The sequence below is a fragment of the Pseudoxanthomonas sp. P4_B2 genome, assembly GCF_056402315.1.
The window spans coordinates 918523-1030862 of the sequence record NZ_JBFUHQ010000001.1 but is presented as its reverse complement, the minus strand read 5'-3'; the positions used below and the strand labels follow the sequence as shown (position 1 = coordinate 1030862).

At 62.7% G+C, this 112340-nt stretch carries 98 protein-coding genes and 1 pseudogene (2 of these 99 only partly in view); 52 read left to right on the top strand and 47 right to left on the bottom strand.

Annotated elements, in window-relative coordinates; translation table 11 throughout:
* Positions 1-127, bottom strand: partial view of a YkgJ family cysteine cluster protein gene (locus tag AC1DTQ_RS04570; RefSeq protein WP_477848321.1) — the 5' end (the start) only. 215 nt of this gene lie to the left of the window's left edge; the window shows 127 of its 342 coding nt (coding positions 1-127); the start codon lies at positions 125-127; the stop codon falls past the left edge of the window.
* The gene (locus tag AC1DTQ_RS04565; RefSeq protein WP_477848320.1) at positions 124-810 is read right to left on the bottom strand and encodes a class I SAM-dependent methyltransferase; all 687 of its coding nucleotides are present in this window, start codon (positions 808-810) and stop codon (positions 124-126) included. The genes AC1DTQ_RS04570 and AC1DTQ_RS04565 overlap by 4 nt, the downstream gene beginning before the upstream one ends.
* A 260-nt stretch (positions 811-1070) precedes the next feature.
* Here AC1DTQ_RS04565 and AC1DTQ_RS04560 point away from each other — a divergent pair, with 260 nt between their 5' ends.
* Positions 1071-2210, top strand: coding sequence for a hypothetical protein (locus AC1DTQ_RS04560; protein WP_477848319.1), 1140 nt, complete (start codon positions 1071-1073; stop codon positions 2208-2210).
* On the opposite strand, the gene AC1DTQ_RS04555 is transcribed toward AC1DTQ_RS04560, so the two are convergent.
* A complete protein-coding gene (locus AC1DTQ_RS04555) occupies positions 2151-3638 on the bottom strand; it encodes a phospholipase D family protein (RefSeq protein WP_477848318.1) in 1488 nt (495 codons plus the stop codon). The genes AC1DTQ_RS04560 and AC1DTQ_RS04555 overlap by 60 nt on opposite strands.
* A 106-nt stretch (positions 3639-3744) precedes the next feature.
* Here AC1DTQ_RS04555 and AC1DTQ_RS04550 point away from each other — a divergent pair, with 106 nt between their 5' ends.
* Positions 3745-4089 (top strand): RidA family protein, encoded by a 345-nt coding sequence (locus tag AC1DTQ_RS04550; protein WP_477848317.1) that lies wholly within the window; start codon positions 3745-3747, stop codon positions 4087-4089.
* A gap of 368 nt (positions 4090-4457) precedes the next feature.
* On the opposite strand, the gene AC1DTQ_RS04545 is transcribed toward AC1DTQ_RS04550, so the two are convergent.
* The gene (locus AC1DTQ_RS04545; protein ID WP_477848316.1) at positions 4458-5168 is read right to left on the bottom strand and encodes an rRNA pseudouridine synthase; all 711 of its coding nucleotides are present in this window, start codon (positions 5166-5168) and stop codon (positions 4458-4460) included.
* Between the two features lie 119 nt (positions 5169-5287).
* Between AC1DTQ_RS04545 and AC1DTQ_RS04540 the strand changes: the two genes are divergently transcribed.
* The 4 genes from AC1DTQ_RS04540 (at position 5288) to AC1DTQ_RS04525 (ending at position 7215) form a co-directional block, all read left to right on the top strand.
* Positions 5288-6145, top strand: coding sequence for a PA4780 family RIO1-like protein kinase (locus AC1DTQ_RS04540; protein ID WP_477848315.1), 858 nt, complete (start codon positions 5288-5290; stop codon positions 6143-6145).
* Between the two features lie 118 nt (positions 6146-6263).
* Positions 6264-6773: a DUF1993 domain-containing protein gene (locus tag AC1DTQ_RS04535; protein ID WP_477848314.1), complete on the top strand. Its 510-nt coding sequence runs from the start codon at positions 6264-6266 to the stop codon at positions 6771-6773.
* Between the two features lie 43 nt (positions 6774-6816).
* A complete protein-coding gene (locus tag AC1DTQ_RS04530) occupies positions 6817-7014 on the top strand; it encodes a hypothetical protein (RefSeq protein ID WP_477848313.1) in 198 nt (65 codons plus the stop codon).
* 48 nt (positions 7015-7062) lie between these two features.
* Entirely contained in the window at positions 7063-7215 is a 153-nt protein-coding gene (locus tag AC1DTQ_RS04525; protein WP_477848312.1) for a hypothetical protein, read from the top strand.
* A gap of 135 nt (positions 7216-7350) precedes the next feature.
* Here AC1DTQ_RS04525 and AC1DTQ_RS04520 read toward each other — a convergent pair whose 3' ends face one another.
* Positions 7351-8604: a TIGR03862 family flavoprotein gene (locus AC1DTQ_RS04520; RefSeq protein WP_477848311.1), complete on the bottom strand. Its 1254-nt coding sequence runs from the start codon at positions 8602-8604 to the stop codon at positions 7351-7353.
* A gap of 6 nt (positions 8605-8610) precedes the next feature.
* On the bottom strand, positions 8611-9051 hold the full coding sequence (locus tag AC1DTQ_RS04515; protein WP_477848310.1) for an FKBP-type peptidyl-prolyl cis-trans isomerase: 441 nt from the start codon (positions 9049-9051) through the stop codon (positions 8611-8613).
* 73 nt (positions 9052-9124) lie between these two features.
* Here AC1DTQ_RS04515 and AC1DTQ_RS04510 point away from each other — a divergent pair, with 73 nt between their 5' ends.
* A complete protein-coding gene (locus AC1DTQ_RS04510) occupies positions 9125-9490 on the top strand; it encodes a DUF6164 family protein (RefSeq protein ID WP_477848364.1) in 366 nt (121 codons plus the stop codon).
* 61 nt (positions 9491-9551) lie between these two features.
* On the opposite strand, the gene AC1DTQ_RS04505 is transcribed toward AC1DTQ_RS04510, so the two are convergent.
* Genes AC1DTQ_RS04505 through AC1DTQ_RS04495 form a run of 3 tightly spaced genes read right to left on the bottom strand, consistent with a single transcriptional unit; the run spans position 9552 to position 10933 of the window.
* Entirely contained in the window at positions 9552-10085 is a 534-nt protein-coding gene (locus AC1DTQ_RS04505; RefSeq protein WP_477848309.1) for an SRPBCC family protein, read from the bottom strand.
* Between the two features lie 36 nt (positions 10086-10121).
* Positions 10122-10565, bottom strand: a complete 444-nt coding sequence (locus AC1DTQ_RS04500) for an SRPBCC family protein (RefSeq protein WP_477848308.1) — start codon at positions 10563-10565, stop codon at positions 10122-10124.
* Positions 10562-10933, bottom strand: a complete 372-nt coding sequence (locus AC1DTQ_RS04495) for an ArsR/SmtB family transcription factor (RefSeq protein ID WP_477848307.1) — start codon at positions 10931-10933, stop codon at positions 10562-10564. Before AC1DTQ_RS04495 ends, AC1DTQ_RS04500 begins: the two co-directional genes overlap by 4 nt.
* Before the next feature lie 90 nt (positions 10934-11023).
* On the opposite strand from AC1DTQ_RS04495, the gene AC1DTQ_RS04490 reads away from it, so the two are divergent.
* The 4 genes from AC1DTQ_RS04490 to AC1DTQ_RS04475 all read left to right on the top strand — a co-directional run bounded on the left by AC1DTQ_RS04490 (position 11024) and on the right by AC1DTQ_RS04475 (position 15109).
* Positions 11024-11761: a sulfurtransferase gene (locus AC1DTQ_RS04490; RefSeq protein ID WP_477848363.1), complete on the top strand. Its 738-nt coding sequence runs from the start codon at positions 11024-11026 to the stop codon at positions 11759-11761.
* 205 nt (positions 11762-11966) lie between these two features.
* Entirely contained in the window at positions 11967-12638 is a 672-nt protein-coding gene (locus AC1DTQ_RS04485) for a glutathione S-transferase (protein ID WP_477848306.1), read from the top strand.
* A 131-nt stretch (positions 12639-12769) separates the two neighbouring features.
* Positions 12770-14020: a threonine synthase gene (locus AC1DTQ_RS04480; RefSeq protein WP_477848305.1), complete on the top strand. Its 1251-nt coding sequence runs from the start codon at positions 12770-12772 to the stop codon at positions 14018-14020.
* 105 nt (positions 14021-14125) lie between these two features.
* On the top strand, positions 14126-15109 hold the full coding sequence (locus AC1DTQ_RS04475; RefSeq protein WP_477848304.1) for an LLM class flavin-dependent oxidoreductase: 984 nt from the start codon (positions 14126-14128) through the stop codon (positions 15107-15109).
* An 83-nt stretch (positions 15110-15192) separates the two neighbouring features.
* Here AC1DTQ_RS04475 and AC1DTQ_RS04470 read toward each other — a convergent pair whose 3' ends face one another.
* Positions 15193-16374 (bottom strand): BaiN/RdsA family NAD(P)/FAD-dependent oxidoreductase, encoded by a 1182-nt coding sequence (locus AC1DTQ_RS04470; protein ID WP_477848303.1) that lies wholly within the window; start codon positions 16372-16374, stop codon positions 15193-15195.
* A 4-nt stretch (positions 16375-16378) separates the two neighbouring features.
* Complete coding sequence (locus tag AC1DTQ_RS04465; protein ID WP_477848302.1) at positions 16379-16933, bottom strand: YaeQ family protein; 555 nt, start codon at positions 16931-16933, stop codon at positions 16379-16381.
* Positions 16934-17072: 139 nt separating this feature from the next.
* On the opposite strand from AC1DTQ_RS04465, the gene AC1DTQ_RS04460 reads away from it, so the two are divergent.
* Positions 17073-17900, top strand: a complete 828-nt coding sequence (locus tag AC1DTQ_RS04460) for a pseudouridine synthase (protein ID WP_477848362.1) — start codon at positions 17073-17075, stop codon at positions 17898-17900.
* Here AC1DTQ_RS04460 and AC1DTQ_RS04455 read toward each other — a convergent pair.
* Positions 17897-18055, bottom strand: coding sequence for a hypothetical protein (locus AC1DTQ_RS04455; RefSeq protein WP_477848301.1), 159 nt, complete (start codon positions 18053-18055; stop codon positions 17897-17899). The two genes, AC1DTQ_RS04460 and AC1DTQ_RS04455, sit on opposite strands and share 4 nt — an antisense overlap.
* A 265-nt stretch (positions 18056-18320) precedes the next feature.
* On the opposite strand from AC1DTQ_RS04455, the gene AC1DTQ_RS04450 reads away from it, so the two are divergent.
* Together AC1DTQ_RS04450 and AC1DTQ_RS04445 are read left to right on the top strand one after the other, a co-directional pair.
* Positions 18321-18530, top strand: coding sequence for a cold-shock protein (locus AC1DTQ_RS04450; RefSeq protein ID WP_093279947.1), 210 nt, complete (start codon positions 18321-18323; stop codon positions 18528-18530).
* Between the two features lie 88 nt (positions 18531-18618).
* Complete coding sequence (locus AC1DTQ_RS04445; protein ID WP_477848300.1) at positions 18619-20178, top strand: protein adenylyltransferase SelO; 1560 nt, start codon at positions 18619-18621, stop codon at positions 20176-20178.
* Between the two features lie 415 nt (positions 20179-20593).
* On the opposite strand, the gene dbpA is transcribed toward AC1DTQ_RS04445, so the two are convergent.
* From dbpA to AC1DTQ_RS04430, 3 genes are all read right to left on the bottom strand, one after another.
* Positions 20594-21979, bottom strand: coding sequence for an ATP-dependent RNA helicase DbpA (dbpA, locus tag AC1DTQ_RS04440; RefSeq protein WP_477848299.1), 1386 nt, complete (start codon positions 21977-21979; stop codon positions 20594-20596).
* Positions 21980-22053: 74 nt separating this feature from the next.
* Complete coding sequence (locus tag AC1DTQ_RS04435; protein ID WP_477848298.1) at positions 22054-22491, bottom strand: barstar family protein; 438 nt, start codon at positions 22489-22491, stop codon at positions 22054-22056.
* On the bottom strand, positions 22488-22910 hold the full coding sequence (locus AC1DTQ_RS04430) for a guanyl-specific ribonuclease (protein WP_477848297.1): 423 nt from the start codon (positions 22908-22910) through the stop codon (positions 22488-22490). Before AC1DTQ_RS04430 ends, AC1DTQ_RS04435 begins: the two co-directional genes overlap by 4 nt.
* 185 nt (positions 22911-23095) lie before the next feature.
* Here AC1DTQ_RS04430 and AC1DTQ_RS04425 point away from each other — a divergent pair, with 185 nt between their 5' ends.
* Together AC1DTQ_RS04425 and AC1DTQ_RS04420 are read left to right on the top strand one after the other, a co-directional pair.
* On the top strand, positions 23096-23602 hold the full coding sequence (locus tag AC1DTQ_RS04425; protein WP_477848296.1) for a DUF1801 domain-containing protein: 507 nt from the start codon (positions 23096-23098) through the stop codon (positions 23600-23602).
* Entirely contained in the window at positions 23512-23703 is a 192-nt protein-coding gene (locus AC1DTQ_RS04420; protein WP_477848361.1) for a YdeI/OmpD-associated family protein, read from the top strand. The genes AC1DTQ_RS04425 and AC1DTQ_RS04420 overlap by 91 nt, the downstream gene beginning before the upstream one ends.
* A 68-nt stretch (positions 23704-23771) precedes the next feature.
* Here AC1DTQ_RS04420 and AC1DTQ_RS04415 read toward each other — a convergent pair whose 3' ends face one another.
* Together AC1DTQ_RS04415 and AC1DTQ_RS04410 are read right to left on the bottom strand one after the other, a co-directional pair.
* Positions 23772-24593 (bottom strand): endonuclease/exonuclease/phosphatase family protein, encoded by an 822-nt coding sequence (locus tag AC1DTQ_RS04415; RefSeq protein ID WP_477848295.1) that lies wholly within the window; start codon positions 24591-24593, stop codon positions 23772-23774.
* 22 nt (positions 24594-24615) lie between these two features.
* Entirely contained in the window at positions 24616-26388 is a 1773-nt protein-coding gene (locus tag AC1DTQ_RS04410; RefSeq protein ID WP_477848294.1) for a M14 family metallopeptidase, read from the bottom strand.
* A 125-nt stretch (positions 26389-26513) separates the two neighbouring features.
* On the opposite strand from AC1DTQ_RS04410, the gene AC1DTQ_RS04405 reads away from it, so the two are divergent.
* From AC1DTQ_RS04405 to AC1DTQ_RS04395, 3 genes are all read left to right on the top strand, one after another.
* Positions 26514-28133: a POT-type proton-dependent oligopeptide transporter gene (locus tag AC1DTQ_RS04405; RefSeq protein WP_477848293.1), complete on the top strand. Its 1620-nt coding sequence runs from the start codon at positions 26514-26516 to the stop codon at positions 28131-28133.
* A complete protein-coding gene (locus AC1DTQ_RS04400) occupies positions 28133-28747 on the top strand; it encodes a rhomboid family intramembrane serine protease (protein WP_477848292.1) in 615 nt (204 codons plus the stop codon). The genes AC1DTQ_RS04405 and AC1DTQ_RS04400 overlap by 1 nt, the downstream gene beginning before the upstream one ends.
* A gap of 84 nt (positions 28748-28831) precedes the next feature.
* Positions 28832-29431, top strand: coding sequence for a hypothetical protein (locus AC1DTQ_RS04395; RefSeq protein WP_477848291.1), 600 nt, complete (start codon positions 28832-28834; stop codon positions 29429-29431).
* Positions 29432-29589: 158 nt separating this feature from the next.
* On the opposite strand, the gene AC1DTQ_RS04390 is transcribed toward AC1DTQ_RS04395, so the two are convergent.
* A complete protein-coding gene (locus tag AC1DTQ_RS04390; RefSeq protein WP_477848290.1) occupies positions 29590-29802 on the bottom strand; it encodes a hypothetical protein in 213 nt (70 codons plus the stop codon).
* Between the two features lie 201 nt (positions 29803-30003).
* Here AC1DTQ_RS04390 and AC1DTQ_RS04385 point away from each other — a divergent pair, with 201 nt between their 5' ends.
* From AC1DTQ_RS04385 to AC1DTQ_RS04365, 5 genes are all read left to right on the top strand, one after another.
* Positions 30004-30279 (top strand): GNAT family N-acetyltransferase, encoded by a 276-nt coding sequence (locus AC1DTQ_RS04385; protein WP_477848289.1) that lies wholly within the window; start codon positions 30004-30006, stop codon positions 30277-30279.
* Between the two features lie 83 nt (positions 30280-30362).
* Positions 30363-31196 (top strand): DUF3298 and DUF4163 domain-containing protein, encoded by an 834-nt coding sequence (locus tag AC1DTQ_RS04380; RefSeq protein ID WP_477848288.1) that lies wholly within the window; start codon positions 30363-30365, stop codon positions 31194-31196.
* 13 nt (positions 31197-31209) lie between these two features.
* A complete protein-coding gene (gene cfa, locus AC1DTQ_RS04375) occupies positions 31210-32340 on the top strand; it encodes a cyclopropane fatty acyl phospholipid synthase (RefSeq protein WP_477848287.1) in 1131 nt (376 codons plus the stop codon).
* A gap of 72 nt (positions 32341-32412) precedes the next feature.
* Complete coding sequence (locus tag AC1DTQ_RS04370; protein ID WP_477848286.1) at positions 32413-32829, top strand: hypothetical protein; 417 nt, start codon at positions 32413-32415, stop codon at positions 32827-32829.
* Positions 32830-33081: 252 nt separating this feature from the next.
* A complete protein-coding gene (locus AC1DTQ_RS04365; RefSeq protein WP_477848284.1) occupies positions 33082-34389 on the top strand; it encodes a glycerophosphodiester phosphodiesterase family protein in 1308 nt (435 codons plus the stop codon).
* A 105-nt stretch (positions 34390-34494) separates the two neighbouring features.
* Here the strand turns inward: AC1DTQ_RS04365 and AC1DTQ_RS04360 are convergent, their stop codons facing one another.
* Positions 34495-36705 carry a M3 family metallopeptidase gene (locus AC1DTQ_RS04360; RefSeq protein ID WP_477848282.1) on the bottom strand — a complete coding sequence of 737 codons (2211 nt, stop codon included), beginning with the start codon at positions 36703-36705 and terminating at the stop codon, positions 34495-34497.
* 155 nt (positions 36706-36860) lie between these two features.
* On the opposite strand from AC1DTQ_RS04360, the gene AC1DTQ_RS04355 reads away from it, so the two are divergent.
* A complete protein-coding gene (locus AC1DTQ_RS04355; protein ID WP_477848280.1) occupies positions 36861-38897 on the top strand; it encodes an amidohydrolase family protein in 2037 nt (678 codons plus the stop codon).
* A 15-nt stretch (positions 38898-38912) separates the two neighbouring features.
* On the opposite strand, the gene AC1DTQ_RS04350 is transcribed toward AC1DTQ_RS04355, so the two are convergent.
* Positions 38913-39515, bottom strand: coding sequence for a hypothetical protein (locus AC1DTQ_RS04350; RefSeq protein WP_477848278.1), 603 nt, complete (start codon positions 39513-39515; stop codon positions 38913-38915).
* Between the two features lie 113 nt (positions 39516-39628).
* On the opposite strand from AC1DTQ_RS04350, the gene AC1DTQ_RS04345 reads away from it, so the two are divergent.
* From AC1DTQ_RS04345 to AC1DTQ_RS04335, 3 genes are all read left to right on the top strand, one after another.
* Complete coding sequence (locus AC1DTQ_RS04345; RefSeq protein WP_477848276.1) at positions 39629-39991, top strand: hypothetical protein; 363 nt, start codon at positions 39629-39631, stop codon at positions 39989-39991.
* A gap of 33 nt (positions 39992-40024) precedes the next feature.
* The gene (locus AC1DTQ_RS04340; protein WP_477848274.1) at positions 40025-40702 is read left to right on the top strand and encodes a hypothetical protein; all 678 of its coding nucleotides are present in this window, start codon (positions 40025-40027) and stop codon (positions 40700-40702) included.
* Between the two features lie 116 nt (positions 40703-40818).
* Positions 40819-41301, top strand: a complete 483-nt coding sequence (locus AC1DTQ_RS04335; protein WP_477848272.1) for a glutathione peroxidase — start codon at positions 40819-40821, stop codon at positions 41299-41301.
* A gap of 16 nt (positions 41302-41317) precedes the next feature.
* Here AC1DTQ_RS04335 and AC1DTQ_RS04330 read toward each other — a convergent pair whose 3' ends face one another.
* From AC1DTQ_RS04330 to AC1DTQ_RS04305, 6 genes and pseudogenes are all read right to left on the bottom strand, one after another.
* Complete coding sequence (locus AC1DTQ_RS04330) at positions 41318-41857, bottom strand: TlpA disulfide reductase family protein (RefSeq protein WP_477848270.1); 540 nt, start codon at positions 41855-41857, stop codon at positions 41318-41320.
* A gap of 40 nt (positions 41858-41897) precedes the next feature.
* Positions 41898-42692 carry a ferredoxin--NADP reductase gene (locus AC1DTQ_RS04325; RefSeq protein WP_477848268.1) on the bottom strand — a complete coding sequence of 265 codons (795 nt, stop codon included), beginning with the start codon at positions 42690-42692 and terminating at the stop codon, positions 41898-41900.
* Positions 42693-42785: 93 nt separating this feature from the next.
* The gene (locus tag AC1DTQ_RS04320; protein WP_477848266.1) at positions 42786-43895 is read right to left on the bottom strand and encodes an NAD(P)/FAD-dependent oxidoreductase; all 1110 of its coding nucleotides are present in this window, start codon (positions 43893-43895) and stop codon (positions 42786-42788) included.
* A 121-nt stretch (positions 43896-44016) separates the two neighbouring features.
* Positions 44017-45714, bottom strand: coding sequence for a pseudouridine synthase (locus AC1DTQ_RS04315; protein WP_477848264.1), 1698 nt, complete (start codon positions 45712-45714; stop codon positions 44017-44019).
* Between the two features lie 257 nt (positions 45715-45971).
* Positions 45972-46580 (bottom strand): annotated as a pseudogene (scpB, locus tag AC1DTQ_RS04310) (SMC-Scp complex subunit ScpB); the annotation flags it as partial.
* Positions 46552-47469 carry a segregation and condensation protein A gene (locus AC1DTQ_RS04305; protein ID WP_310091056.1) on the bottom strand — a complete coding sequence of 306 codons (918 nt, stop codon included), beginning with the start codon at positions 47467-47469 and terminating at the stop codon, positions 46552-46554. The pseudogene scpB and the gene AC1DTQ_RS04305, both read right to left, overlap by 29 nt.
* A 353-nt stretch (positions 47470-47822) precedes the next feature.
* Here AC1DTQ_RS04305 and AC1DTQ_RS04300 point away from each other — a divergent pair, with 353 nt between their 5' ends.
* From AC1DTQ_RS04300 to AC1DTQ_RS04250, 11 genes are all read left to right on the top strand, one after another.
* Complete coding sequence (locus AC1DTQ_RS04300) at positions 47823-48122, top strand: YciI family protein (protein WP_477848262.1); 300 nt, start codon at positions 47823-47825, stop codon at positions 48120-48122.
* Entirely contained in the window at positions 48119-48391 is a 273-nt protein-coding gene (locus tag AC1DTQ_RS04295; protein ID WP_477848261.1) for a BolA family protein, read from the top strand. The genes AC1DTQ_RS04300 and AC1DTQ_RS04295 overlap by 4 nt, the downstream gene beginning before the upstream one ends.
* A gap of 88 nt (positions 48392-48479) precedes the next feature.
* Positions 48480-50750, top strand: a complete 2271-nt coding sequence (locus AC1DTQ_RS04290; protein ID WP_477848259.1) for a glycoside hydrolase family 3 N-terminal domain-containing protein — start codon at positions 48480-48482, stop codon at positions 50748-50750.
* Between the two features lie 212 nt (positions 50751-50962).
* Entirely contained in the window at positions 50963-52003 is a 1041-nt protein-coding gene (locus AC1DTQ_RS04285; protein WP_477848257.1) for a LacI family DNA-binding transcriptional regulator, read from the top strand.
* A gap of 81 nt (positions 52004-52084) precedes the next feature.
* Positions 52085-55084: a TonB-dependent receptor gene (locus AC1DTQ_RS04280; protein WP_477848255.1), complete on the top strand. Its 3000-nt coding sequence runs from the start codon at positions 52085-52087 to the stop codon at positions 55082-55084.
* A 133-nt stretch (positions 55085-55217) separates the two neighbouring features.
* On the top strand, positions 55218-56744 hold the full coding sequence (locus tag AC1DTQ_RS04275; RefSeq protein WP_477848253.1) for a tryptophan halogenase family protein: 1527 nt from the start codon (positions 55218-55220) through the stop codon (positions 56742-56744).
* A gap of 78 nt (positions 56745-56822) precedes the next feature.
* The gene (locus tag AC1DTQ_RS04270; RefSeq protein ID WP_477848251.1) at positions 56823-58439 is read left to right on the top strand and encodes a glucoamylase family protein; all 1617 of its coding nucleotides are present in this window, start codon (positions 56823-56825) and stop codon (positions 58437-58439) included.
* 206 nt (positions 58440-58645) lie between these two features.
* Positions 58646-59926, top strand: coding sequence for a sugar ABC transporter substrate-binding protein (locus AC1DTQ_RS04265; protein ID WP_477848249.1), 1281 nt, complete (start codon positions 58646-58648; stop codon positions 59924-59926).
* On the top strand, positions 59923-60801 hold the full coding sequence (locus tag AC1DTQ_RS04260; RefSeq protein ID WP_477848247.1) for a carbohydrate ABC transporter permease: 879 nt from the start codon (positions 59923-59925) through the stop codon (positions 60799-60801). The genes AC1DTQ_RS04265 and AC1DTQ_RS04260 overlap by 4 nt, the downstream gene beginning before the upstream one ends.
* Positions 60798-61622, top strand: a complete 825-nt coding sequence (locus AC1DTQ_RS04255) for a carbohydrate ABC transporter permease (protein ID WP_477848245.1) — start codon at positions 60798-60800, stop codon at positions 61620-61622. Before AC1DTQ_RS04260 ends, AC1DTQ_RS04255 begins: the two co-directional genes overlap by 4 nt.
* 128 nt (positions 61623-61750) lie before the next feature.
* Positions 61751-64951, top strand: coding sequence for a discoidin domain-containing protein (locus tag AC1DTQ_RS04250; protein ID WP_477848243.1), 3201 nt, complete (start codon positions 61751-61753; stop codon positions 64949-64951).
* A gap of 96 nt (positions 64952-65047) precedes the next feature.
* Here AC1DTQ_RS04250 and AC1DTQ_RS04245 read toward each other — a convergent pair whose 3' ends face one another.
* From AC1DTQ_RS04245 to AC1DTQ_RS04230, 4 genes are all read right to left on the bottom strand, one after another.
* Positions 65048-65707 (bottom strand): bifunctional 4-hydroxy-2-oxoglutarate aldolase/2-dehydro-3-deoxy-phosphogluconate aldolase, encoded by a 660-nt coding sequence (locus AC1DTQ_RS04245; RefSeq protein WP_477848241.1) that lies wholly within the window; start codon positions 65705-65707, stop codon positions 65048-65050.
* A gap of 172 nt (positions 65708-65879) precedes the next feature.
* The gene (edd, locus tag AC1DTQ_RS04240) at positions 65880-67793 is read right to left on the bottom strand and encodes a phosphogluconate dehydratase (protein ID WP_477848239.1); all 1914 of its coding nucleotides are present in this window, start codon (positions 67791-67793) and stop codon (positions 65880-65882) included.
* 236 nt (positions 67794-68029) lie between these two features.
* Positions 68030-69079: a glucokinase gene (gene glk / locus AC1DTQ_RS04235; protein ID WP_477848237.1), complete on the bottom strand. Its 1050-nt coding sequence runs from the start codon at positions 69077-69079 to the stop codon at positions 68030-68032.
* Between the two features lie 49 nt (positions 69080-69128).
* On the bottom strand, positions 69129-70490 hold the full coding sequence (locus tag AC1DTQ_RS04230; RefSeq protein WP_477848235.1) for a GH1 family beta-glucosidase: 1362 nt from the start codon (positions 70488-70490) through the stop codon (positions 69129-69131).
* Positions 70491-70716: 226 nt separating this feature from the next.
* Between AC1DTQ_RS04230 and AC1DTQ_RS04225 the strand changes: the two genes are divergently transcribed.
* The 10 genes from AC1DTQ_RS04225 (at position 70717) to pbpC (ending at position 92427) form a co-directional block, all read left to right on the top strand.
* A complete protein-coding gene (locus tag AC1DTQ_RS04225) occupies positions 70717-71817 on the top strand; it encodes an ABC transporter ATP-binding protein (RefSeq protein ID WP_477848360.1) in 1101 nt (366 codons plus the stop codon).
* Between the two features lie 287 nt (positions 71818-72104).
* A complete protein-coding gene (smc, locus tag AC1DTQ_RS04220; protein WP_477848234.1) occupies positions 72105-75608 on the top strand; it encodes a chromosome segregation protein SMC in 3504 nt (1167 codons plus the stop codon).
* Between the two features lie 140 nt (positions 75609-75748).
* Positions 75749-76474, top strand: coding sequence for a cell division protein ZipA (zipA, locus tag AC1DTQ_RS04215; RefSeq protein ID WP_477848233.1), 726 nt, complete (start codon positions 75749-75751; stop codon positions 76472-76474).
* Positions 76475-76621: 147 nt separating this feature from the next.
* Positions 76622-78961: an NAD-dependent DNA ligase LigA gene (gene ligA, locus AC1DTQ_RS04210; protein ID WP_477848231.1), complete on the top strand. Its 2340-nt coding sequence runs from the start codon at positions 76622-76624 to the stop codon at positions 78959-78961.
* Entirely contained in the window at positions 78958-79941 is a 984-nt protein-coding gene (epmA, locus tag AC1DTQ_RS04205) for an EF-P lysine aminoacylase EpmA (protein ID WP_477848229.1), read from the top strand. Before ligA ends, epmA begins: the two co-directional genes overlap by 4 nt.
* Before the next feature lie 94 nt (positions 79942-80035).
* On the top strand, positions 80036-80734 hold the full coding sequence (locus AC1DTQ_RS04200; RefSeq protein WP_477848227.1) for a DUF3011 domain-containing protein: 699 nt from the start codon (positions 80036-80038) through the stop codon (positions 80732-80734).
* A gap of 41 nt (positions 80735-80775) precedes the next feature.
* On the top strand, positions 80776-81831 hold the full coding sequence (gene mtnA, locus AC1DTQ_RS04195) for an S-methyl-5-thioribose-1-phosphate isomerase (protein ID WP_477848225.1): 1056 nt from the start codon (positions 80776-80778) through the stop codon (positions 81829-81831).
* Positions 81832-82201: 370 nt separating this feature from the next.
* The gene (gene gyrA / locus AC1DTQ_RS04190) at positions 82202-84796 is read left to right on the top strand and encodes a DNA gyrase subunit A (protein ID WP_477848223.1); all 2595 of its coding nucleotides are present in this window, start codon (positions 82202-82204) and stop codon (positions 84794-84796) included.
* Positions 84797-85083: 287 nt separating this feature from the next.
* Positions 85084-89937: an alpha-2-macroglobulin family protein gene (locus AC1DTQ_RS04185; protein ID WP_477848359.1), complete on the top strand. Its 4854-nt coding sequence runs from the start codon at positions 85084-85086 to the stop codon at positions 89935-89937.
* 108 nt (positions 89938-90045) lie between these two features.
* Positions 90046-92427 carry a penicillin-binding protein 1C gene (gene pbpC, locus AC1DTQ_RS04180; protein ID WP_477848358.1) on the top strand — a complete coding sequence of 794 codons (2382 nt, stop codon included), beginning with the start codon at positions 90046-90048 and terminating at the stop codon, positions 92425-92427.
* Between the two features lie 90 nt (positions 92428-92517).
* Here the strand turns inward: pbpC and AC1DTQ_RS04175 are convergent, their stop codons facing one another.
* Complete coding sequence (locus AC1DTQ_RS04175; protein WP_477848221.1) at positions 92518-93102, bottom strand: ferritin-like domain-containing protein; 585 nt, start codon at positions 93100-93102, stop codon at positions 92518-92520.
* A gap of 30 nt (positions 93103-93132) precedes the next feature.
* Positions 93133-93615: a redoxin family protein gene (locus AC1DTQ_RS04170; protein WP_477848219.1), complete on the bottom strand. Its 483-nt coding sequence runs from the start codon at positions 93613-93615 to the stop codon at positions 93133-93135.
* Positions 93616-93763: 148 nt separating this feature from the next.
* Here AC1DTQ_RS04170 and AC1DTQ_RS04165 point away from each other — a divergent pair, with 148 nt between their 5' ends.
* Positions 93764-94216 carry an Hsp20/alpha crystallin family protein gene (locus AC1DTQ_RS04165; RefSeq protein ID WP_477848217.1) on the top strand — a complete coding sequence of 151 codons (453 nt, stop codon included), beginning with the start codon at positions 93764-93766 and terminating at the stop codon, positions 94214-94216.
* A 110-nt stretch (positions 94217-94326) separates the two neighbouring features.
* Entirely contained in the window at positions 94327-95226 is a 900-nt protein-coding gene (locus AC1DTQ_RS04160; protein ID WP_477848215.1) for a DnaJ C-terminal domain-containing protein, read from the top strand.
* A 37-nt stretch (positions 95227-95263) separates the two neighbouring features.
* On the opposite strand, the gene pilH is transcribed toward AC1DTQ_RS04160, so the two are convergent.
* From pilH to purB, 11 genes are all read right to left on the bottom strand, one after another.
* Complete coding sequence (gene pilH, locus AC1DTQ_RS04155) at positions 95264-95656, bottom strand: twitching motility response regulator PilH (protein ID WP_310090996.1); 393 nt, start codon at positions 95654-95656, stop codon at positions 95264-95266.
* A 93-nt stretch (positions 95657-95749) separates the two neighbouring features.
* Positions 95750-96745, bottom strand: a complete 996-nt coding sequence (locus AC1DTQ_RS04150; RefSeq protein WP_477848213.1) for a YhdH/YhfP family quinone oxidoreductase — start codon at positions 96743-96745, stop codon at positions 95750-95752.
* Between the two features lie 68 nt (positions 96746-96813).
* Positions 96814-97110, bottom strand: a complete 297-nt coding sequence (locus AC1DTQ_RS04145; protein ID WP_477848211.1) for a GIY-YIG nuclease family protein — start codon at positions 97108-97110, stop codon at positions 96814-96816.
* A gap of 220 nt (positions 97111-97330) precedes the next feature.
* Positions 97331-97924 carry an LOG family protein gene (locus tag AC1DTQ_RS04140; RefSeq protein ID WP_477848210.1) on the bottom strand — a complete coding sequence of 198 codons (594 nt, stop codon included), beginning with the start codon at positions 97922-97924 and terminating at the stop codon, positions 97331-97333.
* A 101-nt stretch (positions 97925-98025) separates the two neighbouring features.
* Positions 98026-99450, bottom strand: a complete 1425-nt coding sequence (lpdA, locus tag AC1DTQ_RS04135) for a dihydrolipoyl dehydrogenase (protein ID WP_477848209.1) — start codon at positions 99448-99450, stop codon at positions 98026-98028.
* 197 nt (positions 99451-99647) lie between these two features.
* Positions 99648-100877 carry a dihydrolipoyllysine-residue succinyltransferase gene (gene sucB, locus AC1DTQ_RS04130; RefSeq protein ID WP_477848208.1) on the bottom strand — a complete coding sequence of 410 codons (1230 nt, stop codon included), beginning with the start codon at positions 100875-100877 and terminating at the stop codon, positions 99648-99650.
* 58 nt (positions 100878-100935) lie between these two features.
* On the bottom strand, positions 100936-103782 hold the full coding sequence (locus tag AC1DTQ_RS04125) for a 2-oxoglutarate dehydrogenase E1 component (protein WP_477848206.1): 2847 nt from the start codon (positions 103780-103782) through the stop codon (positions 100936-100938).
* A 213-nt stretch (positions 103783-103995) separates the two neighbouring features.
* Positions 103996-104904 (bottom strand): GNAT family N-acetyltransferase, encoded by a 909-nt coding sequence (locus AC1DTQ_RS04120; RefSeq protein WP_477848205.1) that lies wholly within the window; start codon positions 104902-104904, stop codon positions 103996-103998.
* Entirely contained in the window at positions 104901-106112 is a 1212-nt protein-coding gene (locus AC1DTQ_RS04115) for a ribosomal protein uL16 3-hydroxylase (protein WP_477848203.1), read from the bottom strand. The genes AC1DTQ_RS04120 and AC1DTQ_RS04115 overlap by 4 nt, the downstream gene beginning before the upstream one ends.
* A complete protein-coding gene (locus tag AC1DTQ_RS04110) occupies positions 106109-106507 on the bottom strand; it encodes a VOC family protein (protein WP_477848201.1) in 399 nt (132 codons plus the stop codon). Before AC1DTQ_RS04110 ends, AC1DTQ_RS04115 begins: the two co-directional genes overlap by 4 nt.
* A 119-nt stretch (positions 106508-106626) precedes the next feature.
* The gene (gene purB, locus AC1DTQ_RS04105; protein WP_477848199.1) at positions 106627-107994 is read right to left on the bottom strand and encodes an adenylosuccinate lyase; all 1368 of its coding nucleotides are present in this window, start codon (positions 107992-107994) and stop codon (positions 106627-106629) included.
* A 124-nt stretch (positions 107995-108118) separates the two neighbouring features.
* Here purB and AC1DTQ_RS04100 point away from each other — a divergent pair, with 124 nt between their 5' ends.
* Positions 108119-109540 carry a class II fumarate hydratase gene (locus tag AC1DTQ_RS04100; RefSeq protein ID WP_477848197.1) on the top strand — a complete coding sequence of 474 codons (1422 nt, stop codon included), beginning with the start codon at positions 108119-108121 and terminating at the stop codon, positions 109538-109540.
* A gap of 172 nt (positions 109541-109712) precedes the next feature.
* Here the strand turns inward: AC1DTQ_RS04100 and AC1DTQ_RS04095 are convergent, their stop codons facing one another.
* The 4 genes from AC1DTQ_RS04095 to AC1DTQ_RS04080 all read right to left on the bottom strand — a co-directional run.
* The gene (locus tag AC1DTQ_RS04095) at positions 109713-110408 is read right to left on the bottom strand and encodes a DUF2884 family protein (protein ID WP_477848195.1); all 696 of its coding nucleotides are present in this window, start codon (positions 110406-110408) and stop codon (positions 109713-109715) included.
* 20 nt (positions 110409-110428) lie between these two features.
* Complete coding sequence (locus tag AC1DTQ_RS04090) at positions 110429-111256, bottom strand: DUF4097 family beta strand repeat-containing protein (RefSeq protein WP_477848193.1); 828 nt, start codon at positions 111254-111256, stop codon at positions 110429-110431.
* A gap of 83 nt (positions 111257-111339) precedes the next feature.
* Positions 111340-112008 carry a hypothetical protein gene (locus AC1DTQ_RS04085; RefSeq protein ID WP_477848191.1) on the bottom strand — a complete coding sequence of 223 codons (669 nt, stop codon included), beginning with the start codon at positions 112006-112008 and terminating at the stop codon, positions 111340-111342.
* A 43-nt stretch (positions 112009-112051) separates the two neighbouring features.
* Positions 112052-112340, bottom strand: partial view of an ABC transporter permease gene (locus AC1DTQ_RS04080; protein ID WP_477848189.1) — the final stretch only. Its footprint extends 713 nt past the window's final position; 289 of the gene's 1002 nt are visible here — the last part of the coding sequence; its start codon lies off the right edge, out of view; its stop codon occupies positions 112052-112054.

The following is a 112340-nucleotide window of genomic DNA, read 5'->3' as shown; positions in this document are numbered from 1 at the left end:
CCTTGTCTTCTGGCATCACTACTACGGTCAGCCGGCAACAGACGGCGTCGCAGGCCGAGCAGGACACGGCAGGGTCGACGCCTTCCTGCAGGGGCGCTTCCTGCAGGAGCAGCGGAATCGCATTCATTGCAGCACCCGCGAGGCGTTGGCCATGGGTATGCCGCGCCGGTAGCTGAGCAGGCGCCCCCGGAACGGTTCGCTGTCCTTCTCGTCGAAACGGCTGCGTATCTCGGTGACTTCGTACCCCTGCGAGGCCATGGCCCGGGTGAACGGTCCGCTGTTGCCGCGGCCAGGATCGGTGACCAGCAACTCGGCATCGGGGTTGGCGTGGCGCAGCATCATCGCCGCGATCTGCGCGGCGTGGTCGCGTTCGTACAGGATGTCGCTGCCGATGATCAGATCGAAGCTGCCCAGGGTCGCATCCGGCACCGCCCAGGGCAGGTCGCGGTAGGTGACCGCGGGAAGATCGTTCAGGCCGGCGTTGTAGGCCAGGAAAGATTCGGCCAGCGGATGGTGGTCGCTGGCCACCACGTTGGCGCCGCGTTGCGCCAGTACCAGGCTGGACAAGCCCAAGCCGCAACCCAGCTCGAGGATGCGCTTGCCGGCCACATCGAAGTGGCTCATGGCCTCGGCCAGCACCCGGCCGGAAGGCCAGACCTGTCCGAACAGGCTCCAGAGCGAGGAAGAGATACCTGCACGCTGCGCCTGTCCAGTAGGGTCGGCGAACTGCTGCAGATCGCTGAGCGCACGGATGCGATAGTCGTGTCCGCCCAGGCGGACGGTGAGCAAGCGGGTGGCATAGCCCGGCATGGGCGCTCCAGGAATGGCGTCGCAGGGGGATCCCGATAGCGGGAAGGTGGACGCGGGGAAAGGAGCGAAGCGGGCGACTGGAGTACGGCCGGGCGAGACGCGCGAGTACGACCCCGACATCCTACGCCAGCCTTCCTGAAGGCCGTCGTCCTGCCTGCACGGCTATTTTCCCGAAGATCTGGAATCGCCAGACCAGATGTGGGTTCTGGCCGGAGCCGGCGCACCTAACCGTTTCCCATTGGGTGCACGGGGAAGTTTGCATGCGGCCGGCGAAACGCTCGACTTTCTGGATTTACCTCGCCCTGATCGGCGCTGTGGCGCTGTGCCTGTACTTCTACCGGGTCAAGGTAGTTCATGTGCCGACTGCGTCCGACGGTTCGGTGTCTCTGGCGGTGCTCGGCGATTCGGACAGCCATGCCTACCATGACTCGGTTTTTTTTCCGCCCGGAAGCGCCAAGCGGGGCGGCGCCTATCGTCCGACCACATGGCAGTGGACCGAGCTGTTGCACCGCCTGCGCGGGCGGCAACTGGATCAAGGCGAATGGGGGTTTCATGGCACGCGCGGTGTGGTGGCGCGTGCGAACCGTTGGTTGGGGCGGGAAGGCCGTTCCCCACCCAAGCAGGATTACCACTACAACTTCGCGCTTTCCGGCGCCGATTGCAACGACCTGCTGACAGGTTATTCGCAACAAGCCAGGGCACTGCTTTCGCTGATGGACCAGGAGCCGGCGCGCTGGCGCAATGGGGTAGTGTTGATCCGCATCGGCGTCAACAGCTTCGGCGATGCGCGGGATCTGCAGCAGCTGGCCCACGACCCTCGGGCGCCAACGGTGCAGGAGAAGATCGCCGCCTGTGTGCAGGCCATCCGGGGCTCGGTGGCGTTACTGCGTGGGCACCACCCAAGCGTGCGCATCGTGCTGGTCGGGATCTTCAACAATGCCCACTGGCCGAATTACCTGGACCGCTGGCACGATCCGGTGCAACTGGCCAATATCGACAAGGGCCTGGATGTCTTCGACCACGCATTGGCCGGAATGGCGCGCGCCGATCCGGGTATCGCCTTCTTCGATGATCGCGCTTGGTTCGCGGCACGCTGGGGCTCGCGGGACCGACAGGGACGCCCTGCCTACCGCGATCTGATGCTGGGCAAGTTGCGGGTGCGCAACGCGGCAGGCGATGGACCGGACCATACGGTGCTCGCCGACGGCCACGCTGGCAGCGCATGGAATGCGGAATGGGCGCGCGCCCTGGTCGATCTGATGAATGCGCGCTTCCAACTGGCGATCACGCCGATCAGCCGGGCCGAGGTCATTGCCGCGCTAGGTCAGAAAGCGTCGGCTTCAGAAGCTCGACAGGCCGGTGGCCTCGGTAAAACGGTAGCGCCAGTAGCGCAGCCGTGAATCGTCGGCATAACGGGCATAAGGCAGGCTGATCCGGCGGCCGTCGGAATTGCTCCAGCTTTGCTCGAAATAAGAAGCCGCGCGCTCCATCACTGCACCATCGGCGGCCGCCAGCACGCGCACGCTGCTTTCCAGGTTGTAGTCGTCCAGGTTGCGTCGCGTGTAGTTGGCCGATCCCACGATCAATTCCGCTTTTCCTGCGGCGCCGCGCTTCAGCATGAACTTGGCATGGCATTGCTCGCCATGGGTGTCGCACCAACGTATGGGTACTCCGACGCTGTGCAGTTCCAGCGCTGCCTGGCGATTGGGGATGCCGTTCTTCTTGCGGCCGAAAGCATCCTCGTTAGGATCCAGCAGCACCCGTACCCGCACGCCGCGCCGCTGGGCTGCCGCGACTTCCTTCACCAGTCCGCGGTGGGAGAAATAAAACACCGCGATGTCCAACCGCTCACCCGCTTTGGCGCTGGAGATGCCGGCGAGCAGCGCGTCGCGGATACGACCCTCGGTGACGACCTGCACCTGGATAGCGTCGGCGAGTTTGGCGGGGAGGGCAGGCGCCTGGATCGAAGCCAATGGCTGCGGCCAACTAGGGCCGGACATGGCCACCGCAGCGCGTTCGCTTTGCAGCAGGTCGAAAGCAGCCGGGCCGCGGAATCTCAATGCCACATTGCCATGGGCACTACTGCCGTCATGCGGATTGGCGCTGGCCACCAGCCCCACCCAGTCGTCGCCTGAATCGACCACCAGGGTCTTGCGGTGGTTGGCGTTGAGGTTGAGCAAGGCCAGATAGCTGCGCAGGGTGACTTCGCCTTGGCCGAACGGACTGGACAGCCAGCCGCCGCTGTCGCTGTTGCCCAGCCATCGGCAGCACAGTTGCCAGAGTCCCGACCATGCGGGATTGGGCGCGCGGATCTGGGACAGGTCGGTGATCACCACGTCGATGCCTGCTGCGCGCAAGGCATCGACGTGCTTGGATTTCATTCCGCCGTACAGCGTGTTGATGGGGTCGGTGATCATCACGATCTGCAAGCCGGGCACCGCCCGCTTGCGTTCGACCAGCGCCTGGGTCAACTGGGCGCTCAGGGGACGCAAGGCGGGCGCGGCATCGGCGCCGGTGAAGTCGTTGAATAGGAACATGTCCACCACGACCACGCGTTGCGCCTGCCCGATCAGACGAAGGACTTCATCGAACACCTGCTGCTCGCTATGGCGCACGCCGGTCGCATCCACATAGGTGATGTCGGTGAGCAATGCCACGTCATTGGACGATGCGAGGGGAAAGTCCCGGCCGATGCCGGCGGGCAGGGGCTTGTAAACCTGCCAGAGGGCAGAAACCAGATAACAGGCGAAGAAAGCCAGCAGCAGGCGCTTGCATCCGCGCCGGAAGCGGCCTTTTGCGGCCTCCGAGGAGACGATGGTTCCGTCCAAACTGCCTACCCCTGGAATCTATTGCGTCGACGGACGGATGTTACGGGATGGCGAGCACTTCCCGTAGGATGGATCGGTACCCTTATCGATCCACGGAGGAAGTCCCATGATCCAGCGATTCGAAGTCGGCAAGCGTCTTTCGGAAATGGCGGTCTATAACGGCACCATCTACCTCGCCGGCCAGATCCCCGAAGACACCAGCGTCAATATCCAAGGCCAAACCAAGCAAGTGCTGGAATCCATCGACGGTTTGCTGGCGCAGGCCGGCAGCGACAAAAGCAAGATCCTGCATGCGCAGATATTCCTGCCGGATCTGGGCGATTTCGCCGCGATGAACGAGGTCTGGGAGGCCTGGGTAGTACCGGGACATACGCCCACGCGCGCCACCGTGCAGGCCGCACTGGCCAATCCCAAGTGGAAGATCGAGGTGGTGGTAACCGCGGCGGTCTAGAAGTTCGTGGGAGCGCCGTCCCGGCGCGAGCTTTTGTTCTTTACCGATCAGGTCAAGAGCTCGCGCCGGGACGGCGCTCCCACAATGACTGTATGCCCATCAGGGCATGCTTTCACTTACTTGCTCTTTTTCTTTTCCTGCTTCTCGGCGCGCTTTTCCTTCAGCGTCTTGGTGGGCGCCTTCTTCTCGGTTTTCTTCTGGTCCATTCCCTTGCTCATGGCAAGCCTCTCATCGGTAGGTGGGTGATCGTTATCATAGGTAGAAGCGTGGGTGCGGCGGCGAGGCCAGCGCAGCGCTTAGTTTCGGCATCCGGACGCTTCGCCGTCAATCACTGCGAGCGTGACCGCGGTTGCGGTAACAGCAAACATTCAGAAGCGCTCGCCGACCGGCAGGTAGCGCCATTCGCCGACAGGCATCTTGCTCAGCGGGATGCGGCCGATGCGGATGCGGCGAATGGACAGCACCTCCAACCCCACCTGTCCGCACATATGCCGCAACTGCCCCGGCCGTACTGCTTTGATCGCGAAGCGTAGGCGGTTTTCGCTCTGCCAGCTGACCTTGGCCCGGGGCAGGGCGCGACCCTGGTAAAGCATGCCGTCGCACAGGCGCGGCAGACCGTACGGGGCGAGTTCGCCGTCCACTTCCACCACGAACTCCTGCTCGATCATGTCGGCGTCCTCGCTCAGCCGCCGCCAGACGCGCCCGTCCTGGCTCAGCACCATTAGTCCGCTGGCTTCGGTATCCAACGGCATCAGCGGAGTCAGACGCACGAAATGGCGCTTGAGCACGCGGATCTCCGGGTCGTCGCCTTCGGTGCGACTGGCGGGAGTCGCCAGTTTGGGCGTGGCTTCGAACACGATGCCCGCCGGTTTATGCAGCAGCAAGGTCGCCGGTTCCGCGGCTTCCAGGTCGGCTTCCGGGTCGATCAGCACGATTTGAGTAGTGATGGGGTGCTGAGGAGCGTCGATCACTTCGCCGTCCACGGTCACCCAGCCGCCCTGGATGTACTGGTCGGCCTCGCGCCGGGAGCAGCCGGCGATTTCTGCGACGCGTTTGGCCAGACGGACGGGTTCGGACATGGGGAGGCGTGCGATTGCGGGCATGCAGTGTAAGCGCTTGCCCGCAAACGGTCCGTTTTCTCCGGTTCGGGCCACCGCACAGGCACAATGGGCGCCCCACTGGCCGAACCCCGCACTGGATGAAGACCCCGCAAGGCCTGCAAGCGCTGATCGATGACGGCGTGATCGACGAAGTGATGCGCCCGCTGAAGAGCGGCAAGGAAGCGGCCGTGTACGTGGTGCGCTCCGGCGACGACGTGCGTTGCGCCAAGGTCTACAAGGACATGGCGCAGCGTAGCTTCAAGCAGCGCGTGCAATACCAGGAAGGCCGCAAGGTGCGCGGCAGCCGCGAGGCGCGCGCGATCGGCAAAGCCAGCAAGTACGGGCGCAAACAGCAAGAAACGGCCTGGAAGAATACCGAAGTCGATGCGCTCTACCAGTTGGTCGAGGCCGGCGTACGCGTGCCGCAGCCGTACGGGTACTTCCACGGCGTGTTGGTGATGGAATTGGTTACCGATGCGGACGGATTTTCCGCGCCGCGGTTGGGAGAAATCGAGCTGAGCCCCGAAGAGGCGCGCGATTACCACTCCTTTCTCGTCCGCCAGGTGGTGTTGATGCTCTGCGTCGGCCTGATCCATGGCGATCTTTCCGCCTACAACGTCCTGGTCGGCGCGGAGGGGCCGGTCGTCATCGATTTCCCGCAGGTGGTCAGCGCCGGCGGCAACAACGCGGCGCGCGCCATGCTGTTGCGCGACGTCAATAACCTCACCGCGACCCTGGGCGCGTTCGCTCCGGATTTGCTGGATACCTGGTACGGCGAGGAGATGTGGGCGTTATTCGAGCAGGGCGACCTGTTGCCGGACACGCCGCTCACCGGCAAGTTCGTGCACGACGAGCGCAGCGTGGATTTGGATGGCGTACGCGACGCCATCAACGACGCCCGCGAGGAAGCGCTGATCCGCCAGCAGGGCCGCGAGGCGGCCGCCGAGCAGGATTGATTCCCCTTATCAATGCCGGTAGGAGCGACGTGAGTCGCGATGGCGCCTTCCCGGTTCGGCTTGATCGCGACTTACGTCGCTCCTACCCCCAACCTCCATCACTCCCATAGGAACAACGATGACTCTTTCCCTTCACGCCGCCTCCGTTCCGGTATTTCAGCAATTGCTCGGCAGCCTGGACCAACTGCTGGCCAAAGCCGAAGCACACGCGGCCGAACGCAAGATCGACCCGGGCGCACTGCTGCAGGCGCGTTTGTTCCCCGACATGTTCCCGCTGGCCAAACAGGTGCAGATCGCCTGCGATTTCGCCCGCGGCATATCCGCAAGGCTGGCGGGCGCCGAATTGCCGGTCTTCGATGGCGAACAGAAAACCTTCGCCGATCTGCGCGCGCTGGTGGCGGCGAGCCTGGAGTTCATTGGCGGCCTGGATCCTGTCGCCTTCGAAGGCGGCGAATCGCGCGAGATCGTGCTGCGTCCTGGCACCCCTAAGGAGCGCAGGATGGAAGGGCAGAACTACTTGTTGCATTACGGTTTTCCGCAGTTCTTCTTCCACGTCACCACCGCTTACGACCTGCTGCGCCACAATGGGCTGGAAGTCGGCAAGCGCGACTTCATGGGCAATTACTGAACCGGCCCCTTACCGAATCGACAGCGCCAATAGTGAGAGCACCATGACCAATCGTTCACCGAAACCCTGGGACCGCAAGAATCCCTTGAGCGCCGAAGCGCATACCAAACTCACGCCGGAACAGATCGAGCAGGCCAAGGCGCGTGCCGCAGCGGCCGGGCGCAGTTATCCGAACCTGGTAGACAACATGTTCGTCGCCGCCCAGGCGCGCAAGCAGGGCAAGCGGAAAACATCGGCCTGATGTTTTTTGCGAGCGATTGTTCTCACTTACTTCGATCGGGATAAGAAAATGAGCTGGCTGGGAATAGTGTTGATCGTGCTGGGCATTTACCTTGCGCTGAAGGTCGCCGGGTTCGCACTGAAGCTTGCGATGTGGGTGCTGGTGATCGCCGGCGTCTACTGGTTGCTTGCGCCGTATGTGGGATTGCCGATTCCGTTCTGAACACATCACCCAGTGTCATGAGAGTGACGCGGAAACCTAACCGAATTTCAACACGGCGATGGATATTCTTCCGCCACGTCCGCGATCGTCGCGGGCAGGGATAAATTCCTTGCCGGGCCATGGCGGACGACCAGATCAGGAAGGCGTCGCTGCTTTCAGCCAAGCCACCGCGCCTTCGCCGGCGCGGTGGCCGCTGGCGAAGCAGGCAGTCAAAAGATAGCCGCCGGTCGGCGCTTCCCAATCCAGCATTTCGCCTGCGCAGAACACGCCGGGCAATGCTTTGAGCATCAATCCGTCATCCATCGCCTCCAGTCGCACGCCTCCGGCGCTGCTGATGGATTCCGCCAAGGGACGCGGACGCTTCAACGTCAAAGACAGTCGATGGATTGTGCGCGCGAGCAATGCGGGATTGTCGAGCTGGGCTTTGTCCAGCATCTCGTAGAGCAGCGCAGCTTTGACTCCGGTGATGCCCGCCTGGCGGCGCAGGTGTTCGCTGACGCTGCGATGGCCGCGAGGCTTCGCCAGTTCCTGCTGCAGGCGTTCGAGACTGCGTCCTGGCGCTAGGTCGAGTTGCAGGGTGGCGTGGCCGTTGCGGACTATGGCTTCACGCAGTTCGGCGGACAGGGCATAGATCAAACTGCCTTCGATGCCGTCGGCGCTGATCACGCATTCGCCCTGCAGTTCGTGTTCGCGGCCCTCCACATCCCGCCAATGGGCGATCACGGGCTTCAGCGGTGCACCGGCATGGCGCGTGGCCAAGTGTTCGCTCCAGTCGATATCGAAGCCGCAGTTGGCCGGTTGCAATGGCGCGACATCGATGTCTCGTTCGGCCAACAGCGCCTGCCACGCACCGTCGGATCCCAGCTGTGGCCAGCTGCCGCCGCCGAGTGCGAGCACCACCGCATCGGCGGTCACTTCGGCCTCGCCATCGGGGGTGGCGAAACGCAGGGCACCGCCGTTCCAGCCCAGCCACCGATGGTGCACATGGAAGCGCACTCCGCTTTCGCGTAGCCGGCGCACCCAGCCGCGCAGCAGCGGCGCCGCTTTCAGGTCGGAAGGAAACACGCGTCCCGAGCTGCCGACGAAAGTCTCCACTCCGAGTCCGCTCGCCCATTTGCGCAGGGCGTCGGCGTCGAACTCCTTCAACCAGGTGCCCACTTCGTCCGCACGTTCGCGAAAACGCTGCACGAATGCGGGCGTCGGTTCGGAATGGGTGAGGTTGAGCCCGCCCTTGCCGGCGATGAGAAATTTGCGCCCGACCGATCCCTTGGCCTCGTACACATCGACTTCGATCCCCGCCGCGCGCGCGACTTCAGCGGCCATCAGACCCGCGGGGCCGCCGCCGATCACGGCCAGGCGCAGAGAGGTTGCAGCGGGAATGGAGGTCATGGCGGATCAGTGCGGCTTGACGGCAAGCAGCTCGACTTCGAATACCAGCGACGCATTCGGCGGAATCACGCCGCCCGCGCCATCGCGGCCGTAACCGTAATCGGACGGAATCAGCAAGCGCCGTTTGCCGCCGACCCGCATGCCGGCGACGCCGTCGTCCCAGCCGCGGATCACCTGTCCGGCGCCGAGCAAGAAGGTGAAGGATTCGCCGCGATCGACCGAGCTGTCGAACTTTTCGCCGCGCAACTCCTTGGCTTTCTCGTCGTAGAGCCAGCCGGTGTAGTGCACGGTGACATCCGAGCCTGCGGTCGCCATAGCGCCGGTGCCGGGTTTTTCGTCGATGCGTTGCAGCTCGGCCACGCTGCCACCGGACGGCGGGCCGGGATCGGCGCACGCCGAAAGGGCAAGCAGGGCAAGCAGGGCAAGTAACGGAAGTGCGAAACGCATGGGGATTCCTGATCTCGGGGCGCGCAGGGTAGCGCATGCGGCCGCTTTCCTGCTTCGCGGCTATCATGTGGCCATGGCCAAACTCCTGCTCAACCTACGCAACGTGCCCGACGACGAAGCCGAGGAAGTGCGTGCCTGGTTGACTGAAAGCGGCATGGACTTCTACGAAACCCAGCCCAGCCCCTGGGGAATCTCGTCGGGCGGCATCTGGATGCGCGAGGATGCGGACATCGTTCGCGCCAAAGCCTTGATGGCCGAATACCAGGTCAGGCGGCTGCAGCAAGCCAAGGCCGCACAGGCCGCCGCACACGACGACGGCAGCGCGGAAACTTTCGGCAAACTGTTCAACCGGCGTCCGTTGTACGTGTTGGCGGTGTTGGGGGCCATCGTCGGCATCGTGGCGTTGACGCTGGCGCTGCCGTATTTGTTCCTGGGCTAAGCGGGAAGTCTTTGCCCGTAAGCACCCCGGTTGGCGCCGGGGCGCGGCTTTCCGACCAATTTTACGGAATGATCTTTTCGTACTCGGCTTCCAGACGCGTATGCGTGTCCCAGAAACCTGCCGGCTCGCGGCCTTCCAGCCTGTCCAGCAGCATTCCCAGGTGCGTATGCCAACCCCCGGCGACGCTGAGCATCTGTTCGCGGTCGGGCAGGCGGCTGTGCACGAGGATCAGATGCACCGCATCGCCGCGCGGACTCAGTTCGAAGCGTACGTGCGAGGCCGCGTCGCCTTCGCCCCAGTCATAGGCCAGCAATCGCGGCGGCTCGCAGGCGGTGATACGGCCGTGCATGCGGCTTTCGCCTGCGTGCGCCGCGTACTTCGGGGGCGGAGTGCCGTCATGTCCGGTCAGCTCGGAATTTCGGAACACATGTTCCACCGAACCGCCTTCCTTTAGTTCCATGTCGCCGGCCGCCAGCCATTGGCGGCGCTTTTCCGACTCGGTGAGATACGCCCAGACCCGTTCTATCGGGCCGGGCAGGGTGCGTTCGATGCGTACGGTGAGGGGAGCGATGACGGTTGCGTAAGAAGCATTCATGGTTATCCCTTGTGTTGTGGGGTCAGAGTTGTGGGGTCAGAAAAGCCCGGCGAGCGCGTCGAGCATGGTGTTCCAGCCGTCCTGCGTGCGTTGTGCGTACTCGGCCCACTTCGCATCCATCGTATGGATGAGGGTGAGCACGCTGCCGCTGCTGGAGGCAGCGATGTCGATGCGCACCTGGCTGGGCGCGTCGTCCGAATCGCCTTTGACCGCCCAGGTGAAGACGAGGCGATGCGGGCGGTCCATTTCGAGATAAGTGCCGATGTGATCGATCAGCTCGCCCTTGCGTTCGACCTTCAGCGAAAAGCTGCCACCGACGCGCGGATCCACATCCAGGCGCACCACGTTCTCATCGCGCACGCGCGGGCCGAACATCCATTGCCCCAAGGTGCGCGGCACCAGCCAGGCGTCGAACACGCGTTCGGGCGAAGCATTGAAGTAGCGGGTGATGCTGACTTCGACGGGCAGGATGGGACTCATTTCTTCTTTCCTTTGGCGGGTTCGATGGGTTCGGCGCGCAATGCGAGCTCCAGCGCATCCAGGCGTTCGCTCCAGAATCGCTGGTAGTACTGCAGCCATTGTTCGGCTTCGGCCAAAGCTTCGGCGCGCAGCTGGCAGAGGTGGGTGCGTCCTTGGATCCGTCGCTGCACCAGCCCAGCGCGCTCAAGCACTTTGATGTGCTTGGAAGCGGCAGCCAGGGAAATCTGAAAAGGCGCGGCCAGCTCGCCCACGCTGCGCGGCTGGGTGCTCAGGCTGCGCAGCATGCGGCGGCGCGTGCCGTCGGAAAGGGCTTGAAACACCGAATCCAACTGCGGGGAATCCAGCTGCGGAGAGTCATATTCAACCATAGGGTTGAATATTACCCACTGCCGTTTGATTGTCAACCCTTTGGTTGAATGTTTTCTTTGCCCGGGCCGGCGGCATTTACAATGGCGTCCATGATTCTCAATACCGCCGCCTACCATTTCGTTCCGATCGCCGATCCGCCGGCCCTGGCCGCGCAAGTGCGTGCGTGGGCGGAGCTGGGGCCATTGCGGGGTACCGCACTGATCGCGCCGGAAGGCGTGAACCTTTTCCTGGCGGGAGAGGAGCAAGCCATCCGCGCCTTCTTCGATCAGCTCATGGCCGATCCGCGCTTCGCCGAGCTGCGGGTCAAATACAGCCGCAGCGATGCGCAGCCCTTCGCGCGCCTTAAGGTCAAGGTCAAACCGGAAATCATCAGCTTCCGTCGCGACGAGACTTCCCCATTGGCCGGCCGCGCCCCGGCTGTCGCTCCGGCGACGCTCGCACAATGGTTACAGCAGGGTCATGACGACGCGGGCAAGCGTGTGGTGTTGCTGGACACGCGCAACCGACAAGAAGTGGAATACGGCACCTTTACCGGCGCGCTGAGCTTGCCGATAGACAAGTTCACCGATTTGCCCGCAGCGATCGAGCCGCATCGTGACGGGCTGGCCGATGCGACGGTGGTTAGCTTCTGCACAGGGGGCATTCGTTGCGAAAAGGCCGCGCTGTGGATGCAGGCGGCAGGCATGGACAACGTGCTGCAGCTCGACGGCGGCATCCTGGGTTACTTCGAGCAGGTGGGCGGGCAGGGCTACGAGGGCCATTGCTTCGTGTTCGACGAACGCATCGCGCTGGATCCGCAACTCAAACCGTTGGTGGACGCAGCCTGACAGGACGTTGAGTAAATCCGGTATCCGTGGAAGCGGCGTCCCGCCGCGAGCTCTTAGCCGGTGCCCGCAGAGCAAGCGCTGAGAGATTTCTTTGAAAGCGGAGAAGCTCGCGGCGAGACGCCGCTCCCATGTCAGTCGATCGAGTGCATTGGGGATATGATCGGCATGCGTCGATGACGCGCGCTCCCACTATCGCGAGGAAATCATGGTCGCTGTCCATCACCTCAACAATTCCCGCTCACAGCGCGTGCTCTGGCTGCTCGAGGAACTGGGGTTGGATTACAACGTGATCCGCTATCAGCGCGATCCCGAAACCATGCTGGCGCCACCATCGCTGCGCAAGGTTCACCCGCTGGGAAAATCGCCGGTGGTGGTGGACGGAGAGAACACGCTGGCCGAATCCGGCGCGATCCTTGAGTACCTGGTGGAACGCTACGACACCGCGCACGACTTCGCGCCGTCGCCAGGCACGCCGGAAAACCTGCGCTACCGCTATTGGATGCATTACGCAGAAGGTTCGGCGATGCCGCCATTGCTGATGAGCCTGGTCTTCTCGAGATTGAAAAAAGCGCCGATGCCGTTCTTCGTCAAGCCGGTGGCCAAGGGAATCGCGGACAAGGTCATGAAGACCTTCGTCGGGCCGCAGGTGAAGCTGCACCTGGATTACATGGAAAGCGAGCTGGGCAAATCGCGCTGGTTCGCTGGCGACGAATTCAGTGCGGCCGACATCCAGATGAGTTTCCCGGTCGAGGCCGCTGCCGCGCGCCATGGTCTTGAAGACAAGCCCAACCTGCACGGCTTCCTGCAGCGCATCCATGCGCGGCCTGCCTACCAGAAAGCGCTGGAGCAGGGCGGACCGTTCGATCTGCTGTCCTGATCCGCGCTAGCGCCGATCGGTCGCATCGCACCATCGTTAAGTGCGGGCTGGCGCAGTCGATATTCCATCCGCTCATGACGCCGCGGCGTCGCGCCCGGCTATGCTTTTGTTTTGAATGAATCGGAGTTGCGATGTCTTACGTGCGTGCCTTGCGCGGGCTGGGATCGGGCATCGAATATCCGCCGGATGTACCGATGAACCTGGACCCGGTGGATGGACGGCCCGTGGAAATGGTGCTGGATCTCGACCGGCTCGCGGCTGAGAAGCCGAATGCGGCCTGGTACCGACCCCAGCGTCGCGATCTGTGGCGTTTCGGTGCGTTGATGGCTCTGGATATCGAATCGCCCGCGGACGCCGCACACATCGTCGCGCTGGGCGAGGGCGCCACCCCGCTGCTGGACTACGCACATCATCCCGTCGCGCGCCAGGCCGGCATCGCACTGCAACTGAAGGACGAAGGCAGGGCGCATGCCGGTTACGGCGCCAATCCCACCCAGAGTTTCAAGGACCGCGGCATGGCCATGGTCGCCGCGCAGGCACGCCGACTTGGCTTGAGCAAACTCGCTGTGCCGACTCAGGGCAATGCGGGCGATTCGCTGGTGCGCTACGCGCTGGCGGGCGGGCTGTCGGTGGTGGTGGCGATGCCGGAAGACACGCCGCTGCCGATTCTAGGCAGCGTGGCCGCGGCGGCGCTGCGCTTTCCGGACCGCATCATCCTCGAACTCGCAGGGCCGACCATTCGCGAATCCGGTGCGTTGCTGAAAGAGAAATACATTCCGCAACGCTATTTTTCCGTGGCCACGTTCCAGGAGCCCGGCTGGCGCATCGAAGGCAAGAAGTCGTTGGGCCTGGAGCTGGCCGAACCGTTCCATGGCGAAACCAAGTGGTCGCTGCCGGACGCGGTGATCTACCCCACCGGTGGCGGCACCGGCGTGCTGGGCATGTGGAAAGCCTGGGACGAACTGCAGGCCTTGGGCCTGATCGACAGTCGCCGCCCGCGCATGCTTTGCGTGCAGAGCGAAGCCACGCCGCCGCTGGTCCGGGCGTTCGACGCAGGTGCGGACGACACCACGGCAGTGACCGCGGGGCAGACGTTGGCCGTCGGCCTCAACGTGCCGGGAGGCGTAGGTCATTTCCGGGTGCTGCAGATCATTCGCGCCAGCAGGGGCGCGGCGGTTGCGGTGAGCGAGGGCGAGATCGCCGCCGAATTCTCGCGTCTTTGGCGCGAGCAGCCGGCGTGGATCGGTTCGGAAGGCGCGGCTTGCCTGGCCGCATTGCCGCAGTTGCTGGATTGCCATTTGATCAAGCGTGGCGAACGCGTAGTCGTGGTGAATACCGGTTCGGCCGAGAAATACCTGCCGCAGCTGCGTCATCTGATGTGACCGCGCAGGCCGCACACGGAATGCTGCGTCCCGCGTCGGTGCGCTGGCATTGCGGCGTTGCCGGCCCAATGTAGCCCGGTACCTTCGTCTGGAACGACCGTTGCCATGGTTCCCTTTTCCATTCTCGACCTTGCCCCGGTTTGCGAAGGCAGCGATGCCGCCCAGGCCTTCCGCAACACGCTGGATCTGGCGCAACACGCAGAAGGTTGGGGTTACCAGCGTTACTGGCTGGCCGAGCACCACAACATGCCTGGCATCGCCAGCGCCGCCACTGCGGTACTGATCGGCTATGTCGCCGGCGGCACCAAGACAATTCGTGTGGGTTCGGGCGGGGTTATGCTGCCTAATCACGCGCCGCTGCAGGTGGCCGAGCAGTTCGGCACGCTCGCGTCGCTTTATCCAGGCCGCATCGACCTGGGCTTGGGCCGCGCGCCGGGTACCGATCAACCCACGGCCAAAGCGCTGCGACGCTATTTCGACAGCGCCGAGCAGTTTCCGCTCGACGTGCAGGAGCTATTGAGCTACTTCGCTGCAGTACAGCCCGGCCAATTGGTGCGCGCCGTTCCAGGTGCCGGACTTGACGTGCCGGTCTGGTTGCTGGGATCGAGTCTGTTCAGCGCACAACTGGCTGCCGCGCTAGGCCTGCCCTTCGCCTTCGCTTCGCATTTCGCGCCGGACGCGATGGATCAGGCGCTGGCGGTCTACCACCGCGACTTCCGTCCTTCGCAATATCTCGCCAAGCCCCATGCGATGTTGGCGTTGAACGTGGTGGCAGCCGAGACAGATGCCGAAGCCAGGCGTCTGTTCACCACCGCGCAGCAGAGCTTCGTCAACCTGCGCCGCGGTAAGCCGGGACTGATCCCGCCGCCTATCGACGACATCGAAACCTATTGGCAGCCACATGAAAAGCTGGGCGTGGAGAATGCCCTGGCCTGCAGCGTGGTGGGCGATCCGGAGACGGTGAAGCGGGGCATCGCCGCTTTCATCGACCGCCACCGGCCGGACGAACTGATGCTGGTCGCGAATGTGTTCGATCATCAGGCGCGATTGCGGTCCTTCGAACTCGCTGCCGAAGCGATGAAAGATTGAAGTAGGTCGGGGCTACGTCCCCGACGCTCCTGTTGGGTTACGTCCGTCCGGGGCGGGCCCGACTTACGGGCAGTGGGTTGCGGTTAGACCGCGTTGCCGGCGGCGTGGCCCGAAGCCCAGGCCCACTGGAAGTTGTAGCCGCCTAGCCAGCCGGTGACGTCGACCACCTCGCCGATGAAGTACAGGCCCGGCACCTTCTTCGATTGCATGGTGCTGGACGACAGCTCGTCGGTATCCACGCCGCCTAGGGTGACTTCGGCGGTGCGATAGCCTTCGGTGCCGCTGGCGATCAGCGGCCAGCTCTGCAGTTGCGTCGCAATCTCCCGTAACTGGGGTTCGTTGAATTGTTTCATCGGCTTGTTCGGCAACCACAGCTCGCACAGGCGCTGCGCGAAGCGCCGCGGCAACAGATCCGAAAGGACGGTCTTGAGTTCGGCGGCTGGGCGCGATGCTTGTTGCTCGCGTAGAAGCTGTAAGGCATCGCCGTCGGGCAGCAGGTCGAGACGTAGATCGTCGCCGGGCTGCCAGTAAGAAGAAATCTGCAGAATCGAAGGCCCGCTCACGCCGCGATGGGTAATGAGCATGAAATTGCGGAAGCTCTGGCCATTGCAGGTCGCCTCGACCGGCAGCGCCACACCGCTCAGGTCTTGCAGGTGTTCCTGGTGCTTGCCGGTGAGCGTGAGCGGCACCAGCCCGGCGCGCGTCGGCAGCACTGTGTGCCCGAACTGGCGCGCGAGTTCGTAGCCGAATCCGCTGGCGCCCATACTGGGAATCGACAGGCCGCCACAGGCGACCACCAGGGACGGTGCGGATAGGCTGCCGCGGGTCGTGCGCAAGCGGAAACCCTCATCGGTGCGCTGCACGTGTTCAACGCTGCAACTGGTCTCTATGCGCACCCCAGCTGCTTCGCATTCATCCAGCAGCATCTTCACGATCTGTTTGGAAGAGGCGTCGCAGAACAGCTGCCCCAGCTCCTTTTCGTGATAGGCGATGCCGTGGCGTTCGACCATGCCGATGAAATCGAGCGGCGTGTAGCGCGCCAGCGCCGATTTGCAGAAATGCGGGTTGCCGGAAAGGTAGTTCGCTGGCGTGGTGCCGGTGTTGGTGAAGTTGCAGCGCCCGCCGCCGGACATCAGGATCTTCTTGCCCACGCGGTTGGTGTGTTCCACCACCAGCACGCGAAGCCCACGCTGGCCGGCGGTCAACGCGCACATCAACCCAGCCGCGCCGCCGCCGATGACCAGCACGTCGTGGCTGTGGCTCATGCGGTTACTGGCCTTGCGTGGCTGCCTGGCGCATCACGGGCTTGATGTCGATGGTGACGTCGCCGCCCAACACCTGCAGCTCGCCGTCCTGGATCATCACGTTCAGGCGCATGCCGCGCACCATCATCGCGGTCAGCTGTTCGACTACTTCGATCGGAATATCGATCACGGTCAGATTCCGGCTGCGGGCGAGCGAGGCGGCGTTCTTTTCCCACCAGATGTCGGAACTGCGGCCGCCGTAGGTGAACAGCACCACTTGTCGCGAACGCCCGCAGGCCTTGCGGATGCGGGCTTCGTCCGGCTGGCCCAGATCGATCCACAGCAGGATCTCGCCGGTCAGTTCCTTGCGCCACAGGTCTGGTTCGTCGTCCTGGCTCAGGCCGCGGCCGAACTCCAAGCGCTCATCGGCATACATGGCGAAAGCCAGCAGCCGCACCATCAGGCGCGCGTCGGTTTCGGAAGGATGCTGGGCCACAGTCAGGTTATGGGTCGCGTAGTAATGGCGATCCATGTCGCTGATCTGCAGCTCGGCTTTAACGACGGTGGACTTGAGCGCCATGAAGGTGTCTGGGGAAAAGGTCGGCCATGATACGGCCTTGTTCCGCGGAGGCCCCGCTTTGTCCGCTCCCCATACCGGTTCCGATCCCGATCCCGCCGAGGCGGTCGCCAGCACCTTGCAGCTTCCCCTCGGCGCCTGGATGACCTTGCTGGACGGTCTGTGCGCGCGCTTTCCGCAGGTAGAACGCGCCCGCTGGCTGGAGCGGTTCGCGCGCGGGCGGGTGCTGGATTCGGCGCGACAGCCGCTGTCTGCCGATGCGCCGTATCGCGTCGGCGCCATCATCCATTACTTCCGCGAAGTGGCGGAGGAACCCCGGATCCCGTTCGAGGAAACGATCCTGCATGTCGACGAACACCTGGTGGTGGCCGACAAGCCACACTTCCTCCCGGTCGCTCCTGCAGGCGTGCATGTACGCGAAACGCTGCTGACTCGGCTGGTCGGGCGGCTGGGTAATAAGGACCTGGTCCCACTGCACCGCATCGATCGCGGCACGGCGGGGTTGGTGCTGTTCTCGGCCAATAAGGACAGTCGGGGTGCCTACCAAGCGCTGTTCCGCGAGCGCCGGATCGAAAAACGCTACGAAGCGGTAGCGACGGGACTGCCGGGGCTGCGATTCCCGCTGGTGCGCGAGTCGCGCATCGTGAAATCGGAGCCTTTCTTCCGCATGCGGGAAGACGAGGGGGAAGCCAATTCCCGGACCCGGATCGAGCTGCTGAGCTCGGGCGGCGAATGGTGGCGCTATGCGCTATTCCCCATCAGCGGCCGCAAACACCAGCTGCGGGTGCATATGGCTGGCCTGGGAGCGCCGATTCGGCACGACCCTTATTACCCGGATCTGGCGGACCAGGCTCCGGACGACTACAGGCGCCCCCTGCAATTGCTGGCGAAGGGCCTATCCTTCGCGGACCCTGTGAGCGGGGTCCAGCGGACTTTCGAGAGCCTGAGGGTGCTGGACAACCCCGACTAGCGGCCGCCGCCGGACGAGTCCGACCCGGGAGGCGGGGTATCGTCGGTCTGGCCGGGCTCCCGCGTAGCCTGCTTCTTGGCTAGTTTTTCGTCTTGCTTCTTCTTCTTGGCCAGCTCGCGCTGCTTCTTCTCGAACGAATAATTGGGCTTCGCCATGGGCTTCTTTCCGGTAGGGGAGTCCAGTTTAGGGCAAACCGGCCCTCTGCCGGTTATCTGCGGTTGGGCGGGGGATTGGCTTTTCCTGGAAAGGTGTGTAGTGTGCACGGCACTGTGTTTGCTTGGGTCACCGTAAATCGTGGCCTGATGCAGTCGATCCAAAACGATCAGCTACATCTTTCCGCTTTGCTTAACACCTGCAACTCAGTCTCGGCCCGGGGTCCCCAGGTCGTGATTTTTTTCATCCGTTTCAGGAGTTTCAAAGATGTCTGACCGTCAAACCGGTACCGTCAAGTGGTTCAACGATGCCAAGGGTTTTGGCTTCATCACCCCGCAGAGCGGCCCGGACCTTTTCGTGCATTTCCGCGCGATCCAGGGTTCTGGCTTCAAGTCGCTGCAGGAAGGCCAGAGCGTTAGCTTTGTCGCCGTGCAGGGCCAGAAGGGTATGCAGGCCGACGAAGTCCAGCCGCTCTAATAGCGACTGTATCGTTGTCCGAAACGCCGGGGCTTGCCCCGGCGTTTTTGTTTGCGCCGCTTCAACCGCCGGCGCGTAGCCTGTGCCGATGAAACCGCTGACATTCGACAACCGCTTCGTCACCGACCTTCCCGGCGATCCACAGCAGGGACCGGGCGTACGCGAAGTCCGCGCTGCGTTGTATTCGCTGGTGAATCCGACCCCGGTCGCCGCACCACGGCTGCTGGCCTGGTCGCGGGAAACGGCCGCCCTGCTGGATCTGGAAGAAGGCGACGTCGCCTCACCGGAATTCGCCCAGGTCTTCGGCGGCAACGCTCTGCTGCAGGGCATGCGGCCGTTTGCGGCCAACTACGGTGGCCATCAGTTCGGGCATTGGGTGGGGCAGTTGGGCGACGGACGTGCCATTTCCCTGGGCGAGGCGATCAATGCCGCAGGCCAGCGCTGGGAACTGCAGCTCAAAGGAGCCGGCCCGACGCCTTACTCGCGCACTGCCGACGGACGCGCGGTCCTGCGTTCGTCCATTCGCGAATTCCTGTGCAGCGAGGCCATGCACCACTTGGGCGTGCCCACCACGCGTGCGCTCAGCTTGGTAGCGTCGGGCGAGCCCGTAGTGCGCGACATGTTCTACGACGGACACCCCAAAGCCGAGCCGGGCGCCGTCGTTTGCCGCGTCGCGCCTTCTTTCTTGCGCTTCGGCAATTACGAACTACCCGCATCGCGTGGCGAGCTGCCTCTGCTCAAGCAATTGGCGGACTTCACTATCCGCCGCGATTTTCCCGAACTCGAAGGCGAGGGCGAAACGCTTTATTCGCGCTGGTTCGCGCAGGTATGCGAACGCACTGCGATCATGCTGGCGCACTGGATGCGGGTCGGCTTCGTGCATGGGGTGATGAACACTGACAACATGTCGATCCTAGGCCTGACCATCGATTACGGCCCGTATGGCTGGATCGACGACTACGACCCGGACTGGACGCCCAACACCACCGATGCCCAGGGACGGCGCTACCGTTTCGGCTGGCAGCCGAAGATCGCGTACTGGAACCTGACCCGGCTGGCAGGCGCGTTGTCTTCGCTGTTCGCGAGTCCCGAACCCTTGCAAGAGGGGCTGCAGCGCTATCGGGAAACTTATGCCGCCGCCGATCAAGACAACATCGCGCGCAAGCTCGGCCTGGCCGAGTGCCGGGAGGAAGATGTCGCACTGATGGAAGACCTGCAATCGTTGCTGCATTCGGGTGAGGTGGATATGAGCCTCTTCTTCCGTGGGCTGGCCCGGGTGGATCCTGCAGTGCCGACCCTCGATCCGGTCAGCGAGGCCTTCTACGATGCGGGCAAGCGCTCAGCCACCGAGCCGGCGATGATGGAGTGGCTGCGGCGCTACGCGGCGCGAATCGGGTCCGATACGCTCGATTCCGAAACCAGGCAAGCCCGCATGCGTATGGCTAATCCCCGATTTGTGCTGCGCAACTATCTGGCGCAGCAGGCGATCGATCGCGCCGAACAGGGCGATGAGGAGGGGATTGCGGAGCTGCTGGACGTCATGCGCCATCCCTACGACGAACAGCCGGGTCGCGAAACCTTTGCGCAGCGCCGCCCGGACTGGGCACGCGATCGGGCAGGGTGTTCGATGCTTTCTTGCAGTTCTTGACTAGATATACGGCGTCGAGGGCGTAGTCCCGACCTACGGTTCGGCTGAATCAGGCGCGGACTGCCAGATGTAGCCCTTCCCCTGCTTGCGGGGGAAGGTGCCGAAGGCGGAAGGGGGCGCGCTCTTGGCGCCCCCTTTCAGAGGAGCAAAAGAGTTGACCAGCCGTTCGGCTGTTGAAAGCCGCGCGTTGCGCGAGTCACTTTTCTTTGAACGGCAAAGAAAAGTAGCCAAAAGAAAGCCACTCTACGGCGCGCCCAACGATGAAGCCGTTGGGTTCGCATGCGAATTGGGACAACCGTAAAGCATATTCGTGCGCCTACGGAAACGGCGCACATCCATGTGCGCCGCCCTTCGGGTTTACCGAATCCGCATGCCGCGCCTCACGGGTTGTTCCGGCAACAGCAAAAGCGAACGCTCAAATTTTGCGGACGCGGAAATTCTTGCCCTTGATCCTGCCTGCGTCGAGCCGCGCTAATGCGTTGTTGGCTTGCGTCCGTACGATCGCGACATAGGAACGCGTCGCGAAGATGTCGATCTTGCCGATGGCGCTGGCGGGCAACCCCGCATCGCCGGTAAGCGCGCCCAGGATATCGCCAGGACGAAGCTTGTCCGTGCGCCCCGCATCGATGCGCAGCGTCGCCATCGCAGCAGGCGGCGCACTGCGCGCGGCAGGCGCCACGGCCACCGGCTTCTTCCAGCGCAACGGCGAACCTTGTCTTTCCTCGATCACATGCGCGCGTGATATCTCGCGAGGAGTGACCAGGCTCAGTACCTGGCCGCCCTTGCCCGCACGTCCGGTGCGGCCGATGCGGTGCACGTATACATCCGGATCGGTGGGAAGTTCGTAGTTGACCACGGTGGCCAGCTCGTCGATATCCAGCCCGCGTGCGGCGACATCGCTGGCGACCAGCACGTTGCAACTCCGGTTCGCGAAACGCACCAGCACTTCATCGCGGTCGCGTTGCTCCATGTCCCCGTGCAAGGCCAGCGCGGTGAAGCCGAAGTGCTTCAGCGATTCGGCCACTTCGTCGACATCGCGGCGCGTGTTGCAGAAAACCACGCAGGATTCAGGGCGTTGTTCGAACAGCAGGCCTGCCAGCGTGGTCTGCTTGCGCGGCAGATCGACTTCGTAGAAGGTTTGTTCGATCTCCGGTTGTTCGGTGACGCCGCCTGCGGTGACCTCCAGCGGGTCGCGCATGGTATTGCGGCCGATATCGCGGATGGCCTCGGGAAAGGTGGCCGAAAACAGCAAAGTCTGCCGCTCTTTCGGGGTCTTGCCGATGATTTCGCGAATCGCTTCCTCGAAGCCCATGTCGAGCATGCGGTCGGCTTCATCCAGCACCAGCGTGCGCACACCGGCCAAGTGCAGGGCTTTCTTGCGCATCAGCTCCTGGATGCGGCCCGGCGTGCCGACCACCACATGGGGGTCATGGGTCAACGAAGCCAGTTGCGGCGCCAACGGCATGCCGCCGGTCAGCACCAGCACCTTCAGATTGGGGATGCCGGTGGCCAGCTTGCGCAGCTGCTTGCCCACCTGATCGGCCAGCTCCCGGGTGGGGCAGAGCACCAGCGCTTGGGCACGAATCAGCGCGGGATCAAGCCGGTGCAACAGTCCCAGGCCGAATGCGGCGGTCTTGCCGCTGCCGGTGGGCGCCTGCGCAATCACGTCGCGTCCGGCGAGGATCGCGGGCAGGCTTTCGGCCTGGATCGGGGTCATTTGCGCGTAGCCGGCCGCCTCTACGCCCTGCTGCAGTCCGGGTGAGAGGGAAAGGCTTTCGAAGTCCGTCGGTTGGTCGCTCATGCGCCATGATCGCAGCATCGCGCTGAACTGCGTAGCCTTGCGCCCCATGTTGCGCCCCCTGGAGCGACGCGCGCTCAGTCCTCCAGTGCGACGAAATCCCTTTCGCGCAGGGCCAGGAACGCCCAGAACGGCACGTCGCGCTCGGCCCAGGCGCGGTTGCATTCGTCCAGAATGCTGACCAGCGTGTCGAAGTCTTCCTCATCCACGTAATGCAGTTCCCCCGCACCGTCGAACAGCAGTACATAGCCCTTGGCCGGCATCCAGTTCAGGTCGCGCAGGCTGTCGGAAAGCGCATCCCAGTTGCGGCTGGAAGTAGTGGGGAAATCCATGGCCACCGCGATCCGCAACAACAGGGTCGCCTTGTTGCCGCAACCCATCAGATCGACGAGGCAGGGCAGCAGGCCCGCGTCGTGCGCGGCTGCGGCAAGCACATTGAGATCGTCGCCGGTGACGAAGAAAACCCCGGCGCGTGTCGGGTCGTCCAGACCCAGTTCGAAACCGGATTCAGTCATCGCGCGACCTGGAAGCTGCGGAATGAGTCGTAATGGTCATCGGTGTAGTAATACATTTCCGCTGGTTGCCCCCCGGTGATGATGCGGCGGGCGCCGCGGTGGTTGAGGCCTGGCGTATCCACAGTGTATTCGTGGTAATAGCCGCGCGGCTTGGCGGGGAGGCGTTTTTCACGATTGCCGAACACGCTGCCGTCCTGCGGATGGGGGAAGGGTCCGCCACCAGCGATCAGGGCCAGAGTGTCGCGTGCCTCGGCGGGCAGGAAGGCGGGCAAGCGATCCTGCTTCGCCGCGTCCTGCTGCGACAGCTCAGCGACCGGCGAGGCAATGGCAGGGCCGCTAGCCTGCTCGTCGTGCTGTCGCAGCCACCACCCGCCGGCCAGCAGCAGGAGAATAAGAGCGATGACGGAAAGCTTTCGCATGCGATGTCTGAAGAGGTCGTCCTTGCGCGGGATAGGCCGATCGAACGCTAGCGAAGCTTCGACGGCAGAGCAGCGATCATCGATGGTACGCGATGAATGGGCGAAGATCGCATACCGCGACGCGAGCTGTCCGTGACGAGCGGCGCTGTCTAGAATCATGCCGACCCATCATTCCGGAGGCGCCCATGGCCAGTGTGGATCCGCGTGTCGATGCCTATATCGCAAAGGCGGCCGACTTCGCCCAGCCCATCCTCCTGCATCTTCGCGCCGCGGTGCATGCCGGCTGTGCCGATGTCGAAGAGACGATCAAATGGAGCCACCCGCATTTTCTTTATCGTGGTCGCATCCTGTGCAGCATGGCGGCATTCAAGCAACATGCCGCTTTCGGTTTTTCCCTCGCTACGCCGAACCCTACCGGCGATGACGGCAAACGCGAACAAGCCATGGGCCAGTTCGGGCGTATCGGAAAAATCGCGGATATGCCATCGAAGAAGGTTTTCAACGATGGCCTGCGACAGGCGATGCGGCTAATCGAAGCTGGGGTCAAACGTCCCGTCAGTAAGAACGCAAAACCCAAACCCCTGCGGACGTTCCGGATGACCTGGCGGCGGCCCTGCTTGGCAACCGCAAGGCGCAGGCCGCATTCGATGCGTTCCCGCCCGGCTATCGCCGCGAGTATGTGGAGTGGGTGATCGAAGCCAAACGCGCAGAAACGCGGCAGCGCCGCATTGCGCAAGCGGTGGAGTGGATATCGGAAGGCAAGACCAGGAACTGGAAGTACATGAGCTGCTGATCCTGAGTCGGACTCCGCCCCATGCCGGGCGCCGCGATTCGCATGGTTTGTCCCATCGCTGAAGCCGTTCACTCCAACTCGGCGAACAATCCGAAATGATCCGAAGCCCATACGCCCTGCGCATCCGGGCGACCGAAAAGGATGCTGGCGCTGACCGGAGCGAAGGCGTCGCGCTGTAAGAAGACATGGTCGATACGTTTGGGCGCGAAATACTTCAGGTTCAAGGTGCTGCTTGAGACCGTGTCGGCATCCGGGTGCCGGTTGCCGTAAATGTCGACGAAGCGTTCGCGAAGCGCCGCTAGCTCCGGCGAGTCGGCGGTGGAATTGAAATCGCCGGCCACCAGGCTCGGAATGTTCTCCGAAGTCTCGTCGATGTACCGCATCAGATCGGCGACCTGCCGGCTGCGGATCGCTCCGCCCTGGTCGGTCCAGTGCAGATGGGTGGCGTAGACGTTGAGCAACCTTCCGTCCAGATCGATGCGCACGAACGCAGCGGTACGGCTATCGTCCAGCGGCTGCAGGGACTTCTGGCCGCGTCTGAGGATCGGGTGGCGGGTCAGGATCGCATTGCCATAGCGTCGCGGGCTGCCGACGGGATCGGTGCTGACGAAATACCACTGGTAATCCAGCTGCGCCGCCAGCCATTGGGCCTGGTTGGTCAGCGTTTCGTGCTGGAGCACTTCCTGCAGCGCTATTACGTCGGGCCGCAGCTGCCTCAGTTTCTCGACGATCTGTACGCGGCGCTTCGGCCACTCATCCTTGTCGTGGTACAGGTTGAGGGTGACGACTTTCACGGTTTTCTCCGAGGCGCCGTCGGGGGATCCGACGGCGCGTGCAGGCAGCGAGAAAGCGATCAGCGACAGCAGCAGGCACAGCGCGAATGTCTTCATTCCATTGAAACTCATGCGAGGATCAGCGGGGAACTGTAGCGATGCGCATCACCGGGTACAGGTTGTAGCGTTCGTCCCATGAGGAATGCAACCGATAGAAGAACTCCAGGCGCGCTTGTGGATTCTGGGCGAAAGCGGCGTCTTCACGGATGCGTTTTTCGAACCGCGCTTTCAACGCCGGGTCTTTCGCCAGCATCTCGCGCGCGACTTCCTCGGTCACGTAGTCTTCCATGTATTCCTTGCGCTCGAAGGCGTTGTTGAATTCGCCCCATGCCACCAGCGAGTCCGGCGCCAGCGGTTCCAGGAGCGACATGACCAGACGCGACTTGGGTTGCGCGATCGGCACGAAGAGCGCGCCGGCGCCGATATCTCGCTTGTCCGCCTTCCATTCGCCCTTGACGGCCATGCGCTGATGGCCTTCGGAAGGTTGCGCGGCAGGCGTCGTCTCGCTGGCGCGGAAGCTTTCGACCACCACCCCGGAGCGCGCGTCGAGCGTGCGGAAGTCGATGCCGTGCTGTTTCAGCTTCGCTCCCACCCAGGCAGCATGCGCCGCAGGCACCAGGTAGCCGCCGCCCGGCGCGGCCACGCTGAGACTAGGCTGCAGATTGTCGCGCAGCGGAATTTTCCAGATCTGCGGTTTGGTCTCGTCGTAACGCGTCATCAGCGCGCCGGAAATCTCGGAGGGTGTACGCGTGTATTCGTAGCCACGGAAATCGACCAGGTGCGACTCCTTGCCGGCCGCATAGGTCAGCGGCACAGGACGTCCTTTCAACTTGCTGGCGCGCGCGTCGGCTTGGTGTGCGAGCTTCAGCCATTGCTGGCCGTTTTTCGCGACCCGTTCCAATACCGAGACCACGGCATTGCGCGTAATGCGCACGCGTACCGGGTAGGTCTTCCAGGAATGGGTTTCCACCAGCATGCCCATGCGGTTGCGCAGCCAGAAGTAGCCATGCGAGAACCGCGGCGGCGGCACTCCGTCGTCGAAGCCCGAGGTGGGGTCATCGGAGACCGCGAAAGAAGGGTAATAGGGCAGGGGCAGCGAGCCCTGACGGGTCAGGTCGGCGATCACTCCGTCGCGCCAAGTGCGGCCGGCTTTGCGTAATTCGCTGTCGCCGGCATGGACCGGTTCCACCTGGATGGACACGTCGTGTTCGAACTTGGCGCCATCGGTGACGTGCAGGTCCACTTCGGCCAGCGGGTCCCATTCGTTGATTAGGGCCAGCATCGCCTGCATCTCGGGTGCGTCGGCTTTTACGTAGTCGCGGTTGAGGTTGTAGCCCTGCGCGGTAGTGCGCCAGCCCATCTCCTCGGGACCGCGCTGATTGGGGCGGTTCCAGGCGCCGAAGCGCTCATGGCCGTCCACGCTGAAGACCGGCACGAATACCCACACGAGTTTGTCGAGCGCGCCTTTCGCCGCCTTGCCTTCCAGGATTTCGCGCAGGGCCAGGAAACCGGCGTCCTTGCCGTCGATTTCACCCGCGTGGATGCCGCCCTGGATGAGCACGACCGGCAGGCCGCGTTTGTGCGCCGTCGCTGCGTCGAGCGCGCCGCTGGTGGAAGCGACTAGCGCCTTCATCGACCTGCCCTCGGGAGAGGTGCCGAAATCGATGCAGCGCACTGCATCCGGATAGGCTTTGGCGAATGCGTCGCACAACACGACGACCTCCTCGTAGCGTCCGGTCTTGAGGAAGCCGGAGCGCTCGGAGACCGTGCTCAAGGACGCGTCGGCGGCGGAGGCGGGCATGACGAATGCGGTGAGCAGGAGCAATGGGAGTTGCAGGAGCAATGAGCGCATGGGGTGGATTCTCGTCTTCAAAAGCCAATGATGCACGTTGCCGGCCGGCATCGCATTAGCCAGAAGCGTCGATTCGCGCACGCTTCCTGGGTTACCCTTCCCGCAACTATTGGCAGGAATACCGGATGAGCACGACAGCCACGGCGCAATCAGCACGCCTGCCGCGACAGGTCCCTTACATCATCGGCAACGAGGCCTGCGAACGTTTCAGTTTCTACGGGATGCGCAACATCCTGGTCCAGTTCCTGGTAAGCAGCGTGATCCTGGCCTATGTCCCGGAGGCAGGAAGGGAAGGCGCCGCCAAGGATGTATTCCACAGTTTCGTGATCGGTGTGTACTTTTTCCCGCTGCTAGGCGGATGGCTGTCCGACCGTTATTTCGGCAAGTACAACACCGTGTTTTGGTTCTCTTTGATCTACTGCGTCGGCCACGCTTGCCTGGCCGCATTCGATGACAACCGCACCGGGTTCTATGCCGGCCTGTTCCTGATCGCGCTTGGTTCCGGTGGCATCAAGCCGCTGGTGGTGTCGTTCGTCGGCGACCAGTTCGACGAGTCGAACAAGAGCATGGCCAAGATCGTATTCGATTTCTTCTACTGGACCATCAACTTCGGCAGCTTCTTCGCTTCGTTGCTGATGCCGTTGTTTCTGCGCAGCTTCGGACCTGCGGTGGCCTTCGGCATCCCCGGCATCCTGATGTTCATCGCCACCCTGATCTTCTGGCTGGGCCGCAAGCAGTACGTTCGGGTGCCGCCGACGCATGGGAACGACCCGGATTCGTTCTACAACGTCGCCCGCACCGCTCTGACCCGGCACGAGGCCGGACAGAGGCGACCCGGTCTGTCGATGGCCTTGGCTGGCGCCGTACTGGCAGTGGCGATGCTGCTGTGCTGGGCGATCAAGCCCGGTTTTTGGCCGGAAGGTTTCGGTTTCGTCATCACCGCCTGTCTGGCGCTGGGCGCATTGATCGCATTCGGCGGCATCGGTGTATCGATGCAGCTCGAACGCGCCCGCGGCCGGCACCCGGATTCGGCGGTGGACAGCGTCCGCGCTGTGCTGCGCGTGATCATCGTGTTCGCGCTGATCACGCCGTTCTGGTCCTTGTTCGACCAAAAAGCCTCTACCTGGGTGCTGCAGGGCAAGACCATGATGGTGCCGCACGACCTGTGGTGGTGGCCCAGCTGGCTGGTCAAGGAAGCGGGGCAGATGCAGGCGCTCAATCCCCTGCTGGTGATGCTGATTATCCCCTTCAACAATATCGTGCTGTATCCGTTGCTGCGGCGCATGGGCTTCGAGCCTACTGCGCTCAAACGCATGGGGTGGGGCATTGCGTTCTCTGGCATAGCGTGGATCGTTGCGGGCGCGATTCAGCTGTGGATCGACGGCGGCGATCCAGTGTCGCTGGCCTGGCAAATCCTGCCCTACATGCTGCTGACCTTCGGCGAGGTGTTGGTGTCGGCCACGGCGCTGGAATTCGCCTATAGCCAAGCCACGCAAGCCATGAAAGGAGTGATCATGGCGCTTTGGTACCTCTCTGTTACTTTCGGCAATGTCTGGGTGTTGCTGACCAATGTCAGCGTGCGCAATGAAGCGGTAATTTCGCGCATCGCCAGCACCGGGCTAAGCGAAAACGCCTTTCTGATGTTCTTCTTTGCCGTATTTGCCTTCATCGCTGCCCTGGCATTCGCACTGTACGCGTGGCGCTATCCAATGCAGGATAACTATCGCGCCGTTGGAGCCGTTTGATGGAAACCCCCGTTACCTATGCCTTGATCGCCATCACCTGCGTGGTGTCCTGGATTGCCTTCAATAACCGCAAACTGGCCGATCGGCTGATCCTGTGGCCGCCGGCGATCGACAAGCACAAGCAGTACGACCGGCTGGTGACCTACGGCTTCATCCACGCCGATTTCATGCACCTGCTATTCAACATGCTGACACTGTTCTTCTTCGGCCCGCAGATCGAGTCGTTGATGGGCGACGTAGGTGTGTGGGTCTATCCGCTGTTCTATGTCTCGGCGCTGGTGGTGTCCATCCTGCCGACCTATCTGAAGAACCAGCACAACCCCAATTACCTCAGCCTGGGTGCGTCGGGCGCGGTGTCGGCCATCCTGTTCGCCTACATTCTGGTCAGGCCCTGGTCGATCATCGGCGTGTTCTTCGTTCCCATGCCGGCCATCCTGTTCGCCGTGCTCTACGTGGGCTACAGCATCTGGATGGACCGCCGTGGCGGCGACCGCATCAACCACAGCGCGCATCTTGCCGGCGCCGCTTACGGCGTGTTGTTCATGCTGGTTATGGAGCCGCGCGTGTTGGGTCATTTCCTGCGGCAGTTGCAGCAGCCCTCGTTCGGAGGCTGAACTCCGGGTCAACACGATCACCGTATCTGAATGTTTTGCGTGTTATCGAGTAACCGCAAGATTCAAACGGAGATGGAGATCGTAATGGCTACCCGTAAACCTGCCAAGACATCCAAAGTCGCCAAGAAGGCGGCCACAAAGAAAAAGGCTCCCGCCAAAGTCGCAAAGAAGGCGGCCAAGGCTGCAATGAAGAAGCCCGTGGCCAAGAAAGCCACCGCGAAGAAAGCGACCAAGTCGGTTACGAAGAAGACGGTGACGAAGAAAGCCGTAGTCAAGAAAGCGGCGAAGAAGACCGCCGCCAGCAAGGCAGTGACGAAAAAGATTCCGGCGAAGAAGGCGACTGCGGCGAGAAAAGCGCCTGCCAAGTCGGCTCCCGCGAAATCCAACGCCGGCTCCGCACCCGCCAAGCGCGTGGCCAAGCCGGCCCCGCGCAAACCCACGCCACGGCAGGCGTTGGCCGTAACCCGGAAGCTGCTGGAACAGAAACAGGCTCATGATCGCGAATCGCAGCCCTGGCAGTTGCTCGATCCGCATCACACACCCGTGTTGGACCCCGGATTCCAGTCCAATGAAGCTGCCGAGAAAGCGTTAGAGCTGCATGCCGCCGAAAGCAGGATGAAGGCGATACAGGGTAGCTCCGGCACGCAGGACAGGCGTAATCAAGGCAAGCGCGACAATCGCTGACGCTATCGACGTAGTTTCGTACGCGCAAAAAAATGACGCAGGTGACCCCCGTCACCTGCGTCCGGACCTGTGGACAGGTCGTCTTGTTGTTGTGCTTGTGGTTGTTGTGCTTGGAGCAGTTGCTGTTTCGATATGCGCTGCCAATGCGGCAGAAAAACTCATTCCACCAGGTTCAGCGGGTTAGCAGCCGCATGCATGCCCATGTCGACGCCGCCGTTGTAGGAAGACAGCAGGCGCTCGTACACGGCGTTGTTGAGGCGCTCGAATTCCCAGTCGTCGGTGTGGCCGGTGACGGCAAGCTGGTACAGACCTTCCAGCAGGGTGAAGTCGCTGGATGCGTTGTTGCTGATGGTTGCGTCGTCGAAGTTCATTGCCGTTCCCCGTGTGTTTGCTCTTGGGAGGGATAAAGCAGTTATCGTGCCAACTATCGGCGGCCGTCTCGAAAGCGTTGCAGGACGGGAGCGGCAGGCGCCGGATCGCCCGAATGTGACGCGCCGCGTCCAGTTTTGCCGCCGCTTGAACCGCCCACGGCACAATGCGGCTGCCAAGCATCCACCCATTGGAGAGACCTCATGTCCCTGCGTATCGACCACGATCCCGGTTCCCATCGTTTCGCTACCCAGGTGGACGGATACGAGGCGGAGTTGATCTATCGCCAGCAGGGCGCGCGCCTGATCATCGACCACACCGGCGTGCCCGATGCCATAGGTGGTCGCGGCATCGCCGGGGAACTGGTCAAAGCCGCACTGGACTATGCCCGGGCCGCAGGTCTACGGGTGGTGCCGGCCTGTTCCTATTCGGCCGCCTATGTCCAGCGCCATCCCGAGTACGCCGATCTGGTCGATTAGCGAATCGCCGCACCCCGAAAACCAGCTGTCATGCTGCTGCGTCGCGGCATAAACTGTGTGCATTCCCTGGAAGGAGGCTGGTCGTGCGATCCGTGTCGAAAATCCCCCTGTTGTTTCTGCTGGCCCTGGCGCTCGGTGCATGCAAGCGCGAAGCCGACACGCCCGCCGCCGCCGAACAGCCCGCCACCGTACCGGCGGGGACGCCCGCCACCGGCACAGCCGCAGCACCCGAGCTCAAGGACGTCATCGAAACCAACGATGCCTACGTTGTGGGCATCAGCTATCCGCCGACGCTCAACAAGTATCCGGGCCTGGCCCAGGCCGTCGCCGCCTATTCCGATGCCGCGCGAGCAGAGCTGATGCAGGCCGTGGCCGGCTTCGGCAACGACAAGCCTTCTGCGCCGTACGAACTGTCGCTCAGTTTCGAGCAGGTGGCCGAAACCCCGGAACTAGTGGCCGTCGCCGCCGACGGCAGCCGCTACACCGGCGGTGCCCATGGCGAACCGCTGGTAGCGCGTTTCGTGTGGCTGCCGTTGCAGAACAAACTGCTTACCGCCAATGAGCTGGTACCCAAGGCCGAAGGTTGGGCGGTCATCGGCGCCTATATCCGGGAACAACTGCACACCAGTGTGTCGGTACGGGCCGACGCCGACGAACTGCCGCCAGAGGAGCGCCTGCAGTTCGTGCGCAGCGCCGACAAGATGATCGACGAAGGCACCGAACTGGACGTCGATAATTTCAGCCAGTTCCAACCGATAGTAGGTACCGACGGCAAGATCACCGCCTTGCGCTTCGTGTTCCCGCCTTATCAGGTGGGTCCTTATGCGGACGGCACGCAGACAGTGGATGTGCCGGCGATGATATTGCTGCCCCACGTTGCGCCCGAATACGCCGGCTTGTTCGCCAAATCCTCATAACCGAGCTACAGACATGCCGCAGCAGCGCTTCCAACGACGGGTCGCCGATCTGCTTGAGAGCGCCGATGTGAGGATCGGCGGCAGCCGTCCTTGGGATCTGCAGGTACACGATTCCCATTTCTACGCGCGGGTACTGGGGCAGGGATCGCTGGGTCTGGGCGAAAGCTACATGGAAGGCTGGTGGGATACGGAATCGCTGGACGGGTTCCTGTTTCATGTGCTGATGGCCCGGCTGGAGCAGCGCGTGCACAGCGCCGGCGAACTGTGGGACGCCCTGCGCGCGCGCCTGTTGAATCTGCAGAGCCGCAACCGTGCCCGGGAAGTCGGTGAACGCCACTACGACCTGGGCAACGATCTTTATGCCGCCATGCTGGGCCGGCGCCTGGTCTACAGCTGCGGTTACTGGACCCAGGCCGATGGGCGCGTGTTGGATGGACTGGACGCGGCGCAGGAAGCGAAGCTGGATCTGATCTGCCGCAAGCTGCGCCTGAAGCCTGGCATGCGCGTGCTGGACATCGGCTGCGGCTGGGGGGAGGCGCTGAAATTCGCGGCCGAGCGCTATGGCATCAGTGGGGTGGGAATCACCATCTCGAAGGAGCAGGCCGACTATGCACGCGAACTGTGCGCCGGCCTGCCGATCGAAATCCGCCTGCAGGATTACCGCGAGCTGCACGAACCGTTCGATGCAGTGCTGTCGGTGGGCATGTTCGAACACGTCGGCGTCAAGAATTACCGCGGCTATTTCGAAGTGGCGCAGCGCTGCCTGCCGCCGGGCGGACTATTCCTGCTGCACACCATTGGCACCAACCGCTCGGTCAACCATACCGATCCCTGGATCGGCCGCTATATCTTCCCCAACTCGATGCTGCCGTCCACGGCGCAGATCGCGCACGCGGTGGAAGGCCTGTTCGTCATCGAGGACTGGCACAACTTCGGTACCGACTACGACCGCACGCTGCAGGCCTGGCGCGACAACGTGGAGCGCGCGTGGCCGCTGGATCCGCGCTACGACGAACGCTTCCGCCGCATGTGGCGGTACTACCTGGGCGCGTCCATGGCAACTTTCCGTACGCGCAATTCGCAGTTGTGGCAGGTGGTGCTGTCCAACGGCGGAGTGAAGGGCGGTTATCTGGCCCCGCGCTGACGGGCGCTTTTTCATGGTGCGTGAAGGTAGGGAGGATTACGGTCGGCTCATTCCCCCAACTGGAGCCGCGTCATGAAACGCGTTCCCCTGGTTTTCGCAGCGCTCATCGGCATCGCCGCCGTGCCAGCGCTGGCGCAACAACTGCAGCAGCCCAGCGTGCCCACCACCAAACCGGCCACGCCGCCGAGCGATAGCGGCATCGGCCCCAAACTCGATCAGGCGCAACCTACGCAGGTACCCAAGGTGGCCAGTAACCCCAATCAGCGCCCGCAGGCGCCTACCGCCATCCCGAGTACAGGACCGGCGCGGGAAGTGCCGACCGGCGCGGCCGCGCCTAGCGCCCGGAAACAGCCGAACAACCTGCTGGACGCGAACGGCAAGCCGGTCAACGGCATGATCCAGGTCGCTCCCAATCGCGTGTACGACCCGGCTACCGGTCGCTATCACTGGACCGAAATGTCGGGCGACCGGCAGAAACTGGTGGACTAGCTACGCGGGTTCGTCCGGCGCACCAGCTAGTCGCCACGCACATCGCCTTCTCGGGTTGTCGAACCCGGCGCTCTGCGTTGCACGGAATCCTGGAATAGCCGCATCTTTTGTTGTTTGTCGCGCTGCGCTAATCCGGCCGGGGTCACGCGATGTAAGTCATTCGGTAAAGCCGCTGCAACCTGCGCATTCGAGGCTGGTCGCGTCGGCTTGAGGGGGAGGTCGGCATCCGACTTTCCCAAAAAGGACGAACCGATGAACAAGAGACCGAACTGCATAGCGCTTGTCCGTGCATTATCCGTGTGCGCCCTGTTCTCAATGGCCGCGATCGCTTCCGCGCAGCAGGCGGTGGGGCTGCGCAAACTCGACCCGCAGCATGGGCAGGCCAAACAAGGGTTGATCGTTATCGCTCATCGTGGCGCCAGCGGTTATCGCCCCGAGCACACGCTGGCGGCCTACCGGCTCGCCATCCAGCAAGGGGCCGACTTCATCGAACCCGATCTGGTCGCCACCAAGGACGGAGTGCTGATCGCGCGTCACGAGAATGAAATCTCGGGCACTACGGACGTAGCCACGCATCCCGAATTCGCCAGCCGCAAGACCACCAAACGGGTCGATGGCATTGCGATGACCGGCTGGTTCACCGAAGACTTCACCTTGGCCGAGATCAAGACGCTGCGTGCGAAAGAGCGCATTCCGCAGGTCCGCCCGGACAATACCCGCTTCGACGGCCAGTACGCCATTCCGACTTTCGCCGAAGTGTTGCAATTGGCCAAGCGGGAGAGCCACGGCGGGCGCCGGGTCGGCGTGTATCCGGAAACCAAGCATCCGACCTATTTCGCCAAGGAAGGCCGGCGGATCGACGGCACTCCGATTGGCATGTCCCTTGGTGCCAAGCTGATCGAGACCCTGGTGGCCGAGGGCTTCACCGATCCGACGCGGATCTATATCCAGAGTTTCGAGTTCGAAAACCTTATCGAACTGGAAAAGCGCTGGATGCCCGCGGCCGGCGTCGATCTGCCGCTGGTGCAGCTGTACGACGATTTCTACACGGCCAAACCCTATGACGTGACCTACAACGCCAGCCATGGTGCCAACCTCGCTGCGCTGTACGGCGGCTTGATCGGACAGGTCGAGGGAGGCTTGAACGCCAACACCTCATACGGCGCGTTCGCCACTGAGAAGGTTCTGCAATGGATGAAGGCGAATTACGCCAGCGGCGTCGGCCCCTGGAAGGGCAGCCTGCTGCCGCGCGAATCGCTAGCGTCTAAGGTCGACGCCAACGGCGACGGCAAAGCCGAACTGGCCGGCCAGGGAGCTGGTCTGGTCCATCCCATGCTGGGTTGGGCGCTGAAGGCCGGATTACAGGTGCATCCCTACACGTTGCGTGCAGAGGAGTCTTATCTGGCGCAGACGCCGGGCGGAATCCCGCAGTCCGTGATCGCCGAGGCCGTGCAGCTATACGGTCTGGGTGTGCAGGGCTTCTTCATCGATCAGCCGGACCAGGGTGTGGCCGCGCGCGAGATTTTCCTGGATTTGAGCCGACCTTTGCGCGAGCGTTGAGAGTTGCGATTTCCACGTCGGATCGTGCGCTCAACGCCACGCCGCAGGCCTAAACAAGCACGCCACCCGAAGGTGGCGTGCTTGCACAACGAGGAGAGGTGAGGCTTATTTCTTAGGTGCGTCGGGCGTCGGAGTGGGGTTGGCGCCGTCGGCAACGTCCGCCACCAGCCCACGCTTCTTCAACAAAGGCTCGATCTTCGGCGCATGGCCGGCGAAATCCTGGAACAGCTGCAACGCGTCTTTGCTGCCGCCGCGCGAGAGCAGGGTCTTGCGGAAGTGGTCGCCGTTCTCGCGCTTCAGGCCGCCGTGCTGCTCGAACCATTCCACACTGTTGGCGTCCAGTACTTCCGACCAGATATAGGCGTAGTAGCCGGCCGAGTAGCCGCCCATGATGTGGCTGAAATAAGGCGTGCGGTAACGCGGCGGGACCGGGGCGTAGTCGGTGCCGTCGGTCTTCTGAGCGGCGGCTTCGAACGCCATCACGCCGGCTGCAGCGGGCACCTGGTCGGCGCCGATCTGGTGCCAGCGCTGGTCGAGCATGGCTGCGCCCAGATATTCGGTGGTTTTGAAACCCTGGTTGAACTTCGCGGCGGCGACCACTTTGTCCAGCAATTCCTGCGGCATCGGCGCACCGGTTTCATGGTGCTTGGCATAGTTCTTCAGGATCGACGGCCAGTCGGCCCACATCTCGTTGACCTGCGAGGGATATTCGACGAAGTCGCGCGGCACGCTGGTGCCGGTGAAGTAGGGGTATTCCACGTTGGAGAACATGCCGTGCAGCGCATGGCCGAACTCATGGAACATGGTGGTCACCTCGTCCCAGGTCAGCAGAGTCGGCTTGCCGGCCGGCGGCTTGGGAATATTGAGGTGGTTGGCGACCACCGGCAGATAGCCGGTCAGGCCCGATTGCGACACGTAGGAATTCATCCAAGCGCCGCCGCGCTTGGATTCGCGCGCGTACATGTCGGAGATGAAGATCGCCAGCTGCTTGCCGTCGGCGTCGAACACGTCGAATACGCGCACGCTGGGCTCGTACACGGGCAGGTCTTTGCGTTCCTTGAAAGTCAGGCCGTATAGCTGGTTGGCGGCGTAGAAAACGCCGTTCTGCTGCACGCTGTCCAGTTCCAGGTACGGCTTGAGCTGGGCTTCGTCGAAATTGAATTTGTCCTTGCGCACTTTCTCCGCGTAGAAGGACCAGTCCCACGGCGCCAGCTGGAATCCGCCGCCTTCCTTATCGATCATCTTCTGCAGGTCGGCGGCTTCGCGCTTGGCGTTGGCCACCGCGGCCGGGGCCAGCTTGCCCAGCATGTCGTTGACGGCTTGCGGGGTCTTGGCGGTTTCGTCTTCCAGCACATAGGCCGCATGGTTGGGATAGCCCAGCAGCTTGGCGCGGTCGGCGCGCAGTTTCATGATCTTGCTGATGATCTCGCGATTGTCGAACTCGCCGCCGTGGCTACCGCGCGCGATCGAGGCTTCGTGCAGCTTCTGGCGCGTGGCGCGGTCGGTCAGTTCGGACTCCGGCGGCTGGCCGGTGGTATTGAGCAAAGCGATGACGTACTTGCCCTCCAGCTTGCGCGTTTTGGCGGCAGCGGCGGCAGTGGCGATCTGCTCAGGCGTGAAGCCATCCAATTGCTTGACGCTGTCGATGACTACGGCCGAGGCGTTGACGTCGCCCAACACGTTCTGGCTGAACTTGGTGCCCAGTGCGGCCAGTTCTCCGTTCATCGCCTTCAGCTTGGCCTTGTCTGCGTCGGATAACTTGGCGCCGCCACGGACGAAATCGGTGTGGTAGCGCTCGACCAGGCGCACGCCTTCGGCGTCCAGGCCCAGCGTGTCGCGCTTGCCGTATAGCGCGTCGATACGTGCGAAGAGCTTGCCGTTGAGCGCGATGGCGTCGCTATGCGCGGCGAACTTGCCGGAGTAGTCGCTACGCAGCTTCTCGCGCGCTGGATTGGTGTCGGCGCCGACCAAACTGAAGAACACGGTCTGGGCGCGGTTCAGCACCTGGCCGCTCTTTTCCATGGCCAAGATGGTGTTGTCGAAGGTCGGCGCTTCGGTGTTGTTGGCGATGGCGTCGATTTCCTTCAACTGCTCAGCCATGCCGGCATCGAAGGCGGGGGCGAAATCGCTGTCCTTGATTTTGTCGAACTGCGGATAGTGCAGCGGCAGCGGACTTTCGGTGGCGAACGGGTTGTTCTGGATCGCGGGATTGGAAGCCTTGACGGCTTCGGTAGCGGCCGGAGCGGCGGCCTGGGAATAGGCGGGCATGGCAAGTCCAAGGGAGGCGGCAAGCGCCAGGGCAAGACGGGTGGTCATTCTGCAGCTTCCTTACAGAGTTGGACTTTACAGGCTAACCGATGGAGCCACCGCCGCACCTGTGACGAAAGACAGGGGTAGTCGCTGCGGTGCTGGGATAAGCTCCGGGCGGCCACTTTCTGGCCTGCCGCTCACTTCCCCATGGAGATTCCCGGATGAAGCATGTCTTGTGCCTGTCCCTTGCATTGTTCCTTGCCGGCCCGGCCGCGGCGGCCGAAACCATTCGTTATGTGGCCCTGGTCGACGGAGGCAAAAAGGCCGGCGAACAGGTCGTGCGCAAGGACGACGACGGCACCACCCACGTCGATTTCATCTTCAAGGACAACGGCCGCGGGCCGGAATTGAAAGAGGAATACAAACTCGCCGTCGACGGCACTTACAGCCAATACAAAGTCACCGGCACTTCCACCTTCGGGGCCAAGGTCGACGAAACGTTTTCGCGCGCGGGCGACAGCGCAGAATGGAAGTCGACTTCGGATCAGGGCAAGCAGCAGGTTTCCGGCACGGCGCTGTACTCGACCCTGGGCGGCACGCCGGAAGGTTTTTCGGTGGCCATGTCTGCGCTGGCCAAGCGCAGCGACGGCAAGCTGCCGCTGATTCCCAGCGGCACGCTGACGGTGCGCAAGGTCGCCGACGCCGAAGTGAATCATGGCAGCGAAAAGCGCATGGTGCAGCTGGTGGCGATGACCGGTGTGGGTCTCACGCCCACATTCGCATGGTCGACCACCGGCGACAATCCGCGGCTGTTCGCCTTCATCTATCCCGGTTTCCTGCAGCTGATTGAAGAGGGCTGGGAATCCAACGCCATGGCGTTGGAAACGCGGCAGAAGCAGGCCGAAGGCGAAGTGCTGCTGGGCATGGAACAACGCCTTGCGCACCCCATGGCCGGCACCACGCTGATCCGCAATGCGCGCGTATTCGACAGCGAGAAAGCGACTCTGGGCGCGGCCTCGGACGTGTTGATCGGCGACGGCAAGATAGTGTCGATCTCCGGCGCCGGCAGCGAGAAAACGAAGGCCGACAACGTCATAGAGGCAGGCGGAAAAATACTGTTGCCGGGACTGTTCGACATGCACGCGCATTTCGGCCCGTGGGACGGCGGCCTGCATCTGGCGGCTGGCATCACCACCATCCGCGACATGGGCAACGACAACACCACCTTGCAACAGCTGATGGCCCAACTGAGCGAGGGCAAACTGCTCGGCCCCAGCGTGGTGCCCGCCGGTTTCATCGAAGGCGAGAGCAAGATGTCGGCCCGCAACGGTTTCGTGATCAAGAACCTGGACGAAGCCAAGAAAGCGGTCGACTGGTACGCCGATCATGGCTATCCGCAGGTCAAGATCTACAACTCGTTCCCCAAGGACATCCTGCGCGACACCGCCGCTTATGCGCACCAGCGCGGTCTGCGGGTCAGCGGTCACATTCCGGCTTTCATGCGCGCGCAGGATGCGGTGGACCAAGGTTACGACGAGATCCAGCACATCAACCAGCTGATGCTGAACTTCTTCGTCACTCCGGAAACGGACACGCGCACGTTGGAGCGTTTCTACCTGGTGGCGAAGAAGACCGCCGGTCTGGATTTCGATTCCAAGCCCGTACAAGACTTCATCGCCCTGTTGGCGAAGAAACAGATCGTGGTCGATCCGACTCTGGCTACCTTCGAATTCCTGCATCAGCGGCAAGGCGAGCTCTCGCCGATCGTGGCCGACGTGGCCGACCATCTGCCGCCCGACATCCAGCGCAGCCGCCGCGTCGGCGAAATGAATATCCCCGATGACGCAACTGCAGCGCTATACAACAAATCTTTCGACAAGCTGGTCGAGTTCGTCGGCCTGATGTACAAGGCCGGCGTGCCGATCGTGGCTGGCACCGACGAGATTTCCGGCTTCACCCTGCAGCGCGAATTGGAGCTGTATGTGAAGGCCGGCATCACTCCGGCACAGGTGCTGCAGATCGCCACCTGGAACGGAGCCAAGTACACGCGCACCACAGCCGATCGCGGTTCGGTGACGGTAGGTAAGCGCGCGGATCTGATCCTGGTCGATGGCGATCCCACGGTGAACATCGCCGACATCCGCAAAGTGGCGCTGGTGATCAAGCAGGGCAAGGCGTACTACCCCAGCGAGATCGACGAGGCGCTGGGCATCAAGCCCTTCGCAGCGCCTGTGCAGGTGCATCCCGCAGCGCGCTGATCGCTAGCGTCGCGGTCAGAGCTGCAGCGCTTCGTAGCGTCGCACTATCCAGGACAGTTCGTAGAGCAGGGCTACCACGGCGAAACCGCCGTGGTAGTACCGGTTTCGGGTCTTAACGGCAACCAGGCTGGCGAGGATGTAGCCGGTGTTGCGGATCAGATATTCCGGACCCAAGTGCTGGAAATAATCGGTTCCCTTGATCGCCGTGTCGATCACATCCACCGCGAACATCAGAGCCAGCAAACCGAAAAACCATTGCCTGCGGGAATAGAAGTAGTCGCGGTAGTCCTGGCAGTCGCCGACGCTTTCCGGAAAGATCAGCGCGCATAGCAGGTACAGCAGCAACGCGTAGACGGTCACGAATAGGTAGAGATTGAAGTTCCAGTGCGTTTGGTGAAAAAGGGAGAATTCCCACCACCAGAAGTGCAGCAGGTAGATGAACATGAACAATGCCCACGCCAGGTGTACCCAGTACACGCGTCGCGCCTTGGGACGTTCGACGATGCGCGCCAGATGCCGCAGTAGGTGGGTCAGCCCCAGGCCTACGATCATGCCCAGCAATATCCGCACGTGGATATACAGGGTGGCCAGGGAGTTCGGGTCGGAAGCTGCCTGCATGGCCACGGACTCTTCTGCTCTTGTCCTTCGAAGGTTATTCGATCCTGTGCTGGCGCACGGGACCTCCAGGGAATTTCTAAGGTCTCTCTGTTCTCGCTGCGCGAGGAACAAGAATGACCATAATGCGTTCGCCTATTGTGACTTATGGAGCATTACATCACGGAGCATTGACTTCGACCAAAGCGCTGGACAATCTTGGGCTTGCCGCAAGGTGGCGGCATCAGCAAGGACGAGAAATGTTAAGGAACTACAAAATCGGCATCGCAATTTTGGTAGGTGTTTTGACGCTCGGCTCACTTATTTGTTTGAACCAAGCGTTTGCTAGTGAATCGGTGGTGGTTAACGGTAATACGTTTGTTTGTCAGAATTCATGCGTGGTTTCTTCAAATTCCAATGGGCAGTTAAGTGTTAGAGATAGCGCATACGGCTGGGTGTCGATGATCGTAAAAGGCCCCGGAAGCATCAGAGTTCCTTGATTCCAAGAGCTGGCATCGCTAATCGGATAACTCATGCACAAGACAAAAGTAATCTTCTTTCTGGCAGCCTTGGTTGCAATTGCAATCATTTATGCGTTTGCAACGAATACGCTGGAAGTCAGAAGCACGTTGTTCGGTGCAAAAACTGATTCTTTGATAGGGGCTGAAGAGAAGCAGCGCGGTTACGATTCCAATAGCAAGGGAATGTCTGCGAGTGCGGCGCAGACTCGAGTCTCGGAGGATGATAGCCCTACCGCACATCGCATTTCGGTGGGTAAGCCTCGGCCAATAGAGTCGCTGCTGGTCTCACCCGACGGATTAAGGGTCGGATACATCAATGCGATCATCGGCGTGGACGAATTTGACCGAGTCTTAGACAGGCTGAAATCCGAAAGCTATACCGACCCAGATGCCACTGAGATAAGTAGGGTCTACGAAGAAAATCTAAAGTCGGCTCTAAGAGCATCCGATGCTGGGATTTCGTTGGATAAGCTCGCCTGTGGTCTGACGGCATGTGCAGCTTCTTTTAATGGCAATCCCCAGGATGAGAGAAGCTTTACCACTACGCTCCTGGGCGCTGGGAGCGATGGCGGCGTAGGCATATATTCGGCAATAGTCCGATCTTTCCCGCCTTCTATCCCAAATGGTCCTGCAACGTATCGGGTGGTTTTCTCCACTGATAAGAACAACAACACGATCACGGTGAATTAAGTTTGTTCTTCTATGGTTGCAACGTCACTCGTCTGGCCTTGCAGGTACAAGATTCCTCCCAGGCTTGCTCATTTCGCACATCGGGTGTCTGATAAGGCATTCTCCGGAGCGCAATCATGACCACCGCCTACGAATTCGAAGCACTCGACATCGATGGGAAAAACGTGCCTTTGGCCGACTATCGCGGCAAGGCCCTGCTGATCGTCAACGTGGCTTCCAAATGCGGCTTCACCCCGCAATACACCGGCCTGGAAAAACTCTGGCAGGATTACCGCGACCGCGGGTTGGTGGTGCTGGGATTCCCTTGCGACCAGTTCGGCAACCAGGAGCCGGGCAACGAGGAGGAGATCAAGAACTTCTGCTCGCTGACCTACGAAGTGGACTTCCCGATGTTCGCCAAAATCGAGGTCAACGGCGCCGATGCGCATCCGCTGTGGAAGTGGCTGAAGAAGGAAAAAGGCGGACTGCTGGGCATCGACGCGATCAAGTGGAACTTCACCAAGTTCCTGGTCGGCCGCGATGGCAAGCCGGTCAAACGCTACGCGCCCACCGACAAGCCCGAGTCGATCGCCGGCGACATTGAAGCGGCGCTTGGCTGAGAACGGTCGGCCGTCGTTAGACTCCTGCGGGACGCTTGAGCACTTCCTCGGGCAATAGGTCCGTGATTTCGGTGATGAAACCTTCAAGCATCTCTTCCGAATAGCCGCGATGCACATGGGCGATCTTGCCGTCGCGGTCTATCACGAACATGTTGGGAAGCGAATTCACCCCATATTCGTCGCTGGCGATGCCTTTGCCGTCGTGAACGTAATTCAGGTCCAACTTGCGATTGGCGCGTAGCACGCGGAGGAAATCCGGTCGTGGTTCCTTGAAGTTCACCGCGATCACTTCCAGCGCGTCATGTCCGATAACCTGTTGGAATTGCGCCAGTACCGGTAGTTCGCGCCGGCAGGGTCCGCACCATGACGCCCAGAAAGTGACGATAACGACTTTGCCGCGATAGTTGTCCAGGTTCACTTGGGTATCGCCGCCATGCAGCTTGCCCAGCATGGGCGGCGGCATCTCGCCGACCTTGGGTTGCGGTTTCGATTCCCCGGCCATGCCAACCAGCGCGCAGCCGCAAAGGACCACGCCCAACAGGATTTGTTTGATCATCGGACTCCCCTCCGTTTGCCGGAAGGCTAGCACGCAAGTTCTATTTTTCGACAAAAGCGCGTTCGAAGACGTATTGGCCCGGAGTCCCTATGCGCGGAGCGGGGGTAAAACCGCGCGAATCGAGGATCCCGCGCAGGTCGGCCAGCATCTGCGGGCTGCCGCAGATCATGGCGCGGTCGTGCGCCGCATCCAGCGCGGGCAGGCCCAATGCTTCGGTCATGCAGCCACTGTCCAGGAGTTCGGTCAGCCGGCCGCGATGGATGAAGTCTTCGCGCGTGACCGCCGGGTAATACAACAGCTTTTCGCGGATCTGTTCGCCCAGGAATTCATGCTGGGGCAGTTCCTTCTCGAAGTAATCGCGGTAAGCCAGGTCGTGTTGGTGGCGCACGCCGTGGGTGAGCACGATACGGTCGAAGCGTTCGTAGGTTTCCGGATCCTTGATGATGGAAAGCCAGGGCGCCAGACCGGTGCCGGTGCCGAGCAGGAAGAGATTCCTTCCCGCATGCAGGTCGCTGATCAGTAATGTGCCGGTCGGCTTCTTGCCCACCAGCACGGTGTCGCCAGGCTTGATGTGCTGCAGGCGCGAGGTCAACGGACCGTTGGGCACTTTGATGCTGAAGAACTCCAGCTGTTCTTCCCAGTTGGCGCTGGCGATGGAATAAGCGCGCATCAACGGCTTGGGCGTGCCGTCCGCTTGCTGACCCTGCAGGCCGATCATCACGAATTGGCCGTTGTCGAAACGGAAGCCGTCATCGCGTGTGGTGGTGAAGCTGAAGTAGTCGTCGGTCCAGTGACGGACGTCGAGCACCGTTTCGGTGCCGAAAGCGGAAGACATGGGAAACGTCGGACGTGAAGAGAGTTCGGTGGCGTATTGTAACCGAGGAAATGAGAGCGGTTCTCATCGTGCCGCGCCGATATCTGTGGGCTTTCAGGCGGGGTTGTCTCTGGTCGCGCCGCGCTTGTGGAAGTAGATCTGTTCGGCGGCCCAACGCAGTGGCGGCGTTCTCAACAGCAGGTCGAAGGGCCAATCCATCTGCGCATGGTCGAAGGCCCAGCGCAGTAGTCGTTTGCGGAAGAATCGTGGCGCCTGGCTGATCGCGATTTCCTCGGGAGTGCCGCGTCCTGCAGTGTTCGCCAGTGCGCGACCGACAAGCCAACCATGGCGCCAAGCCGAATGGATTCCACCCGCCGTGACCGGGGAAACGATGCCCGCGGCGTCGCCTGTCAGGATCACCCCATCGTGCGCCAACGGCGCTACCGGACCTCCGCATGGAATTAGGCCCGCGCGTATCGCATCGGCGCGGCGCCGTGCCGGCAGGCCGACAACATCGCCGACGCGGTCCAGGAAACCGGCGATATCCGGTGCGCGTGTGTTCGCCGGATCGTGCCGCATCGCCAGACCGGCCTGGACCCCCGTCGGCGTCTGCGCGACCCAGCCGATGTAGCCGGGCGCGAACCGGCGGGTGATGAAACAATGCAGCGTGTCGGGCTCGCGCAATGAGATTCCATCGAACTCGTATTCGATGCCGTAGAGGAAATGCTTGGGCCTGCCCAAACCGAAGCGCTCGGCCACGCGCGAACGCGCGCCATCGGCGCCGATCAGATAGCGCGCGGTGCCCACGCCGTCCACTTGAAATCCGGAATCGTTGCGTTGCGCGGCCTGGAAGGAATGGCCTAGTCGCAGTTCGATCCCCGCGTCGCGTTGTCGCTGAGCCAACCAGCGCATGACATTGGGCGTGTCGGTAGTCAGGAAGAAATAACCGGGCGCCGACAACAGGGCGCTGCGTAGATTGGGCGAGTACAGCCGCACCGTATCGATCCTGCGAACCAAGTTCGATGGCAGATTTCTGAGTTCAGTATCCTCTGCGGCCTCCTTGACGATGATGCCGGTGGTGTGGAGGCGGTCGCCCGGGTCGTGCTTGCGTTCTAGTACGCACACGCGCAGGCCGGCTTCACGCGCCGCCAGGGCGCAGGCAGCGCCGCCGAAACTGCTGCCCACGACAATCGCCTCGTAATGCGGGGTGCTGTTGCTTGCCATCGGTACTTCATGTCCGTTTGTCGTGGTAGACGGACACTGCTGGCGCAATGTGAGGCGGGCATGAAGTGCGGTAAAAAAAAGGGCGCCTAAGCGCCCTTTGTTTATCGATGCTTATCGCGCTTCAGCCTTGGCCGCCGCCGCGCGGACCGCGATTGCCGCCGCCCGGCGGGCGGCCTGCACCACGCGGACCGCCGGGACGCGGGCCATTCGGGCGCGGGCCTGCGTTGTTGTTAGGACGGTTGCCACCCGGACGCGCGCCTTGCGGACGTGGCGGGCGCGGCTGCTGGCCGTACGGGTTATAGGCTCCGGGGTTGGCGTGATCGGAAGGAAAGCTGGGCGCGTTGCCCGGATGTCCATACGGACGCGGTGCGCGCTGCTGACCTTCGCCCTGGCCTTGTCCACCTTGACGCGGACCCTTCGGCCCGGGACCACGCGGACCGCGGGCTTCGTTGCCGAAATTGCCTTCGCTGCGCGCCGCATAAGGGCGATTGCCGCCCGCACCCGGACGACCACCCGCGCCGCCGCCAGGGCGGCCGGCACCAGGACGCCCCGCACCCGCACCCGCAGGACGCGGGCCACCGGGCCTGGCGCCATAGGGCTTGGGCGGACCGGCATTGCGGTGACCGGTCGGGCCGGTGTCCACGCCTTCGGGCACATACCAGCTGCGGAATGCAGCGGGATTGCCATCAGGCAGCGGTTTCGGGCCCTTGGTGGGACGCGACTTGAACGGCTTCTGCGATTGCTTGGCGGCCGCTTCGCCGCTGACGGTCAGACCGCCATGGGGTTTCTTGTTGCCGAAACGGCCACGACCGCGGTCTTCGCGCACGTGGTCAAAGCGGCGCAACTCGCGTCCTTCGTCGGCGGTGTTGTGGCCGTTGACGTAAGCCTGGCCCGTCGTGCGACCGCCGCCCACATGCACGGTGGCCTTGGCCGCTTTGCGTTGGCCGATCACCGGCTGCAGGGTGAGTGCGGGCGGAGCGCCGGTTTCCAGACCCAGCTCGGCGCGCAGTTTTTCGACTTGCACATCCGGCAGTTCTTGCGACTGGCCGCGCAGCAGCGGCTGCGGCAGCGAGATCTTGCCGTAGCGCGTGCGCTTGAGGCGGCTGACCTGGCAGCCCTGCGATTCCCACAGACGACGAACTTCGCGATTGCGGCCTTCTTTGACCACAACGCGGAACCAATCGTGCTGGCCACCCTCGTGCATGCCGGTGCCGCCGATGCGCTCGATCACATCGAACTTGGCTGGGCCGTCTTCCAGCGCGACGCCGCGAGCGAGTCGATCGACCAGATTGTCGGGTACGGTCTCCATGCCTTCCGGCGCGCGCACGCGGCAGACGTATTCGCGTTCCACTTCGTAGGACGGATGCATCATCGCGTTGGCGAGTTCGCCGTCGGTGGTCAACAGCAGCAGGCCGGTGGTGTTGATGTCCAGGCGGCCGATCGCGATCCAGCGCGCGCCCTTCAAGGCGGGCAGCGCTTCGAAGATGGTGGGACGGCCTTCGGGATCTTCGCGCGTGGTCACTTCGCCTTCGGGCTTGTTGTACAGCAGCACGCGTGCCGGTTCGGTCAGGGCGCTGGCGACGAAGGTCTTGCCGTCCAGTTCGATGCGGTCGCCGCCCTTGACCGACATGCCGGTCTGCGCGACTTCGCCGTTGACCTTGACCAGGCCGTCGGCGATGCGCTGTTCCAGCGCGCGGCGCGAACCCAGGCCGGCCTGCGCGAGCACCTTGTGCAGGCGCTCGGAAAGTTTGGTGGTGTCGCTGGCTTCGGCGGCGTCGCCACGCTTCAGCGAGAGTTTGTTACGAGGGGTGTCGCTCATTGTTTCTGCTCCGACGAAGCCTGGCTGTCCGGATCGGCGCCTTCGGTTTCGTCCTGGTTTTCTAAGGAATGTTCTTGATGGGGAATCGCTTCGGAAGCGTCTTCTTCCGAAGGAATGTCTTGTTCGTCTTCCGTCGCGTGATCGGCGTCGGCGTCGAGCTCTTCGTCGTTGGCGGCCTGCATTTCTTCGCCGTCATCAGCGGCGTCGCTTTCCTGCGCGGCTTCCGGACTGGGAAGGCCGACCGGTACCGGCGCTTCGTCCATGAACAACTGCGGTTCCAGTTCGCCGATGTCCTTCAGTTCGGACAGCGGCGGCAATTCGTCCAGGCGCTTGAGGCCGAAATAGTCCAGGAAGATCTTGGTGGTACCGAACAGCGCAGGCTTGCCGGGCACGTCGCGGTGGCCGACCACGCGGATCCACTCGCGTTCTTCCAGGGCCTGGATGGTATTGCTGCTGACGGCCACGCCGCGGACCTGTTCGATCTCGCCGCGGGTGATCGGCTGGCGGTAGGCGATCAGCGCCAGTGTCTCAAGGGTGGCGCGGGTGTACTTGGTCTTGCGCTCGGTCCACATGCGCGAGACCCAGCCGTGCACTTCTTCCTTCACCTGGTAGCGGAAGCCGGAAGCAACCTCCACCAGCTCTACACCGCGATCGGCGCAGGCGTCTCGCAATTGTTCCAGCGCCTGCTCGACGCTGTCGGGCGGGGCAGGCTGGTCTTCGGGGAACAGTCCATGCAGCTGCGCCAGCGTCAGCGGCTGGTTGGCGGCCAGCAGGGCGGCTTCGACGATACGGGTGATGAGCGCTTGATCCATGCGGTGCTTGGCTTCTGGGTGTCGGTCAGTTGTCGTTGGCGGCGTCGCCGTCATCGAATTCGCTGGAAAACGCCAGCGGTTCGTTGGTGTTGTTCAGGGCCAGCGACTTCAAGTAGATCGGCGCCAGTGGCGCTTCCTGCACGAAGTCGAGCAGCTGTTCCTTGGCCAGTTCCAGCATGGCCAGGAACGTGACCAGCACGCCCTGCCGGCCTTCTTCGGGCGTGAACATCGATTCGAAGCGGTGGAACTTGCCGTCCTCCAGCCGCGTCAGCACGTCGCCCATGCGCTGGCGCACGCTGAGCGCGTCGCGCTTGATGGCGTGGCCGGTGAACAGATCGGCGCGCTTGAGCACATCGTGCAGGGCCAGCAGCATCTCGCGCAGGTCCACCGGCGGCGGCAGGCGGACCACGGCGCGTTCCGGCACATGCGCCTGCACCGGCGTGGTATCGCGGTCCAGGCGGGGCAGGGCGTCGATATCCTCGGCGGCCTGCTTGAAGCGTTCGTATTCCTGCAGGCGACGCACCAAATCGGCGCGTGGGTCGCCTTCCTCGCCTTCCTCGCTCACCGGACGCGGCAGCAGCATGCGCGACTTGATCTCGGCCAGGATCGCGGCCATGACCAGGTATTCGGCGGCCAGCTCGAAGCGCAAATCCTGCATTACGCCGATGTACTGGACGTATTGGCGGGTGATCTCGGCTACCGGGATGTCCAGGATGTCCAGGTTCTGCCGGCGGATCAGGTACAGCAGCAGGTCCAGCGGGCCCTCGAACGCGTCCAGGATCACTTCCAGCGCGTCCGGCGGGATATACAGGTCCTGGGGAATCTGCAGCACGGCTTGCCCATGCACCATCGCCAGCGGCATCTCATGTTGCTGAGGAGCCGGCTGTTGGGGCTTGAGCGTATCGATTTGCGGATTCGCGTCTTGCGCGAGGTCGGAAGTCATCTAATAAGCCATGAATTGCAGGCACCACGCGGCTGGGGCCGACGTGCTTGGGTCTTGCGGCTGAACAGTGCGTCGCAGTGCGATCGCATTCCCACACATCAAGCAGACAGTGCACGCCAAAGGACAAGGCGGCAGACAGCGAGAAGGTCGTTGGGCCCGGGCGGGTGGGGGCAGCGAATCGGTCGACGGGACTGCTGGCAAATGAGCCTGAAGGCGAATGAGCCGAGTCCGGGCGGGCCGCTGCTTCCGGCCGTGCAATGGATCAAGAGTAAGGGGTGGCGAGGCGGGTGTCCAGCGCCGGGCCCGCGGCCTCACCGTACAATTCAGGCTGGATAGGATCCCGGAGAGATCTAGTGTGGTATGCAATTGAAGGTTATGACGCAGTCGACGCCCTGCCCAAACGCACGGCGGTGCGTCCCGCGCACCTGGCGCGGTTGACCGCATTGCGCGACGAAGGCCGGCTTTTGCTGGCGGGGCCGTGCCCGGCGATCGATGCCGAGGATCCGGGTCCAGCCGGTTTCAGCGGCAGCATCGTGATCGCCGAGTTCGACTCCCTGGAATCCGCGCGTGCCTGGGCCGACACCGATCCTTATGTAGAGGCAGGCGCCTACGTCCGCACTGAAGTGCGTCCCTTCCGCAAGGTCCTGCCTTGAGTAGCCGGCTCGCCCGCATCCGCGAGGCGCTCGAAATCGCTTTCGCACCCACGCAGCTGATCGTGAACGACGACAGCCACCTGCATGCTGGCCATGCCGGTGCGCGGGACGGAAGAGGGCACTACAGCGTCGAAATAGTCAGCGAGGCTTTCGCCGGGAAGAACTCCCTGTCCCGGCATCGAGCGGTGTATGCGGCATTGGGGGAAATGATGACGACCGACATCCACGCGCTGCAGATCCAAGCCCGGGCACCGGGCGAACCGGACTGACGTCCCGAACTGTTGCGGTGCGACTTACACCCTTTCCTGAAAACGTTTACATTTGCCCGCCTGAAATCTGGAAGGAGGAGCCGGGAAAATGAAAGCGACGTATCGGAAGGGAAATCGTGGAGGACGCGCCCGGAGTTCCCTGGCGCTGTGGGTAATGGCCCTGGCGCCGCTGGGGCTGGTGGCCGCCGAAGCAGCAAAGCCCTCCGATACCGGGGAAAAGGCTTTCGTCGAGTCCCTGCTGGCGCGGATGACGCTTGAGGAAAAGCTGGGACAACTCAACCAGCCGCCCGGCATCGGCAACGACACCGGACCCAAGGCAAAAGCCGCCGGTACCGATCAGGTGCGCAAGGGCCAGGTCGGTTCCTTCCTGGGCATGCAGGGCGTAAAGCTGACCTGCGATATGCAGCGGATCGCGGTGAAGGAATCCAGGCTGGGCATCCCCTTGCTGTTCGGCTTCGACGTGATCCATGGCTATCGCACCGTGTTCCCGGTGCCATTGGGCGAAGCGGCCAGCTTCAATCCGATCGCCGTGGAGAAGGCTGCCCGGGTGGGTGCGGTAGAGGCCACCGCGCACGGTATCAACTGGACCTATGCGCCGATGGTGGACGTAGCGCGCGATCCGCGCTGGGGTCGGGTGGTTGAGGGATCGGGCGAAGATACTTATCTGGGCCAAGTGATGGCGGTAGCGCGAGTGCGCGGCTTCCAGGGCAACGACTTGCGCGCTGCCGACAGCGTGCTGGCCACCGCCAAGCATTTCGTTGCCTATGGCGGTGCCGAAGCCGGCCGCGACTACAACACGGTGGATATTTCCGAGCGCACCCTGCGCGAGGTCTATCTGCCCCCCTTCCACGCAGCGGTCGATGCGGGCGTGGGATCGATAATGGCCTCCTTCAACGAGATCGCTGGCGTACCGATGCATGCCAATGGCCCGTTGATTAACGGCGTGCTGCGCGGCGAATGGGGCTTCGACGGTGTGCTGGTCAGCGACTACACCGGCGTGATGGAACTGATGAACCATCGCATCGCCGCCGATCGCACTGAGGCCGGTAGGCGCGCGCTGGAGGCCGGCGTGGATATAGACATGGTCAGCGACATCTACCGTAAGGACATGCCCAAGGCGGTGCGCGCCGGGAAACTTCCTGTAGCTACGGTCGATGACGCGGTGCTTCGTGTGTTGCGCGCCAAGTACCGGCTGGGTTTGTTCGATAACCCGTACCGGAATTGCGACGAGTCGCTGGAAAAAAGCCAGACGCTCACCGCCGACCATCGCGATGCCGCGCGCACTATGGCGCGCGAATCCATGGTGCTGCTAAAAAACAAAGGCAACGTGCTGCCGCTGTCCAAGCAGATTCGCACGCTGGCGGTGATTGGGCCGCTGGCCGACAATCCGCGCGCGATGCTGGGCAGTTGGGCGGGCATGGGCCGTCCCGAAGATGTGGTGACGCCACTTGCCGGCATCCGCGCTGCGGTCGGCCCGGAAACCAAGGTTCTGTACGCGCACGGCGCCGACATCAACACTGCCGACACCACCGGAATCGCCGAAGCGGTGCGCATCGCCGGACAGGCCGATGCCGTGCTGCTGATGTTGGGCGAAGCCGAGGACATGAGCGGCGAAGCCAACAACAGGACCTCGCTCGATCTGCCGGGCGTGCAGGAACAACTGGCGCTGGCCGTGCAGAAGAGCGGCAAGCCGGTGGCAGCGGTGCTGTTCAATGGCCGACCCTTGTCGATCAATAGTCTGCAGGAACAGGTGCCGTCGATCCTGGAGGCGTGGTTCCCCGGCGTCGAAGCGGGCCATGCGCTGACCGATGTGCTGTTCGGCGACTACAACCCGGCTGGGCGGTTGCCGATTACCTTCCCGCGCAATGTCGGCCAGGTGCCGATCTATTACGCGCACAAGAACACCGGGCGCCCGCCGCGCGAAGAAGAACGCTATTCCTCCAAGTACTTGGATGTGTCGTGGAAGCCGCTGTATGCCTTCGGACACGGGCTCAGCTACACCAGCTTCCGTTACGACGCGCTGCGCTTGAGCCGGAAAAAGATTCCGGCCGACGGCACGTTGCAGGTGGAAGTGACCGTCACCAATACCGGCTCTCGTGCGGGCGACGAAGTGGTGCAGCTGTACCTGCGCGATGATGTGGCCAGCGTCACCCGTCCGGTCAAGCAGCTGCGCGGGTTCCGCCGTGTCCACCTACAGGCCGGGAAGTCGCAAACGTTGACTTTTACCCTGACCGCAAATGACCTGAGCTTCTACGGAGCGGACATGAAGCGGATCGTCGAGCCGGGTAGTTTCACGGTATTTGCGGGCGGCAATTCGGTAGACAACCTTGAGGCGAAGTTCGAGGTAACCGCGCGATAAGCGGTCACGTCGGACAGGATTGGCCGGTTGGAAGAGGGTCCGCCGGCGGTCGAAATATGTTGCGCTGCGTCACTTTTTCGACCGAATTATTGTCTGTAAATGATTGAAAAATAACGAATTGCCTATGAGACTTATGAAAGCTTTACATATGATCATGGAAACGTTTACAGTCGCCGCCACTTAGTACAGTCCTAACCGCGGAGGGGCGGTGAATGGCTCGAACCAATGTCACCATCAAGGATGTTGCACGTGAGGCGTCGGTATCCGTCGCCACCGTGTCACGCGCACTGAACGGACATGAGAATGTCGCCGAAGGCGTGCGCAAGCATGTGACGGAGATCGCAAATCGACTCCGCTACCAGCCGCACGCCGCCGCCCGCAGCCTCAGCAGCCGCCGTACCCAGACCATCGGCGTGGTGCTGCCGGACCTGTACGGCGAATTCTTCTCCGAGCTGATCCGCGGTATCGACGTGGTCGCTCGGGCCCGTCGCCAGCATCTGCTGGTTTCTAGCTATCACGGCCACCCGGAAGAGCAGGGTGAGGCGTTGCGCGCCATGCGTGGACGCGTCGATGGCCTGCTGGTGCTGTCGCCTTATGCGGATCGTCCCGGGTTCCTCACCGACAACCTTCCGACCGCATTGCCGGCGGTGCTGATCAACACACATCTGCCCGATGCCACCTATCCGGTGCTGAGCATCGACAACTTCGGCGGTGCTTCGACCATGGTCAAGCATCTCGCGGAGGCCGGGCACCAGCGGATCGCCTTCATCTGCGGTCCAGAAGACAACTTCGATGCCAGCGAGCGTTTGCGCGGTTATCGCAGCGCATTGGCGCAGCATCTGCCCGATGCCGAGGCCATCGAGTTGCCGGGCGATTTCGATGAATCCTCCGGCTATGAGGCCGGCAAGCGGATCGTCGCCTCCAAGCAGCGTCCCGATGCGGTATTTGCCGCCAACGACATGATGGCGCTGGGTTGTCTCTACGCTTTCAACGAAGCGGGCGTGAAAGTTCCGGCCGATATAGCGCTTGCCGGCTTCGACGACATTCCGCTGGCGCGCTTCGTTCACCCTACCTTGACCACCATGCGGGTCAGCATTGCGGAGTTGGGTGGGTTGGCGCTTACCCGCCTGCTGCAGTCGATCGAGTCCGATGACTTGCAGCCGTCGACGCAGCAGACGCTGGTGCCGGAACTCATCGTGCGCGAATCCACCATCCATGCGACACGCCGGACGGCCAAATCCGATAGTTCGTGAGCCGAATATTTTTTGCCGACGATGTAACCGATTCCAACCGTTTTTCCAATTCAGTTTGCATACCCTGGGAGGGGAGAGGTCATGAAGAACCGCAAGCCACGCAACATCCGTCCCACACGCAAGTTGCTCACCTGCGCCCTGGCCAGTTGCTTGACGCTGAGCATGGCCCCCGCCTTCGCCCAGTCCTCCAATGCGACGTTGCGTGGTAACGCGCCTGTCGGGACCCAGGTGACAGCGAAGAACACTGCCACTGGCGCCGTCCGTCGAGTCATGCCTAATGCCGATGGTTCGTATTCGTTGGTGGGCCTGCCACCAGGTACGTACCAGGTCGACGCTGGCCCCGGCACCGAGAGAACCGTGACCCTGAGCGTGGCTACTTCCGTCAGCCTTGATCTGAGTGCCCCTGCGGCGGCCCCCACGGGAGACGCAACGACGCTCGATACCGTGACCGTGACCGCTCCGCCGTTGACGGAGGTCAAGACTTCCGAAGTCGGCACCAATGTGTCGCTGAAGCAGATCAATACGGTTCCCCAGCTGACCCGCAACTTCCTCGAATTCGCCGACACCGTTCCGGGCATGCAATTCACCACCGATGGTTCCGGCCACAGTGATATCCGCGGCGGCGCGCAGACCACCAGCGCGGTGAACGTCTACATCGACGGCGTCGGCCAGAAGAGCTATCTGTTCGGCGGCGTGTCTGGTCAGCAGCAAAGTGCGGGCAACCCGTTCCCACAATTGGCGATCGGCGAGTACAAAGTCATTACCTCCAACTACAAGGCCGAGTTCGACCAGGTAGGTTCGGCCGCTATCGTAGCTGCCACCAAGTCAGGCACCAACGAGTTCCATGGCGAGGTATTCGGCCGGCATACGGATTCCGGTTGGCGTACGGAAACTGCTGGCGAAAGGGCGCCCGGCAAGGAAAAGCAGAAGACACATCAGAACGAGTACGGCTTTGCGTTGGGTGGCCCGATCATCCAGGACAAGATGCACTTCTTCTTCAGTTATGAAGGAAAAGGCTTCGTCATTCCCGCAGACCCTATCGTCCCGGGTACCAACGTCGGTATCGGCCAGTACCTGCCGGCCGACGTTCAGGGCAAGTTGGGACCGGTGACACGGCCGTTCCAGGAGGATTTGTACTTCGGCAAGATCGACTGGGAGATCGGCGACAACGACAAACTGGAGTTTTCCGCCAAGGTGCGTGACGAGGACAGTCGTGACAGCGTTGGCGGCATCACCACGGCCGACGCCGCTAAGAATAATAAGAATACCGAAGAGCGCTACGACCTGAACTGGGAGCACTACGGCGAAAGCTACTTGAACGAACTGCGCGTCACCTATGAGGACGTGTTGTTCAATCCGACCGCTTACTCCATCGGCAACCAGTCGATCTATACGCTTGGCCTGGACCAGAATCGGGTTATCCTTTTCGACGATGCGACCAGCGGTCTGGCTATCCAGCGCAAGGGCCAGAAGGGTCCAGCCATTCAGGACGACATCACCTTCAATGGCTTCGAGTGGCATGGCGATCATGTCGTCAAGGCAGGCATTAAGTACAAGCAGATCGACCTGACCCAGAGCGAGAATTCGACCGAGAATCCCTCGTTCTACTACGCTGTCAACGACGGTACGCAAGCGGGATTGCCGTTGGGCACCAGCGACATTCCGTACCAGGTCAGGTTCAATCTGCCCTTCGCGGGCGCCACACCTTCCGTCACCACCAAGTCCAAGCAGATCGGCCTGTATATCCAAGACGACTGGAACGTGACCGACAAGCTGCAGCTCAACCTCGGCGTGCGCTGGGACTACGAGGAAATCCCGTCTTACACCGACTTCGTCACCCCGCCGGAAGTCGTCGCTGCATTGACCGGTCCGGGCACCAATCCGGCCATCACGGCGACTTACGCGGAGCAGTTGGCGCTTGGTGGCATCGACCTCGACGATTACATCAGCAACGGGAACAATCGCAAATCCGACAAGAACAATTGGGCGCCGCGTCTCGGCTTCTCTTACGACATCAATGGCGACGAGCAACACGTGATATTCGGCGGCGCCGGCCGCAGCTACGATCGCAACTTGTACGACTACATGGGCCTGGAACAGGTCAAGTCCGCGCTTTCCGGATACACGATCCGTTTCTCGGATACGACAGGCTGCACTCCAGCCCCGGGCAGCTGCGTGGCTTGGGATCCGCGTTACCTCAATGGATCCGATGAGCTGGCGACGCTGGTGACCTCGAACGTTCGCAACGGCGAAATAGACCTGCTCAATAATGATCTGGTGACTCCGTATTCGGACCAGTTCTCCTTGGGTATGCGCAACAAAGTGGGCGAATGGAACACTTCGGCCACGGTGGCCTATATCCACAGCAAGGAAGGATTCGTCTTCACGCTCGGTAACCGTTATCCCAACGGCGACTTCTTCCAGGACGGTTCGCAGCCTTGGGGCCATTCGCCGCCGGGTTTCGGGGCATTGATCATCGGCAACAACGGCATCGAAACCAAGACCACCCAGCTGCTGCTTTCCGCGGACAAGCCCTACACCAAGGAATCGGGCTGGGGTGTTTCGGCGGCCTATACGTTCTCGCACGCCACGGGTAACCGAGGCGGCGATGAGCATTACGCCTTCGATGCCGCGACCATCGAGGATTACGCGTTCATCGATCTGAAGGCTGTGCCTAAGCATCGCTTGGTCGTGACCGGTATCTACGACCTGCCTTGGAACATAACCGCATCGGCCAAGCTGACCCTGGCCACTCCGGCACCGTTGAACGAGATCGTGGGCTTCTACAATTACGGCGCACCCAATACGGTGCTCCCGCGCGCGGTGGCGCTGGATGCGCCGGGCACCTTCGGCGTCAAACAACTGGATCTGTCCCTGTCGAAGGATATGCTGGTGACGGAGAATGTAACGGTGCAGGTGCGTGGCGATCTCATAAACGCTACCGACGCGGATAACCTCAGCCAATACAACGTCAACTGGGGCGGTGGTGGAGTCTACAACCCGGACGTCAGCTTCAATCAGTACGGCTCCCAGTACACCCCGCCGCGCACGCTGTTCATGAGCGTCCGGGTCATCTGGTAACCGCAGCGGTAACAAGAGCGGCAAAGACAAGACCCGCGAACGCGGGTCTTGTCTTGCGATGGGACGGAAGCGTTGGAAATGGCTGGAATGAAATGACGGATTTTGGCCGTCCTTGCACGAAGAGCGCGATCCGATGAGCGAAAACGCGATCAAGAATATAGTCATCGTCGGAGGCGGCACCGCGGGCTGGATGGCGGCGGCGGCGCTTTCCAAGACGCTTGGCGAAGCGTGTTCGATACGGCTCATCGAATCTGAGGCCATCGGCACGGTCGGCGTGGGCGAGGGCACGATTCCCCATATCAGGTTGTTCAACAGCCTGCTGCAGATCGACGAGGCCGATTTCGTTCGCAATACCCAGGGCACGTTCAAGCTCGGCATCCAGTTCAACGACTGGAACCGGCTCGGCGATTCCTACATGCATGGCTTCGGCAACGAGATAGGCCGCGGCCTGGGCATGCTCCCGTTCCATCAATACTGGATCAAGGCATCCCGGTCCGGCAAAGCCGCGGACATCAGCGCCTATCTGCTGAGCGCGTTGGCCGCGCCGCGTGGGAAATTCATGGTTTCGGCTTCCGATGTGCCCCCGGCTTCGCCGCTGGCCAACATCGCTTACGCCTATCATTTCGACGCAGGCCTATATGCGCGCTATCTCCGCGGCTACTCCGAGAAGAAGGGAGTGCAGCGCACCGAAGGCATCGTCGCGCGGGTATTGCTCGACGCCGAGCGCGGTTTCGTGGACGCGGTGGAAATGGAGGACGGCGAGGTTATCCGCGGCGACCTTTTCATCGATTGTTCCGGTTTCCGTGGCGTGCTGATCGAAGACACGCTCAAGACCGGTTATATCGACTTCACCCACTGGTTGCCCTGCGATCGCGCGATGGCCGTGCCCAGCGAGAACGTCGGGCCTGCCGCGCCTTATACCCGTGCCAACGCGCGCGAAGCCGGATGGCAATGGCGTATCCCGCTGCAGCATCGCACCGGCAACGGCTATGTCTATTCGAGCGCGCATATAAGCGACGACGAGGCGGCGACGACGTTGCTGCGGAACCTGGATGGACGCGCACTGGACGATCCGCGTCCGTTGCGCTTCACGACCGGCCGGCGGAAAAAGTTCTGGAATAAGAACGTCGTTGCGCTTGGGCTTTCCAGCGGCTTCATGGAGCCGCTGGAAGCGACCAGCATTCACCTCATCCAGGTGGGAATAATGAGGCTGCTCAGCCTGTTCCCGCGGGAAGGTGTTAACGATGTCCTGGTGGACCGCTACAACGCCCAATTGAGCTTTGAGTTTGAGCGGATCCGCGATTTCCTGATCCTGCATTACCACGCCACCGAACGCGACGACACCAGGTTCTGGCGCGAATGCCGGGAGATGCCGATTCCGCCCGAGCTGCAGGCCAACATCGATCTGTTCCGCGACAGTGGCCGTTTCTTCCGCAATGGCGAAGAGATGTTCGCGGAAATGAGTTGGGTCCAGATCATGATCGGGCAGGGCATCCTGCCGCAGAGCTACCATCCCTTGGTCGACCAACTGCCGGATGAAGATCTGGCCCGTTATATCGCCAGCATAGGACGCACGGTTTCCGACTGTGTCGATGCTATGCCGATGCAACAGGCCTTCATCGACCGATATTGCGCCGCCACGCCTCCATCGGGCATGTAGAAAAGCTTGGATGGAGTGCGCATCAGCGTGCGATCGGATCTTTGATCTAAAATGAAAACGTTTACAACGGACCGCTAGATGAATTCAGGAAATTTGAAACTTGGCCGCACGATCGCACTGGGCGCGTTGATCGCTCTCGCGGGCGCGTGCAATAAGGCACCGCCGCCCGCTGCAGCGCCAAAACCGGCGGACAAGCCGGTGGCGGCCGTGCCCGCCAAGGATATCAAGCCGGAGCTTCCGCCGCTGTTCCGCGACATCGAGCGCCGCACTTTCCAGTTCTTCTGGGACACCACCAATCAAGCGAATGGGCTTACGCCCGACCGATTCCCGTCGCGTCCGTTCGCCAGCATCGCTTCGGTCGGTTTCGCGTTGACCGCTTATCCGATCGGCATCGAGAACAACTGGATCAGCCGCAATCAGGCGGTGGACCGCACTTTATTGACGTTGAAATTCTTCCGCGACATGCCGCAGGGACCGCAGCGGACGGGCAAGAGCGGCAACAAGGGCTTCTATTACCACTTCCTGGACATGCAGAAAGGCCAGCGTTACGACAGCTGGGTGGAGCTGTCCAGCGTTGATACCACGCTGCTGATGATGGGCGTTCTGTTCGCGCAGTCCTATTACGATCGTGATGAGCCGCGCGAGAAGGAGATCCGCGATGTCGCCGAAGAGCTTTATCGGCGCGTGGACTGGAACTGGATGCAGCAGAACAAACCGCTGATTTCGATGGGCTGGTATCCGGAGAGCGGTTTCATCAAACACGACTGGGCGGGTTACAACGAAGCCATGATGGTCTACATCCTGGCGCTGGGCTCGCCTACGCACCCCGTCAGCCCGGACGCGTGGGAAGTGTGGACGCGCACCTACAACGATGTGTGGGGCGTCTATCAGGATCAGGAGTTCCTGGCTTTCGGTCCCTTGTTCGGCCACCAGTACAGCCAGGTCTGGATCGACTTCAAGGGCATCCAGGACGACTACATGCGGGAACGCGGCATCGATTACTTCGAGAACAGCCGCCGCGCCACCCTGGCGCAGCGCTCGTACGCCATCTCCAATCCGATGAAATGGAAAGACTACAGCGAGAACGTGTGGGGCCTGACCGCCAGCGATGGCCCGCAACAGACCCTGCAGGACTACCGCGGCGAACAGCGCGAGTTCCGCCATTACTCGTCGCGCGGCGCCGGCCTGCGCGAGAACTTCGACGATGGCACCATCGCTCCTACCGCCGCCGTCTCCTCATTGCCTTTCGCTCCCGAGATCGTGATACCCGCGACGGTGGAAATGCACGATCGCTATGGCGAATACATTTATTCCAGCTATGGTTTCCTGGATTCGTTCAACCGCAGCTTCGACTACGACATCCCGCTCAAGACCGGGCGGCTGGTGCCGGGCGAGGGCTGGGTATCCAGCGATTACATCGGCATCGACCAGGGGCCGATCCTGACCATGATCGCCAACTACCGCAACGGATTCGTCTGGAACGTGATGAAGAAGAACGAGCACATCCGCGAAGGTCTGGAACGCGCAGGATTCGAGGGCGGATGGCTTACGCCAGAAGGCGAACCTGTGCCTGCTCAAGCTCCCGCCGATCCCAAGGCCGCTACGGCGCGCGCATTAGGTGCCGCGGAATCCCGCGGCGGCAATCCGGACGGCCAGCAAGAAGAGGCTGCGCAAAGGCCGCAGCCGCCGCAGTAAGCTGTCTAAATGCCCAGTCAAGACAGAATGAATGGAACCACGGCCCGTTTCCAGGTCGTGTCATGCAACCCACCGTCGTCATCCCAGCGAAAGCTGGGATCCATTTTGCCTTCGCTTTTGCATGAATCGAACGACCTTGAAGCAAAAGCAAAATGGATCCCAGCTTTCGCTGGGATGACAGTGAGAGTGTGAGGTTGCGGACGACCATGGCCTTGCGCACACTCCTTGTAATCGCCGCCTTGCTTACTCTCTGTGTGGCTTGCAGCCGCAAAACCGACGATCGCGAAGTAGTCACGTTCTGGGCCATGGGTTACGAAGGTGAGGTGGTCGCCCAGTTGATACCGGAATTCGAGCGCCGCAACCCCGGCATCAAGGTCAACCTGCAGCAGCTTCCCTGGCTATCGGCGCACGAAAAGCTGCTGACCGCCTTCGCCGGTGAATCGCTCCCCGACGTTTCGCCCATCGGCAATACCTGGATTCCGGAATTCGCCGCCCTGGACGCATTGCATCCGCTGGACGAAGAAATCGCGGCGGCCAGCGATTTCGATGTCCCCGATTACTTTCCCGGTGTTTGGGACAGCGGCGTGGTGGAAGGAAAGATCTATGCGGTGCCGTGGTACGTGGAAACGCGATTGCCGTTCTACCGGACCGACCTGCTGAAGGAAGCCGGCGTCGGCAAAGTGCCGCAGAGCTGGAGCGAATGGCGGACGGCCATGATCGCCGTCAAGCGAAAAGTGGGTCCTGAGCGCTACGCGATCCTGCTGCCGTTGAACGAGTTCGAACCATTGCTGAGCCTGGCGATCCAAGAACCGGAACCGCTATTGCGCGAGGGCGGGCGCTACGGAAATTTCCGCAGTGCGGGCTTCAAGCATGCGCTGGGCTTCTACAAAGAGATCTTCGACCAGAAGCTCGCACCGGTAGTGACCAATAACCAGATTTCGAACGTATGGGATGAGTTCGGCAAGGGCTTCTATTCGTACTACATCTCCGGCCCCTGGAATATCGCCAAGTTCAAGGAACGTTTGCCGCCACAGCAGCAGGACGACTGGATGACGATGCCGCTGCCGGGACCGAATGGACCGGGCGCATCGCTGGCCAACGGCACGAGCTTCGTGGTTTTCCGTCAATCGCAACACAAGGCTGCGGCGTGGAAGCTGATCCAGTATTTGTCCTTGCCCGAGACGCAGGCGAAATTCCATGCGTTGACCGGCGATCTTCCGCCGCGGCGTTCGCCCTGGCAGACTTCTGCGCTGGCTAACGACCGGCACGCGAAGGCCTTCCGCGAGCAACTAGAGCGTGCCGTTCCCACACCCAAGGTACCGGAGTGGGAACGTATCGCACAGGAAATGCGGGTGATAGGCGAGGAAGTCGCCAACGGCCGCATGAGCGTAGACGAAGCCGCCGAAGAGATGGACAGACGGGCGGACAGGTTTCTGGAAAAAAGACGCTGGATGCTCGACCAGGCGGAAGGCAAGGGCGCGCCATGAAACCGTCGACCGCAGGCTGGATGTTCGCGGCGCCGGCGTTGACCGTGATCGGCTTGTTCTTCGGCCTGCCGGTGATCGCGGCGCTGGCGCTGAGCCTGACCGACTTCGATATTTATGCGCTCGCCGACCTGAATAATCTGCGGTTCGTCGGCCTGGGCAACTATGCGGGCCTGTTGCAGAATCCCTTGTTCTGGAAATCGCTGGGCAACACCCTGTACTTCGTAGTGGTGGGCGTGCCGTTGTCGGTGGCGATGTCGCTGGGCGCAGCCTTGCTGTTGCATTCCAAGGCAGGGCGGTTCAAGCCTTTCTTCCGCACCGCGTTCTTCGCGCCGGTAGTGACCACTGTGGTGGCGGTGGCGGTGATCTGGCGCTATCTCTTCCACACCAAGTACGGGCTGGTGAACTGGGGCCTGTCGTCCGTTGGTATCGATGCGATCGACTGGCTGGGCGATCCGCACTGGGCCATGCCGACCATCATCCTGTTCGCAGTGTGGAAGAACTTTGGCTACAACATGATCATCTTCCTGGCTGGTTTGCAGAGCATCCCCGAGGACCTGTACGAAGCCGCGCGCATCGACGGCGCCGGCACCTGGAAACAGTTCCGCCATGTGACCCTGCCCCTGCTGGGGCCGGTGCTGCTGCTGGTGAGCATCCTGACCATGGCCGGTTATTTCCAGTTGTTCGCCGAACCCTATGTGATGACCCAGGGCGGACCGCTGGAGAGCACCAAGAGCGTGCTGTACCTGATGTACGAGGAAGGCTTCAAGTGGTGGAATCTGGGCAATGCTTCGGCCGTCGCGTTCCTATTGTTCGTACTGATGGTGGCGACGACCAGCGGACTGCTGTGGTTCGCGCGCCGTAAGGGTGTCGAATGAAGCGCCGCCTGCTCCCGTCGCTGGTCGTGAATGGGCTTCTGGTAGTGGTCGCCGTCGTTAGCCTGGCGCCGCTGCTGTGGATGCTGTCGGTGTCGTTCATGCAGACCGGCGAAGCGGGGCATTTTCCGCCGCCGCTGCTGCCGTCGCAGGCCACCTTCGCCAACTATCGGGAACTGTTCGTGCGCGCGGGCATGGGCCGCTTCCTATTCAACAGCTTCCTCGTCTCCACTTGCGTGATGCTGTTGTCGGTGCTGTTCAACACGCTGGCGGGATACGCGTTCGCGAAACTGCGCTTCAAGGGCCGCGACCGGACCTTCCGTGCGCTGCTGGCCGCGCTGGTCATTCCGGCGCAGGTAGCGATGATGCCGTTGTTCCTGCTGCTGAAGCAGATGGGGCTGGTGAATACCTACATGGGAGCCATCGTGCCGGGGATGGCCGCGATTTTCGGCATCTACCTGGTACGTCAGTACGCGCGCACCATTCCCGACGAATTGCTGGAAGCTGCGCGCATCGATGGCGCCGGCGAATGGCGGATCTTCTTCCAGATCGTGCTGCCGGCGCTGAAACCGATCCTGGTGACGCTGGCCATCTTCAGCTTCCTCGGCGCCTGGAACGATTTCATGTGGCCGTTGATCGTGTTGAGCGATGAGAGCCTGCAGACGCTGCCGGTAGCGCTGGCCTCGCTATCGCGCGAACACGTGATGGACTACGAATTGATGATGGCCGGCTCGGTAGTGACCATCCTGCCGGTGTTGTTGTTGTTCCTGGTGTTGCAGCGCTACTACATCCAGGGTCTGTTGCTGGGGAGCGTAAAAGGATGAGCGAGAGTAGCTGGATGACGCGCGATAACATTGAATCGTCATTCCCGCGAAGGCGGGAACCCAGCGACTTTGCTTGGTTCGTTTCGTCATGTAAGAGCGAAAGTCACTGGGTTCCCGCCTTCGCGGGAATGACGAAGATTGTTTGTGCGATAGTTCTTTTGGCCCTGGTCGCTGCCGACGCAAATGCGCAAAGCAAGTCACGTGTCTTAGACGACTTCAGCGACCCCACTATCTGGCGCGTAGTCACCTCCAACCAGGTCACCGCCGCTCTCCGCCAGGTCGAAGGCGCGCAAGGCAAAGCGCTGTGCCTGGACTACGACTATCACGGCGTCTCCGGCTACGCGGGAATCCAGCGTGCCTTGCCGTTGGAATATCCGCAGAACTATCGCTTCGACTTCCAGCTGCGTGGCGATTCGCCCGCCAACGACCTGCAGTTCAAGCTCACCGATGCCAGTGGCGACAACGTGTGGTGGGTCAACAAGCCACGATACGAATACCCGCAAGAATGGACCGGCGTGCGCTACCAGAAGCGGCATATCGACAAGGCTTGGGGACCCGATCCCGACCGTGTCCTGCGCAAGAGCGCAAAGCTCGAATACACCGTCTACAACAATGAGGGCGGTAAGGGGTCGGTGTGCTTCGACGAGCTGACCTTCACCGCGTTGGCGCCGGAAGACCGTTCGCCTCTCGCTGCTACGGCCAGCGCGTCGGTGGCCAACGGCAGTGGCGTGGCCGGCAATGCCGTGGATGGCAATCCGGAGACGGCCTGGTATGCGGACTTCGCCGTCGCGACGCCGCCGCAACTGACCCTGGACCTGAGTAAGTCGCGCGAGTTCGGCGGCCTGAAATTGGTGTGGAAAGAAGACGAATTCGCCTCCGACTACCTGTTGCAGCTCTCCGACGACGGCACGCGTTGGCGCGACGTACGCACGGTGGTAGGTGGTGACGGCGGTAGCGACTACCTTGCGCTGCCCGAGTCGGAATCGCGTTACCTGCGCCTGAGCGTGGCGGCCGGTCCTGGCAAGTCGTTTGGATTGGCCGAGGCGATAGTGGAGCCGTTGGAGTTCGCAGCGACACCCAACGATTTCATCAAATCCGTTGCCGGCGACAGCCCGCGTGGCTGGTTTCCACGCAGCTTCGTCGGCGAGCAGCCGTACTGGACCATCGTCGGCATCGACGGGGGTCACGAGCAAGGCCTGATCGGCGAAGACGGCGCGATCGAGCTGGGCAAGGGTGCGCCCAGCATCGCGCCGATGGTGCTGGTCGACGGCAAGCTGGTCACCTGGGCCGATGTCGAACTGAGCCAGTCCTTGCAGGACGGTTATTTGCCGATTCCAAGCGTCGACTGGAAGCATGCCGATTTCGACTTGCGCGTGACCGCGTTTGCCGAAGGCGAGGCGGGCGACGCAAGATTGGTGGGTCGTTACCGGCTGACGAACACCGGCAAGCGCACGCGCGACTACGTGCTGGCCTTGGCCGTGCAGCCCTGGCAGGTCAATCCGCCCAGCCAGTTCCTCAACACTCCCGGCGGCATCAGTCCGATCAGCAAGCTGCAGCTGACGCCGACTCATCTCTGGATCAACGACGATACCGACCGGCCCGAGACTCTGCAGCACAAGATCGTGCACGCCGTCGAGCCTGCCGATGGGATGCTGGCGACGCCCTTCGATGCGGGCATGATCGCCCAGCGGTTGCAGGCGAGCGGGGATCTCTGGGGTGCGAAAGATACTAAGCTGGCCGCAGTGAATGAGGATACGACGGGGATGGCTTCCGGTGCGTTGTTGTACCGGATCAAGCTGGCGCCCGGGGCAAGCCGTGAAATAGCGTGGCTGGTGCCGTTGGAAGGCGGCATCGCTTACGACCACGTCATCACCACCGATTTCGACGCCGGTGCTGCTCAGGAACGAGTCGCTGCGCAGTGGCGCGAAAAACTGGATCAGGTGCGGATCGAAGTTCCGTCGCAAGGCCAGGCACTGGTCGACACCCTGCGCACCGCCACCGCGCACATGCTGATCTCGCGCATCGGTCCGCGCCTGCAACCGGGCACGCGTTCCTATGCACGCAGTTGGATCCGCGACGGGGCGATGATTTCCGAAGGTCTGTTGCGCATGGGCCGTGAGGAAGTGGTGCGCGACTATGTCGAATTCTATGCGCCGTACCAGTTCAAGGACGGCATGGTGCCGTGCTGCGTGGACGACCGCGGCAGCGACCCGGTGCCGGAAAATGACAGCCATGGCGAACTGATCTTCAACATCGCCGAGCTGTACCGCTACGACGGCGACGAGCAGTTCCTGGAAGAGATGTGGCCGCATGTGCTGGGCGCATACGAGTACATGGAGAAGTTGCGCCTGAGCGAGCGCACCGAGGCCAACCGTGCACTCAACCCGGCCTTTTATGGAATGATGCCGGTGTCGATCAGCCACGAAGGCTATTCGGCCAAACCGGTGCATTCGTATTGGGACAATTTCTGGGCGCTGCGCGGCTACAAGGATGCGGTGGACGTGGCCCGTTGGCTGGGCAAGGACGAAGAAGCCAAGCGCTTCGCAGCTTCGCGCGACCAGTTTCAAGAAGACTTGTACCTTTCTTTCCAGGCCGCGGTGCGTCAGCACGATATCGATTTCCTGCCGGGTTCGGCGGAGCTGGGCGATTTCGATCCCACCTCGACCACCATCGGTCTGGCGCCGGGCGGCGAGCAGGGCAGGATGCCGAAGCAATTGCTGGATGCGACCTTCGAACGCTATTGGAACGAGTTCGAGAAACGCAGCAATGGCATGCGCGAGTGGAAGGACTACACGCCCTACGAATGGCGCAACGTCGCCGCCTTCGTGCGCCTGGGTTGGCGCGAGCGGGCCTGGGACGCCGTGCAGTTCTTCTTCAAAGATCGTGCGCCGCAGCCCTGGAACCAGTGGGCGGAAGTCGTGTCGCGCACGCCGCGCACGCCGTTCTTCGTCGGCGATCTTCCGCATGCGTGGGTGGCCTCGGATTTCGTGCGCTCGGCGCTGGACATGTTCGCCTATACGCGCGAATTGGACGACAGCATCGTGCTGGCGGCGGGCATTCCGGCCGACTGGCTGGAAGGAAAGGGCATCGCGATCCGCGACCTGCGCACGCCGCAAGGCAAGCTGGGTTACTCGTTGCGCCGTGCAGGTGGCAAGTTGGAGCTGGAGATCGAGGCGGGCCTGAATGCGCCTGCGGGCGGACTGGTGCTGCCTTGGCCGTACCCGAACGCACCCGGACGAACGACCGTCAACGGACAGCTCGCGGAGTGGAAGGACGGTGAATTGCGTGTGCTGACTGTGCCCGCACGCGTGATCGCCGAGACGCCCTAAAAAATCGGTTGTCTGTCGTAGGAGCGACGTAAATAGCGAAGGATCGCCGACAAGAAGATGTATTCGCGACTTACGTCGCTCCTACGCCTCCTACGTTCAGCCTCTACGCACCTTCGCCACGATGGCAGCAGCCTTCGTCGAACTGTCCGCAATCTTGTCCCATTCGCCGGCTTCGATCCAATTCTTCGGCACCATCCACGATCCGCCGATGCAGACCACGTTGGGCTGCGACAGATAGTCGGCAGCGTTGTCTTCGGTAATGCCACCGGTAGGGCAGATCTTCAGGTCCGAGAGCGGGCCAGCCAAGCCTTTCAACATCGCCAGGCCGCCCACTGCGCTCGCAGGGAACAGCTTGCACACGCGGAAACCGCGGGCCATCAGCGACAGCAGTTCGGTCGGCGTTGCCGCACCGGGGACGACGGGGATCGGCGCTTTTGCCAGGGCGTCGGCCATTTCCGAAGGCGTGCCTGGCGTGACCAGAAAGTCGGCGCCGGCCGCGATGGATTGCTCCATCTGCTCGATGGTCAGCACGGTACCGGCGCCGATCACGATATCGGGTAATTCTCTTTTCAGCATCGCCAGCGCTTCCATCGCCACCGGCGTACGCAGGGTCAGCTCGATCGCCGGCAGGCCGCCTTTGAGCAGCGCCGCAGAGACCTTGCGGGCTTCGTCCAGCGTATGCACGGTGACTACGGGCAGGATGCCGGCGGCACGGAGGAGTTGTTCGGCTTTTTGCTGGTGTTGAGTGATGGTCATCGTGATTGATTCCAGAGATCGAGCCCCTCTCCCATCGGGAGAGGGGTTGGGGTGAGGGTACGGCGGAGTGAGGGTGGTGCAAACATCATGGACTTCGCCGTACCCTCATCCGCCCTTCGGGCACCTTCTCAGCCTTGCACACCCTTCGGGCGCCGATGGAAGAAGGGAAAACTCAGGCGTCTTTAGCCTCATGCGGTGCCGCAGCAGCAGCATGATCGTGTCCAAGTTCATATTCCGCGTCGTATTCCCAACCACCTTCAGGCGACGGCGGGCCACAGGAAATCGACAACGCGCCCTGGTCGGCGGGAGTCACCAGATTGCGGCTCCAGGCGAACAGGTTGCGGCCAAGGTCCTGCGCGGCGGGCGCGGTATTGGGTGCGTGCGTGCGGGCATTCCACTCGTCCGCATCGATGAGGACTTCGAGGGTGCCGGCTTCGGCGTCGAGACGGATCATGTCGCCTTCGCGCAGTTTTCCGATCGGGCCGCCACGCGCCGCTTCGGGCGTGAGGTGGATCGCGGCGGGAATTTTGCCGGAAGCGCCGGAAAGACGGCCGTCGGTGACCAGCGCCACGCGCCGGCCCTGGTTCTGCAGCAGGCCCAGCAGCGGCGCGAGCGAATGCAGCTCCGGCATGCCGTTGGCACGCGGGCCCTGATAGCGGACCACCGCAATGAAATCCTGCGGAAGTACGCCCGCGGCATGCAGTTTGTTCAGTGCGCGTGGATCATCGATAACCACGGCCGGCGCTTCGATGCGATGGTATTCGGACTTCACCGCCGAAATCTTCATCAGCGAACGGCCCAGATTGCCGCGCAGCAGGCGCAGGCCGCCGTGCGGGTCGAAGGCGTCGCTGACAGGTCGCACCACCGCTTCGTCCGCACTCTTGGCCACGCCCGGCGTGTAGTCCAGTTTGCCCTCGGTCAGTCGCGGCTCATCGCAGAAGGCGCGCATGCCGCCGGCGACGACCGTAGCGATATCACCATGCATCAGGCCGGCATCGATCAGTTCGCGGAACACGAACTGGGTGCCGCCCGCCGCCGCGAAACGATTCACGTCGGCGTCGCCGTTCGGATACACGCGCGCCAGCAGCGGCACGATCTGGGAAAGCTCGTCCATGTCATCCCAGGTCAGCACGACGCCGGCGGCGCGCGCGACGGCGATCCAATGGATGGTGTGGTTGGTGGAACCACCGGTGGCCATCAGCGCGACCATGGCGTTGACGATGGCGCGCTCGTCGATCAGGTGGCCGATGGGGCGATAGTCGTTGCCCAGGGCGGTGATGCGCAAGGCGCGTTCGGTGGAGGCGCGGGTCAGCGCATCGCGCAGCGGCGTGCCCGGATTGACGAAGGAAGTGCCCGGGAGTTGCAGGCCCATCGCTTCCAGCAATACCTGGTTGGAATTGGCGGTGCCGTAGAAAGTGCAGGTACCGGCGGCGTGATACGAAGCCGCTTCCACTTCCAGCAGTTCTTCGCGGCTCGCTTCGCCGGCGGCATAGCGCTCGCGGACCTCGGCTTTCTGCTTGTTCGGAATACCCGGCGTCATCGGGCCGGCGGGCACGAACATCGCCGGCAGGTGACCGAAGGCGAGGGCGCCGATCAGCAGGCCGGGCACGATCTTGTCGCAGACGCCCAGGTACAGGGCCGCGTCGAACATGTCGTGGCTCAGCGAGATGGCGGTGGCCTGGGCGATGTTGTCGCGTGAGAACAGCGACAGTTCCATGCCCGGACGGCCCTGGGTGACACCGTCGCACATGGCAGGCACGCCGCCGGCCACCTGCGCGGTGGCGCCGAGCTCGCGGGCGACCTGGCGCACGATCTCCGGGTAATGCTCGAACGGCTGATGTGCCGACAGCATGTCGTTGTAGGCGTTGATGATACCTAGATTGGGGGTGATATCGGCGCGCAACCGACCTTTGTCGGTCTTGCCGGAAGCGGCGAAGGCGTGGGCCAGATTGCCGCAGCTCAAACGCGTGCGGTTAGGGCCTTCGCGGTGGGCGGCGTCGATGCCGGCCAAGTAGGCGCGCCGCGAATCGGCGCTGCGCTTGCGGATGCGTTCGGTGATTTCGTGGAGTCTTGGGTGCAGGGTCATGGCGGAGGCTGGGTCTGCGGAAGGGGCAGGGAACGAAGATCCGCTGCCACTGAAGGCCGGCGGATACAGAGCAGGACCTTTCCGCTAGCAGACCACAACAATACCAATTATTTGGATGGGTCTGGGAAAGCGCTCCGCCCGACTGAGTTTAGCCGTTCTGGCATTTCGTTTCTTGGGTATTTTGAATGCCAGTCAAATACCACTTCACACCAGCCTTTATGCGCAGGATGGCAAGGTTATTTCTTGCCGAAGCTTTCCACCGCGAAGGCGGCCGCGCCCAGTAGTCCAGGGCGCGGGTGCACGACAGCCAAGGTGGGCACGCGCGACATGGCGGGCGAGAAGCGGCCCTTGTGTTCGAAGCGCTGGCGGAAGCCGGAATGCTGCAGCGACGACAGCAGCTTGGGCACCAGTCCACCGGTGAGGAATACGCCGTCCCAGGCGCCGGCACTCAGCACCAGGTCGCCGGCGATGGCCCCGAACACCGCGCAGAAAACATCCAGGGTGCGCATGCAGCGCCGATCGCCCGCCGCAGCGCGTGCGGTGATGTCGGCCGGTTGCATCGGGCCAGGATCTTCGCCCGCGATCTCGCTCAGGGCGCGATGCAGGTTGACCAGGCCGGGCCCGCAGATCAGGCGCTCGTTGGAAACGCGGCCGAACTGTGCGGACAATTTCTCGAGTATTTCGATCTCTTCCGGCGTGCCAGGCGGAAAACTGACGTGGCCGCCTTCGGTTTCCAGCGGATAGCGCCGACCGTCGCGCACGATCAGGCCGCCTACGCCCAGCCCGGTACCCGGGCCTATGACGGCGTAGGTCTTGTTCACCGATGCGGGCGCCGGCGACCAGCGTGCGCCGCCGATCGGCACCACATCGGCCGGAGTCAGCAACGACACCGCCATCGCCTGCGCGGCGAAATCGTTGACGAGCTTGATGTCGTCGAAACCCAACGCGCTGCGCGTACGCGAAAGCGAGATGACCCAGGGATGGTTGGTGATGCGAGCCTCGTCGCCATCGACGCGGCCGGCCACTGCGAATACACCGTTCTGCGCGATCGCGCCGGTCTTGTCCAGGTAATGCTGGGCGGCATCGGCGAGCGAAGGGAAATCCGCGACCGCGAATTCCCCAACGCTATCGACGATGAGCGGCGTTTCCAGCGAGGTATCGGCCAGCGCGAAGCGCGCGTTGGTGCCGCCGATATCGGCCAGCAGTACACGCTCGGTAGAAGCCGGCTCTGTAGAAGCCGGCTCTGCAGAAGCACGCTCTGCGGAAGCAGGGGGCGTGGCGGTCATGCGGAGTACTTCAGGCGATGGTTACAAAGAGTATTCCGCGGCATCCGACTCAGTCGTCCTCGTTGCTCAGCGCTGCGCCGTGAGTGGCGACAACTTTCGCATAATAGCGTGCGCTGTCCTTCGGTGTGCGGGTCTGGGTTTCGAAGTCCACGTGGACAATACCGAACCGTTTGGAATAGCCCAACGACCATTCAAGGTTGTCCAGCAGCGACCACACGAAGTAGCCGCCGATGTCGCAACCCGCCTCGATCGCCGCGTGCACTGCGCGCAAATGTTGGCGCAAGTAGCTGAGTCGCAAGGGATCGCGCACGCGTCCGTTCTCTGATTTGGGCGGATCGAAGAAGGCCGCGCCGTTCTCCGTGATGAAAACCTTGGGGTTGCCATAGCGTTCTTTCACCCACACCAGCGTGTCGGTCAGGCCCTGCGGGAATACCTCCCAGCCGGTTTCTGTATACGTATGCTGGTTCTGTCGGACCGGTGCGACCTTCAGCGGCCAATTCAGTTCGTCGTGCTTGGCCACGTTGCGGGTGTAGTAGTTGACGCCGATGAAATCCAGCGGCTGCTTGATCAGGTCCATGTCGTCCTGCGACCACTCGGGCCAGGCTTCGCCGAAGATTTCGCGCAGCTCTTCCGGATAGGTGCCGAAGAACGCCGGGTCCAGGTATTGGCGGTTCATGTAGGCCTCGGCGCGACGGGTCGCAGCGAGATCTTCGGCGCTATCGCTGGCCGAATACTTGGGCTCGATGTTCACCACCAGGCCGATCTCGTGCTTGCCGACTTCGCGGTAGGCTTTCACTGCCGCGCCATGCGCGCGCATCAGGTTGTGCGAGGCGATGGGCGCTTCGAAACGGTTGCGGTGGCCCGGCGCCAACGCGCCGTGCAGATAACCGCCATCGGTGACCACCCACGGTTCGTTGAGCGTGGCCCAGCGCTTGATGCGGCCGTCCAGGCGCCCGAACATCAAACGGCCGTAATCGGCGAACCAGCCGGCGATATCGCGGTTCAACCAGCCGCCCTGGTCGTCCAGCGCGGCGGGCAGGTCCCAGTGGAAGAGAGTGGCGACAGGCTGGATGTCGTTCTCCAGCAGCGTGTCGACCAAACGTTCGTAGAAGTCCACGCCTTTCTGGTTGACGCGGCCCTTGCCCTCCGGCAGCACCCGGCTCCAGGAAATGCTGAAGCGGTAGGCCTGCATGCCCAACTCTTTCATGATCGCGATGTCTTCGCGCCAGCGGTTGTAATGGTCGCAGGCTATGTCGCCGGTGTCGTTATTGAGCATGCGGCCCGGCGTATGGGCGAAGCGCTGCCAGATGCTGGGGCCGGCGCCATCGGCGAGCGGGGAGCCTTCGATCTGATAGGCAGCGGTGGCGCTTCCCCAAACGAAATCGTCCGGGAACTGGTAAATATTCGACATGGCCCCTCCGGCGGTGTCGTAGATGTATCAATAGGATTCGGGATATTGCGTTGTGAAAACGGTTACATGGCAGAATACCGCAAGCCTTCGGTCAGCGGAACCGGTCAGAGGGCTGAAATAGAAATAAAGCCAACTGCATCCCGATTGCCGCACGCGGCAATCGGGATGCATGCCAGCAGTCACCGGGAGGGCCGGCGACAGTCAGAACTTCATCGCCGGAGAGATGATGGCCAGCGTTCAATTAGATAGCGTCCGCAAGATATACGACAACGGCCAGGTGGCCGTGCACGGCGCCAGTTTCGAAGTCGCCGACGGCGAACTGATGGTGCTGGTCGGACCGTCGGGCTGCGGCAAGTCGACCTTGTTGCGGATGATCGCCGGCTTGGAAGACATCACCGCCGGTACGCTTTCCATCGGCGAGCGCGTGGTCAATGAAGTGGCGCCGAAGGACCGGGATATCGCCATGGTGTTCCAGAGCTATGCGCTGTATCCGCACATGACCGTGGCCGAGAACCTCGCCTTCGGCCTGAAGCTGCGCAAGCACGACAAAGCCACTATCGAGAGACGAGTTGCGGCGGCAGCCGAGACGCTGGGCCTGACGCCCATGATGGACAAGTTGCCTGGGCAGATGTCGGGCGGCCAGCGGCAGCGCGTGGCGCTGGGCCGAGCGCTGGTGCGCGAACCTTCAGTGTTCCTGTTGGACGAGCCGCTCTCCAACCTGGATGCCAAGCTGCGACATTCGGTACGCACCGAGATAGCCCGCCTGCACCGGCAACTGGGCACGACCATGATCTACGTCACCCATGACCAAGTCGAAGCGATGACCTTGGGCCAGCGCATCGTGGTGATGAAAGACGGCGAAGTGCAGCAGATCGATACGCCGATGGCGCTGTACCAGAAGCCAGCCAACGTCTTCGTGGCCACTTTCATAGGCAGCCCGAAAATGAACCTGCTATGGGGCGAACTGCAGCAACGCGACGGCTTGCGTCTGGTCATCGCCGAGGGCGTTGAGTTGCTGTTGCAACCGCAACCCGCCATGGAAGCGGTATTGCAGACCTATGTCGGCAAACAGTTGACGATAGGACTGCGGCCTGAAGACATGCACCTGGGGCCGCCGGGGGCGGATCGCTTGCCGGCGAAGGTGGAAGTAGTCGAGCCGGTGGGCAACGAAGCCTTCCTCAATCTGGGCTGCGGCGGCTGCGATCTGGTGATCCGCCTGCCGCCCTACGACCTGCCGGCAGTCGGAGGCCAGGTCCATCTGGGCTACGTCTCGGAACGCATGCATTACTTCGATCCGGAAAGCGGAATCCGCGTCGAGCCGGCGTAGCGGGCGCCTGAAGCAGCCCGGTTCGGCGGGTTTCGTAGCGCCGAGCTTGCTCGGCTGCCTTGCCACCCTTAAACCAAGAGCAGCCGAGCGAGCTCGGCGCTACAAGGCGGCAGCTTGCGGCGGGAAGCGCTCCCGCCCTGCAGCCCGTTATACTCCCTGGTTGGTGCTTTGTTCGCAGACCACCTTCGCCAGTTAAATCAATAATTTGGCGTCGAAACATAATCCCGATTACTAAATGTGGCAGCGCGCCGGCCGGTCCGGCCGCGATGCCCGGAAGCAACCGCCGCATGCGCCTTTCCACCATCAAGCTGTCCGGTTTCAAATCCTTCGTCGATCCGACCACCCTGCATCTGCCCACCAACATGACCGGTGTGGTCGGTCCTAACGGCTGCGGCAAATCCAACATCATCGACGCCGTGCGCTGGGTAATGGGCGAGAGTTCGGCCAGCCGTCTGCGTGGCGATTCGCTGACCGACGTGATCTTCTCCGGTTCGGCTGCGCGCAAGCCCGTCTCGCAGGCCACGGTCGAACTGATCTTCGACAACAGCGACCACACCATCGCCGGCGAATTCGCCGCCTTCAACGAAATCTCCGTCAAACGCCTGGTCAGTCGCGACGGCACCAGTAATTACTATCTCAACGGCACCAAGTGCCGCCGCCGCGACATCACCGACTTGTTCCTGGGCACCGGTCTGGGCCCGCGCAGCTACTCGATCATCGAGCAGGGCATGATCAGCCAGATCATCGAGGCGCGCCCGGAAGACCTGCGCATCTATCTGGAAGAAGCGGCCGGCATCTCCAAATACAAAGAGCGCCGCAAGGAAACCGAAACCCGCATCCGCCACACCCGCGAAAACCTCGACCGCCTGGGCGACCTGCGCGAAGAGATCACCAAGCAGTTGGAGCACCTCAAGCGCCAGGCCCGCCAGGCCGAGCAATACCAGGCGCTGCAGGAAGAACGAAAGATCAAGGACGCCGAGTGGAAGGCGCTGGAATACCGCGGCCTGGACGGCGAACTGCAGAAGCTGCGCGAAGGCCTGTCGCAAGAAGAGACCAAGCTGCAGCAGTTGATCGCCGAACAGCGCGAAGCCGAGCGCCAGTTGGAAACCGGCCGCGCCGGCCGCGAATCGGCCAGCGACGCATTGAACAAGGCGCAGGGCGAGGTCTACCAGGTCGGCAGCGCGTTGGCCCGTATCGAACAGCAGATCCAGCACCAGCGCGAGCTCGGTGAGCGCCTGCAGAAGGCCCGCGACGAAGCGCAGAGTGCGCTCTCCGAACTCGGCCAGCACATCAGCGGCGACGAGACCAAGCTGGCGGTGCTGCGCGAATCCGTGGCCGAGGCCGAGCCGCAACTGGCGCAGTTGCAGGAAGACGACCAGTACAAGCAGGAAGCCCTGCGCGAAGCGGAGACCAAGCTATCCGACTGGCAGCAGCGCTGGGAAGGCCACAGTCGCGAGTCCTCCGAAGCCGCTCGCGCCGGTGAAGTCGAGCGCACCCGTGTCGACTATTTGGACAAGCAGTCGCTGGAAGCCGAGCGCCGTCGCGAAATCCTGACTAGCGAACGCAGCGGGCTGGATCTGGACGCGCTAGCCGCGACTTTCGAACAGGCCCAGCTGCAGCACGAAACCCAGAAGGCGTCGCTGGACGGGCTGAATACCGATTTGGAAACCCGCAAGCAGGCCGTCGGCGCACTGCAGGAACAGCAGCGCAGCGCGCAGTCTGAACTAGCGGAAGTCCGCAAGAACACCCAGGCCGCGCGCGGCCGCCTGTCTTCGCTGGAAACCCTGCAGCACGCTGCGTTGGGCCAGGAGCAGGGCGCGGCGGTGGCGTGGCTCAAATCGCGCGGACTCGATTCTGCCGCCCGCGTCGGCGAAAGGCTGACCGTCGAATCGGGTTGGGAAAACGCAGTCGAAGGCGCGCTCGGCCAGCTGATCGAGGGCGTTCTCGTCGATGCCCCCGAAGCGCTGGTCGAAGCGCTGGGCGAACTCGGCGAAGGCCGGATCGCACTGGTGTCCTCCGACGACGACGGTTCTACCTTCGCGCCGACTTCGCTCGCGGCGAAAGTGCAGGGTCCGCTGGCGATCCGTCGCTTGCTGGCGCGCCTACATGTCGCCGAGGATCTGGCCGAAGCCCGCCGCCTGCTGCCGCAACTGGGCGAGGGCGACTCGGTCATCACCCGCAGTGGCGAACGCATGGGCGCCGGCTGGGTGCGCGTGCTGCGTTCCGGTGCGGCCAAGCAGGGCGCCTTGCTGCGCGAGCGCGACATCCAATCGCTGCGCGTGGAAATCGAAGCGCTGCAGAAGCGCGAAGCCGAACTCGACCAGTTGCTGACCAGCTTCCGCGATCAGCTGCTCGCCGCCGAACAGCATCGCGAGGACGCCCAGCGCGCGCTCTACATCGCCCACCGCGGCGTTTCCGAACTCGCCGGCCAGCTGCAGAGCCAACAGGGCAAGGTCGAGTCCGCACGCAACCGCATCGACCGCATCGACGGCGAACTGCTGCAGCTGCATGAAACTCTCGACAACAGCCGCGAACAGGCCCGTGAGGCGCGTTCCAAGCTTGAAGACGCCATCAACCGCATGGCCGAACTGGAAACCACGCGGCAGTCGCTGGATGCCGAGCGCCGCCAGTTGGCCGAAGCACGCGATGCCGCCCGCGACGCGGCCCGAAATTCCCGCGACACCGCCCACGCGCTGGCGCTGACCCTGGAATCCCAGCGCACCCAGATCGTGGCCTTAAGCCAGGCCCTGGAACGCATGAGCGGCCAGCGCGGCCAGCTCGATTCGCGCCTGGGCGAACTTTCCTCGCAGCTGAGCGCCGGCGATTCGCCGGTCGAATCGCTGGAAAACGAACGCCAGGCCGCGCTGGAGCAGCGCGTGCTGGCGGATCGCCAGTTGGGCGAAGCGCGCGCGGCACTGGAAGGCATCGACAACGACCTGCGCAACTTCGAGCAAGTGCGCCACCAGCGCGACGAACAGTCGCTGACTCAGCGCGAAGTGATTTCGCAGCGCAAGCTGGATCAGCAGGCGCTGAGCTTGAAGGCCGAGCAACTCTCGGGCGCCGTGGTCAAAGCGGGATTCGTGCTGGAAGACGTCATCAACAGCCTGCCCGAAGTCGCCGCCGTGGCCGACTGGGAGCAGGCGGTGGGCAGCATCGACGGCAAGATGCGTCGCCTGGAGCCGGTCAACCTGGCCGCGATCCACGAGTACGGCGAAGCCTCGCAGCGCTCCGAATACCTGGAGGCGCAGAACGCCGACCTGACCTCGGCGCTGGAAACCCTGGAAGAAGCCATCCGTAAGATCGACCGCGAGACCCGCGGCCGCTTCAAGGACACTTTCGATCGGGTGAATTCGGGCGTGCAGGAACTTTATCCGCGCCTGTTCGGCGGCGGTCACGCCTACCTGGAGCTGACCGGCGAGGATCTGTTGGACACCGGCGTGGCGATCATGGCCCGCCCCCCCGGCAAGCGCGTCTCCAACATCTCGCTGCTCTCGGGCGGCGAGAAGGCGATGACCGCGGTGGCGCTGGTATTCGCCATCTTCCAGCTCAATCCCGCACCGTTCTGCCTGCTGGACGAGGTCGACGCCCCGCTGGACGAAGCCAACGTCGGTCGTTTTACGGCGATGGTCAAGGAGATGAGCGAGAAGGTGCAGTTCCTGTTTGTCAGCCACAACAAATCGACCATGGAAGCCGCACACCAGCTCAGTGGCGTTACCATGCGGGAGCCTGGCGTCAGCCGTCTGGTCTCGGTGGACTTGGAAGAGGCCGCACGCCTGGCCGGAGCCGCCTGATTTTGGGCAACATCGCCTTGGGCGGCACGACCCTTGCAAACGGGACTCTGAAAAGCACGACCCTGAAAAGCACGACCTTGATAAGCACGGCTTTGACAAGCACGATCCCCTCAGCGACCCCCGCGCGGAGAAACAGATAAATGTCCGACATGGCCTTGCTTAGAATCGGCATCCTGATCGCAGGCGTGCTGCTGATCGTGGCGATCGTCTTCTTCGGCCGTCCCAAGAAATCGAAGCAGGGCAAACGTCTCGAGCCCGGCGAACGCGATGGCGCGCGCACGGAGCCCAGCCTGGCTGGGGATCTTTCCGCGGACGGCTCGGGGCTGGACTACAGCAGCGATGCGGTTTCCCAGCCGGAGCTGGGTCTGCCCGGCGGCGCCATCGAAACCGACCTGGGCAAGCGCCCCAGCCAGGATTTCGACAAGATCGTGTCGCTCTACGTCGCCGCCCGCGCCGGCCACACCTTGCGCGGCGAGGACATCGTCGTGGCCGCCGAAAAAACCGGCCTGACCTTCGGCCACATGAACGTGTTCCACCGCCTAGTCGAGAACCATCCCGAGCGAGGGCCTATTTTCAGCATGGCCAACATCCTGCAGCCCGGCAGTTTCGACATGGCCAACATCCGCGAACTGGAAACGCCGGCCATCGCTTTCTTCCTCACGCTGCCGGCGCCGCTGACCGCGCTGGACGCCTGGGAGAAGCTGCTGCCCAATGTGCAGCGCATGGCCGAGCTGCTGGATGGCGTGGTCCTGGACGACAGCCGCAACGCGCTGGGGCGCCAGCGCATCATGCATATCCGCGAGGAACTGCGCGCCTACGACCGCCAGCACGAAGCGCCACCGCTGACCAAGTCGCCGCGTTGGTGATTGAAGCCCCTCTCCAGTGGGAGAGGGGTTGGGGTGAGGGTCCGGCGAAGTCATGATGGTTCCGACGACGCTGACTCCGCCGTACCCTCATCCGGCGCTACGCGCCACCTTCTTCCGGCGGGAGAAGGGTTTGAAAGCCACCATCTCATGACTACTGCTTCTTCTCGCGCTGCCAAACTCCGCCAACAACTCGAAGACGCCAATCACCGCTACCACGTCCTCGACGAACCCAATATTCCGGACGCCGAATACGATCGGCTGCTGCGCGAGCTGGACGAACTGGAAGCCGCCCATCCGGAACTGGTGACGCCCGATTCTCCGACCCAGCGCGTCGGCAACGCACCCTCCTCGAAGTTCGCCGAAGTCCGCCATGCCATTCCGATGCTTTCGCTGGGCAATGCCTTCAGTGAAGCCGAGGTGCGCGACTTCGTGCGCCGCATCGAGGAGAAACTGAAGCGCCCAGTGCTAGAATTTTCGGCCGAACCGAAACTCGACGGTCTCGCCATCAGCCTTCGTTACGAAAAAGGCCGCTTCGTGCAGGGCGCCACCCGCGGCGACGGCGCCAGTGGCGAGGACGTCACCGCCAATCTGCGCACGGTGAAAGCCATTCCGCTGCGCCTGCGCGGAAAAGGCTGGCCCGCGGTCCTCGAAGTGCGCGGCGAGGTGTACATGCCGCGCGCCGCTTTCGAGAAATACAACGAACAGGCGCGTCTGCACGGCGGCAAAGTGCTGGCCAATCCGCGCAACGGCGCCGCGGGATCGCTGCGCCAACTCGACCCGCGCCTGACCGCGCAGCGTCCGCTGGCTTTCTTCGCCTATGGCGTCGGCTTGGTCGAGGGCGGTGCGTTGCCGGACACGCATTCGGCCACGCTCAAGCAGCTGCGCGAATGGGGATTTCCGGTCAGCTCGGAATCGAAAGTGGTCGAGGGCGCCCAAGGCCTGCTCGACTACTACGGGCGGATCGGCGGCAAACGCGATGCGCTGGCCTTCGACATCGACGGCGTGGTCTACAAGCTGGACGACAACGACGGCCAACGCGAGATGGGTTTCGTCTCGCGCGCGCCGCGCTGGGCGATCGCGCACAAGTTCCCTGCGCAGGAACAGTCCACCACGGTCGAGGCCATTGAGATCCAGATCGGCCGCACCGGTGCGGCCACGCCAGTCGCGCGGCTGAAGCCTGTACAGGTCGCCGGCGTGGTCGTCACCAACGCGACCTTGCACAACGCCGACCAGATCGCGCGCCTGGACGTGCGCGTGGGCGATACGGTGATCGTGCGCCGCGCCGGCGACGTGATCCCGGAAGTGGTCAGCGTGATGTTGGAGCAACGGCCGAAAGGCGCCAAACCGTGGAAGATGCCTGCGGCTTGCCCCATCTGCGGCTCGGAGATCGTGCGCGAGGAAGGCGAAGCCGCCTGGCGTTGTTCGGGCGAGTTGAGTTGTCCGGCACAGCGCAAGGAAGCCATCCGTCATTTCGCCTCACGACGGGCAATGGACGTCGACGGCCTGGGCGACCGTTTCATCGAGGCTCTGTCCGACCTGGGTTACCTGCAATCGGTGGCGGACCTGTACAAGCTGACGTTGGAAGACCTGCTGGAAATGAAACGTCGCGCAGACGAGCGCGACGGCACCACGCCAGAGACGGTAAAGGCCGGGAAGGTCGCCACCAAATGGGCGGAGAACCTGATCGAGGCCATCGATCGCAGCCGCAACACCACGCTGGAGAGATTCCTGTTCGCCCTCGGCATTCAGCACGTCGGCGAAAGCACCGCCAAGGCGTTGGCGGCATGGTTCGGCGATCTGCAAGTGATCCGTCGCCTGCCATGGCCCTTGTTCAAGCATGTCCCGGATGTCGGCGGCGAAGTCGCGCGGTCCATCGGCCATTTCCTGGACCAACCCGGCAACCAGCAGGTTGTCGATGAGCTGCTGGCGCGCGGGGTGAAGATTTCCGAAACGCATCCGCCGACGGCGAAACTTCGCGAAGGACTGGACCTGGCCACATTGCTGGTGGACCTGGAAATCCCCAAGGTGACCCGCATCCGTGCCGAACAGCTCGGCAACGCCTTCGGCACTGCGCAGGCGCTGGTGGATGCGCCTGCGCATCAGTTCGTAAGCGCCGGCTTGCCTTCCGAATCCGCCAATGCGCTGGCGACGTGGCTCGAGGTTGCGGACAACGCGAGTCTGTTGCTGCAGGGTAGCGATGCCATCGACCGGTTGTTGGCCGCAGTCCCGAAGACGGAGAAAGTCGTCGTAGGGCCGCTGGATGGCAAGACCGTGGTCTTGACCGGCAGCCTGTCCTCGATGAGCCGCGACGAAGCCGGGGAAAAACTCGAAGCGCTGGGCGCCAAAGTCGCGGGCAGCGTGTCCAAGAAGACCAGCCTGGTGGTAGCGGGCGAGGCGGCGGGATCCAAGCTTGCCAAAGCCGAGGAACTCGGGGTCGAGGTATGGGATGAGCAGAGGTTGTTGGATTTCCTGGCAAAGCATTCATGACGCAAAAGACGCGGCGCGCCACGTCCACCGTCAATCTGGATGCGCTGCGCCTACGCGCGGCGGTCAACGCGCTGTTCCGGCTGTATTTCGCCGAACGTGACGTGTTGGAGGTGGAGACGCCCATCCTGTCCGAGGCCGGTAACACCGAACCCAATATCGAAAGCTTCACCACCCACTTCACCGGGCACTCCGAAGCGGGCGCGCGCACGCGCTGGATGCGCACGTCGCCCGAGTACCCGCTGAAACGTCTGCTCGCCGCCGGTGTGGGCGACTGCTATGAGCTGGGCCGCGTATTCCGTAACGGCGAGGCCGGCGGACGCCACAACCCCGAGTTCACCATGCTCGAGTGGTATCGCCTGGGCTGGGATCACCTGCAACTAATCGAAGAAACCGTACAACTGGTGCAGCGCGCGCTGGGCCTGATTCGCCGCGAAGCCGAAGTGGTTTCCTGCACTTACCGCGAGCTGTTCCAACAAGGGCTCGGTCTGGATCCGTTCACCGCTTCCGATGAGCAACTGCGCGCGCCTTTGTCCGCGCACACCATCGACGCAGAGGGGCTGACGCGCGACGACTGGCTGGATCTGCTGATCACGCATCTGCTGCAGCCCGCGTTTCCGGCGGACCGTATTACCGTAGTTCGCGACTGGCCCGCTTCGCAATGCGCGCTGGCGAGAATACGCCCCGGCGATCCACCGCTGGCCGAACGTTTCGAGTTGTACTTGGGCAGTCACGAGTTGGCCAACGGATACCACGAACTGATCGACGCGACCGAGCAACGCCAGCGTTTCATGCGCGATCTGTCGGTGCGCGAGTCCAGGATCGCGTCGCTGCCGCCAGTGGACGAACGCCTGCTCGACGCCATGGCCGGTGGGCTGCCTGCGTGCGCGGGAGTGGCGCTGGGCGTGGACAGATTGCTCATGGCCATGATGGGCACCGACCGCATTGCCGACGTGCTGGCTTTCCGATTTAGGGAAGCCTGAACGGATATCGGCGGATCAGACACTCAGACACCTTATTTTTCATATTCGTTAACGGGATTCGTGTGACTCTGTCGCTGGTGTTACGGGGGCAAGCATGAAGATCCTTTCGAAAGTCTGCGTGGTGTTGCTGTTGGCATGCTCGGCCGATGTATTTGGCGAAGCGCCAACGGCCAGCGGCATGCGTTTTCGTTGCGAATCCGACCGCACCGAACAGCACTACTGCGAGGTGGATACCGATGAAGGGATCACCTTGGTCAAGCAATTGTCGAAAACGCCCTGCATGCAAGGCCGTAACTGGGACTACGATCGGCACGGAGTCTGGGTGTCGCACCGCTGCCGCGCCGAATTCATTACCGGCAAATCGGTCCCGATAGAGGACAAGATCGAGGGCACGCTGGTGCGCTGTGAATCCCGGGCCAATCGTGTGGAACACTGCCCGGCGGAAACCCGCAACGGCGTGCGCCTGACGCGGTTGTTGTCCGACTCCGATTGCGTCGAAAACCTGGACTGGGGCTACGACGAGACCGGTATCTGGACAGCCCGCGGCTGCCGGGCCGAATTCAGGGTGGGCAAGACCGATGCGTCCGCTTCGCCCATCGATACCGGGTCGACGAAACTCCTGTGCGAATCCGATGACAGGCAGCGAAAGCGTTGCGAGGTAACAGTGGAAAAGGGAGTGGACCTCTTGCGCCAGCTCTCCCGGACCCGTTGCGTGAAAGGAACCAACTGGGACTGGGACAGTACGGGTATCTGGGTCGACAAAGGTTGTCGCGCGGAATTCGGCGTGTATTGAGCGCAACGCTTGGCTTACCGACGATGATTTAAACTTGAGGCATGGAAAAAGATATCGACTATGCCCGCTACGACCGGATTCGCCCGATCCTCTGGACCGGCGAAACGCTGGATCTGCTGGATCAGCGCAAACTGCCTTTCCAGGTCGAACATCTCAGTTCACGCAGTAGCGATGAAGTGGCCGCAGCGATCCATTCGCTGGCGGTCCGTGGCGCACCGGCCATCGGCATTGCGGCGGGCTGGGGCGTGGTGCTGGCGGCACGCGAAATCGAGGCCGCCAATGGCGCCGAGGCGGCGCTCAAGCTGGAGCCGGCCCTGCAAAGGTTGAATGCCGCCAGGCCTACCGCGGTCAATCTGGCTTGGGCCTTGGCCCGCATGCGCCGGGTGCTGCAGTCCGCCGGAGCGGACTGGCAACAGGTGCTGGAGCGCGAGGCGCAGGCTATTGCGGAAGAAGACCTCGCCGCCAACCGCCACATGGGCGCGTTGGGCGCCGGCTTGATAGAACCCGGCAGCGGCGTGCTGACCCATTGCAATACCGGTTCGCTGGCAACGGCGGGCTTCGGGACCGCACTCGGCGTGATCCGCGCCGGCGTGGCCCAAGACCGCATCGCCCGGGTATTCGCGGACGAAACCCGGCCCTGGCAGCAGGGCGCGCGGCTGACGGTCTGGGAACTGCAGCAGGACGGGATCGACGCGACCCTGATCGCCGATTCCGCGGCATCGCATCTGATGAAAACCGGCGCGGTGCAGTGGGTAATCGTCGGCGCCGACCGCATCTGCGCCAACGGCGACACCGCCAACAAGATCGGGACCTATCAGCTGGCCATCGCTGCGCGTCACCACGGGGTCAAGTTCATGGTGGTAGCGCCGTCCTCGACAGTGGACATGGACACCGCCAGCGGCGATTTGATCGAAATCGAGGAACGCGACCCAGGCGAAATGCTCGGCATCGGCGGCGTGCGTATCGTCGCGGAAGGCATCCGCGCCTGGAACCCGGTCTTCGACGTCACCCCGGGTGAGTTGATCGATGCCATCGTCACCGAGAAAGGCGTTATCGAGCGGCCTACAGCCGAAAAGATGCAACTGGCTTTCGGCTGACCAGCTCCTGTAGGGCCGAGCTTGCTCGGCTGCCGTTGATTTCGCGTAAGAGCAGCCGAGCAAGTTCGGCTCTGCAAAAAATCAGCGACGTCATCCCGGCGAATGCCGGGACCCAGCTCAACAGCGTCGGGTAGCTGGATCCCCGGCATTCGCCGGGATAACGACCCTTGAGTTATCGCTATCCGCTTCGGGCTTTTTCGGTCATCCCTAGCTCCTCTAAGTGCTTGTTTTTCTAGCATTCCCAGGCTGCTCCCAGGTACCCATCCGTGGTACAATTCCGCAGTTGAAAATCCCACCGATTTCCGGCCCGCCGAACCTGCTTCGGTAGCCCGGTCTTTGGCCGTAGAAATAACCAGAAAACGGAACCCGAATGGCAGAACTCGCCAAGGAAATCATCCCGGTCAACCTCGAAGACGAGATGCGCCGCAGCTACCTGGACTACGCCATGAGCGTGATCGTGGGTCGCGCGCTTCCCGACGTACGCGATGGCCTGAAACCCGTGCATCGCCGCGTCCTGTTCGCGATGAACGAACTTGGCGCGCATAGCAACAAGGCCCATTTCAAGTCGGCGCGTATCGTCGGCGACGTGATCGGTAAGTACCACCCGCACGGCGACCAGTCGGTGTACGACACCCTAGTGCGCATGGCTCAGCCGTTCTCGCTGCGCTATCTGCTGGTGGACGGGCAGGGCAACTTCGGTTCGGTCGACGGCGACTCCGCAGCCGCCATGCGTTACACCGAAGCGCGCATGTCTCGGCTTACCGACCAGTTGATGGCGGACATCGACAAGGAAACCGTCGACTTCCAGCTCAACTACGACGAGAAGGAATACGAACCGACGGTCATGCCGACCCGGTTCCCGAACCTACTGGTCAATGGCTCGGCCGGCATCGCGGTGGGCATGGCCACCAACATCCCGCCGCACAATCTCACCGAAATCATCGACGGCCTGATCGCGCTGATCAACGACCCGGAAATCGACGTCGACGGGCTGATGCAGTACATCCCGGGCCCGGATTTCCCCACCGCCGGCATCATCAACGGCACCAGCGGGATAGTGGCGGGTTACCGCACCGGTCGCGGCCGGGTGCGCATGCGCGCGCGCGCCACCATCGAGATCAACGACGATACCGGCCGCGAGTCGATTATCGTCACCGAGATCCCGTACCAGGTGAATAAGGCGCGGTTGATCGAGAAGATCGCCGAGCTAGTCAAGGAAAAGAAGCTGGAAGGCCTGAGCGAGCTGCGCGACGAATCCGACAAGGACGGCATGCGCATCTACATGGAGGTCAAGCGCGGCGATTCGGCCGACGTGGTCCTCAACAACCTGTACCAGCAGACCCAGATGGAGTCGGTGTTCGGCATCAACATGGTGGCGCTGGTCGACGGCCGTCCGCAGACGCTGAACCTGAAGCAGATGCTGGAGGCGTTCATCCGCCACCGCCGCGAAGTGGTCACTCGCCGCACCATCTTCGAACTGCGCAAGGCCCGCGCCCGCGCGCACATCCTCGAAGGGTTGACCGTCGCGCTGGCCAACATCGACGAGATGATCGAGCTGATCAAGACTTCGGCCAACCCCGGCGAAGCGCGCGAGCGCATGCTGGCCAAGACCTGGGAACCGGGTCTGGTCGGCGCCTTGCTGGCGGCCACCGGTGCCGATACCTCGCGTCCGGAGGACCTGCCGGCCGGAGTCGGGTTCCTCAATGGTGCGTATCAGCTGACCGAGATCCAGGCCACCCAGATCCTGGAAATGCGTCTGCATCGCCTGACCGGTCTGGAGCAGGAAAAGCTGACCGAGGAATACAAGGAGCTGTTGGAAACCATCGGCGGCCTGATCCGCATCCTGGAAAACCCGGATGTGCTGCTGGAAGTGATCCGCACCGAGTTGCTGAACATCAAAGAAGAGTTCGGCGACGCGCGCCGCAGCGAAATCCGCCACAGCGAAGAGGACCTGGACATCCTGGACCTGATCGCGCCGGAAGACGTGGTGGTGACCCTGTCGCACGCCGGTTACGCCAAACGCCAGCCGGCCAGCGCCTATCGCGCCCAGCGCCGTGGCGGCCGCGGACGCAGCGCGGCGGCGACCAAGGAAGAGGATTTCATCGATCAGCTGTGGCTGGTCAACACCCACGACACCCTGCTGACCTTCACCAGCAGCGGGCGCGTGTTCTGGTTGTCGGTGTACCAATTGCCGGAAGCCGGTTCCAATGCGCGAGGGCGTCCGATCATCAACTGGATTCCGCTGGAAGCCGGCGAACGCGTGCAGGCGGTGCTGCCGGTGCGCGAATACGCCGAAGGCCAGTACGTGCTGTTCGCCACTCAGGACGGCACGGTCAAGAAGACTCCGCTTACCGAGTTCGCCTACCGGCTGTCGCGCGGCAAGATCGCCATCAACCTGGACGAAGGCGACGCGCTGATCGGCGTGGCCCTGACCGACGGCAGCCGCGACGTGATGCTGTTCGCTTCCAACGGCAAGGCCGTGCGTTTCGCCGAGAAGGAAGTGCGCAGCACCGGCCGCAACACCACCGGCGTGCGCGGCATCCGCCTGACCAAGGGCGAGCAGGTGCGCAGCCTGATCGTGGTCGAAGGCGACGGCGACATCCTGACTGCCAGCGAGCGCGGTTACGGCAAGCGCACTCCGGTCGAGGACTATCCGCGCAAGGGCCGCGGTACCCAGGGCGTGATCGCCCTACAGACTTCGACGCGCAACGGCCAGCTGGTCGGTGCGGTGCAGTTGTCCGACCACCACGAAGTGTTGCTGATTTCCGACGGCGGCACCCTGGTGCGCACCCGCGCCGCGGAAATTTCGCAGGTGGGCCGCAATACCCAGGGTGTGACCCTGATAAAGCTGGCCAAGGAAGAAACCCTGCAGGCGGTCGAGCGTCTGGATGCATCGCTGGACGAGGACGACGAGTCATCCGAGCTCGTGGTCCCCTCAGTCGATGGTCCCAGTCCGCAAGCCTGAGCGACGTTACTTTTGCTTTGCCCCCTTTGAAAAGGGGCTACGGGGGCTCTTGATCCTGCTTCTGAAGCAAAAGCAAATCCCCTCACTCCCCCTTTTTCAAAGGGGGAGGCAAAAATGAAGAACATCGCGGATGCGAAGCACGAATTTGTAAGCAGGCTTGACCCTAAACCAATTCGATTTGCGTTCTATACTGCCAATACATCCTAGGCAGGGAAATGCAAATGGAATCGACATCGCAGGCAAACGCGCGCATCCGCTGGGTACGCGCGTTTTTCGTTTCGGCATTGATGCTGTTGGCGCTGGGCGCCTGCAAGCGCAACGAAACCGGGCAGCTTCCCGAGCCGAGCGGCGAACCGATCAAAGCGCAGAAGGAAGAGATCAAGGGCTTCGCGCTGGCCAGCATCTATCCGGACGAGCACGACGGCGATCTTTCCATCGCCCTGGAATTCAGCCGTCCGTTAGTGGGCTCGCAGAACTTCGACGATCTGCTGGTAGTGACCGACGACAAAGGGGCAACCGTCAAAGGCAGTTGGGTGCTGGACGAAAAGGGCCTGATCCTGCGCTTCCCGTACGTGGAGGCGGCCAAGGACTACGAAGTCCTGGTGCGTGCCGACCTGCTTGCCGCCGACGGTAACCGGCTGGGCAAGGAGCTGAAGGAGAAAGTCCATACCGGCCAACTGGATCCCGCCGTGGGTTTCGCTTCGCAGGGCAGCGTGCTGCCGGCACGCGAAAGCCGCGGACTGCCGGTGGTGTCGATCAACGTCAAGGAAGTGGACGTAGAGTTCCTGCGCGTCAGCGAGAAGAACCTGCCCAAGTTCTTCTCCGAATACCAGCGTGGGGGCAGGCGCGGCAATTGGGACCTGGACAGCGAGTACAACGACAACACGCCGATAGGCGAGCTGGCCGAGCCGGTCTACGTCAACCGCTTCGTGCTGGGCGGCAAGCCCAACGAACGCATGCTGACCTATCTTCCTATCCAGGACATCAAGGAGCTGCAGGATCCCGGCCTGTACTTCGCGGTGATGAAGCGCACCGGCAAGTTCTCCGGCGATTTCGAAACCGCCTTCTTCACGGTCAGCGACATCGGCCTGCATGCGCGCGCCTACAAGGACAAGTTGTTCGTGCACACGGCCTCGTTGAACAACGGCGATGCCATCGGTGGCGTTGAGCTGAAGATCCTCGACCCGCAGGGCGAGGTGTTCCTGAAGGGCGAGACCGACAGCAACGGCAACGCGCTGCTTAACTACAAGCTCGATGCGGGCCAAGTGCTGATCGCCAAGCGCGACAAAGACGTATCCATGTTGCCGTTCAACCAACCGGCGCTGGATCTGTCCGAATTTTCGGTCGCCGGCCGCGAGACGGCTTGGTTCGATGTGTTCGCCTGGTCCGGGCGCGATCTGTATCGCCCGGGCGAAACCGTGCGCATCAATGCGTTGCTGCGCGACAACGACGGTAAGCCCACCAAACCTCAGCCGATCTTTCTGCGCCTGAAGCAGCCGGATGGCAAGACCTTCCGAGAGACCCGTCTCCAGCCGGGTGCGCAGGGGTATTTCAGTTTCGAGCAGGTCATTCCGACGGAAGCGCCGACCGGGCGTTGGCAGGTCGAATTCCGCACCGATCCGGCCAGCAAGGAAGCTGTGCAGGGCATGACTTTGCGCATCGAGGAGTTCCTACCCGAGCGCATGAAGCTGGATCTGGAAGCCACCCAGCAAGTCCTCAAGCCTGGCGAGCCGTTCAAGCTCAAGGCCAAAGCGGCTTATTTGTACGGCGCGCCGGCCGACGGCAACCGCTTCACCGCCAAGATGGCGATCGCGGTGGAACAACATCCGCTGGAACAACTGCCCGGCTATTTTTTCGGCGATCCCACTTTGAGCTTGCCCAAGGAAGCAAAAGACATCATCGATACGACCTTCGATGCCGAAGGCGTTTACGAGGAAGACATCGCGCTGCCCGCCGAAGCTAAGCCCAGCAGCACGATAGCGGCAGTCGTTTCCGGCAGCGTCTACGAAACCGGCGGCCGCACCGTCAACCGCACGCTCAAGCGCGTGCTGTGGCCGGCCAATGCGCTGGTCGGCGTGCGCCCGCTGTTCGACGATAAGGACGGCGCCGACGCCAACAGCAATGCCCGCTTCGAGCTGGTGCGCGTGGACGCTGCCGGCAAGCCGCAATCTGCCAAGGGCCTCAAGGTCACTCTGGTGCGCGAAATCCGCGACTACCACTGGAACTACGACGAGGACGACGGCTGGGATTACGATTTCACCCAGCGCTTCGAGAACTTGGAGGTTAAGACGGTCGATATCGGAGCGACCGCCGCCAAGGTCGATTACCCGGTGGAGTGGGGGGGCTACCGGCTGGAAGTGTTCGATCCGGCGACCGGCCTGACCACGCGTTATCCGTTCAATGCGGGCTGGAGCTGGGACGACGAGAACCGTGGCCTGGATGCGCGCCCCGACAAGGTGAAGATCGCCCTCGACAAGACCGGCTATAAGGCCGGAGACACGCTCAAAGTCACGGTCACTCCGCCGCATCCCGGCAAGGGACTGTTGATGGTCGAGAGCGACCGCATGCTTTACGTGCAGGAAATCGACGCCAAGCCGGGCAGCACCTTCGAGATTCCGGTGACCGCGGACTGGGAACGCCATGACGTGTACGTCACGGCACTGGTGTTCCGCGGCGGTTCCGTACCCAGCAAGATCACTCCGGCGCGCGCTGTGGGCGTGGCCCATGTGCCTATGGATCGCAGGGCGCGCCGGGTCTCGGTAGGACTGGTCGCGCCGAAACAGATGCGGCCCGAGCAGGATCTGCCGGTCACCGTCAGCGTGCCCGAACTGGCAGGAAAACAGGCGTTCGTGACGGTTTCCGCTGTGGATGTCGGCATCCTCAACATCACCCGCTTCCCGGTGCCCGACGCCAATGCGCAGTTCTTCGCCCAGCGCCGCCTGGGTGTGGATGCGTACGACGTGTACGGTCGCGTGATCGAAAGTTTCGAAGGCGATACCGCGAAGATCCGTTTCGGCGGCGACATGGCGCTGGCGGCATTGCCGCAGGCCAAGCGCCCGACCTCGCGCGTGCAGACCGTGGACCTGTTCGCTGGCCCGGTACAGCTGGATGCGAAGGGCAATGCGCGGGTCAAGTTGAAGGTTCCGGATTTCAACGGCACCTTGCGGGTGTCGGTGTTGGTGTACTCGGAGGATCGTTACGGTAACAAGGATCGCGAAACACTGGTGCGCGCGCCCATCGTGGCCGAAGCCAGTCTGCCGCGCGTACTGGCGCCGGGCGACAAGAGCACGGTGACCCTGGACGTGCAGAATTTCACCGGGCAGCCTGGCGATTTCAAGGTGCAGGTGGATGGCATCGGTCCGTTGTCGATCGCACAGGCTTCGCGCAACGCCAAGCTCGGTAAGGACGCCAAGACCACGCTCAGCTTCCCGATCACGGCGGGCGAGGGTTACACCACCGCACAGGTCCGTGTGCGGGTGGATGGCGGCGGCTTCAAGGTCGATCGCAAGTACGATGTTCCGGTGCGCGCTGGTTGGCCGTCGGTGTTGCGTTCACAGACGCGAGTGCTCGACACGTTGGCGCCAGTCGAACTTGGCAGCGGTTTCGCCGATGGCCTGATGACCGGTTCGGTCAACGTGCGCATGATGGTCAGTGCGCTGCCGCCGATCCCGTTCGCCAGCGCGCTGCAAGGCGCGCTGGAATATCCGTACGGTTGCGCCGAACAGACCACCAGCAAAGGCTATGCCGCGCTGGAACTGGACGATGCGACGGCGAAGATGCTGGGCGTAAAGGGGCTGGATCCGAAGAAGCGCCGCGAACGCATGGAGGGCGCCTTCGGTCGTCTGGCTTCCATGCAGGTGTCCACCGGCCATTTCTCGATGTGGGGCGATGACGGTTACGTCAATCCGGGTCTGACGCCTTACATCGTGGAGTTCCTGCTGGATGCGAAGGAAGGTGGATTCGCAGTACCGGATACGGTGCTGCAGAAGGCCTTGACCCGCTTGAGCGAGGATCTGCTGGCGGGCGGTGCGCAGTTCTATGGCTACGATTCGCGCGACCATCTTAAATTCGCCAGCCAGGCCTATTCCGGTTACGTGCTGGCCCGGGTGAACCGCGCCCCGCTGGGTACGCTGCGTGCGCTCTACGACAACGAGCGCGGCAAGAGCCTCACCGGGCTGCCCTTGGTGCACCTGGGCATCGCGCTGTCGCTGCAGGGCGACAAGAAGCGGGGCGAGAAGGCGATCGCCGACGGCTTCGCCAAGGCCGGCGATCGTTCGGGTTATCTGGGCGACTACGGCAGCCGCGTGCGCGACGATGCCTTGATGATCGCGCTGGTGCACGAGCGCAAGCTCGGCAAGCCGGCTTACGATGCGCGCTCGGTGTCCCTGGGTCGCGAGCTGGATGCGCGCCGCAACACCGGCTGGATGTACCTGAGCACGCAGGAGCAGGTGGCGCTGGCGCGTCTGGGCAAAGCGTTGATGGCGGATCAGAAGAAACTCGTCTCGGGCAGCTACAGCGTCGGCGGCGAAAGCGAGGCGGTTGCGGCCACCAAGATCTTCGGCCGCAGTTTCGACTACGCCACTCTCGCCAAGGGCGTGCGATTCACGCCCGAAGGCCAACCGCCCTTGTTCGCCAGCCTGGAAGTCGCCGGTATCCAGCGCAGCCCGCCGGCTTTCGACAACAAGCAGATCGGTATCGAACGCAGCTATTACACGACCGATGGCAAGGAGTGGAAGGGCAGCACCTTGAAGGAGGGCGAGGCATTGATCGTACGGGTCAGCATCACCGCGAACGTAAGCATGCCTGATGCCTTGTTCACCGATCTGCTGCCGGCCGGTCTTGAGATCGAGAACTTCAACCTGGGCGACGCCAAGCAGTGGGCGGACGTAGTGGTGGACGGCATCAACATTACCGACCGCTCCAGCTCGGCCGACGTCAAGCACGAGGAGTACCGCGACGATCGCTACGTGGCCGCCTTGAAGCTGGATCGCGGCGACGCCGCCAAGGTGTTCTACCTGGTCCGTGCGGTCACTCCTGGCACCTACAGCGTGCCGCCGCCGCTGGTGGAAGACATGTACCGCCCGGATATCCGTGGCGTGGGCAAGTCGACGCCGGCCTCGATCACGGTGGTGCAGCCGTGATGGGGAAGCTTCCCTTCTCCCTCCGGGAGAAGGTGCCCGTAGGGCGGATGAGGGAGCGGATTGTCCGCCCGCATTAGGGTTCCCGTGGCACGGAATTTCCATTCCCTCATCCGTCGCTTCGCGCCACCTTCTCCCGGAGGGAGAAGAAAAAGCGTGCGAGGTCTGCTGCCTTGGCTGCGCTGGGGCACGATAGCCGTGTTGGTGACACTCCTCGTCCTGGACCTCGCCTTCCCACCTCCACTTCCCAAAGCCCGCGACACCAGCACTCTGGTGGTCGCACGCGACGGCACTCCGCTGCGCGCCTTCGCTGATCGCAACGGCGTCTGGCGCTACCCGGCCACGCCGGAAACCGTATCGCCGCTCTACCTGCAGGCGCTGCTCAACTACGAAGACCGCTGGTTCTGGAAGCATCCCGGCGTCAATCCTTGGGCGCTGCTACGCGCAGGCGGGCAGTGGCTGCGCGGCGGACGCATCGTTTCCGGCGGCTCCACCCTGACCATGCAAGTCGCGCGCATCCTCGACCCGCACTCGCGCACGCCATGGGGCAAGGCCAAGCAACTGTTGCGCGCGCTGCAGCTCGAAGCGCACTTGTCCAAACGGGAAATCCTACAGCTGTACCTGGAACGTGCGCCGTTCGGCGGCGCCATCGAAGGGGTGGAAGCGGCGAGCTGGGCTTATCTGGGCAAGCCGGCGTCGCGACTATCGCAGGCCGAAGCGGCTTTGCTGGCGGTATTGCCGCAATCGCCCAGCCGGCTGCGTCCTGATCGGCATCCGGAAGCTGCGCGCATCGCACGGGACAAGGTACTCAAGCGCATGGTCGCGTTGGGTGTCTGGCCGCAGGCGGAGGTGGACGATGCCCGCGTCGAATCGGTGGTCGCCCGTTCCCTGAAACCGCCGCTCAGCGCCGCCTTGCTGGCCGAACGCCTGCATCAGGCCGATCCCAAAGCCGCGCGCATCGTATCCAGTGTCGATCCCGAGCTGCAGCGGACGCTGGAGGAACGCGTCTTCGCTTATTTCTCCACTCTGCCCGAACGCACTTCAGCCGCCCTGCTGGTGGTCGACAACACCAGTCTGCAGGCGCGTGCCTATGTCGGTTCGGTGACTTTTGGCGACAAGCAGCGGCTGGGTCATGTGGACATGGTGCAGGCCTGGCGCTCGCCCGGTTCCACGTTGAAGCCTTTTCTCTACGGTCTGGCGCTGGACGACGGGTTGATCCACTCGGAAAGCCTGTTGATCGACGCGCCGCAGACGTTCGACGGCTATCGTCCGGGCAATTTCGATTCCGCCTTCAACGGTCCCATCGGTGCGGCCGAAGCTTTGCGGCTTTCCTTGAATGTGCCCGCGGTGGATTTGCTGGATCGCGTGGGTCCAGCGCGTTTTTCCGCGCGGCTGGCCAACGGGGGCATCGAGCTGAAATATCCGCGCGGCGGCAAACCCAATCTCTCCATGATTCTGGGCGGTACCGGTGCGCGGTTGGAAGACCTGGTGGGCGCGTTCGCCGCATTCAATCGCGACGGCCTCGCCGGACGCGTGCGTTATACCGACGCCGATCCGGTCATAGACCGCCGCATGATGTCGCCGGGAGCGGCCTGGATACTGCGCGAAATACTCGAAGCCAATCCAAGGCCCGGTTATGGGTTAGGCACTTTTGATATCGGTTCGCGTCCGCGCGTGGCGTGGAAGACGGGAACTAGCTACGGTTTTCGCGATGCGTGGGCGATCGGCGGCACGCGCCGCTACACGGTCGGCGTATGGGTAGGTCGACCGGACGGCACGCCCTTGCCGGGCCAGTACGGCGCGGTTACCGCGTTGCCGCTGATGTTCGAAGTGATCGACAGCCTGCCGCAGGCACGCAGCGACGGCGTGCCCGCGCCGCCGCCCGCCAACGTCGCCGAGGCGGAAATCTGCTGGCCGTTGGGCTTGCCGCCCGAAGCCGACGCTCCGCAGCTATGCCAGCGACGGATGAAAGCATGGACCCTGGACGGCGCCGTTCCGCCGACGTTCGCCGAACGCGATGCCAGGCTCTGGAATACCGGACGCGAGCGCTTCGAGGTGGACGCGAAAACAGGGCTGCGGCTTTCGGGCGAATGCGCGAAACCGCATGAGCCGCGCGCGGCGCAAATCGCGCGTTGGCCGGCGCTCGCATCGCCATGGCTGTCATCGGAAACGCGTAGGGAGTCCCGGTTGCCCGCGTTGTCCGCGGACTGCATCGCCGATGGGCGCGAAGCCTCCTCCGAGCTGCGCATCGAAGGATTGAATGACCGCGCCACCATCGCCCGCGCACCCAGCAGTACGCATGGCGCTAGGTTGCAGATACGTGCACTGGGCAGCGATACCAAGATCCAATGGTTGCTGGATGGGAGATGGATAGCGGAAACCAATGGCGCGCAGCCTTTCCAGCGCGACTACTCGGAACCCGGCGACCATACCCTTACCGCGTTAGCGGAGAGCGGCGCATGGACGCGGATCAGCTTCCGCGTCCTTCTATGAGCAAACCCTGTAGGGGCGACGCGAGTCGCGAAGCGCTTAGCAATCAAAGGTTACAGGTTTCGCGACTCGCGTCGCTCCTACAAGATATGGCTAGTTGCCGATCCAGCCGTCCAGCAGGTCCGAGAACTCGTCGGCGTGCTCCTCTTCCTGGGCTAGGATCGATTCCAGGATGCGCTTGGTCGTAGTGTCGCGGTCGCCGATGTAGTTGATCATCTCGCGATAGCTGTCGATGGCGATGCGCTCGGCGATCAGGTCCTCTTTGACCATGTCGCGCAGGTCGTGACCGACCTTGTACTCGGCATGCGCGCGCTTAGTCAGCGTGTCCGGATCGAGGTCCGGTTCGCCGCCCAGCTGCACGATGCGCTCGGCGATTTTGTTGGCGTGCTCGTGTTCCTGCTGCGCGTGCTCCAGGAATTCGGCCTTGATCGAATCGGCCAACATGCCCGAGGCCATGAAGTAGTGGCGGTAGTAACGCAATACGCAGACCCATTCGGTGGCCAGCGCCTCGTTCAAGAGACGGATCACCACTTCCTTGTCGGCGCCGTAAGTGCTGGTGATTGCGCCATCCTCAATGTTCTTGCGCGCATTCGCGCGCAGAGTTGCGGTGGCGGTCAAAGGCGACTTGCCGGCAGTGGAAGCTTTCTGCGGCTTGGATTTGCTGGCGGGCTGGGACATTGGCTGGCCTTGTGGTGGAGGGAGAGGGAATCAGTTCGGCAGGTTTTCCAGCACGTGTTCGGCCGAAGAGACGTTGAACTCGCCGGGAGATTCGACCCAGAGCTGCCTGACCACGCCGTCTTCCGCGTATAACGCATAGCGTTTGGAACGTACGCCCATGCCGTAGCCGCTGGCGTCCATTTCCAGGCCCAAGGCGCGGGTGAAATCGGCATTGCCGTCGGCCAGCATCTCCAGGCCTTCCGGTACTTCTTGCGACTTGCCCCAGGCCTGCATCACGAAGGGGTCGTTGACCGACACGCAATACACATCGATGCCGCGTTTGTGGAATTCATCGAAGTGTTGGACGAAACCCGGCAGGTGGCGCTCCGAGCAGGTCGGCGTGAATGCGCCGGGTACCGCGAATAGCACGACCTTGTGTCCGCCGAACAAGGTGAGGGTGTCGACCGTCTCCACCCCGTCACGGATGCGCTTGAGGGTGATTTCAGGAATGGTGTCGCCGGTCTGTATGGTCATGGAGGGTTCCTTGAGGATGAATGCAGGGTAGGCGCGGGGATGGTAAGGCCGCGTCAAAGGTACTTGAAACCGGCCGTTTCACGCCTATCTCTTGGCCATGGCGGCCAAGCGCCGCTCCCTACCGGAAACAGAACTCAGGAGTCACACCATGCATGCCGTTCATTACCGCCATTGGCCGCGCCAGGTCGCGCGCCAGCAGCAAATCAACCAGTTGTTCGAGCACTTCTTCGACAAGGCCGCCGCCAACGCTCCTGCAGAAGCCCAATGGGTGCCGCGCGTGGACGTGCGGGAGGAAGCAGGGCGTTTTGTGATCCTGGCGGATCTGCCGGGAATCGCCACCGATGCGATCGAGATCCAGATGGACAAGGGCGTATTGAGCATCAAGGGCGAGCGCTCCAATCCGGCGCTCGGCGAAGGCGAGAAATACTCGCGAGCCGAACGGCGCCAGGGCGCGTTCCACCGTGAGTTCGCCTTGCCGGACAGCGCCGACGCCGAAGGCATCGTGGCCAGCGGCAGCAATGGCGTGCTGGAGATCAGCATTCCGAAGAAGGCCCAGTCGGCCCCGCGCCGCATCCAGGTCGGCGAACCGACGATGCAGTAAAGCGGTGCGGGCATGGCATAGGTCGCAGCAGCAGCGACGCCTGTGCCCCGCAGTAAGTAGAATCGGCTCGCAGTCGCAGGATTGCGGGCCGATTGTTCATGAGGTAAACGATGCAGTTCAAGGATTACTACCAGGTGCTCGGGGTCGAACCCACCGCGGGTGATGCCGAGATCAAGACGGCCTACCGGCGATTGGCGCGCAAGTACCACCCAGACGTCAGCAAGGAAGCAGGGGCAGAGGAGAAATTCAAGGGCGTCAACGAAGCTTATGAGGCTCTACGCGATCCTCAGAAGCGCCAGGCCTACGACCAGTTGCGCGCGCAAGGTTACCGGCCCGGCGAGGAATTCCGCCCGCCGCCCGATTTCGGACGCGGAGGCGTCGGCGGTGGTCCGGGCTTCGATTTCGAAGAAGTGTTCGGCAGCGACGGCGCGGGCAGCGGCGGCTTCAGCGATTTCTTCGAAGGCCTGTTCGGGCGCCGTGCGCATCCGGGCGCCGGCGCGCGTGGACCGCGTCCTCCTGGCGATACGCGCGCGAAGGTGTCGGTGCCGCTGCAGGCGGTCTACGACGGCGGCAGCGTGCGTCTGGGGCTCAATGGCAAGCAACTGGACGTGCGCGTACCCAAGGGCGTGCGTCCCGGTCAGGTGATCCGCCTGGCCGGGCAAGGTGATGGTGGCGGCAATCTGCTGCTGGAAATCGAGTACGCCGCGCACCCGCAGTTCGAGGTGGACGGACGCAACATTATCTACGTGCTGCCGGTGGCGCCGTGGCAGGCCGCGCTCGGGGCGACGGTCAGCGTGCAGACCCTCGGCGGTCCAGTGGAGTTGAAGGTTCCCGCCGATTCGGAAGCGGGACGCAAGCTGCGCCTGCGTGGACGCGGACTGCCCGGTACGCCTGTGGGCGACCAGATCGTGGAACTGGAAATCACCGCGCCGCGTGCGGTCAACGAGCGCCAGCGCACTCTCTATCGGATGCTGGCGACTGCGTTCGAGGAAAACGAAAACGACGGGTAAGAACCCGTCGTTTTCATGAGTCGCCAGACTACCGGCGTCAGGCTGCGGTGGACGGCGGCATTTCGCTGGTGCTGAAGATGCGCTCGATGACTTCGGCCAGTTCGTCTTCCGAGAACGGCTTGGTCAGATACGCCTTCGCGCCCTGGCGCAGTCCCCACATGCGGTCGGTGTCCTGATCCTTGGTGGTCACCAGGATGACCGGGATGTGCTTGGTGGTGGCTTCGCGACTCAAGGTGCGCGTGGCCTGGAACCCGTTGAGGTTCGGCATGACCACGTCCATCAGCACCATGTCCGGAAGTTCGCGCTTGGCGACTTCGACGCCCGCGGCGCCGTCTTCGGCGGTGAGTGATTCGTGGCCAAGTTTTTCGACGATCCGCTGGATGCCCAGCAGCTGTGAAGGCGAATCGTCGACGATCAGAATGCGCGCCATGCTTTACCCCAAGTTGTCCCCAGTGCCGATTGTAGTGTGACTTTGCGTCAACGGAAAATGGGGGGGGTCCGTCGGGCGTGACGGGGTTCGCGTTTAGCCGATTTTGACCAGGGTGCGGCCGAACGATTTGCCCGAAAGCATGCCATTGAAGACCTCAGGAAGGCCGTTTAGCGTCGTTTCCCGCGTGCAAATGGCTTCCAGACGCCTGGGTTTCCAGTCGTCGGCCAGATGCCGCCAGATATCGTCGCGTATGCTGCGGGCGGTTCCGGCCGAGGCCACGCCCAGCAGTGAGACGCCGCGGATGATGAAAGGCATGACCGTTGTGGGCAGCTCATGGCTGGCGACCAGCCCGGCCGAGGCCACATTGCCGTAGGGCGCCGTCTGCGCCAGAAGGCTGGTCAGCATGCTGCCGCCCACGTTGTCCAAACCGCCTCCGAAGCGCACCGATTCCATTGGGCGAGTGGTGGCCAGCGCGTCGCGTCCCAGCACCTGGGTGGCGCCCAGCGACGTCAGATAGTCCGTCTGGTCGGCCTTGCCGCTGATGGCGTGCACCTCGAAACCGGCGCTGGTGAAGATATCGATCGCCAGCGAACCCACGCCGCCGGTGGCGCCGGTCACGGCCAACGGCCCCAATGCGGGCGTCTGCCGGTTGTCCAGCATCCGATAGAGCGCCAGAGCGGCGGTGAAGCCGGCCGTGCCCAGGATCATGCTCTCGCGCAGGCTCAAGCCCTCAGGCAGGGGAATGACCCACCTCGACTCAAGCCGCGCATAGGCGGCGTAACCGCCGTCCCGGGTTTCGCTGAGCCCGGAACCGGTGACCAGCACGGCGTCGCCTTCCCTGAAAGCGGGATCGGTACTGGCGACCACATGGCCGGCGACGTCGATGCCGCCCACCAATGGGAACTTGCGCAGGATCTTGCCTTCGCCGGTGCCGGCAAGCGCGTCCTTGAAGTTGACCGAGGAGTATTCGGTCTTGATGACGACTTCGCCAGGATTGAGATCGTCCAGCGATATCGATTCGATGCCGGCGCGGTAGCCGGCGTCGTCGTTGTGAATGCGGAAAGCGGGAAACTGCTTCGGGATGGTCATGACAGTGAATTTCCAGTCGTCATCCCAGCGAACGCTGGGATCCATTTTGATCTTGCTCTAGGGCCGAATTAGAGAATTCCGGAGTAAAGATCCAACCATTCTGGATTGAACTTCTCCACCAACTCAATCTTCCAAACCCGCTTCCAGGCCTTGATCGCCTTCTCCCGCAGGATTGCAGATTCCATCGTCCCATGCACCTCGTACCAGACCAAAGTATGTATTAGGTACTTCTTGCTGAACCCGTCCACTTGATCGTTCTTGTGCTGCCAAATCCGGGCAGGGAGATTAGAAGTGACGCCCACATACAGCGTGCCGCGGGGCGCACTGGCTAGGATGTAGACGCAGGGAACGCGTTCTCGTTGCATTTGGCTGTCCTTAGCCCGTAGTTACATTAAGAAGTGAATCGTCATTCCAGCGCAAGCTGGAATCCATCTTGATCTTCGCAAATTACATGGGCGCGCGCCAAATGGGAGATAGCGCGAAAGTCAAAATGGATCCCAGCTTTCGCTGGGATGACGTCGGTAAGGACTATGAGTTGATTAAGAAAGACGGCTGGTCAGTTCGCAGTGATCTCCCCCGGCGGAGTCACCGCAATGCCGACCGTCTCTTCTCATCAATCCACTTCGAAGCCTGCGCCGGCCGATAGTCGCGCATCCATTGCAGCATGGCGGCGATGTCCTCGCCGTGCCACAGGTCGGTACGCTGCTCGGCGTGCAGGAAGCGTTCCTCCACCATGCGATCGATCATGCCGATCAGCGGCGCGTAGAAGCCGTCCACGTCCAGAAAGGCGCATGGCTTGTTGCCGATGCCCAGCTGGCGCCAGGTCAGCATCTCGAAGATCTCTTCCATGGTGCCGAAGCCGCCGGGCAGGGTGACGAAACCATCGGCAAGGTCGAACATGCGCGCCTTGCGTTCGTGCATGGAGCCGACGATTTCCAGTTCGGTCAGGCCGCGGTGTGCGACTTCCCAATCGGCGAGCTGCTTTGGAATCACCCCGGTGACCTGGCCGCCGGCCTCCAGCACCGCGTTTGCGACCACGCCCATCAGGCCGACATTGCCGCCGCCGTAGATCAGACGGAGTCCTTCTTTGGCGATGCGGTCGCCCAAGGCCGCGGCGCGCTCGGAATAGATGATCTTGCTGCCGGCGTTGGAACCGCAATAAACGCAGATCGATTTCATGCTGGATCCTTATGCTGTACTCAAAAACGGAAAAAGGGTGAACGTGCGTGGCACGGTTCACCCCTTCGCCTTTCCCGCCATGCGGGCGGGAAGCTGGTTGCTCAATTGACTTTGTGGATCGACCGCTTAGCCACCGACATCGCCGCATCGTGTACGGCTTCGGACAGGGTCGGGTGCGCATGGCAAATACGGGCCAGGTCGTCGGCCGAGCCGCTGAACTCCATGGCCAGCACGCCTTCGTGCACCAGCTCCGATACGCCGACTCCGACCAGGTGCATGCCCAGAATGCGATCGGTTTCCTCGTGCGCGATGACTTTGACGAAGCCCGCCGGCTCGCCCATCGCCACCGCACGGCCCAAGGCGGCGAACGGAAAACTGCCGGTCTTGTAGGGAATGCCTTCGGCCTTGAGCTGCTGTTCGGTCTTGCCGACCCAGGCGATTTCCGGCTCGGTGTAGATCACCCACGGAACCGTGTCTAGATTGACGTGGCCGGGCAGTCCCGCGATCAGTTCGGCCACCGCAATGCCTTCCTCGAAACCCTTGTGGGCCAGCATCGGGCCGCGCACGCAGTCGCCCACGGCCCAGACGCCGTCGACGCCGGTGTGGCAGTGTTCGTCCACTTCCACCTGGCCGCGCTCGTTGAGCTTCACCCCGGTGCCTTCGGCCAGCAGGCCTTTCGAAGCCGCCTTGCGGCCCACGGCCACCAGCAGGCGGTCGACGACGAGGGTCTTCTCGCCTTCGGCATCGGCGTAGGTGACGTGCACTTCCTTCTTTTTGACTTCGGTCTTGCTGACCTTGGCGCCGAGGCGGATGTCCAGGCCTTGCTTCTTGAATTCCTTCGCCGCCGTCTTCGCTACTTCGGCGTCGGCGGCGGGCAGGAAATCCGGCAGCGCTTCGAGAATGGTGACTTCGGCGCCCAGGCGTTTCCAAACACTGCCGAGCTCCAGACCGATGACGCCGGCGCCGATCACCGCCAGGCGCTTGGGCACGCTGGTGAAATCGAGCGCGCCGACATTGTCGACGATGTATTCGTTGTCGAACTTGGCGAACGGCAACTCGATCGAGTCAGAACCGGCGGCGATGATGACGTTGGTGCCCTTCAGTTCGACTTCGGTGCCGTCGTGCTGCTTTACCTTGACGATGTTGCCTGGCTGCAATTGGCCGAAGCCGTAGTACGGCGTGATCTTGTTGGCCTTGAACAACAAGGCGATGCCGCCGGTGAACTGCTTCACGATCTTGTCTTTGCGGCCGACCATGGTGCCGACGTCGATCTTGGCGTCCTTGGTGGTGATGCCGTGATCGGCGAACAGATGCTGCAGGTTCCAGAACTGGCGCGAACTGTCCAACAACGCCTTGGACGGAATGCAGCCCACGCGCAGGCAGGTGCCGCCTAGAGCCGGCTTTCCATCTTTGCCCAACGCAGCATCGATACAGGCGGTTTTCAGGCCGAGTTGCGCTGCGCGGATGGCGGCGTGGTAACCGGCAGGGCCGGAGCCGATGACGACGACGTCGAATTGTTCTGCCATGTCGATTTCCTTGATTCGCTTCACCCTTCTCCCGTCGGGAGAAGGTGCCCGAAGGGCGGATGAGGGTACGGCGGATTAAAAGTGGTGGCGCCGAAAGGGGATTAAAAGAGCCGATTACTATCTTCTGGGTTCACCGGAAGTGCTTCGCCGTACCCTCACCCCAACCCCTCTCCCGAGGGGAGAGGGGCTTTAAAGCATCACATCCCGAGCAGCATGCGGCTCGGATTCTCCAACTGGTTCTTGATGTCGACCAGGAACAACACCGCGTCCTTGCCGTCGATGATGCGGTGGTCGTAGGACAGGGCGATGTACATCATCGGCGCGGCAACGACGACGCCGTTCTCGACGATCGCGCGTTCCTTGATGGCGTGCATGCCCAGGATGGCGCTCTGCGGCGGGTTGACGATGGGCGTGGACATCAGCGAACCGAAGGTGCCGCCGTTGGTGATGGTGAAGGTGCCGCCCTGCAGGTCTTCCAAGGCCAGCTTGCCGTCGCGCGCCTTCTTGGCGTACTCGCCGATACCCTTCTCGATGTCGGCGAAGCTTTGGCGTTCGACGTTGCGCAGCACCGGCGTGACCAGGCCCTTTTCGGTGGAAACGGCGATCGAGATATCGGCGTAGCCGTGATAGATGATGTCGTTGCCATCGACCGAGGCATTGACCACGGGGTGGCGCTGCAACGCATTGGCCGCGGCTTTGGCGAAGAAGCTCATGAAACCGAGCTTGACGCCATTGGCCTTCTCGAACGATTCGCCCAGCTCCTTGCGCATCGCCATGACCTTGCCCAGGTTCACTTCGTTGAACGAAGTGAGCATGGCGATGGAGTTCTTGGACTGCATCAGGCGCTCGGCGATGCGCGTGCGGATGCGGGTCATCGGCACGCGCTCTTCCGGACGTGCGCCGCCCGAGACGCCGGAGGTCTTGCCGCTGGCGTAATTGATCAGGTCTTCCTTGGTTACCGCGCCCTTGCGGCCGGTGCCTTCGACGTTGGCTGGATCGATGCCTTCGGTGACGGCGGTGAAACGGGCGCCAGGCGGCAGGCCGTCGGTGGAGGCCACGGGCGCCGGCTTGGTGGAGGCGGGCGCAGCCTTTTCGGCCTTGGCGGCTTCGGCTTTAGGTTGGACTTCCTGCGCGCCGGCCGCCGGTGCGGTCTCGGCCTTCTTGTCCGTGCTCGGAGCCGGCGCGGCGGCGCCTTCCTCGATGATCGCCAGCAGCTGCTGGCTGGTCACCGTGGCGCCTTCGGCGAACTTGATTTCCTTGAGTACACCATCGACCGGCGAGGGCACTTCCAGCACGACCTTATCGGTCTCCAGATCCACCAGGTTCTCGTCGCGCTTGACCGCGTCGCCGGCTTTCTTGTGCCAAGTGGCGATGGTGGCATCGGAAACGGATTCGGGAAGAACCGGGACTTTTACTTCGGTGGCCATGTTGGAAAGGCTTCCTATTTGGATGGGTGCAATTCGAACGGAATTATTTCGAATGGAATTATTCGGCGACGATGACGTTGCCGAACTCGTTGACCAGCGCATCGGCGACCAGCTTCAGCTGCTCCTCGACATGCTGGGCGAAATGACCGGCGGCCGGCGAGGGCGAACGCGCACGACCTGCGTAATACACTTCCTGCTTGTCGGTGGTGCAGGCCTTCAGGTGGTGGCGGATCTGGTACCACGCGCCCTGATTCTGCGGTTCTTCCTGGCACCACACGACTTCCGTGGCGCCGGCGTAGCGCTTGAGTTCGGCAGCCAGCAGTTCGCGCGGGAACGGATACAGCTGCTCGATGCGCAGGATCGCCACATTGTCCTGACCGCGCTTGTGCTGGTCTTCCAGCAGGTCGTAGTAGACCTTGCCCGAGCACAGCACCACGCGCTTGACCTTCTTCGCATCCGCGGCGGCGTCCGGAATCAGGTGCTGGAATTCGCCGTTGGCCAGCTCATCTAGCGACGACACCGCCAGCTTGTGGCGGAGCAGCGATTTGGGCGTCATCACGATCAGCGGCTTGCGCGTGGTCATGCGCAGCTGGCGGCGGATCATGTGGAAACACTGCGCCGGCGTGGTGGGCACGCAGACCAGCATGTTTTCCAGCGCGCACAGCTGTAGGAAGCGTTCCAGGCGTGCGGAACTGTGTTCCGGGCCCTGGCCTTCGTAGCCGTGCGGCAATAGCAGGGTCAGGCCGCTGATGCGGCTCCACTTGGCCTCTCCGGCAGCGATGAACTGATCGATCACCACCTGCGCGCCATTGGCGAAATCGCCGAACTGCGCTTCCCAGATGTCGAGCGTGTTGGGATCGGTGGTGGAGTAGCCGTACTCGAACGCCATCACCGCTTCCTCGCTGAGCAGCGAGTCGATGATGGTGGCGTCTTCGGGGTTGTCGACGAGCTGACGCAACGGCAAGTAATAGCTGTCGGTCTTCTGGTCGTGCAGGATGGCGTGACGGTGGAAGAACGTGCCGCGTCCGGCGTCCTGGCCGACCAGACGCAGGCGATGGCCTTCGGAAAGCAGGGTGGCGTAGGCCAGGTTCTCGGCAAAACCCCAGTCGCCCGGCAGCTCGCCCTTGGTCATCTTCACGCGGTCGTCGTAGATCTTGGCCACGCGCGGATGCAGGGTCACGCCTGCGGGAATGGTGTTGATGATCTTGGCCAACTGATCCAGCGACTTGCGCTTGACCTTGGTGTCGACCGGATCGGTAACCTTGCCGGACAGGTATTTCGACCAGTCGATCGCCAGCTCATCGGGCTTGGGTTTGGCCAACTCGGTGGTGACTTCGCCGGAGTCGAGCTTGTTGCGGTAGGTGTCGACCAACGCCTGCGCTTCGCCCGGAGCGATCACGCCTTTCTCTTCGAGCTGAGCGGCATAGAGTTCGCGCGTGGTCTTGTGCGCGCGGATCACCTGGTACATCAGCGGCTGGGTCGCCGCCGGTTCGTCGGCTTCGTTATGGCCCCAGCGGCGATAGCAGACCAAGTCGATGACCACGTCCTTCTTGAAGGCCTGGCGGAATTCGTAGGCCAGGTTCGCGCAGAACACGACCGCTTCCGGATCGTCGCCATTCACATGCAGGACCGGCGCGCCGACCATCTTCGCCACGTCCGTGCAATACAACGTGGAACGGGCGTCGTCGCGTGCGCTGGTGGTGAAGCCGATCTGGTTGTTGATGACGATATGCAGGGTGCCGCCGACCGCGAAACCGCGTGCCTGCGACATCTGGAACAGCTCCATCACCACGCCCTGGCCGGCGAAGGCGGCGTCGCCATGGATGATCACCGGCAAGACGGCCTTGCGCTCGTTGTCGCCACGGCGTTCCTGCCGCGAACGTACGCTGCCGGCGACCACGGGGTCGACGATTTCAAGGTGGGAAGGATTGAACGCTAGCGCCAGATGCACCGGATTGCCCGGGGTGGCGATGTCGGCGCTGAAGCCCATGTGGTATTTGACGTCGCCGGTGTGGGCGCGGTCGTCCTCGAGATGCTCGAACTTACCTTCGAACTCGTCGAACAGCTTGCGTGGCGATTTGCCCAAGGTGTTGACCAGCACGTTGAGGCGACCGCGGTGGGCCATGCCCAGTACGATGTCCTTGACCCCGTCGGTACCGGCGCGGCGAATGGTCAGGTCGAGCAGCGGGATCAGCGCGTCGCCGCCTTCCAGCGAGAAGCGTTTCTGACCAACGTACTTGGTATGCAGGTAGCGCTCCAGACCCTCGGCCGCGGTCACGCGTTCCAGGGTGCGACGCTGGGCTTCGACATCCAGACCATAATTGCCACCGGCCGCTTCCAGGCGCTGATACAGCCACTGGCGCTGCTCGACGTCGGTGATGTACATGAATTCGGTGCCGATGGAACCGGCGTAGGTGGCCTTGAGCCGCGCCAGCAGGTCGCGCAGCTTCATGCGCGGCTGGCCGGCGACGCCGCCGGTGCTGAATTCGGCGTCCAGATCGCGGTCGGACAGGTTGTGGAAAGCCAGCTCAAGGTCCGGCGAGTCCTGGCGCGGGGTCAGTCCCAGCGGATCCAGGTTGGCGGCCAGATGGCCGCGCGAGCGGTAAGAGGTGATGAGGCGGCCGACGTTGCGTTCACGCTCGTCGCCAGCGCCGGTGGCCCCGGCAGGAGCGCTGGCGTAACCGTTGTTGGCAGCATGGCGAGCGGCTTCGGTGATCTGGGAAATGATGGCCGAGTGCGGCACATCGCCGGCCTCGCGGCCCTTGAAGCCGTCGAAGTAGGTCTTCCACTTGGGACCGACGCTATCGGGGGAGACCAGGTATTGCTCGTATAGGTCTTCGATGAAGGAGGCGTTGCCGCCACCGAGTTGCGAGGATTGCGCAAACTGCTTCAGGAGGTTGTCCACGATGGCGTAGGTTGGCTTTGTCGGGCTGGGCCGGTATCCGGCCTGGGGGTTTCCGGTGGGTGCAAATGCCACCCGCGCGGGCTATATGAATACGCGGAAATTATACGCGCATGGTGACAAGGGCGCGTAAGCGCCTTGGACTAAAGGCGCAGATCGCGCGCAGGATCGGTGGCTCGTGGGACGGCGTGGGGACAGCGGCCGGCGCGGGCGACATCAGATGCCCAGGGCCCGAAGTTCGGTGCAGGGCCGCGATCGCTCCCAGAATCGGCCGAACTCGTCACACAATTGCCGCGCACGGCCCGCGCCCTGCAGATCGGCTTCGCCATCGAAACGGTGGCCCAAGGTGCGGAAGTAGTAGCCCCCCATGTCGTTGGCGATGAAGGCCGAGGCGTAGGCTTTGTCGACAGGCTCGCGCACCTCGCGGAAGGCGAACACGCTGGGCAAGCGCTGGCCCAGGGACAGCAAAGGCGCCAGCGTGCGCTGTGGAGTGGCGGCATCCTGCAGCAGGATCTGTACCTCGCCACCGCGTTTACCGGTCGAGAAGCGGCGCAGCGCTTCCAGCACGCTGCTGTTGTCGAGCAGACCCGGGTCCAGCTCGCGGCTGTAGATCCGCAAGGTGCGGCGTGCATGCGAGACGACCGCGACCGCCGCGGCGATAGCGCCAGCTGCATTCTCGACCGCCGTGGGGCCGTGCAGGGCGCGGCGCATGGACTGGTGTTCGATGCCCGCTTCCCAAAAACGCTCCCCGTAGGGAATGAACCCCTGGCGGGCGTAGAACGTTTCGGCCGACACCTGCGCGTTGAGCGAAACCGCCGGCCATCCCAGCTTGCGGGCTTCCGCCATCAACGCAGCCAGCATCGCATCGCCGACCCCCAGGCCACGCCAGTCGCCGAGTACTGCCATGCGCCCGATCTTGTGTTCCGGCGTGAGTCGGCCGGTGCCGATGGGCCGACCGGCTTCGTCGCGGGCGATCACATGCCGGCATAGCGGATCCAGCGCGTCCCATTCCTCAGCGATGGGCACCTGTTGCTCTTGCACGAACACGGTTTCGCGCACCGCACGCAGTTCAGCCAACCCGCTGGCGTAGTCGATGGGTTCTACGTGGAACGCGCGAGCGTTCATTCGTTTTCCTCGTCCAACAGCAACTGGTAATGCCCCTGCGAGTAAAGGTCCATGGCCACGTCGCGGCCTGCGTCGGACAGGCTGCCGTAAGCAGTGCCGTCCAGCACATCGGCGGCCGCGAGTTGCTGCGCATCCTTGATCGGCAGCTTGAACTCCAGGCCGCTGCAAAAAAGCATGGCCATGCGACCGCTCTTGCGCCAGGCCAGTCGCGAGAAGGGATGGCGCTGCAAAAGAGCTCCCTGCTGCAGATCCCATTCGATCTCGATGCGCGAACGCGAATCGCCGCCGGCAACCACTTCACCGCCTGCGCGGTAGGTAGTGATGAAGCGTCCGAACCAGTCGCCCAGCTTGTCTGGGTCGTTGAGGCGCAGGGTGTTCAGCGCCTCTATCGCACGCGCCATTGCCGCGGCGTCGATTTCGTTGGGATCTTTCGGCGGCGTTAGGTCCGGGTCGTGATAACGCATGGACTCGTCGGCCTCGGCGATCAGATTGTCCAGGTAATCGCTCACCAGTTCGGCGGAAGAGGGAGCGCGCATGCCGACCGAGAAAGTCAGGCAAGCATTCACCGCGACACCGTGGTGCGGCACTCCAGGCGGCAGATAGAGCATGTCGCCGGGTTCGAGTATCCAGTCGTGGCTCGGGCTGAATTCACGGAGCAGCTTCAGCTCCACATCGTCGCGAAAATCCGTGGGCGGATTGGCTCCCGCATCGATCTGCCAGCGCCGCTGGCCTTGCGCCTGCAGGAGAAACACATCGTACTGGTCCACATGCGCACCGACCGAACCGCCGGTGGCGGCGAAGCTCACCATCACATCGTCGATGCGCCAGCGCGGCAGGAAGTCGAAATGGCCCAGGATTCCACGCACATCCACATCCCACTTATCCACGTCCTGCACCAGCAGGGTCCAGTCGTGGTCGGGCATGCCGGGAAACTCCTCCTCCGTGAAAGGCCCCGTGCGCAGCGTCCAGGCATCGCGCTCGCGGTCGTGCACGACGATGCGCGATAACGCCATTTCCTCGCAAGCCAGGCCGGCCAGGTCTTCGGGTTCGATCGGCGACGCAAAGCCTGGGAAGGCATTGCGGATCAGCAGCGGCCGTTTCTGCCAGTAGTCGCGCAGGAATTCGGCCGGCGGCATGCCCAGCGGCGGCAGGCGTGCGGCGTCCACTTCGATGGCGAGGGACTTGCCTGGAGATGGTTTCTTACTCATGTCGCTATCTCGTCATAACCACGGCCCAGGAACTGCAACAGGCACCAGCCATGGCCAAAAGGATCGGCGATCTGCACGATACGCCCCCATTCCGCTTCGCGGATATCGCCTTCCTGCACGGCTCCTGCGCGCAGTGCGCGGGCGAGGGCGGATTCAAGGTCGTCGACCACAACGTCGATATGCAAAGGCATCCAGTGGCGTCCGTATGCGCGCGCTGAGTTTGCGGCGCCGATGCTTCCGGCTTCCTTCTTCAGCAGATAGAACGGCGCTTCGGCGCCCAGCAGCTCCAAGACGTCGTCGCCGAGCCGGCGGCCACTCCGTAGGCCGAAAGCTTCGGCGTAGAAAGCTTTGGCTTTCGCTAGGTCGGGTACATCGATGTTGATCAGCAGATTCATCGTTCTTGCTCGTCATCCCAGCGAACGCTGGGATCCATCTTGATCTTGCTCTGGACAACTTGCGGCAATTGGACCGCGAAAGGCAACATGGATCCCAGCGTTCGCTGGGATGACGTCGCTTATATTTTGCGGGCCAGGGAATCGGCAAGACCGATGTAACTTCCCGGAGTCAAATCAAGCAACCGCCGCTTCGCATTCGCCGGCAATTCCAGCGAACCGATGAACGCCCGCATCGACTGCTCGGTGATGCCCTGTCCACGGGTCAACGCTTTCAATTGCTCATAGGGGTTGGGCAACCCATGCCGGCGCATGACCGTCTGCACGGCTTCGGCCAGCACTTCCCAGGCGGCATCGAGATCTGCATCCAGGCGTTCCGGCGCCACGGTCAGCTTGCCCAGGCCCTTGGCCAGCGAATCCAGCGCGACCAGCGTATGGCCGAAAGCGGTGCCGAGCGCGCGCAGGACGGTGGAGTCGGTGAGGTCGCGCTGCCAGCGGCTGATCGGCAGCTTGGCGCTGAAGTGTTCGAACAGGGCATTGGCCAGGCCGAAGTTGCCTTCCGCATTCTCGAAGTCGATCGGATTGACCTTATGCGGCATCGTGCTGGAGCCGACTTCGCCTTCCTTCAGGGTCTGCTTGAAATAACCGAGCGAGATGTAGCCCCAAATGTCGCGCGCCAGATCGATCAGGACGATATTGGCACGGCGGGCGGCGTCGCCGATCTCGGCCACGTTGTCGTGCGGCTCGATCTGGGTGGTGTAGGGATTGAAGACGATGCCCAAGTTTTCGATGAAGGACTGCGCGAATGTCGGCCAATCGACTTCTGGGTAGGCGATCACATGGGCGTTGTAGTTGCCGACCGCACCATTGATCTTGCCGGTCAGCTCCACGCCCGCAATCTGCCTGCGTTGGCGTTCCAGGCGGGCGACCACATTGGCGATTTCCTTGCCCAGCGTGGTCGGCGATGCGGTCTGTCCGTGGGTGCGCGACAGCATCGGCTGAGCGGCTTGGGCATGGGCCAGCGTACGCAATAGCGCGGCCACCTTGTCCAGCGCCGGCAACAGCACTTCGCTGCGTGCCTGCTCCAGCATCAACGCGTAGCTCAGATTATTGATGTCTTCGCTGGTGCAGGCGAAATGGACGAATTCCAGCGCAGGGCCCAGCTCGGCGTCGTCCTTCAACTGTTCCTTGATGAAATACTCCACCGCCTTGACGTCATGGTTGGTGGTGCGCTCGATTTCCTTGACCCGCGCGGCATCGCGGGTGGAGAAAGCAGATGCCAGCGCGCGCAGGCGCTGGCTTGCGGCCGCACTGAAGGGGGGCAGCTCGACGATACCCGGCGCGTCGGCCAGCGCCAGCAGCCATTCGACTTCCACCTTGACCCGGGCTTTGATCAATCCGTATTCGGAGAAGATCGGACGCAGGGCGTCGACCTTGCCGGCGTAGCGGCCATCGAGCGGTGACAGGGCTAGCAGGGCGGCTTCCGACATGGTGGGCGTGGCACACGGGAGGAGGGCGCAATAGTTTACGCCACGCGTCCACCACAGGCGGTGGCGTATGCTGGAATCGTCCGCCAGCGCTCGCCGCCAGCGGTGGAACCATGATGGAGAACCCATGAAATCCAGTTTCCGAACAGGCCGTACTCGAATCGAGCGGGACAGCATGGGCGAGCTGCGCGTGCCCGCCGAGGCGCTGTGGGGCGCGCAGACCCAGCGCGCCGTGCAGAACTTCCCCATTTCCGGTCAGCCGATGCCGCGCGGCTTTATCCGTGCGCTCGGCCTGATCAAGGCCGCGGCCGCCGACGTCAACGTCGGCCTGGGATTGTTGCCCAAAGGCGTGGCGAAGGCGGTCAGGACGGCAGCGCTGCAGGTCGCGTCTGGCGAGTACGACGCGCATTTCCCGATCGACATCTATCAGACCGGCTCCGGCACCTCGTCCAACATGAATGCCAATGAGGTCATCGCCAATCTGGCCTCAGCAGCGGGCAAGGCCAAAGTCCATGCCAACGATCATGTCAATCTGGGCCAGAGCTCCAACGATGTGATCCCCACGGCGATCCGCGTGTCGGCGCAGCTGGCGGTGGTGGAGAACCTGCTGCCGGCGTTGAAGCATCTGCGCCAGACTATCGATCGTCGCGGCAGGTCGCTGGCCAAAGTGGTCAAGACCGGCCGCACGCATCTGATGGATGCGATGCCGCTGACCTTCCAGCAGGAGTTCTCGGCCTGGTCGGCGCAGTTGAAATCGGCGGAAGATCGCCTGCAGGACAGCCTGAAGCGCCTGCGGCGCCTGCCCTTGGGAGGAACCGCGATCGGCACCGGCATCAACGCCGATCGCCGCTTCGGCGCCAGGGTGGCCCGTGCGCTGTCGACGATGACGAAGGCCCGCTTCGAATCGGCCGCTAACAAGTTCGAGGGCCTGGCCGCGCAGGACGACGCGGTCGAACTCTCCGGCCAGCTGAGCGCGCTTGCGGTGGCCCTGATCAAGATCTCCAACGACCTGCGCTGGATGAATTCAGGACCGCTGGCGGGACTGGGCGAGATCGAACTGCCTACGCTACAGCCGGGCAGTTCGATCATGCCGGGCAAGGTCAATCCGGTGATTCCGGAGGCCACGGTGATGGTGTGCGCGCAGGTCATCGGCCACCACACGGCGATTACGGTGGCCGGGCAGACCGGCAATTTCCAATTGAACGTGACGCTGCCGTTGATCGCCGCCAACTTGCTGGATTCGATCGAGCTGCTGAGTAACGTGTCGCGCTTGCTGGCCGATTCGGCCATTGCCGGGCTCGGCGTGCGCCAGGCGCATATACAGGAAGCGTTGGACCGCAATCCGATCCTGGTCACCGCGCTGAACCCGGTGATCGGTTACGAAAAAGGTGCGGCCATCGCCAAGCAGGCCTACAAGCAGAACCGTCCGGTGCTGGAGGTGGCAAGGGAAGTCACCGGGCTTCCGGAGAAGACGCTGAAAGCGCTGCTGGATCCGGCGCTACTGGCCAAGGGCGGCATTCACGGAAAGCCGGGCGGCGGCGCGGGTTAGAGCAATTTTAATTCAGCGCTACAGGGTCAGATCTATACAACCTCGTCATCCCAGCGAAAGCTGGAATCCATTTTGCTTTTGCCTTATGCGCCAAGTCGAAGATCAAGATGGATCCCAGCTTTCGCTGGGATGACGAAGAAAATTCGTCTCCGACTGAACCGGCGATCAGATATCAGCGTTTCTTTGTCTCGCTGTCAGCAGCAGCGGCGTCCGCTTGCGCGGCCGCGTCGCCGGATTCGGTGGCCGGATCGGCAGTCGCTTGGTCGCCTTTGACCGCCTTGGCCAGCGAGCTGCCGACTTCATTGCCTGCGGTGTAACTGACCTTCTGTTTCGATCCGCAATCGTCGACGTCCGAAGCGTCGATGGTGGCGTAAGGCTTGAATGCGGGAAGCTGGCTGGCGAGAGCGTCCTGGGAAACCTTGATGGTCACCAAGCGCTGGCACAGCCGCATCGCCTGCTGCTCGATCTTCTCGGCTTCGGCTTCTATTTTTGCGTCGATCTGGTCGCCATCGCCATTGATCGCCCCCTTGATGGCTTCGCTGACCGCAGTGCCCGCCAGTGCGGCGCCCTGTTTGCCGATGGCGATGCCGTCGAGGGTCATCGCATTCATTTCCTTGAGGTAGCTCTGCAGCAGCACACGCTGGGCAGGATTCACCGCGACCGCCTTGCCGCCGATGGTCAGCTCGCCATCAGCGGAAATTTTTGCGTCGGGCTGCCCATTGGCGCGCAAAGTGATGACCTTGCCGTTGCTGGTGACATTGCCGTTGTCGGTGGAGACATGCGTGCCCGGCTGGCAGCCGGCGATCAATGCGGCCAGGGAAAGTACGAGCAACGAGGAATGCATGATCTTCATGTGCATGATCTTCATGAGAGTCTCTTAGGTAGAAGTCAGTTGTCGCTCGGCACGCTGACGCGGCCGTCGATGCGATTGTGGTTCACCGAGCCGCTGCCTTTCGATTGGACGGACAGATCGCCGCGAATGTCCTGCACGTCGACATCGCCCGAACCCAGCGAAGCCACCCTCACACTGCCGGAAACGTCGCTGACCTTGGCGTCGCCGGAACCGACCGAACCGATTTCGACGTCGCCCGATGCGCCTTTCAGCTCGAAGTCTCCCGAGCCGACGCTGCCGACTTTGGCGGGGCCATGCACTTTTCTGGCTGAAAGGTCGCCGGAGCTGACCGAAATCACATGCAGCGAACCGATGTCCTCAAGGGTGATATCGCCGGAACCGACCGTTGCCGCTACTAGGCCACGGATGTGTCGGGCTTCCACGTCGCCCGAACCGACATCGGCGCTGAGCAGCGAGGCGCCGGTGACCACGGCGTCGCCCGACCCCACTTTCAGCTGCACCGTGATGTCGTCGGGCAGCGTTCCGGCGAGTTTCAGGTACGCATAGCTGTTACCGAAGAAGACACCGCCGAAAGCGCCTTCCCGCCGGGCGGTGACGTACAACTTGTCGCCGGCCTTGTGCTGAGTCAGCTTGAGTTGTTGCAGATATTCCTCGCTAGAGGCGCAGGCCTTGCCGCCGAGTGCGGCCTTGGCGCCGGCCGAGGCATCGATGGTCAGGTCGTTGTTGGCGATATCGAAGACCACCGCCTTCACGCCGGTCAGGTCCAATTTGAGATCGCGGGGCTGCGAGTGCTTGCATTCCGGCGACGCGGCAAAGGCCGCGGCTGGTAGCAGGAATAACAAGGGGAAAAGTGATTTGCGCATGGGGTACTCCATTGGAGCCGATAGCGTGGGGGCTGGAATGAGCGGCGCATTGGACCCAGCCGGGGTTCCTACTGGGCGCAGGCTCAGCGCGCGGCGAATTCGCTGCGGAGATCACGCTCACAGTCGTCGATGTCGTCGCGTTCGAGGTTGGCGTAGGGCTGGAACTGGGGCAGGTTGGCGGCCAATTGTTGCTGCGACTCCAGAACTTGCGGCAAGCGTCGGCAGATCTGCCGGACGAGCGGTTCGACATGCTGCTTCACTGATGCTTCCACGCGGCGCTCGAGGCTGCCGCTGAGGCCGCCTACAATGAGTCTGAACAATGAAACATCTGTGGCGTCGAGTGCTGCCATGGCGGCCCGCTCGCCTCCATCGATGCCTACCTTGGCCAGCTCGATGACCTGCCCACGATAATCGAGCAGCTGCTGGCGCTGCTGTGCGTTGATGGCTACCGCCTTGCCGTCGACGAGGAAGTCGCCCTTCGGGGTGATCTGGGCCGCCGGCAAGGAGTCATTGTCGGCGGATTTCCTCTTTCCGTTCTTGCCGAAATGCAGGCTTTTGTCGAGGGACAGGTTCTCGCTGTTCAGTTCGGCGCGTGCCTTGGCCATTTCGAGGCGGATTTCCTGGCGGGCGTCGGCCATTTCGTGTTTGATTTCCGCGCGGGTGTCCTCGGGAGGTGCGGATCCGGCGGCTTGCGCGCCTAACGGCAGCAGGACGCCGAGGAGGGCTATGGCAAGGGACTTGGTCGTGTTCATGACGCGATCTCTATTGGGTTGGAGGAGTGATTCGAGGAAGCTATCAATCGGCCAGTTCGCGCCAGCGGCGCAGGTAGATCGCGCCGATGATGCAGGCGACTCCGAACACCACGCCGATCCAGATGTCCGCGGTGGCGAAGGCCTGCCAGCTGGTGGTCAGGTCGACGGCGCTGGCCAACTGATCCGGCGTATCGATGTGGACGTTGGGGTCGATTGCGCCATGCTCCAGAGTGGGGTACCAGGCGCCAGGCACGACGCTCAGCAGACCGCGGTAGACCAGGGTGTACCAGACCAGATCGTGGCGGACGTCGACGCCCGGCAGGATCGAGGTC

What these genes read in the sequence shown, in the direction of transcription:
- AC1DTQ_RS04565 (WP_477848320.1), bottom strand. Translation starts at nt 810, where the DNA reads ATGCCGGGCTATGCCACCCGCTTGCTCACCGTCCGCCTGGGCGGACAC.
- AC1DTQ_RS04560 (WP_477848319.1), top strand. Translation starts at nt 1,071, where the DNA reads ATGCGGCCGGCGAAACGCTCGACTTTCTGGATTTACCTCGCCCTGATC.
- AC1DTQ_RS04550 (WP_477848317.1), top strand. Translation starts at nt 3,745, where the DNA reads ATGATCCAGCGATTCGAAGTCGGCAAGCGTCTTTCGGAAATGGCGGTC.
- AC1DTQ_RS04545 (WP_477848316.1), bottom strand. Translation starts at nt 5,168, where the DNA reads ATGTCCGAACCCGTCCGTCTGGCCAAACGCGTCGCAGAAATCGCCGGC.
- AC1DTQ_RS04540 (WP_477848315.1), top strand. Translation starts at nt 5,288, where the DNA reads ATGAAGACCCCGCAAGGCCTGCAAGCGCTGATCGATGACGGCGTGATC.
- AC1DTQ_RS04535 (WP_477848314.1), top strand. Translation starts at nt 6,264, where the DNA reads ATGACTCTTTCCCTTCACGCCGCCTCCGTTCCGGTATTTCAGCAATTG.
- AC1DTQ_RS04530 (WP_477848313.1), top strand. Translation starts at nt 6,817, where the DNA reads ATGACCAATCGTTCACCGAAACCCTGGGACCGCAAGAATCCCTTGAGC.
- AC1DTQ_RS04525 (WP_477848312.1), top strand. Translation starts at nt 7,063, where the DNA reads ATGAGCTGGCTGGGAATAGTGTTGATCGTGCTGGGCATTTACCTTGCG.
- AC1DTQ_RS04520 (WP_477848311.1), bottom strand. Translation starts at nt 8,604, where the DNA reads ATGACCTCCATTCCCGCTGCAACCTCTCTGCGCCTGGCCGTGATCGGC.
- AC1DTQ_RS04515 (WP_477848310.1), bottom strand. Translation starts at nt 9,051, where the DNA reads ATGCGTTTCGCACTTCCGTTACTTGCCCTGCTTGCCCTGCTTGCCCTT.
- AC1DTQ_RS04510 (WP_477848364.1), top strand. Translation starts at nt 9,125, where the DNA reads ATGGCCAAACTCCTGCTCAACCTACGCAACGTGCCCGACGACGAAGCC.
- AC1DTQ_RS04505 (WP_477848309.1), bottom strand. Translation starts at nt 10,085, where the DNA reads ATGAATGCTTCTTACGCAACCGTCATCGCTCCCCTCACCGTACGCATC.
- AC1DTQ_RS04500 (WP_477848308.1), bottom strand. Translation starts at nt 10,565, where the DNA reads ATGAGTCCCATCCTGCCCGTCGAAGTCAGCATCACCCGCTACTTCAAT.
- AC1DTQ_RS04495 (WP_477848307.1), bottom strand. Translation starts at nt 10,933, where the DNA reads ATGGTTGAATATGACTCTCCGCAGCTGGATTCCCCGCAGTTGGATTCG.
- AC1DTQ_RS04490 (WP_477848363.1), top strand. Translation starts at nt 11,024, where the DNA reads ATGATTCTCAATACCGCCGCCTACCATTTCGTTCCGATCGCCGATCCG.
- AC1DTQ_RS04485 (WP_477848306.1), top strand. Translation starts at nt 11,967, where the DNA reads ATGGTCGCTGTCCATCACCTCAACAATTCCCGCTCACAGCGCGTGCTC.
- AC1DTQ_RS04480 (WP_477848305.1), top strand. Translation starts at nt 12,770, where the DNA reads ATGTCTTACGTGCGTGCCTTGCGCGGGCTGGGATCGGGCATCGAATAT.
- AC1DTQ_RS04475 (WP_477848304.1), top strand. Translation starts at nt 14,126, where the DNA reads ATGGTTCCCTTTTCCATTCTCGACCTTGCCCCGGTTTGCGAAGGCAGC.
- AC1DTQ_RS04470 (WP_477848303.1), bottom strand. Translation starts at nt 16,374, where the DNA reads ATGAGCCACAGCCACGACGTGCTGGTCATCGGCGGCGGCGCGGCTGGG.
- AC1DTQ_RS04465 (WP_477848302.1), bottom strand. Translation starts at nt 16,933, where the DNA reads ATGGCGCTCAAGTCCACCGTCGTTAAAGCCGAGCTGCAGATCAGCGAC.
- AC1DTQ_RS04460 (WP_477848362.1), top strand. Translation starts at nt 17,073, where the DNA reads ATGACCTTGCTGGACGGTCTGTGCGCGCGCTTTCCGCAGGTAGAACGC.
- AC1DTQ_RS04455 (WP_477848301.1), bottom strand. Translation starts at nt 18,055, where the DNA reads ATGGCGAAGCCCAATTATTCGTTCGAGAAGAAGCAGCGCGAGCTGGCC.
- AC1DTQ_RS04450 (WP_093279947.1), top strand. Translation starts at nt 18,321, where the DNA reads ATGTCTGACCGTCAAACCGGTACCGTCAAGTGGTTCAACGATGCCAAG.
- AC1DTQ_RS04445 (WP_477848300.1), top strand. Translation starts at nt 18,619, where the DNA reads ATGAAACCGCTGACATTCGACAACCGCTTCGTCACCGACCTTCCCGGC.
- dbpA (WP_477848299.1), bottom strand. Translation starts at nt 21,979, where the DNA reads ATGAGCGACCAACCGACGGACTTCGAAAGCCTTTCCCTCTCACCCGGA.
- AC1DTQ_RS04435 (WP_477848298.1), bottom strand. Translation starts at nt 22,491, where the DNA reads ATGACTGAATCCGGTTTCGAACTGGGTCTGGACGACCCGACACGCGCC.
- AC1DTQ_RS04430 (WP_477848297.1), bottom strand. Translation starts at nt 22,910, where the DNA reads ATGCGAAAGCTTTCCGTCATCGCTCTTATTCTCCTGCTGCTGGCCGGC.
- AC1DTQ_RS04425 (WP_477848296.1), top strand. Translation starts at nt 23,096, where the DNA reads ATGGCCAGTGTGGATCCGCGTGTCGATGCCTATATCGCAAAGGCGGCC.
- AC1DTQ_RS04415 (WP_477848295.1), bottom strand. Translation starts at nt 24,593, where the DNA reads ATGAAGACATTCGCGCTGTGCCTGCTGCTGTCGCTGATCGCTTTCTCG.
- AC1DTQ_RS04410 (WP_477848294.1), bottom strand. Translation starts at nt 26,388, where the DNA reads ATGCGCTCATTGCTCCTGCAACTCCCATTGCTCCTGCTCACCGCATTC.
- AC1DTQ_RS04405 (WP_477848293.1), top strand. Translation starts at nt 26,514, where the DNA reads ATGAGCACGACAGCCACGGCGCAATCAGCACGCCTGCCGCGACAGGTC.
- AC1DTQ_RS04400 (WP_477848292.1), top strand. Translation starts at nt 28,133, where the DNA reads ATGGAAACCCCCGTTACCTATGCCTTGATCGCCATCACCTGCGTGGTG.
- AC1DTQ_RS04395 (WP_477848291.1), top strand. Translation starts at nt 28,832, where the DNA reads ATGGCTACCCGTAAACCTGCCAAGACATCCAAAGTCGCCAAGAAGGCG.
- AC1DTQ_RS04390 (WP_477848290.1), bottom strand. Translation starts at nt 29,802, where the DNA reads ATGAACTTCGACGACGCAACCATCAGCAACAACGCATCCAGCGACTTC.
- AC1DTQ_RS04385 (WP_477848289.1), top strand. Translation starts at nt 30,004, where the DNA reads ATGTCCCTGCGTATCGACCACGATCCCGGTTCCCATCGTTTCGCTACC.
- cfa (WP_477848287.1), top strand. Translation starts at nt 31,210, where the DNA reads ATGCCGCAGCAGCGCTTCCAACGACGGGTCGCCGATCTGCTTGAGAGC.
- AC1DTQ_RS04370 (WP_477848286.1), top strand. Translation starts at nt 32,413, where the DNA reads ATGAAACGCGTTCCCCTGGTTTTCGCAGCGCTCATCGGCATCGCCGCC.
- AC1DTQ_RS04365 (WP_477848284.1), top strand. Translation starts at nt 33,082, where the DNA reads ATGAACAAGAGACCGAACTGCATAGCGCTTGTCCGTGCATTATCCGTG.
- AC1DTQ_RS04360 (WP_477848282.1), bottom strand. Translation starts at nt 36,705, where the DNA reads ATGACCACCCGTCTTGCCCTGGCGCTTGCCGCCTCCCTTGGACTTGCC.
- AC1DTQ_RS04355 (WP_477848280.1), top strand. Translation starts at nt 36,861, where the DNA reads ATGAAGCATGTCTTGTGCCTGTCCCTTGCATTGTTCCTTGCCGGCCCG.
- AC1DTQ_RS04350 (WP_477848278.1), bottom strand. Translation starts at nt 39,515, where the DNA reads ATGCAGGCAGCTTCCGACCCGAACTCCCTGGCCACCCTGTATATCCAC.
- AC1DTQ_RS04345 (WP_477848276.1), top strand. Translation starts at nt 39,629, where the DNA reads ATGACCATAATGCGTTCGCCTATTGTGACTTATGGAGCATTACATCAC.
- AC1DTQ_RS04340 (WP_477848274.1), top strand. Translation starts at nt 40,025, where the DNA reads ATGCACAAGACAAAAGTAATCTTCTTTCTGGCAGCCTTGGTTGCAATT.
- AC1DTQ_RS04335 (WP_477848272.1), top strand. Translation starts at nt 40,819, where the DNA reads ATGACCACCGCCTACGAATTCGAAGCACTCGACATCGATGGGAAAAAC.
- AC1DTQ_RS04330 (WP_477848270.1), bottom strand. Translation starts at nt 41,857, where the DNA reads ATGATCAAACAAATCCTGTTGGGCGTGGTCCTTTGCGGCTGCGCGCTG.
- AC1DTQ_RS04325 (WP_477848268.1), bottom strand. Translation starts at nt 42,692, where the DNA reads ATGTCTTCCGCTTTCGGCACCGAAACGGTGCTCGACGTCCGTCACTGG.
- AC1DTQ_RS04320 (WP_477848266.1), bottom strand. Translation starts at nt 43,895, where the DNA reads ATGGCAAGCAACAGCACCCCGCATTACGAGGCGATTGTCGTGGGCAGC.
- AC1DTQ_RS04315 (WP_477848264.1), bottom strand. Translation starts at nt 45,714, where the DNA reads ATGAGCGACACCCCTCGTAACAAACTCTCGCTGAAGCGTGGCGACGCC.
- AC1DTQ_RS04305 (WP_310091056.1), bottom strand. Translation starts at nt 47,469, where the DNA reads ATGACTTCCGACCTCGCGCAAGACGCGAATCCGCAAATCGATACGCTC.
- AC1DTQ_RS04290 (WP_477848259.1), top strand. Translation starts at nt 48,480, where the DNA reads ATGAAAGCGACGTATCGGAAGGGAAATCGTGGAGGACGCGCCCGGAGT.
- AC1DTQ_RS04285 (WP_477848257.1), top strand. Translation starts at nt 50,963, where the DNA reads ATGGCTCGAACCAATGTCACCATCAAGGATGTTGCACGTGAGGCGTCG.
- AC1DTQ_RS04280 (WP_477848255.1), top strand. Translation starts at nt 52,085, where the DNA reads ATGAAGAACCGCAAGCCACGCAACATCCGTCCCACACGCAAGTTGCTC.
- AC1DTQ_RS04275 (WP_477848253.1), top strand. Translation starts at nt 55,218, where the DNA reads ATGAGCGAAAACGCGATCAAGAATATAGTCATCGTCGGAGGCGGCACC.
- AC1DTQ_RS04270 (WP_477848251.1), top strand. Translation starts at nt 56,823, where the DNA reads ATGAATTCAGGAAATTTGAAACTTGGCCGCACGATCGCACTGGGCGCG.
- AC1DTQ_RS04265 (WP_477848249.1), top strand. Translation starts at nt 58,646, where the DNA reads ATGGCCTTGCGCACACTCCTTGTAATCGCCGCCTTGCTTACTCTCTGT.
- AC1DTQ_RS04260 (WP_477848247.1), top strand. Translation starts at nt 59,923, where the DNA reads ATGAAACCGTCGACCGCAGGCTGGATGTTCGCGGCGCCGGCGTTGACC.
- AC1DTQ_RS04255 (WP_477848245.1), top strand. Translation starts at nt 60,798, where the DNA reads ATGAAGCGCCGCCTGCTCCCGTCGCTGGTCGTGAATGGGCTTCTGGTA.
- AC1DTQ_RS04250 (WP_477848243.1), top strand. Translation starts at nt 61,751, where the DNA reads ATGACGAAGATTGTTTGTGCGATAGTTCTTTTGGCCCTGGTCGCTGCC.
- AC1DTQ_RS04245 (WP_477848241.1), bottom strand. Translation starts at nt 65,707, where the DNA reads ATGACCATCACTCAACACCAGCAAAAAGCCGAACAACTCCTCCGTGCC.
- edd (WP_477848239.1), bottom strand. Translation starts at nt 67,793, where the DNA reads ATGACCCTGCACCCAAGACTCCACGAAATCACCGAACGCATCCGCAAG.
- glk (WP_477848237.1), bottom strand. Translation starts at nt 69,079, where the DNA reads ATGACCGCCACGCCCCCTGCTTCCGCAGAGCGTGCTTCTGCAGAGCCG.
- AC1DTQ_RS04230 (WP_477848235.1), bottom strand. Translation starts at nt 70,490, where the DNA reads ATGTCGAATATTTACCAGTTCCCGGACGATTTCGTTTGGGGAAGCGCC.
- AC1DTQ_RS04225 (WP_477848360.1), top strand. Translation starts at nt 70,717, where the DNA reads ATGGCCAGCGTTCAATTAGATAGCGTCCGCAAGATATACGACAACGGC.
- smc (WP_477848234.1), top strand. Translation starts at nt 72,105, where the DNA reads ATGCGCCTTTCCACCATCAAGCTGTCCGGTTTCAAATCCTTCGTCGAT.
- zipA (WP_477848233.1), top strand. Translation starts at nt 75,749, where the DNA reads ATGTCCGACATGGCCTTGCTTAGAATCGGCATCCTGATCGCAGGCGTG.
- ligA (WP_477848231.1), top strand. Translation starts at nt 76,622, where the DNA reads ATGACTACTGCTTCTTCTCGCGCTGCCAAACTCCGCCAACAACTCGAA.
- epmA (WP_477848229.1), top strand. Translation starts at nt 78,958, where the DNA reads ATGACGCAAAAGACGCGGCGCGCCACGTCCACCGTCAATCTGGATGCG.
- AC1DTQ_RS04200 (WP_477848227.1), top strand. Translation starts at nt 80,036, where the DNA reads ATGAAGATCCTTTCGAAAGTCTGCGTGGTGTTGCTGTTGGCATGCTCG.
- mtnA (WP_477848225.1), top strand. Translation starts at nt 80,776, where the DNA reads ATGGAAAAAGATATCGACTATGCCCGCTACGACCGGATTCGCCCGATC.
- gyrA (WP_477848223.1), top strand. Translation starts at nt 82,202, where the DNA reads ATGGCAGAACTCGCCAAGGAAATCATCCCGGTCAACCTCGAAGACGAG.
- AC1DTQ_RS04185 (WP_477848359.1), top strand. Translation starts at nt 85,084, where the DNA reads ATGCTGTTGGCGCTGGGCGCCTGCAAGCGCAACGAAACCGGGCAGCTT.
- AC1DTQ_RS04175 (WP_477848221.1), bottom strand. Translation starts at nt 93,102, where the DNA reads ATGTCCCAGCCCGCCAGCAAATCCAAGCCGCAGAAAGCTTCCACTGCC.
- AC1DTQ_RS04170 (WP_477848219.1), bottom strand. Translation starts at nt 93,615, where the DNA reads ATGACCATACAGACCGGCGACACCATTCCTGAAATCACCCTCAAGCGC.
- AC1DTQ_RS04165 (WP_477848217.1), top strand. Translation starts at nt 93,764, where the DNA reads ATGCATGCCGTTCATTACCGCCATTGGCCGCGCCAGGTCGCGCGCCAG.
- AC1DTQ_RS04160 (WP_477848215.1), top strand. Translation starts at nt 94,327, where the DNA reads ATGCAGTTCAAGGATTACTACCAGGTGCTCGGGGTCGAACCCACCGCG.
- pilH (WP_310090996.1), bottom strand. Translation starts at nt 95,656, where the DNA reads ATGGCGCGCATTCTGATCGTCGACGATTCGCCTTCACAGCTGCTGGGC.
- AC1DTQ_RS04150 (WP_477848213.1), bottom strand. Translation starts at nt 96,745, where the DNA reads ATGACCATCCCGAAGCAGTTTCCCGCTTTCCGCATTCACAACGACGAC.
- AC1DTQ_RS04145 (WP_477848211.1), bottom strand. Translation starts at nt 97,110, where the DNA reads ATGCAACGAGAACGCGTTCCCTGCGTCTACATCCTAGCCAGTGCGCCC.
- AC1DTQ_RS04140 (WP_477848210.1), bottom strand. Translation starts at nt 97,924, where the DNA reads ATGAAATCGATCTGCGTTTATTGCGGTTCCAACGCCGGCAGCAAGATC.
- lpdA (WP_477848209.1), bottom strand. Translation starts at nt 99,450, where the DNA reads ATGGCAGAACAATTCGACGTCGTCGTCATCGGCTCCGGCCCTGCCGGT.
- sucB (WP_477848208.1), bottom strand. Translation starts at nt 100,877, where the DNA reads ATGGCCACCGAAGTAAAAGTCCCGGTTCTTCCCGAATCCGTTTCCGAT.
- AC1DTQ_RS04120 (WP_477848205.1), bottom strand. Translation starts at nt 104,904, where the DNA reads ATGAACGCTCGCGCGTTCCACGTAGAACCCATCGACTACGCCAGCGGG.
- AC1DTQ_RS04115 (WP_477848203.1), bottom strand. Translation starts at nt 106,112, where the DNA reads ATGAGTAAGAAACCATCTCCAGGCAAGTCCCTCGCCATCGAAGTGGAC.
- AC1DTQ_RS04110 (WP_477848201.1), bottom strand. Translation starts at nt 106,507, where the DNA reads ATGAATCTGCTGATCAACATCGATGTACCCGACCTAGCGAAAGCCAAA.
- purB (WP_477848199.1), bottom strand. Translation starts at nt 107,994, where the DNA reads ATGTCGGAAGCCGCCCTGCTAGCCCTGTCACCGCTCGATGGCCGCTAC.
- AC1DTQ_RS04100 (WP_477848197.1), top strand. Translation starts at nt 108,119, where the DNA reads ATGAAATCCAGTTTCCGAACAGGCCGTACTCGAATCGAGCGGGACAGC.
- AC1DTQ_RS04095 (WP_477848195.1), bottom strand. Translation starts at nt 110,408, where the DNA reads ATGAAGATCATGCACATGAAGATCATGCATTCCTCGTTGCTCGTACTT.
- AC1DTQ_RS04090 (WP_477848193.1), bottom strand. Translation starts at nt 111,256, where the DNA reads ATGCGCAAATCACTTTTCCCCTTGTTATTCCTGCTACCAGCCGCGGCC.
- AC1DTQ_RS04085 (WP_477848191.1), bottom strand. Translation starts at nt 112,008, where the DNA reads ATGAACACGACCAAGTCCCTTGCCATAGCCCTCCTCGGCGTCCTGCTG.